77 protein-coding genes and 4 pseudogenes are annotated in these 88,075 nt (G+C 35.8%); 22 read left to right on the top strand and 59 right to left on the bottom strand.

Annotated features, from left to right (window positions below; all coding sequences use genetic code 11):
• The 3 genes from AZF08_RS31750 to AZF08_RS10430 all read right to left on the bottom strand — a co-directional run.
• A partial coding sequence (locus AZF08_RS31750; RefSeq protein WP_456061899.1) for a condensation domain-containing protein occupies positions 1–1,648 on the bottom strand: 1,648 nt, incomplete at its 3' end.
• A gap of 25 nt (positions 1,649–1,673) precedes the next feature.
• A complete protein-coding gene (locus tag AZF08_RS10435; RefSeq protein WP_063177277.1) occupies positions 1,674–2,918 on the bottom strand; it encodes a non-ribosomal peptide synthetase in 1,245 nt (414 codons plus the stop codon).
• The gene (locus AZF08_RS10430) at positions 2,875–4,371 is read right to left on the bottom strand and encodes a condensation domain-containing protein (RefSeq protein WP_063177276.1); all 1,497 of its coding nucleotides are present in this window, start codon (positions 4,369–4,371) and stop codon (positions 2,875–2,877) included. The genes AZF08_RS10435 and AZF08_RS10430 overlap by 44 nt, the downstream gene beginning before the upstream one ends.
• Before the next feature lie 1,202 nt (positions 4,372–5,573).
• Here AZF08_RS10430 and AZF08_RS10425 point away from each other — a divergent pair.
• Positions 5,574–6,014 (top strand): 4'-phosphopantetheinyl transferase family protein, encoded by a 441-nt coding sequence (locus AZF08_RS10425; protein WP_051725839.1) that lies wholly within the window; start codon positions 5,574–5,576, stop codon positions 6,012–6,014.
• Between the two features lie 249 nt (positions 6,015–6,263).
• Here the strand turns inward: AZF08_RS10425 and AZF08_RS10420 are convergent, their stop codons facing one another.
• Positions 6,264–6,842 (bottom strand): redoxin domain-containing protein, encoded by a 579-nt coding sequence (locus AZF08_RS10420; RefSeq protein ID WP_033676071.1) that lies wholly within the window; start codon positions 6,840–6,842, stop codon positions 6,264–6,266.
• A 227-nt stretch (positions 6,843–7,069) separates the two neighbouring features.
• Between AZF08_RS10420 and AZF08_RS32140 the strand changes: the two genes are divergently transcribed.
• Positions 7,070–7,345 carry a DUF4306 domain-containing protein gene (locus AZF08_RS32140; RefSeq protein WP_051725837.1) on the top strand — a complete coding sequence of 92 codons (276 nt, stop codon included), beginning with the start codon at positions 7,070–7,072 and terminating at the stop codon, positions 7,343–7,345.
• A 200-nt stretch (positions 7,346–7,545) separates the two neighbouring features.
• Here AZF08_RS32140 and AZF08_RS10410 read toward each other — a convergent pair whose 3' ends face one another.
• The 5 genes from AZF08_RS10410 to acnA all read right to left on the bottom strand — a co-directional run bounded on the left by AZF08_RS10410 (position 7,546) and on the right by acnA (position 22,330).
• Positions 7,546–11,499 carry a non-ribosomal peptide synthetase gene (locus AZF08_RS10410; protein WP_033676069.1) on the bottom strand — a complete coding sequence of 1,318 codons (3,954 nt, stop codon included), beginning with the start codon at positions 11,497–11,499 and terminating at the stop codon, positions 7,546–7,548.
• On the bottom strand, positions 11,474–12,727 hold the full coding sequence (locus tag AZF08_RS10405; RefSeq protein ID WP_033676067.1) for a MupA/Atu3671 family FMN-dependent luciferase-like monooxygenase: 1,254 nt from the start codon (positions 12,725–12,727) through the stop codon (positions 11,474–11,476). Before AZF08_RS10405 ends, AZF08_RS10410 begins: the two co-directional genes overlap by 26 nt.
• A gap of 25 nt (positions 12,728–12,752) precedes the next feature.
• Positions 12,753–15,623, bottom strand: coding sequence for a type I polyketide synthase (locus tag AZF08_RS10400; protein ID WP_051725832.1), 2,871 nt, complete (start codon positions 15,621–15,623; stop codon positions 12,753–12,755).
• Positions 15,620–18,889, bottom strand: a complete 3,270-nt coding sequence (locus tag AZF08_RS10395; protein WP_033676065.1) for a non-ribosomal peptide synthetase — start codon at positions 18,887–18,889, stop codon at positions 15,620–15,622. Before AZF08_RS10395 ends, AZF08_RS10400 begins: the two co-directional genes overlap by 4 nt.
• Positions 18,890–19,606: 717 nt before the next feature.
• Positions 19,607–22,330 carry an aconitate hydratase AcnA gene (gene acnA / locus AZF08_RS10390; protein ID WP_033676062.1) on the bottom strand — a complete coding sequence of 908 codons (2,724 nt, stop codon included), beginning with the start codon at positions 22,328–22,330 and terminating at the stop codon, positions 19,607–19,609.
• A 295-nt stretch (positions 22,331–22,625) separates the two neighbouring features.
• Between acnA and sspO the strand changes: the two genes are divergently transcribed.
• Positions 22,626–22,775 carry a small acid-soluble spore protein O gene (gene sspO, locus AZF08_RS10385; protein WP_003199101.1) on the top strand — a complete coding sequence of 50 codons (150 nt, stop codon included), beginning with the start codon at positions 22,626–22,628 and terminating at the stop codon, positions 22,773–22,775.
• A gap of 34 nt (positions 22,776–22,809) precedes the next feature.
• Here the strand turns inward: sspO and AZF08_RS10380 are convergent, their stop codons facing one another.
• A complete protein-coding gene (locus AZF08_RS10380) occupies positions 22,810–23,535 on the bottom strand; it encodes a polysaccharide deacetylase family protein (protein WP_033676086.1) in 726 nt (241 codons plus the stop codon).
• A gap of 46 nt (positions 23,536–23,581) precedes the next feature.
• The gene (locus tag AZF08_RS10375; RefSeq protein WP_033676059.1) at positions 23,582–23,845 is read right to left on the bottom strand and encodes a hypothetical protein; all 264 of its coding nucleotides are present in this window, start codon (positions 23,843–23,845) and stop codon (positions 23,582–23,584) included.
• Positions 23,846–23,965: 120 nt separating this feature from the next.
• Between AZF08_RS10375 and AZF08_RS10370 the strand changes: the two genes are divergently transcribed.
• Positions 23,966–24,109: a small acid-soluble spore protein P gene (locus AZF08_RS10370; protein WP_000414451.1), complete on the top strand. Its 144-nt coding sequence runs from the start codon at positions 23,966–23,968 to the stop codon at positions 24,107–24,109.
• A gap of 145 nt (positions 24,110–24,254) precedes the next feature.
• Positions 24,255–24,635 (top strand): Hsp20/alpha crystallin family protein, encoded by a 381-nt coding sequence (locus AZF08_RS10365; protein ID WP_033676056.1) that lies wholly within the window; start codon positions 24,255–24,257, stop codon positions 24,633–24,635.
• A gap of 112 nt (positions 24,636–24,747) precedes the next feature.
• Here the strand turns inward: AZF08_RS10365 and AZF08_RS10360 are convergent, their stop codons facing one another.
• Together AZF08_RS10360 and AZF08_RS10355 are read right to left on the bottom strand one after the other, a co-directional pair.
• On the bottom strand, positions 24,748–25,986 hold the full coding sequence (locus tag AZF08_RS10360; protein ID WP_033676054.1) for an MDR family MFS transporter: 1,239 nt from the start codon (positions 25,984–25,986) through the stop codon (positions 24,748–24,750).
• Positions 25,987–26,070: 84 nt separating this feature from the next.
• Entirely contained in the window at positions 26,071–26,463 is a 393-nt protein-coding gene (locus tag AZF08_RS10355) for a hypothetical protein (RefSeq protein ID WP_033676053.1), read from the bottom strand.
• Between the two features lie 94 nt (positions 26,464–26,557).
• Here AZF08_RS10355 and AZF08_RS10350 point away from each other — a divergent pair, with 94 nt between their 5' ends.
• Complete coding sequence (locus AZF08_RS10350) at positions 26,558–27,790, top strand: alanyl-tRNA editing protein (RefSeq protein WP_338059093.1); 1,233 nt, start codon at positions 26,558–26,560, stop codon at positions 27,788–27,790.
• Positions 27,791–27,844: 54 nt separating this feature from the next.
• On the opposite strand, the gene AZF08_RS10345 is transcribed toward AZF08_RS10350, so the two are convergent.
• Positions 27,845–28,288 (bottom strand): NUDIX hydrolase, encoded by a 444-nt coding sequence (locus tag AZF08_RS10345; protein WP_033676050.1) that lies wholly within the window; start codon positions 28,286–28,288, stop codon positions 27,845–27,847.
• 132 nt (positions 28,289–28,420) lie between these two features.
• Here AZF08_RS10345 and AZF08_RS10340 point away from each other — a divergent pair, with 132 nt between their 5' ends.
• On the top strand, positions 28,421–28,996 hold the full coding sequence (locus AZF08_RS10340; protein ID WP_033676083.1) for a DUF6434 domain-containing protein: 576 nt from the start codon (positions 28,421–28,423) through the stop codon (positions 28,994–28,996).
• A gap of 8 nt (positions 28,997–29,004) precedes the next feature.
• Here AZF08_RS10340 and AZF08_RS10335 read toward each other — a convergent pair whose 3' ends face one another.
• The 5 genes from AZF08_RS10335 to AZF08_RS10315 all read right to left on the bottom strand — a co-directional run bounded on the left by AZF08_RS10335 (position 29,005) and on the right by AZF08_RS10315 (position 34,663).
• Positions 29,005–30,102 carry an acetyl-CoA C-acyltransferase gene (locus tag AZF08_RS10335; RefSeq protein ID WP_033676048.1) on the bottom strand — a complete coding sequence of 366 codons (1,098 nt, stop codon included), beginning with the start codon at positions 30,100–30,102 and terminating at the stop codon, positions 29,005–29,007.
• Complete coding sequence (locus AZF08_RS10330; protein ID WP_033676046.1) at positions 30,095–31,558, bottom strand: acyl-CoA synthetase; 1,464 nt, start codon at positions 31,556–31,558, stop codon at positions 30,095–30,097. Before AZF08_RS10330 ends, AZF08_RS10335 begins: the two co-directional genes overlap by 8 nt.
• A gap of 61 nt (positions 31,559–31,619) precedes the next feature.
• Positions 31,620–32,195: a biotin transporter BioY gene (locus tag AZF08_RS10325; RefSeq protein WP_033676045.1), complete on the bottom strand. Its 576-nt coding sequence runs from the start codon at positions 32,193–32,195 to the stop codon at positions 31,620–31,622.
• Positions 32,196–32,406: 211 nt separating this feature from the next.
• Positions 32,407–34,026 (bottom strand): long-chain fatty acid--CoA ligase, encoded by a 1,620-nt coding sequence (locus AZF08_RS10320; protein WP_033676044.1) that lies wholly within the window; start codon positions 34,024–34,026, stop codon positions 32,407–32,409.
• 433 nt (positions 34,027–34,459) lie between these two features.
• Complete coding sequence (locus tag AZF08_RS10315; RefSeq protein ID WP_033676043.1) at positions 34,460–34,663, bottom strand: hypothetical protein; 204 nt, start codon at positions 34,661–34,663, stop codon at positions 34,460–34,462.
• A gap of 226 nt (positions 34,664–34,889) precedes the next feature.
• On the opposite strand from AZF08_RS10315, the gene AZF08_RS10310 reads away from it, so the two are divergent.
• On the top strand, positions 34,890–35,651 hold the full coding sequence (locus AZF08_RS10310; protein WP_407639473.1) for a GNAT family N-acetyltransferase: 762 nt from the start codon (positions 34,890–34,892) through the stop codon (positions 35,649–35,651).
• Positions 35,652–35,881: 230 nt separating this feature from the next.
• Here the strand turns inward: AZF08_RS10310 and AZF08_RS10305 are convergent, their stop codons facing one another.
• The 4 genes from AZF08_RS10305 to AZF08_RS10290 form a co-directional block, all read right to left on the bottom strand.
• The gene (locus tag AZF08_RS10305; RefSeq protein ID WP_033676041.1) at positions 35,882–37,852 is read right to left on the bottom strand and encodes a bifunctional metallophosphatase/5'-nucleotidase; all 1,971 of its coding nucleotides are present in this window, start codon (positions 37,850–37,852) and stop codon (positions 35,882–35,884) included.
• A 172-nt stretch (positions 37,853–38,024) separates the two neighbouring features.
• On the bottom strand, positions 38,025–38,273 hold the full coding sequence (locus tag AZF08_RS10300) for a DUF2164 domain-containing protein (RefSeq protein ID WP_033676040.1): 249 nt from the start codon (positions 38,271–38,273) through the stop codon (positions 38,025–38,027).
• 21 nt (positions 38,274–38,294) lie between these two features.
• Positions 38,295–38,747 carry a peptidoglycan recognition protein family protein gene (locus AZF08_RS10295; RefSeq protein ID WP_033676039.1) on the bottom strand — a complete coding sequence of 151 codons (453 nt, stop codon included), beginning with the start codon at positions 38,745–38,747 and terminating at the stop codon, positions 38,295–38,297.
• A gap of 13 nt (positions 38,748–38,760) precedes the next feature.
• The gene (locus AZF08_RS10290; protein ID WP_033676037.1) at positions 38,761–39,564 is read right to left on the bottom strand and encodes a protein phosphatase 2C domain-containing protein; all 804 of its coding nucleotides are present in this window, start codon (positions 39,562–39,564) and stop codon (positions 38,761–38,763) included.
• A gap of 149 nt (positions 39,565–39,713) precedes the next feature.
• Between AZF08_RS10290 and AZF08_RS10285 the strand changes: the two genes are divergently transcribed.
• Positions 39,714–40,523 (top strand): YitT family protein, encoded by an 810-nt coding sequence (locus AZF08_RS10285; protein WP_033676035.1) that lies wholly within the window; start codon positions 39,714–39,716, stop codon positions 40,521–40,523.
• A gap of 27 nt (positions 40,524–40,550) precedes the next feature.
• Here AZF08_RS10285 and AZF08_RS10280 read toward each other — a convergent pair whose 3' ends face one another.
• Positions 40,551–40,919 (bottom strand): VOC family protein, encoded by a 369-nt coding sequence (locus AZF08_RS10280; protein WP_033676033.1) that lies wholly within the window; start codon positions 40,917–40,919, stop codon positions 40,551–40,553.
• Between the two features lie 277 nt (positions 40,920–41,196).
• On the opposite strand from AZF08_RS10280, the gene AZF08_RS10275 reads away from it, so the two are divergent.
• The gene (locus tag AZF08_RS10275) at positions 41,197–42,738 is read left to right on the top strand and encodes a BA3702 family sensor histidine kinase (RefSeq protein ID WP_033676032.1); all 1,542 of its coding nucleotides are present in this window, start codon (positions 41,197–41,199) and stop codon (positions 42,736–42,738) included.
• 44 nt (positions 42,739–42,782) lie between these two features.
• On the opposite strand, the pseudogene AZF08_RS10270 reads toward AZF08_RS10275, so the two are convergent.
• The 9 genes and pseudogenes from AZF08_RS10270 to hutP form a co-directional block, all read right to left on the bottom strand.
• Positions 42,783–42,989: pseudogene (locus AZF08_RS10270) on the bottom strand (sodium:proline symporter); the annotation flags it as partial.
• Between the two features lie 2 nt (positions 42,990–42,991).
• Positions 42,992–43,483: pseudogene (locus AZF08_RS10265) on the bottom strand (RNA-guided endonuclease InsQ/TnpB family protein); the annotation flags it as partial.
• A gap of 408 nt (positions 43,484–43,891) precedes the next feature.
• The gene (locus tag AZF08_RS10255) at positions 43,892–45,475 is read right to left on the bottom strand and encodes an FMN-binding glutamate synthase family protein (protein ID WP_033676026.1); all 1,584 of its coding nucleotides are present in this window, start codon (positions 45,473–45,475) and stop codon (positions 43,892–43,894) included.
• 92 nt (positions 45,476–45,567) lie between these two features.
• A complete protein-coding gene (locus AZF08_RS10250) occupies positions 45,568–46,695 on the bottom strand; it encodes an alkene reductase (protein WP_033676025.1) in 1,128 nt (375 codons plus the stop codon).
• Positions 46,696–46,875: 180 nt separating this feature from the next.
• Positions 46,876–47,847: a formimidoylglutamase gene (hutG, locus tag AZF08_RS10245; protein ID WP_033676023.1), complete on the bottom strand. Its 972-nt coding sequence runs from the start codon at positions 47,845–47,847 to the stop codon at positions 46,876–46,878.
• Positions 47,826–49,097, bottom strand: coding sequence for an imidazolonepropionase (gene hutI / locus AZF08_RS10240; protein ID WP_033676021.1), 1,272 nt, complete (start codon positions 49,095–49,097; stop codon positions 47,826–47,828). The genes hutG and hutI overlap by 22 nt, the downstream gene beginning before the upstream one ends.
• Positions 49,098–49,109: 12 nt before the next feature.
• Positions 49,110–50,768, bottom strand: a complete 1,659-nt coding sequence (hutU, locus tag AZF08_RS10235) for a urocanate hydratase (RefSeq protein WP_033676019.1) — start codon at positions 50,766–50,768, stop codon at positions 49,110–49,112.
• A 68-nt stretch (positions 50,769–50,836) separates the two neighbouring features.
• The gene (gene hutH, locus AZF08_RS10230; protein ID WP_033676017.1) at positions 50,837–52,354 is read right to left on the bottom strand and encodes a histidine ammonia-lyase; all 1,518 of its coding nucleotides are present in this window, start codon (positions 52,352–52,354) and stop codon (positions 50,837–50,839) included.
• 103 nt (positions 52,355–52,457) lie between these two features.
• On the bottom strand, positions 52,458–52,898 hold the full coding sequence (hutP, locus tag AZF08_RS10225; protein WP_033676016.1) for a hut operon transcriptional regulator HutP: 441 nt from the start codon (positions 52,896–52,898) through the stop codon (positions 52,458–52,460).
• Positions 52,899–53,095: 197 nt separating this feature from the next.
• Here hutP and AZF08_RS10220 point away from each other — a divergent pair, with 197 nt between their 5' ends.
• Together AZF08_RS10220 and AZF08_RS10215 are read left to right on the top strand one after the other, a co-directional pair.
• Positions 53,096–54,052: a class I SAM-dependent methyltransferase gene (locus AZF08_RS10220; protein WP_033676014.1), complete on the top strand. Its 957-nt coding sequence runs from the start codon at positions 53,096–53,098 to the stop codon at positions 54,050–54,052.
• 108 nt (positions 54,053–54,160) lie between these two features.
• Positions 54,161–54,643 (top strand): HIT family protein, encoded by a 483-nt coding sequence (locus AZF08_RS10215; protein WP_033676012.1) that lies wholly within the window; start codon positions 54,161–54,163, stop codon positions 54,641–54,643.
• 139 nt (positions 54,644–54,782) lie between these two features.
• Here AZF08_RS10215 and AZF08_RS31990 read toward each other — a convergent pair.
• Both AZF08_RS31990 and AZF08_RS10210 read right to left on the bottom strand, forming a co-directional pair.
• Positions 54,783–54,979 (bottom strand): annotated as a pseudogene (locus AZF08_RS31990) (hypothetical protein).
• A 77-nt stretch (positions 54,980–55,056) separates the two neighbouring features.
• Complete coding sequence (locus AZF08_RS10210) at positions 55,057–55,662, bottom strand: AAA family ATPase (RefSeq protein WP_033676010.1); 606 nt, start codon at positions 55,660–55,662, stop codon at positions 55,057–55,059.
• Positions 55,663–55,923: 261 nt separating this feature from the next.
• Here AZF08_RS10210 and AZF08_RS10205 point away from each other — a divergent pair, with 261 nt between their 5' ends.
• Together AZF08_RS10205 and AZF08_RS10200 are read left to right on the top strand one after the other, a co-directional pair.
• Complete coding sequence (locus AZF08_RS10205) at positions 55,924–56,220, top strand: hypothetical protein (protein WP_033676008.1); 297 nt, start codon at positions 55,924–55,926, stop codon at positions 56,218–56,220.
• A gap of 103 nt (positions 56,221–56,323) precedes the next feature.
• A complete protein-coding gene (locus AZF08_RS10200) occupies positions 56,324–56,755 on the top strand; it encodes a DUF2621 domain-containing protein (RefSeq protein WP_033676007.1) in 432 nt (143 codons plus the stop codon).
• 390 nt (positions 56,756–57,145) lie between these two features.
• On the opposite strand, the gene AZF08_RS10190 is transcribed toward AZF08_RS10200, so the two are convergent.
• Both AZF08_RS10190 and AZF08_RS10185 read right to left on the bottom strand, forming a co-directional pair.
• Complete coding sequence (locus tag AZF08_RS10190) at positions 57,146–57,652, bottom strand: CcdC family protein (RefSeq protein WP_033676004.1); 507 nt, start codon at positions 57,650–57,652, stop codon at positions 57,146–57,148.
• A gap of 90 nt (positions 57,653–57,742) precedes the next feature.
• Positions 57,743–58,450: a cytochrome c biogenesis CcdA family protein gene (locus tag AZF08_RS10185; protein WP_033676002.1), complete on the bottom strand. Its 708-nt coding sequence runs from the start codon at positions 58,448–58,450 to the stop codon at positions 57,743–57,745.
• Positions 58,451–58,928: 478 nt separating this feature from the next.
• Between AZF08_RS10185 and AZF08_RS10180 the strand changes: the two genes are divergently transcribed.
• Positions 58,929–59,837, top strand: a complete 909-nt coding sequence (locus tag AZF08_RS10180) for an EamA family transporter (protein WP_033676000.1) — start codon at positions 58,929–58,931, stop codon at positions 59,835–59,837.
• Between the two features lie 47 nt (positions 59,838–59,884).
• On the opposite strand, the gene AZF08_RS10175 is transcribed toward AZF08_RS10180, so the two are convergent.
• The gene (locus tag AZF08_RS10175; protein WP_153019511.1) at positions 59,885–61,138 is read right to left on the bottom strand and encodes an ABC transporter substrate-binding protein; all 1,254 of its coding nucleotides are present in this window, start codon (positions 61,136–61,138) and stop codon (positions 59,885–59,887) included.
• 313 nt (positions 61,139–61,451) lie between these two features.
• Here AZF08_RS10175 and AZF08_RS10170 point away from each other — a divergent pair, with 313 nt between their 5' ends.
• Complete coding sequence (locus tag AZF08_RS10170) at positions 61,452–62,597, top strand: M20 peptidase aminoacylase family protein (RefSeq protein WP_033675998.1); 1,146 nt, start codon at positions 61,452–61,454, stop codon at positions 62,595–62,597.
• 48 nt (positions 62,598–62,645) lie between these two features.
• On the opposite strand, the gene AZF08_RS10165 is transcribed toward AZF08_RS10170, so the two are convergent.
• From AZF08_RS10165 to AZF08_RS10155, 3 genes are all read right to left on the bottom strand, one after another.
• Positions 62,646–63,590 (bottom strand): ABC transporter permease, encoded by a 945-nt coding sequence (locus AZF08_RS10165; protein WP_033675997.1) that lies wholly within the window; start codon positions 63,588–63,590, stop codon positions 62,646–62,648.
• Positions 63,583–64,494 carry an ABC transporter ATP-binding protein gene (locus tag AZF08_RS10160; RefSeq protein WP_033675996.1) on the bottom strand — a complete coding sequence of 304 codons (912 nt, stop codon included), beginning with the start codon at positions 64,492–64,494 and terminating at the stop codon, positions 63,583–63,585. The genes AZF08_RS10165 and AZF08_RS10160 overlap by 8 nt, the downstream gene beginning before the upstream one ends.
• Before the next feature lie 92 nt (positions 64,495–64,586).
• Positions 64,587–65,162 (bottom strand): FtsX-like permease family protein, encoded by a 576-nt coding sequence (locus AZF08_RS10155; protein WP_033675995.1) that lies wholly within the window; start codon positions 65,160–65,162, stop codon positions 64,587–64,589.
• A gap of 186 nt (positions 65,163–65,348) precedes the next feature.
• Between AZF08_RS10155 and AZF08_RS10150 the strand changes: the two genes are divergently transcribed.
• The gene (locus AZF08_RS10150; RefSeq protein WP_033675994.1) at positions 65,349–65,960 is read left to right on the top strand and encodes a hypothetical protein; all 612 of its coding nucleotides are present in this window, start codon (positions 65,349–65,351) and stop codon (positions 65,958–65,960) included.
• Between the two features lie 64 nt (positions 65,961–66,024).
• Here the strand turns inward: AZF08_RS10150 and alsR are convergent, their stop codons facing one another.
• Complete coding sequence (alsR, locus tag AZF08_RS10145; RefSeq protein WP_033675992.1) at positions 66,025–66,927, bottom strand: acetoin biosynthesis transcriptional regulator AlsR; 903 nt, start codon at positions 66,925–66,927, stop codon at positions 66,025–66,027.
• 144 nt (positions 66,928–67,071) lie between these two features.
• Here alsR and AZF08_RS10140 point away from each other — a divergent pair, with 144 nt between their 5' ends.
• Complete coding sequence (locus AZF08_RS10140; RefSeq protein ID WP_033675991.1) at positions 67,072–67,437, top strand: CidA/LrgA family holin-like protein; 366 nt, start codon at positions 67,072–67,074, stop codon at positions 67,435–67,437.
• Positions 67,434–68,111: an LrgB family protein gene (locus AZF08_RS10135; RefSeq protein ID WP_033675989.1), complete on the top strand. Its 678-nt coding sequence runs from the start codon at positions 67,434–67,436 to the stop codon at positions 68,109–68,111. Before AZF08_RS10140 ends, AZF08_RS10135 begins: the two co-directional genes overlap by 4 nt.
• 28 nt (positions 68,112–68,139) lie before the next feature.
• Here AZF08_RS10135 and AZF08_RS10130 read toward each other — a convergent pair.
• Positions 68,140–68,549, bottom strand: a pseudogene (locus AZF08_RS10130) (NUDIX hydrolase).
• A gap of 293 nt (positions 68,550–68,842) precedes the next feature.
• Here AZF08_RS10130 and AZF08_RS10125 point away from each other — a divergent pair.
• Entirely contained in the window at positions 68,843–69,043 is a 201-nt protein-coding gene (locus AZF08_RS10125; RefSeq protein WP_033675987.1) for a DUF3903 domain-containing protein, read from the top strand.
• Between the two features lie 394 nt (positions 69,044–69,437).
• Here AZF08_RS10125 and AZF08_RS10120 read toward each other — a convergent pair whose 3' ends face one another.
• The 14 genes from AZF08_RS10120 to AZF08_RS10055 form a co-directional block, all read right to left on the bottom strand.
• Positions 69,438–70,193 (bottom strand): sulfite exporter TauE/SafE family protein, encoded by a 756-nt coding sequence (locus AZF08_RS10120; RefSeq protein ID WP_033675985.1) that lies wholly within the window; start codon positions 70,191–70,193, stop codon positions 69,438–69,440.
• Positions 70,194–70,307: 114 nt separating this feature from the next.
• Positions 70,308–70,454, bottom strand: coding sequence for a BC1881 family protein (locus tag AZF08_RS29800; RefSeq protein ID WP_003199195.1), 147 nt, complete (start codon positions 70,452–70,454; stop codon positions 70,308–70,310).
• Between the two features lie 341 nt (positions 70,455–70,795).
• Positions 70,796–71,122 carry an outer membrane protein assembly factor BamE domain-containing protein gene (gene bamE / locus AZF08_RS31200; RefSeq protein WP_235604056.1) on the bottom strand — a complete coding sequence of 109 codons (327 nt, stop codon included), beginning with the start codon at positions 71,120–71,122 and terminating at the stop codon, positions 70,796–70,798.
• A 290-nt stretch (positions 71,123–71,412) separates the two neighbouring features.
• Positions 71,413–72,468, bottom strand: a complete 1,056-nt coding sequence (locus AZF08_RS10105; protein ID WP_033675981.1) for a nuclease-related domain-containing protein — start codon at positions 72,466–72,468, stop codon at positions 71,413–71,415.
• A gap of 387 nt (positions 72,469–72,855) precedes the next feature.
• Complete coding sequence (locus AZF08_RS10100; protein WP_033675979.1) at positions 72,856–74,619, bottom strand: ABC transporter ATP-binding protein; 1,764 nt, start codon at positions 74,617–74,619, stop codon at positions 72,856–72,858.
• Positions 74,619–76,370: an ABC transporter transmembrane domain-containing protein gene (locus AZF08_RS10095; protein WP_033675978.1), complete on the bottom strand. Its 1,752-nt coding sequence runs from the start codon at positions 76,368–76,370 to the stop codon at positions 74,619–74,621. The genes AZF08_RS10100 and AZF08_RS10095 overlap by 1 nt, the downstream gene beginning before the upstream one ends.
• Positions 76,371–76,493: 123 nt before the next feature.
• Positions 76,494–76,715, bottom strand: a complete 222-nt coding sequence (locus tag AZF08_RS10090; RefSeq protein WP_033675976.1) for a YneF family protein — start codon at positions 76,713–76,715, stop codon at positions 76,494–76,496.
• Between the two features lie 78 nt (positions 76,716–76,793).
• Positions 76,794–77,234, bottom strand: coding sequence for a sporulation inhibitor of replication protein SirA (gene sirA, locus AZF08_RS10085; protein WP_033675974.1), 441 nt, complete (start codon positions 77,232–77,234; stop codon positions 76,794–76,796).
• Positions 77,235–77,392: 158 nt separating this feature from the next.
• A complete protein-coding gene (gene tkt, locus AZF08_RS10080; RefSeq protein WP_033675973.1) occupies positions 77,393–79,393 on the bottom strand; it encodes a transketolase in 2,001 nt (666 codons plus the stop codon).
• Positions 79,394–79,692: 299 nt separating this feature from the next.
• A complete protein-coding gene (locus AZF08_RS10075; RefSeq protein WP_051725830.1) occupies positions 79,693–80,088 on the bottom strand; it encodes a hypothetical protein in 396 nt (131 codons plus the stop codon).
• Between the two features lie 134 nt (positions 80,089–80,222).
• Positions 80,223–81,026 (bottom strand): phosphonate ABC transporter, permease protein PhnE, encoded by an 804-nt coding sequence (phnE, locus tag AZF08_RS10070; RefSeq protein WP_033675972.1) that lies wholly within the window; start codon positions 81,024–81,026, stop codon positions 80,223–80,225.
• A complete protein-coding gene (gene phnE / locus AZF08_RS10065; RefSeq protein ID WP_033675969.1) occupies positions 81,023–81,820 on the bottom strand; it encodes a phosphonate ABC transporter, permease protein PhnE in 798 nt (265 codons plus the stop codon). Before phnE (AZF08_RS10065) ends, phnE (AZF08_RS10070) begins: the two co-directional genes overlap by 4 nt.
• Positions 81,817–82,590: a phosphonate ABC transporter ATP-binding protein gene (gene phnC / locus AZF08_RS10060; RefSeq protein ID WP_033675967.1), complete on the bottom strand. Its 774-nt coding sequence runs from the start codon at positions 82,588–82,590 to the stop codon at positions 81,817–81,819. Before phnC ends, phnE (AZF08_RS10065) begins: the two co-directional genes overlap by 4 nt.
• 116 nt (positions 82,591–82,706) lie before the next feature.
• Positions 82,707–83,645 carry a phosphate/phosphite/phosphonate ABC transporter substrate-binding protein gene (locus AZF08_RS10055; protein ID WP_033675966.1) on the bottom strand — a complete coding sequence of 313 codons (939 nt, stop codon included), beginning with the start codon at positions 83,643–83,645 and terminating at the stop codon, positions 82,707–82,709.
• A gap of 184 nt (positions 83,646–83,829) precedes the next feature.
• On the opposite strand from AZF08_RS10055, the gene AZF08_RS10050 reads away from it, so the two are divergent.
• Positions 83,830–85,413, top strand: coding sequence for a bifunctional metallophosphatase/5'-nucleotidase (locus AZF08_RS10050; RefSeq protein WP_033675964.1), 1,584 nt, complete (start codon positions 83,830–83,832; stop codon positions 85,411–85,413).
• Positions 85,414–85,458: 45 nt separating this feature from the next.
• Here AZF08_RS10050 and AZF08_RS10045 read toward each other — a convergent pair whose 3' ends face one another.
• Entirely contained in the window at positions 85,459–85,698 is a 240-nt protein-coding gene (locus tag AZF08_RS10045; protein WP_033675962.1) for a DUF896 domain-containing protein, read from the bottom strand.
• A gap of 45 nt (positions 85,699–85,743) precedes the next feature.
• Entirely contained in the window at positions 85,744–86,400 is a 657-nt protein-coding gene (locus AZF08_RS10040) for a YneB family resolvase-like protein (protein ID WP_033675960.1), read from the bottom strand.
• Between the two features lie 143 nt (positions 86,401–86,543).
• Here AZF08_RS10040 and lexA point away from each other — a divergent pair, with 143 nt between their 5' ends.
• Positions 86,544–87,164, top strand: a complete 621-nt coding sequence (lexA, locus tag AZF08_RS10035; RefSeq protein ID WP_033675957.1) for a transcriptional repressor LexA — start codon at positions 86,544–86,546, stop codon at positions 87,162–87,164.
• Positions 87,165–88,075: the final 911 nt, after the last annotated feature.

Here is an 88,075-nt window from a genome sequence, read left to right as displayed (position 1 = left end):
CTGTAGATTCCGCTTTACTTCCATTCAAATCTAGCTCAACATGCTCATTGTTTTGTAACACAAGCATGACGTCAAATAGTGGATTCCTTGACATATCACGATGCACTACGACTTCTTCTACCAATTCCTCAAAAGGATATTCCTGATTCTCATAAGCATGTAGACAGCTTTCCTTTATCTCTTCTAGAAACTGTCTATATGTCTTTTGACCTTCCGGTCTTCCTCTCATCGCCAACGTATTCACAAACATACCCAACATGTTTTCCGTATCTTTATGCGTTCTGGCGCTTATTGGACTACCAATTACAATATCCTCTTGTCTACTGTATTTTCCAAGTAAGATCATCGCCGCAGATAGAAACACCATATATTCCGTCACTTTATTTTTTTCGGYGAATGCCTTAATCTTTGATGCAAGTTCTTTTCCTGTCAGTTCATATACTGAAGCCCCCRCAAAACTCTGTTGTAGCGGTCTTGTATAATCTAACGGCATATCTAGAATTGGTGCTTCTTCTTCAAACTGACTCAGCCAATATGTTTTCTGTTCACTCAAATCCCTATTTCTCATCCACTCACTGTAATCTTTATATTGRTGTGTCAACGGTTTTACATTTTCTTTGTTGTACAACGTTGTCAATTCCTTGATGAATGTCACCATACTCATTCCGTCACTGATGATATGGTGCATATCTATACATAGAAGGTATCCATCGTTTYTCTTGACAACTTCCATTCTAAACAAGGGCCCTTCGCTCAAATCAAAGGGTCTAATAAATCTGTCCATCAGTTCTTTCTGATCCRTTCTTTCATCTTCCACTAATGTAAAGTCTAATTCCATCGTTTCCTTGATTTTTTGCACAGGTTCCCCATCTATCATTACAAAAACACTTCTTAAGATTTCATGTCGATTTATTAGACCTTGCATAGCTGYTTTYAAATCATTGATTCGAATGTCACCCGTTCCCTTCAAACTTTGCGGTATATTATACGCCGTACTGTTTTCATCAATTTGATTTAACAAATAGATACGCTTTTGCGTTGACGACATTGGATAATATGCCTTGATTTCCGCTGTCGGTATCGGCATATATTCTTCTGCCTTTTTGCCTGTCATAATCTCTGCGAGATTTTCAACCGTCGGATTTGATAGTATTTCCTTAAGAGACATCGTCTTTCCCGTTTCTGCTTCTATCCTGTTCGCAAGTCTTGTTGCCTTCAATGAATGACCGCCTAATTCAAAGAAATTGTCCTTCACACTTATTTTTTCCACATCAAGGAGTTCACTAAATATTTCACAGACTATTTCCTCTGTTTCATTTCTTGGCGCAATATATTCCTTTTCACTCTTCACTTCAATTTCAGGCAGAGCTCTCTTATCCAGCTTTCCATTTCTTGTTACTGGTATCTTCTCAATTTGCATCATATAGGCAGGCATCATGTATTCTGGTAATTCCTTACGGATTACCTCTTTGATATCACTGATACTTAATTCATTTTCCGCTGTAACATATGCACGGACTGCTTTTTCACCATTTTTGTCTTCTCTTACAATTACCGCCACATCAGTTACACCTTCTACTCTTCGAATTACACTCTCAATTTCGCCAAGTTCAATTCGGAAACCTCTGATTTTTACCTGTTCATCCATTCTTCCCAGATACTCAATATTCCCATCAGGAAGCCATCTTGCCAAATCTCCACTTCGGTACAGTTTCCCTTCTCCGAATGGATTNTACCTGTTCATCCATTCTTCCCAGATACTCAATATTCCCATCAGGAAGCCATCTTGCCAAATCTCCACTTCGGTACAGTTTCCCTTCTCCGAATGGATTRTCGATGAATTTCTCCGCTGTCAGTTCTGGTCTATTGAGATATCCTCTAGCTACACCATCTCCMGCTATACATAATTCCCCAGGCACACCAATYCCACATAATTTCTTATTATTCAGTATATATACTTTTGTATTTAGAATCGGTTTTCCGATTGGAATTCTTTCAGGAACAATATCATTTGAATCACATTCCCAGTGGGTTRCCGCAACCGTACATTCACTTGGACCATAAGCATTGATATACTTTGAATTTCTAACAAYCTTCTCAACCATTCCACGATTGGATTCAGAACCCGCYGTAATTACTACATTAGGTATAAATTCATCCATATCGGAATAGAATACCGGGGGGATCGTCGAAATACTTATCTTTTCTCTATTCGCTATTTTTACAAACTCTTTTGTATCCTCACGCTCTGCCTTATTTGCAATGACAAGTCTTCCACCGGTTAACAGAGCCATATTCATTTCCCAAACAGAACCATCAAAAATTATATTCGCAAATTGTAAAACAGCCTCTCCTTCTTTTACCTGTAATGACTTTATAAAATAATTTCTTAAATTAGCCACACCTCTATTTTCAATCATCACACCTTTTGGTTTTCCAGTTGTTCCTGATGTATAGATAACATACAACAAATCAGATGATTGATTTACTTGTATAGGATTTTCTTCTTCACCTATAAAGACACTATGTTCCGCAAGGTCAATGACTGGAATTGCTGTCTCGATTTCCGCTTTATATGTTAGTACTGCCTTTGGTGTACAGTCCTCCAKCATATATTCGATTCGATCTTTTGGATAGGTKGGATCCATCGGTACATARGCCCCGCCCGCTTTAATGACTCCATAAATCCCTACAATCATTTCAATGCTTCGTTCCGCCATAATCGYAACGTAATCATCCGGTTTAACTCCAAGACTTCTTAGCTTATGCGCTAAGGCATTTGCTCTTTGGTTCAGTTCTCTGTACGTGATTTCCTCATCTTCAAAGGTCACTGCGATATGATTCGGTGTCTTCTTCACTTGTTCTTCAAACAGTTTAGCTACCGTCTTTTCTTTTGNCTCTGTACGTGATTTCCTCATCTTCAAAGGTCACTGCGATATGATTCGGTGTCTTCTTCACTTGTTCTTCAAACAGTTTAGCTACCGTCTTTTCTTTTGGATACTCACTATAGGTATTGTTAAATTCTCCTATGATAAGAGCTTTTTCTTCCATATCTACTAAATCAATATCCCCCAAAAGCAAACTTGATTCAGATATAATCGTATTAATAACTTTGATAAAAGTTTTTTGGAAGAGCTCTATCGTACTTCTCTTATACAATTCATGCGCATAACTTATTGTTATTTCAAAATCATTTCTACATTCATCAATTAAAATTTGAAAATCAAAAATACAATTCGAAGGTAAAATTTCTTCAACACAGCACTCTAATCCCTGTAGTGTCAATAACTCTCTATAAGTTTCTTGATATCTTAGGAAAATATCAAATAAAGGATTATCTTGTCTTTTTGTTTTAGATAGTTCAATTATAGTTTCATATTGAACATCTGAATTCTTCAAAGCAGCTCTATTATTTTTATGTACTTGCTGTATAAAATCTTTAATGCTTTGATTTTCATTAACATAGTTTCTTAATGGCAATATGTTAACAAACATACCTGTAAGGGATTGAAACTCTTCTGCTTTTCGCCCTGAGGACACTGTTCCTATTGTTATATCACTCTGGTATGTAAGTCTAGAAAGCGTGATATTAAGGGCGGCAACAAAAAATGCAAATTTTGTACAGCGAAGCTCCTTGCAATAATCTTCTATGTCTTTTTTGTTATATACTTGTGTCTTTAATTCATCAGCCTCATAATTTTTACTACGCTTGTTAGGATAATCCACCAATCTATCACATAAATTTGATGGTTCACTGAACATCTCTTCCCAAAACACTTTTTTTTCATCGTATTCCGAACTTTGAAGCGTTTTATTATGCCAATCAACAAAATCACTATATTTATTTTTATTGATTTTAACAAAATTTTCATTATATACATCTACTAGATCAGAAATAAATGTTCTCACGCTACTACCATCAAAAATAATATGGTGAAAGTCCATAAAAGCAACCGTAATATCATCCCGATATTTTACTATTCTAATTCTATACAGTACATCATGTAATAAATCAAAAGGTTGTACAAAACTATCTAAATGAAAATTTTTGAACTCATTAAAAGTTATATTATTACAAGGTAACCCTTCTATAAATTCGTAATTTTCTTGATTTTCACAAAAAACAGAATACTTTATCCCACCATTTATTTCCTTAAATCTTGCGTTTAACATAGGATTATTATTTACAGATTTATTTAAAGCATTCTTAAATCTTTCCTTATGAAAATTCCCATTAAAAGTCATCATGAAAGTTATATTATAATTCAAACTACATGGATTCATTGCATTAATAGCAAATATCCTTTTTTGCACCGCAGAAGTCTCATACCATTCTTTAATATCTTCTGATAATACATCAATTGTTTGCATAATAGCCTCCTTATATAATTTGTTTAGGTTGAACAAGTTGACCTATAACCCTCTATTTTCTATACGGCAGATCTAAATTACTTATCTATACTTATATTCAAAACAAGCATTAATAAGTACATGAAACTTCAGCTCGTTAACTACACTGAAGTTTCATATATTGTAAATTTTATGAAATCCCCACACATTTTAATTCCTTGATAGACACCATCTATTAAAAGAGTACTTCTTATAATTATCTTACACTATTTTACATTTTTCTACATAATTATTTTCAATATATTTTAAATTAATTGATAGTTATGGTGTTTCACCTCAAAAGCATCGACAAACATAAAAAATATTCTAAAAAACAACCGTTATAAAAATTAGTGGATTCCGTTATGCAAACAATCGAATTGTGAAATTAACTCATAGAAAAATCACATAATACCATTGCCGTTATTTATGTTTTATGTTACTAGTATTCAATAACATAAAACATATTACATAATAATGAATGTCGTTAGAGATTACCAAGGTTTATTAGTTTGTTTTCATTTTAATGGACACACTAATTAACAAATAATAGTAAACAAGATCCCTATATTAAATTTATTAATTCACTTTACATAGGTAACATCTTATCACCATATAAATAACGAGCGAATTATAAGTTCAAAATAAAAAAAGTATAAATAACAAAAAGGTTTTCTCACGTGTGGATTTAGTTAAATAATGAATATATAAAAGGAAATATGTTCTTAAACTTCTAAATTGTTTTTCTTTTTTTGTTATAATGAAGATATTGTAAGTAACTCCTTTTTATCGATATTTCCCAAACTCATCATATTAGGATCAGAACGTTATTTTTATTAATCCAGCCTTAAAATTTGTAAAGCTATATAAATTAATGTAAATCTTTTGTTTTAGAAAGGAGTTGAGATGTACAATGTTAGAATTATTCTTAGCGAATATTACTGATTTTCCTAACAAAAATTTCCTAACATTTTATACAACCGCTGATAGTTTAAAAAAAAAGAAATAGGTGCTTTTAGAAAAAAAGAAGATAAGCAAAGAGCCTTGCTTTCAAATCATTTGTTAATGGAACTATTAACCTCATATACTAAAAAAAAATTGAAATTTTAAAAAATCAATACGGAAAAAAATATTTAACAAGCAATGAATATTTTTTTAACATTTCACATTCTGGCGACTGGATTTTGATAGGCATTAGTGACTGTGAAATAGGTGTTGATATTGAAAAGTTAGAAACTCTCGATTTTATTAATCTTTCTACATTTTTTTCAGAACCTGAACAAGCCTACCTTAAAAATTTAGATCACACTTGTCTCAAGGATGAATTTTATAGAATTTGGACAGCTAACGAAAGCTATGTAAAATTCTTAGGAAAAGGATTATCGGTTCCTTTAAACTCTTTCGTCGTACCCCTAAAGAAAAATGATAATCTTGTTCTGAATTCTTCAAGAGATTCTCGTAAAAATCCAGAAATTCAATTATTTTTTTTGGAAGATTATAGCATGAGTATTTGCAGTCAAAAATTTGATAACTTATCATTTAATTATTATAATGCCGCAGGTGAAATAGTTACGTTAAATGAAAATAGAAATGGAATGTTTCCAAAAATAGAATCATGGAAATAAGAATTTTCCCTATTCTGTGTACTTTACTCCTTAAGGCTATTCAAACTACTTGTAAGAATAGCCTTGCAATCTCAGATGGCTTTCGTTGCTGTCGATATTTGTCAAAAACAAATTTTAAACACTTAATACATCCAATGATAATTCACTTCTCTCACTATCATATACATTTCTTTCGTCATATCATGAACAAGCTATTGGATAAAAAAGAAAAAACAGAAATGGTCTTTTACCAATTCTGTCTTTTCTGTACTATTTTAGTTTTGCACTTCGCTTCTCCATCTCTTTTTGTGTCATTGGTCCGATAAATTTATCTTGAATCACACCTTTTGTATCCACAAAATAAGAAGTTGGAATGGTAATTACTTTATATGTCGTTGTAACACTTATATCCTTATCAAGTAAAACGGGGAAAGTGATTCCTTTCTCTTCAGCGAACTTCTTCACTTTTTCTTCTCCATTCGCTCGTTCAGAAACTGTATAATTTACAGCAAGGATTTCAACATCATCTTTATGTTTTTTATAAAAAGCTTCCATATCCGGCATTTCCTGCTGACAAGGACCGCACCACGTCGCCCAAAAATTTAAAATTACTTTCTTCCCCTTCAAATCTGATAATTTCACCTTTGTACCATCTAATTTTGATAACTCGAAATCTGGTGCAACCTTCCCTACTTCAATTCCATTCTTTGCGATGACTTCTTTCATCGCCGCTTCACTTTGTACGGACTCTTCTCTTACTACTTGTTTTTCATCCTTTCCGAACTGTTCATATACTGCATACCCCGCTAAACAAAGTAACACTACAACAATGGTAAGCTTCCGCCACATATACATCACCCTTATCACATATCTCATTATATATCCCTAAAAAATAACGATAGTATTTATACTTATTTTAGCTTATACAGACAAGCTTGGAAATATTCTTCTCGCAAATAGACAGAATGTCCGTTACTAATATAAATTTTTTTCCTTTTCATCATATAATGAGACTATATTACGGTGAAAAGGAGACATGAATACTTTGAAAAAAAGCTCTATACATTGTCTGCAATATGCAATTAACCTTCCCATTTTTATTAATCTCGTTTTTTGTTACAAGCATTATTGCCAGTTACTTAATGATTTCAGAAGATTGGAAAGATCATCTTGTATTTACCCAGCAAGTAACTACAAATACAGAGCATATTTATGAAATAGATAAGTTTCTTTATGCTTTTAAAATTGAACCAATTGCAGTCACGATATTTATCCTATCCACTTTATATTTAAAAGTAGGAAAATTTCCTTTTCCTGTAATGCATGCCCGTATTCAAATACTTATTGCTTAATTGTTATCCATAAAAAATACCAGAAAGCATTTTACTCTCTGGTATTTTGGACTTTAGGAACGTTTTTAGCTTAAAATCAGCAACTCAATTTTTCCGTCGATCCTTTTTATCCGTTGTATAATGTTCTTTAATTTCATTAGTGAATTGAATTTACGTTTGTCCCTTTTCTTGTTCACCTCTATTAATGCTGGACAGTAATCCTAAGAAAGTTCTTTTGTGCATGGAAATATTTTAGAGACTAGAATCTCATTAACCACTTTCGCATTGGCATCGGCATTCTCTGGATTTAATATCGTGTAATGCGACCCATAACCTTGGTAATGATTAATTTCACTGGTTGTTGACAAAGCCCACTCTTCATACTCATAATGCTCATTCCTTTGATATTCTGCCGAATGAATTAAATGAATATTGGCCTGAATCTTTCCGTTGCTTTCTAATGTAAAAACATATTTCATATAATCTCTAATTCTCTCTTTGTCCCTATCACTAAAAATATATCCTTTCAAATATTTCCGTGTCGGGCTCTCCACGACTATATTTACATTGTCTTCAAGGGTTTGTTCAGTCATTGACTCAGTTTTCTTGACACGATAAGCATCCAGCATGATAAGATCAGATACCTTTCTTCCCAAGGATTGCTCCAGCTCTTTTGCCACTTCAAATAATAATTTCCCTCCTGCTGAATATCCCAAGAGTACATAGGGCCCTTCCGGCTGCAACTTAAGTATTTGCTGTGCCATTAACTTTACCTTGTCAGGATTTTCAATATAATCAAACGAGTAGATGGAATAATCCCCCAGTCCACGTGCTAGTTGATAGTATGCGACCCCGAAACCCGTCACAGGAGGAAAACAAAAAACATTCTTTTTTCCTTTTTGAGTTAAAAATGTCCCTAACTTTAGATTATCGCTCTCCTCCTGAACCGGTCTAAGATAAAAGCACAAATCTTTCAACACGGGATTTAAAAAAATCTGTTTCATTTCAAATTCCCATCCCTTTTTGTATAAAGAAGAGGCTACTTGAATAGCTTTCATGGAATCGCCTCCTAAGTCAAAAAATCCATCCTCCAACCCTATATTTTCTATACCGAAAACTTCTTCCCAAACTGAAACCATAATTTTTTCGCCTTCACTAACCGGAGGGGTGAAGTCTTTTCTTTGATTGAATTGAATAACAGGCTCAGGCAATGCGTTTTTGTCTAACTTCCCGTTTGCATTTGTTGGAAAATTCTCAACCCTAATAAAGTATGCAGGAATCATGTAAGCAGGAAGTTTTTTTGTTGAAAAGGCGCGTAGTTTTTCATCGTCCAGTTCCTTATCAGATATATAATAAGCACAAAGGAATTGATTATTCATTGTATTACTTCTAGCCATTACCACTGTCTCTTGAATATCAGGATATTGGTTAAATACTGCTTCAATTTCACCTGTCTCAATTCTTATTCCCTTTATCTTTATCTGATCATCTTTCCTGCCAATAATTTCAACCTTCCCGTTCGGCAACCATTTGGCAAAATCACCTGTTCTATACATGTACTCTCCAAGCTTAAAAGGGTTATTCACAAACTTTTCCTTTGTTTGTTGAATGTTATTTAAATACCCACGGGCTAGACCTATACCACTTATATAAAGTTCCCCACAAACCCCTACAGGAACCACTTGCTGCTCATTATCTAGAATATAGACTTGTGTATTGTCAATTGGACGTCCTATACATGATGGTTTGTCATCGCTCTCAAATTCATTTGCCAGAACCTGAATAGAAGTTTCTGTAGGCCCATAAAAATTTATAATCCGTCTATTAGCCGTTTTCCATTGATTGAGATCCAAAGTACAGGGCTCTCCCCCGGATCCCACTGTCACTATAGAGCTTGGTAATAAGTCGACCGGAATGCTCGATAATACTGTTGGTGTAAGCGTCATTGCTGTTATTTTCTCTTCAGATAAAAAATTGACAAGATCTATTCCTCCAGCCCGTACTTCAAAAGGCGTAAGATATAAAGTTGCTCCTGAAGACAATGCAGAAAATATCTCTACTATGGAAGTATCGAAATTAATTGAAGCAAACTGCAGCATTCTACTTCCCCTTGAAAGATTAAAAAGAGAAATTGAATGATTAATTACATTACAAACACCCAAATGTTCGATGGCCACCCCCTTCGGTTTACCGGTCGACCCTGAAGTATACATGATATAAGCCAAATCATTGCCTGAAGAGACCGCGGGGATGTTCGCTTTACTTTCATTCAAAATGGAATTCCAAGTATGATCAAGAAATATTTTCCGATTGATAGTTACAGCTTTTCCTGCCTGGGAGTTTGGCTGGGTGATTATTACCTCAATTCCTGCATCTTTCAGGATATATTGAATTCGTTCTTCCGGGAATGAAGAAGAAATCGGCACATAAACACATCCGGCTTTAAGAATTCCTAGTATACTAACAACCATTTCAAGGGAAGTATCCATCACTAATCCAATATGAGTTTGTTTTTTTACTCCTGCATTATTAATCAAATGTGCGACTTGGTTAGCCCGTTCATTAACTTCGCGGTAAGTTATTGAATGTTGACCAAATTTTACAGCCGTCGCCTCAGGGGTTCTCTCTGCTTGTTTTTCCACTAACTGATGGAGCAACTGATCATGTGACAATTTTTTTTCCGTTTGATTCCACTCAACTACAATTTGATTCTGTTCGAAATCGGATAGCATCTTTAATTCAGATATTTTTTGATTTGGATTCTTGATGATACTTTCTAACAATCTATTCCAATGGTCTTTCATGTTCTGAATAGTCTCTGCACGAAATAAATCAGGAGAGTATTCGAAAAAACCTTCTAATCCACTATCACTCTCTGTAAATCCAATCGTTATGTCATATTTGGCGGTCATCCCATCAATCAATTCGAAATCAATTTCCAGTTCTGGCAATTTCAATTTTTCCTCTTGTTTGTCTACATATACAAAAACCGATTGAAATAAAGGGTTTCGACTCGGATCTACAGGTACCTTGATTTCATCCAGAAGAAGACCTATTGGTAAATCCTGATTTTTGTAAACTCCTATCGATGTTTCACGGACACTTTTTAACAACTCCTTAAATGTCATATCACCAGAAATTTTGGAACGGAACGTACCCATCGTTAAGAAATATCCCATTACTTTTTCCAATTCCATTCTATTGCGGTTAGCCAACGGAGAACCTACAAGAATGTCGGATTGTCCTGTATAACGATAAAGAAGGACTTTAAAAGCCGCCAGAAAGATCATGAATGTTGTAGCTTTTTCCGTATTGGCTATTTCCTTTAAATCATCCAAGACTTTCCTTGAAGTATAAGTAAAACAACGTGCTCCCCTATAAGTCACCGCAGGTTTTCGAGGAAAATCGGTTGTAATATCCAACACATATTCGGAACCTTCTAGCTGATTTTTCCAAAAATTAAGCAAATTCTCTTTAGTTTCACCTTGTAAATAATCTCTCTGCCATTCCGTATAATCTGCATACTGCACTTGAAGATCGGGCAATTGAGTGGGAACGCCGTCCAAAGCAGCCTTATACGAAGTGACCAATTCTTCAAAAAAGATGGAAAATGAAATGTGGTCCATAACTATATGATGGACGGTCATTACCAGCATTGCTTCTGTATCACTCGTATAAAAAAGTTTAAAACGTACCAGCGGTCCTTTTTCTAAATCAAATAAGCATTGAACTTCTTCTTGCACAAGTCTTTGAATTTCTGATTCTTGTGAGGACCTTGCTATATGACTTAAGTCAACAGAAGGCACTTCAATATGTAGTTTAGGAAGCACATATTGCAAAGGTTCCCTTGGATCAAAAACAGTTCTCCACGCCTCATGACGACTGATAATCAGGTTGATACTCTGTTCCAAAGCACGATGATCCAGTCTACCTTTAAACCTTGCGACACCATACACATTATAAGCGAATACTTCAGGATGCATCCTGTTAAAAAACCACAATCGTTCTTGGTCAAAAGAAAGCGGGCTTGGATTAGTATGATTACGACTTTGGATGGCCCTGCGATTTAAAGTTGTTTTTAATTTTGAGCTTAGATTTTTCTCTTTCAACTGACTCTCGAACAAAGCTCTCTGTTCGGGAGTCAATGCTTTAATTCTCTCTGTCAGATTTTTCATTCGTCTCAATCCTTTCAGTAAATTGATTTTTCAACTCTGTTAACATGTGTAAACTATCCATTACCGTATCAAAGTCGACCCCGAAATCTATTAAACAAGCAATCTCGTCGACCCCGATTCCAATAAGCTTCTCAACTAGTGCGGCACATTTATCCTGCGTCCCAAGTAGAGCCGATTCTTGAAAATACACTTCGAAAGCTCTAGAAACAATCACTTCAAAATCCTCTGGTGATAATTTCTCGTAATCTGTATGAATATTTTTATGTTGTTTCATAAACGTCTTAAGATATTCTTTTAATGGCTTCTTTACCTTCTCTTTAATGACTATATTATCCGTTCCTAAACAGGTATGAAGCATAACTGCAACTTTTCTCGATTCAGCTTCATAACCGTAGTCGGTCAATGCCTTCCGGTACATCTCAATTTTCTCCTCTAACTCCTCTATTCCCCCTGGAGTTACACCAGTAAGAATATTCGCCCCTATTTTTGCAGCATTCTGAAAAGTTTCTGGACTTCCATTGGTAGCTATCCAAACGTTAAGCTGCTTTTGTAGGGGACGTGGCAATGTTTGAATGCTATAAGTCTTCCCTGTCGCATCTAAGTATGGTACCTTCTCCCCTTGCCAGAGCTTTTGTACCTGTTCAATAGATTTGAACATTTCATCTTTTCGTTCTAAGTAGTAACAAGAGGACTGAACTGGAGCCACTAAAAAGTCTATTGGGTGCCACCCAGAAGCAAACGCGACGGATACACGCCCATTTGAAAGGTTATCGACTACAGACCATTCTTCCGTGAAACGGATAGGGTGATGCAGCGGCAAAACGACACTCCCTGCACGCAACTCGATTTTCTCCGTGACGGTTGCCAAAGCAGCACTTAATACCGAGGGATTAGGATACAATCCACCAAATTCTTCAAAGTGCCGTTCTGGGGTCCAGACTGCCGCAAAACCGTTTTTATCCGCAAAGGAGGCACTCTTAAGGAGAAATTCATATTTGTTTTCTTTGGTCGTAGAGCCGTCTCCCGAAAAAAAGAAAAGACTGAATTCAGCTCCTTTTACAAGATTACGCTTAGGTGTAATCTGATTTTCCCCAAATGATTTTTTTTCATTTTTTCTTGCAGAGTCGAAAGAAAAAGGATTATCTAACCCTTTCTCTTTCAACTGTTTCTCTAACAACTCACGTTGTTTAGGAGAGAGTGCAGCTATACGTTCAACTATTTTGTTCAATTTGTTCTCCCCCTCATTTTTATGTTTATTGACTTTTCTCTGTTAAATTTTCGATTTCTTTTAGCAATAGCTCAATCTCGTTGAGATCTTCCTGATCGATATGATTACCCTCGATTTCAATAGTTAACTCACCTATAGTTGGAAAATTAAAAATAATATCCATTGAAATATCAGGATCAAAATTCTCTCTTAAACGTGTCACAAGCTGAATCGCGAGCAACGAATCTCCACCCAAATCAAAAAAGTTTTCATTTTTACCGAGCACTTGAACACCTAATAAGTTTTCCCAAATCATCTGGATTTTTTCCTCGACTTCATTTTTCGGATCTTCCATATGCGTCAGTTCTCTTTCTAAGGAATCCTCATGAGGATTCTTCCTCTCACTTCTCTTTTGTATCTCTAAAAATCGGCCGATGCTTTGGTTCCTTTCAATAAAGTATTTTTTTCTCTCAAAAGGATAAGTCGGTAAAGGTACTCTACGAAATGTTCCCACTTTATATAATGCTGTTCGATCGACATGAATCCCTAAACACCATAATTCACCTAAGATATGAAGAGACTGTTCAAAAGAAGAACTGTCATCTCCCTCTTTGGGCAGAGCACTTAAAGCCATTATTCCCTTACTATTCTCTTTGCTTTGTTGTTGAATAAGAGGAATTAGCGAATCACCGTTTCCCATTTCTAGAAAAGCGGTATAATCCGCTTTTAATAGTTCCAACGTACCATCCCCTACACGTGATTGCCCAATAAGGCACTCCAGCCAATAAGAAGGATCTGTGGCCTGTTCATTCGTAATCCATCTCCCTGTAAGCCCAGAGATATAAGAAATTTTCGGTTCTTTCAGCTGAATACTATCTATAACGTTTTTTAATCGTTCGACCATCACCTCTATCGCTGGAGAATCAACGCAAAGCTCTGTAGATTCTTCCTGAATCAAACTAGCCCACACCGTTATCACTTTCAGTGCCTCTTCTACGGTCATCACTCCCGCCAAACAAGCTGCAACATATTCGCCGACGCCGTGACCAACCATGACCTCCTGCCTAACGCCCCATTCTCTCCATTGGTGGGCAAGCGCATATTCAACTGCGAATAGAATCGATGCTACGTACACCATTTGTGTCAATTTAATAGCAGCTTTTTCCCTTTTTTCTTTAGAAGGATAAAGAATATCTCGTATATCTACCAAAAGAAGGGGTTTTAATAGTTCTGAACATTGATCCATCCGTTCTCGGAAAACATGATGATTCCTATACAATTCCTCCCCCATGTTCACTTGAACTGATTGATGTGCGGGAAACATAAAGACGACTGAGCGCGAATAGCTCTGATGAGTATCTTTCAAGATAACTTGCGATCCTGACCATTTTTCTGCGTTTTCCTTTAAGGTCTTTATCGCACTCTCACGGTCATAAGCCAAAGCTGCCAGACGATATTCAAATTCCTCTCGTCCAACCGAAAGCGTATAAGCTATATCAGATAATTTTGTTTGTGGATCTTGTTGTAGATAATGAATAAAACTATTCACCATATTTTGAAGGGCTGTCGGTGTTTTGGCAGATAAAAAAAGCAATTTTCTCTCTGTTTCGGACGTGTTAGATGCTTCATCTCTGTCAATATATTCTTCTAAGATAATGTGCGCGTTGGTTCCTCCCATTCCAAAAGAACTTATTCCTGCTCGTCTAGGGTGACCATCCGTATCCCAACTCTGACTTTGTGTATTCACGTAAAAAGGACTGTTATCAAAATCAATTTTGGGATTTGGCTTTCTAAAATGCAACGTAGCTGGGATTTTTTTATTCTGCATAGAAAGGACGACCTTGATTAACCCCACTATTCCAGCTGCACTGTCGAGGTGACCTATATTAGTCTTTACACTCCCTAAAGCACAATAGGATTTTTTGGAGGTATAATGACCGTACGCCTCTGTTAATGCCGCTACCTCAACAGGATCTCCCAAAGCTGTACCTGTACCGTGAGCTTCTACGTAGGTGATCGTTTCTGGATCAATATTTGCTATAGAAAGAGCCTCTTTAATTACTTCTGCCTGCCGGATAACACTGGGAGCCGTGTAGCCTATTTTTTGTGAGCCGTCATTGTTAATAGCCGTTCCTCGTATTACAGCAAGAATCTGATCACCGTCTTCTATGGCATCTTCCACCCGTTTAAGGAAAACTACACCCACACCATTTCCAAGAACCGTTCCCTTGGCATCGGCATCAAAAGCCTTACAATGACCATCTTCAGATAAAACCCCCCCCTCCTGATACGTAAGCCCTGCAGTCTGATCAGCTTTGACTGAAACACCACCTGCTAATGCCATGTCACATTCATAAGTAAGCAAAGCTTGAACCGCCGCATGCACTGCTACAAGGGAGCTAGAACAAGCCGTCTGTATAGCCATGCTTGGACCGTTTAAATTGCATTTATAAGAAACACGTGTGGTCAGAAAATCTGGTAGATTTCCAATTGATAATTGATAATCTCCAATACTGTCAACCAGCTCTTTTTGGCTTAAGACGTTTAAAAGGTAACCTGATTGACCGCTACCTGCGTATACGCCAATTCGGTAATCAGGATCAGGCTTGATGTAACCTGCTATTTCCAGCGCCTCATACGCACATTCTAAAAACAAACGATGTTGCGGATCCGTATATTCTGCTTCCCGTGGGGACATATCAAAAAAGTTTGCATCAAAAGCATCTGCTCCTTCTATAACTCCAGCAGCGTTTCTGTGGCTACTAGACTCTTCAAAAAAAGTAATAGATTCCTCTCCTTTTTGAAGGTTATCCCAAAATTTTTGGATATTATTTGCTCCTGGAAAACGCCCTGCCATACTTATAATTGCTATCCCCTGTATCTCTTCACTATTTTGTTCTTCCCTACCTGTTTTCACTTCCCATCCCTCCATTGCCTTCTTAAACTTTTTTGCCGGTTTCTCTGTTTTTGGCGAAGATATGCCTCTTCCTGGTGAACTAACATTATTCTTTTTTCTTCTTTGACTTTATCCATCCTTATATAATTCACAAAACTACGAATGGTAGGATAGCGGAACATATCAATTACGGTGAAAGCATTATCCAGTTCTTCTTCAGCTTTTTGGCAGACCCATAGAAGGCTAAACGAGTCGCCACCTAAGTCAAAGAAGTTTTCTTCAACTCCCACTTGTTTCAATCCCAGAGCTTCTGCCCAGATCTTAGACAGAGTTTTCTCGAGTTGACTAATAGGCATCTTGTACTCGACATTGGTATCTTCCATATAAATCATTTCATCTTTCAACTTTAATCGATCGACTTTTCCATTAGGCGATAAGGGTAGTTCTTTCATAATCTTAAATTGACTAGGGATCATGAATAAAGGTAGTCGGTCCTGTAGATAGGTTCGTAATTCCAATATACTGGTTTCTTTTGCGGAAGATCTGAGAAGAATAAAGACCACAATCTTTTGGATGCTTTTCGCATCATCTTTTACTACAGCGACAGCCTGCTTTATTAGTGAATGCTGTTCTAATACATTTTCTATTTCACTTAGCTCCACCCGTTGTCCACGAATTTTAATTTGACTATCATTTCGGCCAAGATATTCGATTTTTCCATCTGGAAGAAAGCGAGCCAGATCACCCGTTTTATAAAGACGTCGCTTTTCTAAATCAGCCCTCTGAAAATCAACTTGGATATATTTTTCTGCAGTTAATTCAGGACGGTTCAAATATCCTCTAGCTAGACTGGTACCTCCAATGTAGATTTCACCTACAACACCAGGAGGAACCACATTTTGGTTTTCATCCAAAATGTAAATGGTAATATTTTTTAATGGACGCCCGATATCAGGATGGATCGCTCCAGCATAATCCCCTGTCGTTGCCCAAACGGTTGATTCAGCGGGACCATAACCATTAATAAATCGACAATATTTACTCCAATAATCAGCAACTTCGAATGGACATGCTTCTCCCGCCGATTTTATTATCTTCAAATGAGGCATTTTCTTGTTTAGTTCACCTTCCCCATATGAAGATAACTTCATAAGAACAGAAGGAGTGAGGGTTACCATGTTAATTTTCTTTTTCCTCAAAACATCAGCTAAAGGCTTTCCAGGTAGCAAGGATTCCCGGTTCTCTAGAATAAGTGTACCGCCACTGCAAAGGAGAGGGAAAATCTCAAACACCGAAGTATCAAAACTGCATGATGCGAACTGCAACACCCTTGAGCTTTCAGTTAAACCTATTTCTTCGAGAGTATTATAGATTAGATTGCTTAAGCCACGATGTTCAACCATGACTCCTTTAGGGTTCCCAGTTGAGCCTGATGTGTAAATCAGATAAGCAAGGTCAGCGCAGTCAGGGGTGGGCCAATCAGTTGTTTCACATGGATAAGATGGTATATCCTCCAAATGGAGTTGTTTGATGTCTATAATATTCTCGTTGAAATCAGACAGTTTTTCTTTGAATTCATCTGTGGTCAAGAGGGAGCAAGATTGTGAGTCTATCAACATATAAGAAATTCGATTAATTGGATAATCTGGATCTATCGCTAAATAAGCTCCTCCTGCTTTTTGTATCCCTATCATGCTGACAATTAAATCAATTCCTCTTGGCAACATAATCGCGACAACGTCTTCTGATTTAACCTTTTTGTTTCTCAATATTTTCGCCAATCTACTCGTCCGTTCATCTAACTCTAAGTATGTTAAGTTCTCTCCATTAAATTCGAGAGCGATCGAGTCAGGTGTAATTTTCACTTGTTTATTAAATAGGTCAATAAAAGTCTGATCGAGTCGGTATTCTCGTTCCGTTTGATTCCAATCGAATAGTATTTGTTTAGCTTCAGATTCGGACAATATGTTCAGATCAGTAACTTTTTTCACCGGATTTAGCAAAGCATCTTTTAATAGTTCCATGTATCGATTGCTCCAGGACTTTATTTCTTCTTCCTTAAAAAGCAACGACTGGTATTCGAATTCAAGCCGGTAGGTTCCCAAATCACTGCGGTCTTTGATGTGTACCACCATTTCATGATCTAATGAACCGCAGGGGTGGGTCTTTATAACATAAGGAAGATCCTCATGTTTTTGAAAATCCAATACCTGAAATTCAACGGAGATATTAAATAATTTTGAGATATTTTGATGTTGTTCTCTTAATCCCTTTAAAATATGATTATAGGGATATTTTTGATGTCGAAGCAACTGATGTTGTTTTTTTGAAATGTTCCGGCATACGTTTTCAAATGAGTGTAACGGGTTTATTTTATACCGAAATGGAAGCATATTAACAAACATACCGAATGTGCTTTTTTCTTGAATACCTGTCCGGTTCCGAGTGATTTGGCCAAGGGTGATATCCTTCTTTCCTGTTATCCGATAAAGGTATGTATATAAACATGTAGTGAAAAAGGTACTCGGACTAATTTCTAACTCATTGCAAAACTGATCAATGCGTTCCCTGAGGTCCTTATCGAGACTGATTTCATAACGCGAACTGGCTAGACTGTCTTGTGGCATCCCACCTTTTTTCACATAGAGCAAATCAGGTAAAGTTTCAAAGTTTGCCTGCCAAAATTGTTTATCTTTTAAATATCGTTTGGATTGAAAATACTTGTTTTCTTTTTCTATCGTGTTCAAATAAGAGGGTTTTTTACTAATTTCTCGTGGCCTTCCTCTTTGAAAATGTAAATAGATATCTGCAATTTCATTACATGCATTATAGAGACTTACTCCGTCAGAAATGATATGATGCGTTTTTAAATATAGCCAAGTCTCACTTTCGGAAATCTGTAAGAGAGCGAATAAAAACAATGGACTCCGATCCATCTTAAAAGGTGCTTTCGTGGTCGTTTCAATCCAAGCTTCCGCCATATTTTCCGGATCTGAAAAAGTGCTGAAATCCAATAAAAGAATATCATACGGTTGTTTGTCCGCTTTTAATTGTTGAGAGAATCCCTCATCGTTTTGTGACTCTTGTATGACCTGAAGTTCAATGGATTCATTTTCCTGAATAAATTGGTGAATTGCTTTTCTGAGTAGATTCGGGCATATATTTGTGGAAAATCTCACAGACCCCGCCAAATTCATGAGACCCGACTCCTGATACATTCTTTCTATAAACCAGACCCTTTTTTGAGCATTGGTAAGAGGGTATAGCTTCCGCGTTACTTGATTCATTATTTTTCACCTCTTTGTTTTAGTGTTTTTAAGAATAAATCACAAAAAAACTTTATATGGTAATAAATAAAAAATTCTATACAATTCGATTCTATATATATTTATTCATGTTGAATATTGAAATAATTAGTACAATTAACCCAGTATAAGTAGTGGATATATTTTGAAGTTTTCTCAACCAACCTAAGGATAAGGCCAAACAATGGAGTCTGATTCAAATGGAACCTATTTTCTTCTCGAGGTTTAATTACACAAAAGGGTGATCTAAAAAATCGTTAAAAAAGGATTTTTTGGAGTCACCCTGTCTTTTATCTTCTACAGTTATTTACAATATTAATTCAATGTTCATTATCAGTTTTCATAGTAAACATCCTCTTTCAAGATAAGTGATTTAAGTACTACAGATAAAATATAGCAATCATGTCTTGAGTATCTTTGCTATAGAAATATTTTAATTTTGACCCAATTCGTTTAACTATATTTCCCCAAAATTCCAATCATAAATGAGATGAGTGGATCAGAAAAGATATATAGTATAGATCAAAAGGGCGCTGACGGAATATAGGAACTATCACAATTAGAAGTTTTCTGATTTCCCACTCTAAATTATTATTGCTTACATATCACCACAATAAAGAGCAAACATATACATATATGTTGTGTTATCATTCATAACTGTTATAAACACATAGCTCAAAAGATGATTCACCTATAACCTTAGTTTGACACCTTAGACTCTTCAATTTTCTCACGAAGAACCATTTGCAGGATACCACCATGACGATAGTAGTCGATTTCAACTTCACTATCGAAACGCGCTACAACTTCAAATTGTTTTTCATTTCCTTCTGGGTCAATTGCAACTACTTTTACAAGATCACGAGGTCTAACTGTTTTATCAATTTGAATTTCAAATGATTCGTTACCAACAAGACCTAATGTTTCGACACTTTCACCATCTTTAAATTGCAATGGTAATACGCCCATTAATACAAGGTTACTGCGGTGAATACGCTCGAAACTTTCTGCGATAACTGCTTTAATGCCTAGCAGGTTTGTACCTTTCGCAGCCCAGTCACGTGAGCTTCCCATACCGTAATCTTTACCAGCAACTACAAGAAGTCCTGTGCCGTCTTCTTTATATTTCATTGCAGCATCATAGATAGATGTTACTTCACCAGTTGGCCAGTAAGTTGTATATCCGCCTTCTGTTCCTGGTGCAATTTGGTTTTTAATACGAATGTTTGCAAATGTACCACGCATCATAACTTCATGGTTACCACGACGAGAACCATAAGAGTTAAAGTCAACTGGCTGTACGCCATTTTCTAATAAATAGCGACCTGCTGGTGTATGTTTACCGATTGAACCTGCTGGTGAAATGTGGTCTGTTGTTACAGAGTCTCCAAATTTACCAACTACACGTAAACCTGAAAGTGTTTCCACTTCACCTGGTTCTTTTGATAACCCTTCAAAGAACGGTGGGTTTTGAATATATGTTGAGTCATTATCCCAAGTATATAACGCTTCATTTGAAGTTTGGATTTCATTCCAACGTTCGTTACTGTTAAATACTTGTGCATATTCTTTTTTGAACAACTCAGATGTTACGACACTTTGCACCACTTCTTCGATTTCTTTCGCTGATGGCCAAATGTCATTAAAGTAAATTGGGTTACCGTTTGCATCTTTACCAATTGCATCATTTTTCAAATCGATATCAACTGTACCAGCAAGTGCATATGCCACAACAAGTGGTGGAGATGCTAAATAGTTTGCTTTTACAAGTGGATGGATACGCCCTTCAAAGTTACGGTTACCTGATAAAACAGATGTTACTAATAAATCGTTCGCTGCGATTGCTTCCTCTAATTCTGGTGCTAATGGACCAGAATTACCAATACACGTTGTGCAGCCGTAACCAACTGTTTGGAATCCTAATTGATCTAGATATGTTGTTAAACCTGATTTATCTAAGTACTCTGTAACAACTTTAGATCCTGGTGCTAATGATGTTTTTACATAGCCAGGTACTTTAAGTCCTTTTTCAATTGCTTTTTTCGCAACTAAACCCGCACCAATTAATACATATGGGTTAGATGTATTTGTACAGCTTGTAATCGCTGCAATTGCAATTGCACCTGTCTTCATCGTTACTTCTTGATCTTTTAATGCAACTTTCACTTCTTTATCAAATTCTTGTTCGTTGAACCCAAGTCCTTGCGTTCCAACTGGTGCCACAACTGCTTTGTGGAACTCGTCTTTCATATTTGAAAGTGGAATTAAATCTTGTGGACGTTTTGGTCCTGAAAGATTAGATTCAATTGTATTTAAATCAATTTCAACAAGATCTGTATAAATTGGATCTTTGCTGTCTGCTGTATAGAATAAACCATTTGCTTTACAGTATTCTTCAACAATACGAATTTGTTCTTCGTCTCTTCCTGTTAAGCGTAAGTAGTCTAATGAAATCTCGTCGATTGGGAAGAATCCACAAGTTGCACCATATTCTGGTGCCATATTTGAAATTGTTGCACGATCAGCTAATGGCATACTTTTCAAGCCGTTACCGAAGAATTCAACAAATTTACCAACTACACCTTTTTGACGTAACACTTGTGTTACTTTTAATGCAACGTCTGTTGCTGTTGTACCACTTGGAAGTGTACCAGTTAATTTAACACCAATTACTTCTGGTACTGGGAAGTATGAAGGTTGTCCAAGCATCCCTGCTTCAGCTTCAATACCACCAACGCCCCATCCAAGAACACCAATACCATTAATCATTGTTGTATGAGAGTCTGTTCCAACTAATGAATCTGGATATGCAACCAATTCACCTTCAGCATTTTTCACCGCATGAACGACTGGTGCTAAATACTCAAGATTTACTTGGTGAACAATACCTGTTGCTGGCGGAACTGCACGATAGTTATCGAATGATTTTTGTGCCCAGCTTAAAAATTTATAACGTTCTTCATTACGTTTAAACTCTAAGTCCATGTTGAATTCAAGCGCGTCTGCTGTACCCGCTCTATCAACCTGTACAGAGTGATCAATTACAAGGTCTACAGTAATTTCAGGATTAATCTTATCAGGATCCCCGCCCATATCTGCCATTGCTTTACGAAGTGAAGCCAAATCAACAACAGCTGGAACACCTGTGAAGTCTTGTAAGATTACACGAGATGGTTTAAAAGGAACATCAATATCTTGAACATCCTTCGTTCCCCATTTCGCTAAATTCGTTACATGCTCTTCTGTAATTACACGTCCGTCAACTTGACGAAGTACAGATTCAAGCAAAACTTTAATTGAATACGGCAATTGCGATACGTTGCCAACCCCTGCGTTTTCAAGCGCTTTCAATTGATAATAATGATACGTTTTTCCATCTACTTCAAATGTTTCACGAGATTGAAATGGATTATGTTTGACCATTATGTTTCCCCCCTGTTAAACGTGACTGAGTTGTCTGAATATAAAATGTAGACAAACTTTTCAATACCTTACGATAATATCTTATTACAACTTTCTAAATAAGTAAATAATAAGAAACTTATAGTTTATCATAAGTTTTCTTTATCTCTAGAAATTTGAATAGTCCTCGTTCTCCTTATGAATACTATTACCATAAAGAAAAGCTTTCTTTTTGCGGCTTTTCTTTTCTGTTCATACATGTAATGAACAACTCATTATTTGTTTTGTAAAGAAAATATTATAGAGGTGAAATGAAATGGGTAAACGAAAAGCGAATCATGTGATTTCAGGAATGAACGCTGCATCAGCACAAGGACAAGGAACTGGTTATAATGAGGAATTTGCAAATGAGCCACTAACACCTGCTCAGCGTCAAAATAATAAAAAACGAAAAAAGAATCAGTAATGAAAAATCCCAAAAGGTACACCTTTTGGGATTTTTAATGCTTATAACGTAACAATTCAGAAACTTTCACAAATCGATAGCCTTCTTTTTGAAGAGCCGGCAGAATTTTTTCTAATGCAGCTACGGTTTGACTACGATCACTTCCCCCATCATGCAATAATACAATATCTCCGTTTTTTGCATTTGTTACAACATGTTTCACAATAGATTCCGTACCTGGATTTGCCCAGTCTTTCGGATCTTGATGCCAAGACCATAATACAATTTGATAGCCAGCTTCTTTTGCTGTTGTAAATACCATGTCATTGATATAACCACCTGGTGGACGGAAAAGTAACGGCTCTTTTACCCATTTTTGCAAATATTTTTTTCCCTCTAAAATATCATTTTTTAATTTTTCATCAGATGCATTGTTTGCATATAAATGATCCATCGTATGATTTCCAATTTCATGACCTTCCTTTATCACCTGCTCAATTAAATACGGATTTCGCTGAATCCGAAAACCAATCATAAAAAAGGTTGCCTCAGCTTTATATTGGCGCAATAACTTTAATACTTGCGGTGTATAAGTAGGATCTGGACCATCATCAAAAGTAATTGCAATAATCTTTTCATTGTTCGGCACTTCCCACGTTACATGCCCTGTAGGTTCTAATTCTTTTCTCAACAACATTTTTGCTTCTACTTTGTCCACTTGAAATATATGTACTACACATATTAAACAAATCATTATTGCAGAGACTTTTCTTCTTACCATATTTGCTCCGAGATTAAATAGATTGTTGAATTTCACAACAATCTATTTAATCTCCTAACTGGTCGACATCTCGCATAATGTTCTGTAAATTATTTTCATACTGCTCAAGTTGTGGACGTTGTGTATCAGATGCTACCTCAAGCGCATTTTGGATTTGTTCATATGCCTCTTGAACTTCCTCTCGCAAAAGCTTTAAATCATGACCGTAATTCGGGTCATTTTTCACAATATTGTTGTATAAATTTTCCGCTTGTACAACTCCTTGTTGTGCGGCTTGAAAAGCTTGCTGTTTATCCTTATGATATGGCATACGCTTTCCCCTTTCTTTTATAGTTAATCTCACTTATCTTTACCTTTTTTCATAAAAACATTCTCGTATAAATTTACAAAGTTCTCTCATTCTAAATATGAAAGGGAGGTGCAGCACACCATGGAAAAAAACAATAGTAAATCCATTCGCCAAAACACGAAAAAAGGACAGCCTTCTGGGCAACCTGAGCCTTTAAGCGGGTCACATAAAGTAAAAAACCGCAATCATTCTAGACAAAAAAATCATGCGCATCACGATATGTAAAAAAAAGGGACAATGCACGCGCATTGTCCTTCTTTCATAAAATATTTATAGCAAATCTCTCAACTTATTTTCTCCCTTTACTCTCACCTCTATTTTTTTCATGCATATCATAGTATGAATTGAGATTTTACGGAGGGTGTCTTACATGGGCAAGAAAAAAAAGGATTGCCTTTTTCATGTTGATGGTTTTGAAGAATGGATGGATCAGTTTTGTTCTGATTCATACAACAACTTCAGTTTTCCTAGTCACATTCACATCGATCTTTGTGAAACAGAACAGGAATACATTTTAGAAACCGATGTTCCAAATGTTACCGAACAAAATGTTCTTATAAAAAAGATGGAGACAGGCCTAAACATTTGCATATTCCAAAAAAATTCTTCCTTACATCGAACCATCTCTTTACCTACTAGCATCATTTACAAAAAAATGTTAGCCTGCTTAGAAAACGGCTTCCTTGCCATCCATATTTCAAAAACCGAATCTGCAAATAAGTATGAAAAAAATGTTCTCTTTTCAAATTAAAGGTTGATATAAATACAAAACCGGATACAAAAGTTTTCCAACTTTTTGTATCCGGTTTATTTTTATATTATATAAAGCGAGATGGGAACATTATAAGAATTCTCTTTCACCATTACTTCGCACTTACCTCTATCTTAGAAGCTTCGATATGCCTTCTATTCAATAAACTTCTTGTTACTAAAAGAATCGGAAACGCAGCTATTGAAAAAATAGCCAATATGAAAAATACAACAAAACCATTTTGATAGCCATAATGATCTAAAAGTACACCACCAAACCATGGCCCAATTACTCCACCAATTCCCGAAAATCCCATTGCCCCAAAATACGTTCCTTTTAAATGTGGAACTGCTATGTCATCAATAAACACATCTGTCATCGAAAACATCAATACTTCTCCTACTGTAAAAATAATCGTATAAAGAACAATACTTCCGAGTGATTCAGCTATTCCAAACCCTAATAACCCACCACTAACAAATAGTGTGCCAGTAATAATTGATGCAAGTGGTGTATACTTCTTGCAAACCTTAATCATGGGATATTGTATAATCACTACTATAATTGCATTTAATGTCAGCATATATGAGAACAATGTCACGCCATCTTGAAATATATGCGAGTTCGCAAAATATTGAGAGGCTGTTGTTGTAAAGTGCGAAAACCCACTATTGCTTAAGATAATTCCAACTAGCGCAACCAAAAAAACAATATCTTTTCTCAAAATACGAATCGCATTCACCATCGTCACAGGCTCTACTGTATCAATTGTTTTTTCGTTCGATTGATACTTTTTAAATTGCAGCGCTAATACCACCGTATATAAACCGTACACTCCAGCAGCTACTAAAAACGGCATTGTTGACCTTGCACTCCCAAGTTGCAATCCAACAAGTGGTCCAATCGCAACACCCACATTTATCGCACCATAGCGTAAATTATATGCGAGTAAACGATACTCCGGCTTTGTTAAATCAGATAATAACGCTCTCGATGTCGGTTCAAAAAAAGAACGACATAGACCATTTAATGCGTTTAATAAAAAGAAAGTTATAACATGGTCTGCAACCGAAAACCCGATAAATACAAAAATCCAAACAATAATTGACCATATCATAATTGTTTTACGACCAAATCGATCTGATAAATTCCCACCAATAAAACTAGCAAACACTCCAACCAATGCGCTCGTCCCAATAATAGCCCCTGTCATCCCAGCTGATATACCTTTTACAGTTGTCAAATAGATTGCTAAAAAAGGAATGCTCATTGATGTTGCAAATCGAGCAAATAATGTCCCTAAAATAATACTCATCCCTAGTGGATGAATGTGTTGTAACTTGCCTCTCATCTCAAAACCTACTCTCCTATTTCATGCATAGAAAAAGAAAGCAATACAGCCGCTTTCCTTTCCCTTTTTCTATAGTAAATATGTTTATACCCGAGCCGTTCTAGTTATCTCCATATCAATACCATATGTAAACTGTAACTCTTTACAAACCTCTTTAATTAGGATATTCACGCTATATTTTTCATTAAATTCCATAACAGCGTTTTCTACTTCCTCATACGTATACTTATATTCACCAGTAATAACACTTTTCAAGTCAAAACATTCGTTAATACAAAGTTGCACGAGCAGTTGATCATACATAGCCGCTACATCTTCTTTTTTCCATAATACTTCTTTCACATATAACCGATCGAATGTCACACTTTCTCGGTTACATTCTGTTAAAGTCCGGGTCATTTCATGTAATTCTCGATATAGTTCAGAAATATTTGTATTGAGACGAATCAGTTTATCTACGCCGTTTTCATATAGCATTTCATCCACCCCCGTATATTCCTTTTTCTTATTATAGCAAGAAAATTCCAAAAAAGAGATTTTTTCTTCTGAAATATTAGGAAACTTATTTAGATTGCTTTACAATGAAACTAGTAAGTTCGAAAGGAGTATACAAGTGAACAAAAAATTATATTACACCGATGTCTATCAGCAAATCTTTACAGCTCAAGTTATAAAACAAGACCATGATAACGAAGGAAAACTATATGTTACTTTAACAGAAACAGCTTTTTATCCAACTGGCGGCGGGCAACCACATGACACTGGAACACTAAATGATGCTCACGTCATCAACGTTGAAGAAGTTAATGGAGAAATTCGTCACTTCCTATCAAAAGAATTACATACAAAAGAAATAACAGGTCAAATTGATTGGCAGCGCCGTTTTGATCATATGCAGCAGCATACAGCTCAGCACATTCTCTCTGCTGCATTTTGGGATCATTTTAACATACCAACAATCGGTTTTCATCTTGGAAAAGAAACGGTAACAATTGATTTAGATACACCTGATATTTCCATAGAAACAGCTACTCGGGCACTACAGATCGCAAACCAGATTGTCTTTGAAAACCACCCTATCCATATCCAATGGATGAACTTAGAGGAAGCAAAGCAGTTACCTTTAAGAAAAGAACCCACAATTACAGAAAATATTCGCGTTGTAATCATTGACAACTACGATTATAACGGTTGTGGTGGAACACATCCAAAATATACAGGAGAAGTGGGTCCCCTCCATATAATAGGATGGGATCGAAATAAAGGTGGCATCCGTTTAACGTTCGTTGCAGGATGGCGCGCCCTCAAGGTAATGGGACAGCATCAACAAATTATGAACGACGTTTCCAAACAATTAAATAGTAAGGAAAGTGATATTTCAACTAAAGTAAAACAACTTCTTATATCTCAGAAAGAAAACGAAAAAGTATTACAAACTATAAATGAAAAACTATTATTTGTGGAAGCAAATGAATTGTTGCAACAATCCAAGGAAATACATACTGGCACACTCATTTCTAAAGTCTTTACCAATCGTTCCATGCAGGAAATTGCAAAACTATCCACTATTATTACTGAACAAAGTGAAAACGCAATTACATGCTTTGTTACTGAAAATGAAGAAAAACTACAATGTGTTCTTACATGTGGTAATGCTGTAACAGCAAACATGAATACGATTTTGAAAAATGTCCTCCCTGTTATTGAAGGAAAAGGCGGCGGCAATCAAAAAAGTGCTCGTGGTGGTGGCAAGGCGATTATTACAGGTGAAGAGTTTCTAGCTCAGCTTATTCATTCACTATAAAAAATTTAGTTTATTCCATAAAGGATAGCATCACGCTATCCTTTATGTTTTATTTTACAAGCCAATATTTTGTTTCAGCCCTTGATAAGTGCCCGCATTAGGAAATCCTTTTTCAATAAGCTGAATAAATGTCTCAGAAAAATGATACGCACCTAATTCCTTTATTGGTACCATTTTCACATCATGAATTGGGTTATGGTCAAATTCATTAGATGGTAATTTTATTTCTCCCGACACTTTTTCAAGTAAAAACGTAATATGTAATAGCGATGGTACAGCATCCGTTTTATCACAAATATATAGCAATTTCTTAATTCTAGTTTCTAATCCCGTTTCCTCTTTCATTTCTCGAATGATCGCCTCTTCTAATGTTTCTCCATTTTCTACCCTCCCTCCTGGCAAAGACCAATTTCGATCAGAAACTTTTTGTTTCACGATTAACAGTTTTCCTTCTTCAATTAAAATTCCAGTTGCTCGAACTTGTAGTAAATGATTCATGTCGTCTCTCCTTTTCATTCCATACATATGACTTCTAAGTTATATCATTCTAGATTATTAGCTAAAATCCTTTCACAAAAAGAACATACGTTTTGTAATAAAAGAAAATTATGGAAGAAATAAGTGATTTCTATGCGTCCACCTTTAACACGAAACATACAAATTAAAGACTTTAAAAATTATTACTGGCTAAAAACAGAGTTACAGGAATTTTGCCGTGAATATGGTTTACCAACCTCTAAAATAGAAATTACTGAATGTATTATAGCTTTTTTGACTACAGGTAAAGTACCTGAAAAACAAAAAACATCCAAAAAGAAAATTACACTTCCGTCTCATGAACCATTTTCTCTACAAACAATTATTACTGAAAATCACCGCTGTAGTGAAGATGTTCGTGCTTTTTTCAAAGACATAATTGGATTAAAATTTCGCTTTACAGTAGCACTTCAAAATTTTTTTAAAGAAAATATCGGAAGAACATATGAGGATGCTGTGAAGTTTTGGTATGAAGAACAAGAAAGAAAAAAGGATCCTTCGTATAAAACAGACATCGGTACACAATTTGAATACAATCGCTTTACACGTGCCTTTTTTCAAGACTCCAATAATCAAGGGAAATCAAAATCCGACGCTATCGCTGCCTGGAAAGAAATAAAAGCAAAACCTGGTAGCAATGCCTATGAACCAAAAAAAGTAGAGAACTAGATTTCTTTCTAGTTCTCTACTTTTTCAAATAATAAAGCAAGTCCAATTCCTCCACCGATGCCTAATGTTGCTATTACATATTTCGCCTTTCCTCTTTGTACTTGATAGAATAACCGAGTTACAAGCATAGCCCCGGATGCACCATATGGATGACCAAGAGCAATCGCTCCACCGTTCACATTTAGCTTTTCATACGGGATTTGCAATTCTTGGGCACAGGCCACAATCTTAGCAGCAAAGGCTTCATTCATTTCAATATAATCAACATCTTCTATTGATAAGTTCTGCTGCTGTAATAACTTTTGCACAGCAAATATAGGACCACTCCCTGGTAAATGCGGATCTACGCCAACAATAGCACTATGAATAAAGCGAAGAATTGGCGTATAACCAAGTTCATGAGCTCTTTCTTCCTCCATTACAAGCACAGCGCAGGCTCCATCATTTACACCACAGGAATTACCTGCTGTTACTGTTCCTTCTTGTAAAAAAGCCGGTCTTGTTTTTTTTATTATTCGTTCATAATTCATTCCAAACTTGATTGTTTCATCCTCTGTTATATTTGAAGAAATCGGAATAATTTCTTCTTGTAACCTCCCTTTTTCTAGTGCTTCTAATGTTCTTTTATAACTTAAACAAGCATACTCATCTTGCATATCCCTTGTAATTCTGTAGTACTCCGCTACATATTCAGCAGCCATCCCCATATCTGGATCTCCGATAAAATCTGGTGAAAAGCGAGCCCTCTTCTGAAAAGGAGATGTACTTGTACTTTCGACACCACCAGCAATGTAGCAAGCCCCTGCCCCTCCTTGAATAAGGTGGCAAGCCATTCGAATCGCTTCTAATCCTGCGCCACACTGACGATCAATTGTGACACCTGGTACTCTATAAGGTAGCCCAGCTTCAAGTACCGATAGCCGCGCAACATTGCCGCCTGGTCCAACAATATTTCCTAATATTACATCGTCTATTTCATGCTCGATTCCTTCACTCAAGCGCTTCAGTAAAGGCGCTACCAACTGCTGAACCTCATACTCTTTAAATATACTGCTCTTCTTACCAATCGGCGTTCGCTTTGCCTCTACAATAACCGCTCTATTCATAAGCTTTCTCCTGGTTTTCGATTATACTTTTTGCTACTTCACGGGCAATTTTCCCGCTACTCGTATGCGGAATCCCCTCAACAAAATACCACTCTTTCGGGATTTTAAAGGATGATAGTCGCTGTAAACAAAAACTTTTTAGTTCTTGCTTCGTCACCCTTCCTTTTACCATTGCAACAGGCTTTTCACCCCAATATCTATCCTTCATACCAATAATTACGATTTCCTCGACCTTTGGATGATTGCATAATACACTCTCTATCTCTTCTGGGAAAATGTTAATGCCTCCAAATAAAATCATATTTTTTTCTCTTCCTACTATATAAATAAATCCTTCCTCATCCACAAAACCTATATCATGTACAGTCATCCAACCGTCTTCTGTAACTTGACAAGATAAGTCTCCGTTCAGTAAATATCCCATAAAAAACTGATCACTTTTTACATAAACAATTCCAATTTCACCTTGCTGTAATTCTTTACCCTTTTCATTACATATCCGAACTTGTACATTATGACATGGCTTTCCAACCGAAGCTGCTTTTCTTTTACTTTCTACATCTGTTAGTGCTGTAACAAAACTTAATTCAGAAGCACCATAAAATTCATATCTTTTGGCATATGGGAACACATTTTTTATTTTCTTTTTTGCTTCAGCTTCCCATTTTGCACCTGAGGAAATAATCTTTATTTCTTGTTCAATCATTCTTTCTTCTTTATATAATGCCTCTAGCATTGTCGGAACTACATACATCACTGAAATATTTTCTTGTTCCAATATAGATAAAATATGATTTGGGATGAATTTTTCTACAAGATACAGCGTTTGTCCTAAATATAAAGCACTCATTGCACCATATAGAAAAAGAGAATGAACAAATGTGCCCGCCAACAAGATAGAATCATCATTCTTCATATGAAAATCATAAACATTGCAATCAAAACTATGTACCCAAGACTCCTGCGCACGAAGAAATGCCTTTGCTTTCCCAGTTGATCCCGATGTAAATCCCATATAAAATGGATGACTTTTCACGTTTTCTGAAGAATGATATGTATTTAACTGGTCACCTATTATTTGATTCCATTCATGAATAGGAAATATCTTTCCAGATATTAGAGATATTTCACTCATCTTATATTGTTCAGCAATTACAATGGATGGATTAGCAAGATTTATCCTCTCCTTAAGCTCATCTTGTTTCCACTTTAAATCAAGCGGTACGCAAACCCATCCTGCCATTGCAGCACCTGCAAAAAGCTGTAAAAATTCCATGCGATTCTCTAATAAAATCGCAATCGTTTTATTCGTTGTTTTTTCTTCGTTAAGCCAATTAGCAACTTGGCAAACCGATTCGTTCCATTCTTTATATGTTAGTAACCTACTATTTTCTTTTATCGCTATTTTATTAGGATGGAAACAAGCATGCTTCCTATAAGACGACGTGATTCCCACTACTTTCATCCTTTCCTTTCAGATAACAAAAAGAAACACGTTAATACGTGTTTCCTACATTTCATCCCGCATTTGAGATTTTATTGTTCTTTAAAGCAGGCTTAATTATGTGTTTCAATGAACGATGTAATCTAGGTACAAGAATTGCTGCTATCACAGCTTTAATGAAATCTCCTGGTAAAAATACGACACTTACTTTCATAGCATGCCATATAGAGATGTCCATTATAAATGATTGGACAGTCACACCAAATATATAAACAACTAGAATACCGCCAATTATATTAATCAAAAATACTTTTATAACAGATACTTGACGTAAACGTTCTACAAGATAACCTATCACAAACGCTCCAACAATATAGCCAATTAAATACCCTGCACTCGGACTAACAAATACACCTGGTCCACCACGGCCACCGGCTAATAATGGTGCCCCTACTCCTACAACAAGTAAGAAAACCATTTGACTTAACGCACCAAGCCGAGATCCAAGCAATCCACCTGCAAGCATTACGCCAAGAGTTTGTAAAGTAATTGGAACAGGCGTAACAGAAAGCGCAATCGGTGGTACCAATCCTAATACCCCCATAATCGCACTAAATAAAGCAACAAAAACTAAATTCTTTGTATTCATGTTTTTTACTTCTCCTATTTGTAAACTATATATAATTTCAAGATAACATTTCTCAAAAACATTTTAACTTCCCTCACCCTTACTGTCAACATTAATTATTTTTTAGTTAACATAAATGAGTATTATTTCAAGCTAACAATTGAAAACACTATAAATTAACATGATTCAATATAAAAAGGCGATTCATACCGGTATGAACCGCCTTTTTATATTACTTTTCACTGCCTCTATGCAAATGCTCTAGTTCTTTTCGTAACTCTTGCTTCAAAAATTTCCCAACCGATGTTTTTGGAATCTCCTCCATAAATACAATATCATCAGGCAACCACCACTTCGCAAACTGTGGTCGCAAAAACTCATATAACTCTTCTTTCGTTACAGAACTATTTTGTTTTTGCACAACACATGCAACTGGACGTTCTTGCCACTGCGGGTGCGGAACTGCAACAACTGCTGCTTCAAATATTGCTTCATGTGCCATTAAGGCATTCTCTAAATCAACGGATGAAATCCATTCACCACCACTTTTAATGACATCTTTTGTGCGATCAACAATTTTAATACAGCCTTCTTCGTCAACTGTAACGACATCTCCTGTGTATAACCATCCATCACGGAACCCTTCTACAGTACGTTCATCGTTATAATAGCTCGCTGCAATCCATGGTGCTCGTAAGCATAGTTCCCCCATCTCAGCTCCACCCCATTTTACCTCTCCACCTGCGCCAACTACTTTCATCTCAACGCCTGGTACAAGATATCCTTGCTTTGATCGAATCTCAAGTTGTTCTTCATAAGATAAATCTGTTTCATAGCTTTTTAACCTTGCAAGTGTCACAAGTGGACTTGTTTCCGTCATACCATATGCATGTACAAAAGGAACGTTATATTTCTGTTCAAACGCTGCTATCACGCTTTTAGGTGCTGCTGCACCCCCACATAAAATTCGCTTCATACTTGATAAATCATAATTATTATTTTCTAATTCCTGCAAAACACCAAGCCAAATCGTTGGTACCCCAGCAGCTAACGTCACTTTTTCATTCTGAATCATTTCCAGTAAAATTTTCGGTGTAAACATCGGACCCGGTAAAACTTGTTTTGAGCCAAACCATGTTGCTGCAAAAGGTAATCCCCAAGCATTTACATGGAACATTGGAACAATTGCCATTGCAGCATCACTTTCAGATAATGCTGATGTATCTGCGAGTCCTAGAGCCATACAATGAAGTACCGTACTGCGATGTGTATATACAACACCTTTTGGATTTCCTGTCGTTGCTGACGTATAACACATACCTGCTGGTGTATTTTCATCAATATCTTTTAAGAATGGGAAATCAGAATCTCCTTCTGCAAGAATTTGTTCATAATGAAAAATGGGTTGAAGTGATGTTTCTGGAAGCTCTTCTTTGTCAGTCATAATAATATAAGCTTGTACATTCGATAATTCATCTTGAATTTTTTCAACAAGAGGCACAAGATCTTCATCAACGAGTAAAATACGGTCTTCTGCGTGTCTAATGATATAGGAAATATGCCCGGGGGATAAGCGAATATTAATTGTATGCAGTACAGATCCAATGCTTGGAATCGCGAAATACGCTTCCACGTGGCGATGATGATTCCATGCCAAAGTTCCAACACGCTCCCCTTCTTTTATTCCTAATTTCTTTAACGCACTAGAGAGTCTTCGTGTCCGTTCTCCCAATTGCTTATACGTTAGAATTGTAATCGTATCATGTGTACGCGAAACAATTTCTTTCTTTGGAAACAACTTTTCTGCCCTTTCTATCATAGAACTAATTGTTAATGGCACATCCATCATCATCTTTGTCCCAACCTCCTGTTAAAGCGTTTTCATTTTTATATATTATACCAAACTTCTATAATTAAAAGTGTAATATTTCTGTATTTTCTGAATTATTTCCGCAGAAATAATTTTCTAATTGATTTATAGTAACCCTCCTATTCCCTGTCTCTCGATCTCGTATCTTTTTCTATGACTATACTACTTTCATTTGTTTTATTTCCATAATACTTTGAAACTCTTCCTCTCTTTTCTTCATATACTTCCTCGTTTCTATTATTTTGTATAAATTTAGAACAGTATAAGAAATAAATAGAGGAGAGTCACCTTATATGGTTACCCTCCTCTATTTATTTCATTATGTATACCATATGTAATGAAATATCTCTTACATCAATTCTTCTTAACATAAGACGATTTGTATGTAATATTGGATACTTCTCTTTTCCATTTCTCATAATGGCTTTTCCTTAAATTTTTGATAGTTTCGCACTTTTAACAGAAGTACACTTCCACAATCTGTACAAATATAGGCATCCACTGGAGAAGATGTAAACATCGTCTCTTTTTTTCTTAATTGTGCATATCCAACAAACTCACCTTCTCCAATATTGTTAGAGCCACAATAAGAGCATGTATGTACCTCTTTTTTTCGCATGAGAGCACCACCTTTATTCTGTTTCTACTCCCTTCGACAGTAATCTTCCATTTTCCTTCCATAAAAAACTTCCTACTTCCCCTAAATTCCAAAAGGAAAAATGGTATTAGAGTCGTATTCATACATTGTAAATATATATAAACTAAAGCATTATACTGGAGGTAACACATTGAATCCTACTATTACACTTCATTCAGCGAAACAAATCGAGCAAGCAGAAATCGACATGTTATCCGCTAGATTACTAGCTGTACAAACAATGAAAGGGAATCCCATGCAAATAGAGATTAGGCACTTTGGAGCCGCAATGGCTTTTTCATCAAAAATCATCTCTGGACCTGCTTTTAATACCGTCAAAGGAATTACATTTACTAGTACAATGGAAATAGATGAAATCATTTCTTATTATAAAACATTAGGAATTCCTTGCCGATTTGAGATTCCCCCAGCTCATGCAAGTCCTGAATTATTCCACTATCTACATGAAAAAGGATTTTATCAATCTGATTTTCATACTGCATTATATGGCTTACCAAAATCTTATCCAACTCTTCATTCTCAAGAATTTTCAATTCGAAAACTCGAAGAAGATGAGTTTGATATTTTTGCTGACATCTATATACGTGGATTTGGTATGCCCGAGTTTACAAGAGAGGGCGTATGTCAAAATAACCAAGTCCTTTTCGACAAACCGGGATGGCACTTTTACATAGCGACGATTGCAAATATTCCTGCGGGCATAGGTGTACTTTATATGAATCAAGGCATAGCTTCCCTCACTGCCTCTGCTACTTTACCAGATTTTCAGCGAAGAGGTTGCCATACTTTATTAATCCAAAAACGTATACACACAGCATTTGAATCACATTGTACATTACTCGTTGGGCAAGCTCGTTTTGGAAGTGTGAGTCAAAACAATATGGTGCGCTGCGGTATGAATATTGCTTATACAAAATCTATTTGGACTCATGAAAACGATAAGAAGTAAATTAAAACTTGAATCAGTGAGAGTTCTCTTTATCCTCACTGATTATTCCCCTTACCAATTTGAAGGTGGGAGTATTACCGCCCGCAAATAGTAGGATAAATAAAAAAAGAGCCTTAGAACGACTCTTTTTTCCACTTGTAAAAAAAGCACTTTTTCACTACTGAGTGGGATAATAGAAATACACTCTCATTTTCCGTGCTTACTTCTTTAATTTCCCCTTCTATTACCATTTAATCATTAGATTTTTTCGATGCTTTTTTAATAATCTTATTGAGTTTTTTATAAAATTCACCTTTTGTTTTTACATGTTTAAACTGATCTGGATTAACATTAGCTTTTTGAGAAAGTGCTACAATTTCTTCTCTTGAAATTGGATCCTTACTATTTATAGATGCTATATTTGTATATTTTCCATCTTCTGTTTTTGGAATTTCTAAAATCCCTTTATTTACAAGATCCACTACAGCCTTATGCTCTGAAGAATGTGTATCTACTCCAATAATTTTCCAGTTATGCATGACTTTCGGCGTGTATACACCGCTCTTTACATCTTTTAAATATGTAATAGCTAGATTACGAATAGTTCCACCTGTTTCTCCGAACGCACTCTCTTGTTTAGATGACCAAATTTGTTCAAACTTACGTCCCTCTAAAGCTCCTCCTTTTGCTTGAAGAGCCTCCATTCTATATGCATTCATTCCCAACGTCATAACATCGTTCATTTTGATTGGTTTATTCGTACGAATAGATCGTAAATTGGTAATTCTACTTCCATATGGTTTTGTTAAATCAATTTCATATTTCACGCCTCCAAAGAAGTCGTTCGTACTATATTTAGAAGCACGGCGTGTTTTATCAAAGCTAACAGTTACATCTCCTTCACGGGATGAGTTGAAATATCCTGCTGCCCACTCCATGTAATCTTTTAAATCTTTACCAGTTACCTTATATACTGTAATTTCTCCTAAAGCATATTGGTAATTATATGCAATATCTTTCTTTTTAATAGGACCTACATCTAAACGGGCATGATCATTATCAATTTGATGAGCGACTACATCCGCTTTACTGTAATGGAGCATGACTTCATGAAAGAAATCTGATAAAGGTGTCTCTTGAATTTGCACACTCGGAATATTCTTTATTTCATTTTCTGGTACAAGATTCCTACGCTTTAATTGAGCGACTACAACATTTGCATCCCCTCTCGCATATTCATGGAAAGGTGTTAGTGTTGCTTCAAGTGCAGGATCAGATAATACCGTTGTTCCATCAGCATTTTTAATAGGTATAGCGGTAGCTGTTTTATCCTTTACTACTACCTTTCCACCTTGTTTTGTAAAAGTAAAATCAACGCGTGAGATATGTGTTCCATATTTATCTGGTTCCGTAATAATAACACCATTTACAATTTCTTTTTTGACAAGTTTATGCATATGAGCCGCAAAAATTGCACTTAACTCTGGGCAAGCAGTCGCAATATCTTCCACTCCAGTGCCAGGTATCCCATTCTCATTTTCGAGTCCCATATGCATAAGACCTACCATAACATCTACTTTTCCTTCTAATTCTTTAATTGCCTTTTTTGTCTCTTCAACTGGATTCTTCACTACTAAACCAGCCAAATGATCTGTCCCTTTTTCAAAATCATGAATCATCGGTGTATTCATTCCGATAATCCCAACTTTAATTCCACCCTTTTCAACAATCGTATAAGCTGGAAGAAAACGATCTCCATTTTCTTTGTAAATATTACCCGCTAACGTTTTCCCTTCATATTGACCACTAACTTTTTTCAATATATCTAGCCCAAAGTTAAATTCATGATTTCCAAACGCCCAAGCATCATACCCCATTGTATTCATTGCTACCATCATTGGAGACTGCGGCTGATCATTAAACAATTCTACCGAGTTTCCTTGAATTGTATCCCCAGCATCTAACAAAATAGTATTGGGATTTTCTTGACGCACCTTCTTAATAACCGTATAAAGCTGCGTTAAACTCCCATTCATATTTGCACCATCAAGTGCATAGTCCCAAGGCATAAATCGCCCATGAACATCTGCAGTACCTAATAAAGTAATATTAATGTCCGATTCCTCAGCCTTAGCAGAACCTGGTTTTGCTGTTACTGCTGTTCCAAGCAGCATAAGAATAACAAGAAAACATACATAGTTTTTCCACTTCATTTTTGACATAATAAAAATGTTTCTCCCCTTTTTATGTAATATCGTAAAGTTGCTTGAACTGTAAAAATGTAACTTATTATTTGGAAAATATCAACTATAAAAGAGAATCTTGCATATATTTTATAAGCTCTATACACAATTAGTTATAATAATGGGGATCATATCATTTTCTAGTCTCTTTTTATTTTTCTACTTGTTTTTCTAGCACATATAAATCTTCTTCTATGTTCGACAATTTATCTGCAATTAACTTTCTTGCATCATCAATCGCTTGGTTATATGCATACGGTCCAAGTAATTTTACCATTTCTTCTATTAAACGTTCTGCTTGAAAACGTCCGATTGCTTCTAAGTCTTCTTCTTCAAAAAACTGCTGAATTTGTTCTACAAGCTCCTCTTTCTTTTCATTTGGTATTTTTACATTCATCATGAATCATCTGCTCCTCTATTTTTAAGATAATATTTCCCTTAACTCTACCATAGAAAAACGTGTCCCTGGGCAAGTTTTTGTAACACCTTCTAATTCCCGATGACCAAGTATATTGTCTTCACATATAGAGAACTGCTTCATAAATTCCCTACATAACGAATGCAAAGAATTTATTTGTGCAAAGGTTGGATCATACTTATCAAAATTCCCTGTCATACAAATCCCTATCGTTTCACTGTTGTATCCTTTTGCATGGGCCCCAATGTGTAACCCTCTACCTTCAAATACCGTCCCATCTTCTTCAATAAAATAATTATATCCGATACCACTCCATCCCCGTACCTGTTGATGGAACTCATGTGTTTTATACACATCCCATCCATCTTCAGCAGTGTGATGAATGATAAGTTTTTTTACACTTTCTAAAGGCTGTAATTCATCTTGAAACGTTAACTTTGCTTTTTTGATTTCCATTTAGGATTCTCCTTCATAAATCAATTATAATTATCGTTTTATCATCTGGTCGAATCCGCTTTTGTTCTTCTAATTCTTCTATTATAGACACGTATTCCTTTATACCGTTTCTTCTTATATATTGTACTGTTTGCTCAAGTGACCAGTCTGGGTGAAATAATCCATCCGAACAAATAAATATTTCTTTCACTTCAGCAAGTGATAATCTTCCTTGTTGAATCCATGTAATCGCTTCTGGCATCCCATTCGCTACTGAATATCCATTTGGCATATTCGCAAGATAGCGATTATATTTGAGCTGCTGCCAAATGTCATGAAATATATGTTCTTCTGGAACAGGAAGCCCCTGTTTTCTATCCTCTTCACGTTTTCTTTTCGCTCGTGTACTAATTCCTTTTACTGTATCCTTTGTTAGCACTTTCATTGTCCCATCATGAAATGTAGCGACAATCATACAGTCACCGAGTTGTGCGTATTGAATACTTTCATCCTTTATAAGAACTACAGCAATACAGGTGCACCATAAATGATCTTTTTTTGTCGTATCAATCTTATACTCTATCATTTTTTCTTGTAACACTTGATTCGCAGTTGCAATTTCAGTTTGCAAACTAACGATCTCTTTTATGGTTGTAAAATAATTTGCAAATAAATTTGAGGCAAGATACGCTCCGTTGTGCCCCTCTTCATCTTGAAATGAGCTAAGCGGCGTTGCACCATCGCACACACCGTAAACCATTAATTCTTTATTACAAAAAAATGTATCCTCACACTCCTGTTTCACAGGACTTTTCTGTTGATATGTTTTCATTTCCATCTCTTTCCCTCCTTTTAACTAAGACAAAATGAACAGACGAAATCTTTTGATTAATCTAATTTTCCGAAATAAACTGTTTTTCCCTAAGACTTTCAATTTCATATATAATCTTGAAATAATATGATTTTTTAGTGAAGGACGGGAACAAGATGGTCAGATTTCTTGGAGTTATTATTGGTTCTATCATTATTGCAGTTGCCTTTAATCTTTTCCTTATCCCCCACAAGATTTTAAGTAGTGGAATTGGCGGAATTGCTATTATCTTAGGAATTGTAACCCCTGTAAACACAGGAATTATTAACTTTGCATTAAACTTACCTATTCTTATTTTAGGGTACATAGGTCTTGGAAAAAAAGTAATTTTTAATACAGTTGTCTCTGTTGTAGTATTATCTGTTGCACTATACTGGATTCCGGTACAAATCGTCGCAAAAGATCCACTTCTTTCTTCCGTATTTGGAGGCGTAATTGCAGGTGCTGGAATCGGCCTTGTCTTTAATTGCCATGGCTCAACTGGTGGATTTGATATTATCGGTATGCTATTATCTCGTAAAAGAGATATTAAACTTGGTGGTTTTCTTATTATTTTAAATACAGTCGTTGTTGTCATTGCTGGATTTTTCTTCGACTGGGATGTCGCATTAACAAGTTTACTTTCAATCTATGTAACAGGTAAAGTAATTGATGCCGTTCATACAAAACATCGTAAAGTTACACTTATGATTGTAACAAATCAAGCAGAAGAAATGAAAAAGAAACTTCTTTCAACTGTTGTACGTGGAATTACACTTCTTGATGGTGAAGGTGCTTATTCAAGTGAAAAAAAGCGTGTACTTATGACGGTTGTTTCACGTGAAGAGCTTGCAAATATGAAACTAACTATTTCTGAAATCGATCCGCAAGCATTCGTTAATATTACGGAGACCGTTGAAGTACTAGGGTTATTTAGAAAAGCTTAAAAAACTAGGTGGAACTCCACCTAGTTTTTATTTATTCTCCATGAACTCTAATCGATTCCCAAACGGATCCGAAACATAAAATCTAATAACATCTGGACGTGCATGATCATTTATTACTTGAACTCCTTGTTTTATTAACTTCTGCTTAAATTCATCAATTCTCTGAACGTAAAAAGCAGGATGCGCTTTTTTTGCTGGAGAAAAATTTTGTTCAACACCTATATGGATTTCTTGATTTCCACAACGGAACCAACAACCGCCACGTTTTCTTAATTCTTCTGGTTTCGGGATCTCTTCCAGACCAATTTTATTTCCGTAAAATTCTCTTGCCCCTTCTTCACACCCTACAGGCGCAGCTACTTGTACATGGTCAATTCCTTGAATGTAACCTACCATATCCCTCTCCCCCTTTATATTTTTATTTTATAGTATACTGCTAAAAAAATAACTTATATATGTTTTATAAAACGCTATAAGATTTACTTAACAGCCATATGCATATTGTTTGTTTTATAATGAAGAAGGTGCTTTAATAAAGATCTATTAAAAAGAATGAAAACACATTCTATTCTGTAACTTTGTTTTTTATAGAAATATATAACGTTTTTCATATATTATATTTATAATAAGTTATTGAATCTGTTTTAGATGCTAGTTGTACGGAGGAAAAGTTATGAGTCGGAAAAAGTTCTCATCTATTCAAAAAAGTCGCCATTCGGCTACACCTCGCCGTTTGCGAAATCATGTCCAAAATTGTTCTTTAACAGAAATGTACGCATCTCTTTTTGAACATAATCCTGATAGTATTATTTCATTGAACTTACAAGGAATCATATTACATATTAATCCCTCTGCGGAAAAAATATTGGGCTATACTTCACAGGAATTAGAAAGAAAAACAATTACTTCCATTATAGAAGCACATATTTCTGATCAAGTACTGCAATATATCCAAAATACTACAGCTGATAACCAAGAAGAATACATACTTTCTATCCACCATAAAAAGGGATATCAAATAGATGTAGTTACAAAATTAGTCCCTATTTTCATTCAAAATCATCTCACAGGTGTATATGCAATTTTAAAACCGCTCGAGAAATCTGAAAGAATCGAAAAAATGTTAAAAGAAAGCGAAAAACGGTTACGCACACTAATGGACTCAATGCCTGCCTTTGTCATTTTTAAAGATCATGAAGGACGCTGGCTAGAAGCAAACGATTATGCACTTTCTTGCTTTGATTTTCATGATGTTCCTTATCACGGAAAAAAAGATAGTGAACTGGTTCAATATAACGAAGCGTATCGCGAAGCATTTTTGCATTGTGAAGAAATTGATGAACTTGCATGGCAACAAAAACAAATCATTCATGGCGAAGAATTTATTATTCATAAGAGCACAGCCAACATTATTTTAGATATTTCAAAAGTCCCACTCTTCCACCCCGATGGTTCACGAAAAGGACTTATTGTTATGGGCAGGGATGTGACTGAACTAAAGAAAACAGAAAAGTTATTACGAAAATCGGAAAAACTAGCAGTAGTCGGGCAACTAACAGCAGGGATCGCTCATGAAATACGAAATCCTTTAACAGCCTTAAAAGGATTTTTAACATTATTAAAACCCGATATTACCGAACAAAACAAATGGTATATAGATGTTATGTTAAGTGAAATTTCACAAATGGAGTCGATAACAAGTCAATTTATGGCAATGTCTAAACCACAAGTGCTGTCTATTCATTCTTGCCAAATTCAATCATTAATCGAAGAAGTTGTAACCTTTATTTTACCTACCGCTATTATGCATAGTACACATATTATTATGGATCATTTTTCTCCTATGCCAGAAATTCAATGTGATGGTAACCAATTAAAGCAGGTCTTTATTAACGTGCTAAAAAATGCGATTGAAGCCATGCCCCGCGGAGGAAATATTTTCATTCAAGCAAAACAATTAGATGAAAACTTCATATTAATCCGCATTATAGATGAAGGATGCGGCATTCCAGAAGATCGTATTTCTCGTTTAGGAGAACCTTTTTATAGTTTGAAAGAAAAAGGAACTGGTCTTGGTTTAATGATGTGCTACAAAATAATCGAAGAACATTACGGTAAGCTTCAAATCTCAAGTGAAATAAATAAAGGAACAACTGTAGATATTCGATTACCTATTTCCCCACCTCAAAATAACGACGAAATAGAAAAAGAGTAAATGGAAACACCATTTACTCTTTTTTATGGTAATCTATTCATATCTTATTCTGTTGCTTGTTCAAGCACCGTTTCCATCTCATTAAACTCACGATGTATAGATTTTGTAGGTTCTTTCGTTAGCAAGCTGACTATTATCACAGCTAGTAAACTTAACGAAAATCCTGGTACCATTTCGTACATTATTTCTTTTAAATTTGGAATCTGTACCCATGTAATGACTACTGTTGCACCAACAAGCATACCTGCCATATAGATTGACGTTTGATAATCAACTGCTTGATGGTTCCTTCTATCGAACGATGAAGAAGGATATCGATTTCTCCTAACTTCTTGTTATATAACTTTCCATTTTTAGAAAAAGACACCGCTAAACGATGCTTTCCATTTGCTTTGCATCCAAATTGAGTGAAAGTGAGACTATTATATTCTCTGTATTTTTTTAGTTTTGGATAGTTAGCATCCCCACAAAAAAAGCCATCATATGCCTTTTTCAGTCGTAAAAATACTTCTTGTAAGGGCTGTGATGGCATTTCTTTTAGAAACGGATAAAGTTTCTTATCTATTGTTTGTTGTTTTTGCATATCAAAACGTGTATACAATTGTTTATTTTCTTTATATTTTCTCTGTTTATCTAAAAGAGCTGAATTATAGGTTTGACGACAATATTGTGGCCAACGGTCTAATGTTTCTTTTTGTTCTTTTGTTGGAAATATTTCATATTTTTGACTCAGCAACATTGTCATCACCTTCCTCTTTATTCGTTATCGTATTTCAGACCCTAAAACACAAAAAGAATATACGTTCGTTTTTATACCTAATACTATCATACATGGTTGTACATAAAAAGAAAATAGAAATTTTGTGTCATGCACGACCAACATTCATCCCCTCCCTAACTCTGCATGTGATTGAAGAAGGGGACTTCTATTGAAATAACGTTAAAATTCCGAAAAATAACTTTCTCTATTTTTTTGTTCATTCAAGTGAACGAGCCCTTTTCCTCCAACGAAAACAACTTGATAAACGCCTTTATCCCAGTGGATTACCCAGCTTTCCCAAAAACTTAAAGTAAAAATATTCAGAAAATACCTATTTTTCAACGTATCCCTCACAACAAAATGCAAGGGACTTTTCCCACCATTCATGACTCATTATTCCCCTTCTCTCGCGGTCACTGTTGGAAATAATTTTGATAATGGAATAATCCTTCCTGTTTCATCTTTAAATACAATATGATCCCTTGTTAGATGCCGAGGACTATTCACTCCTGCCGCTGCTGATAAAGCGAATAAACTATATCTCATGCTAATAATGTAATTCATCACACGCCACTTTTTTTCATCTGGGTCCAATGCTTTTTGATAATGCGAATTCGTTGTTGCGACGCCAGATGGACATTGTCCTGAGTTACATTGAAGTGCCATAATACAGCCACTTGCCATCATAAATCCACGTGCAGAATTTACTGCATCAGCACCAAGTGCTAAAGCTATAGCTACTTTATCGGGTGTTACTAATTTTCCTGATGCAAAGACCTTTAATTTATCTCGAACACCAAAATGACAAGCTGTATCAACAAACGTAATTAATGCTGGTATAAGAGGTATCCCCATGCTATCTGCCATAGACTTATAAGTTGCACCAGAACCACCTTCTGAACCATCGATTGTAATAAAATCCGGGTAAATATTTAATTCTTTCATCGTTTGTAGTAAATCTTCTAGCGGTCCTTGTTGTCCAATAACTATTTTCATTCCAACTGGTTTCCCGCCCGTTTCTTGTAAATCATGAATAAAACGTAATGCATCTTTCGCATGATGTAAAAAAGCGAAACGATTTGGCGAATTGATTGTTTCCCCTTTTTTTACTTTTCGAACAGCAGCTATTTTCTGATTCACTTTTTGTCCTTCTAAATGACCACCACGTATTTTTGCACCTTGCCCAAATTTCAGCTCAAACGCTTTAATATGCTTCTCTTTAGCCTTTTCAATAAACGCCTCCATTGAAAAATTACCTTCTTCATCACGATAGCCAAATAAACCAGGACCAATTTGGGCAATGATATTTACACCTGTTTGCAAATGCTCTGGAATAACACCACCCTCTCCTGTATTAATCCATGAACCCTCTGCCATTTTTGCTCCATACCCTGTTGATAAAATATAATTTTCTCCAATCGCACCATAAGAAGTAGCAGAAGCCCCAAACATGCCGTATACTTTCCATGGATATTTCCGTTCTTCTCCTACTACAATTACATCATCTTCCTCATACAACCAAAGATTCGTTTGATCTGCAGTCAATTTTTCTCTTCTAGAAAACACCCCTTCTTTATGAATGAGATATTTCTTTGCTGCCCGTTCCTCAGAAAGATTTACGTTCAGTTCTTCTGTAAGAATTGGAAAAAGAGTGTTTACAATATAATATCCAGATGCATCAAAATCGCGTTTCGAACCAAAGCCGAGTACTTCAGATCGATACTTTGCTAAGAACATTACACTCTGAAAATCATAGCGTGAAAAAGGTTTTCCATCTGTATCGTTATCAAACCAATACTGCCGAAATTCAGGACCTATTTTCTCAAGTAAAAAACGCATTCTACCTAAATAAGGATGAAGTTTTAATATGGAGTGATGTGTTCGTTTCTTAATGAAAAATGTAACCATAAAAAAGAAAATGAAAAGCATTATTAACAATAGTAGTATACTAATAATAACGAGTAGCGTTTCATTCATTTTCGCTTCCCCCTATCATGTCATTCTCTTATATTCTTTGCCTAACAAAATAATAAAAGGAGAACACTTATGTGCTCTCCTTTTATCCTTATTCATATTAATGTGGCAAGATGCTGTTTTGCATCGTATTCCTCTAAACTTTCCCCGTGTTTAATTCGATGAACAAAATCTGGATTAGAAATCAATGGTCTACCAAATGCCGCTACATCAATTGTTCCTTCTTGAAGTGCCTGTTCTGCTTCTTTCGGATTTAACCCCCCTACTCCAACAACTACACCATTCCAATATTTGCGAACCAATTGATGCAAGTTTTTCCCGTCAGCTATCACTTGTGTATAATTCATGGTCGAAGGGTGAATCATCGTTAAACCAACTTCATGGAACATCTCTACGAAGGTCTTAATTGCCTCTTCAGGATTTTCCCACATATAGCTCGGATTATCACCTTTGAATGCAGAAAAACGAATGAGTGTTTTATCTGCACCAATCGCACTTATTACAGCTTGTAATACTTCTTTCATAAACGTTAACCTTTGTTTTAGGTCTCCCCCATAATGATCCTTTCGATCATTAGCAAATTCATAAGCAAATTGATCAATTAAGTATCCATGTGCTCCGTGAATTTCCACCCCATCAAATCCAGCTTCTATCGCATTCCTAGCAGCTTGTGCATATTGCTTGATAACCTCTTGAATATCTTCTATTGTCATTGCTTCTGGCGTATCAAAAGGCTTACGAAAACGCGGTACATTTCCTTGTGCTGCAATCGCTGACGGTGCTTGCGGCAAGAGTCCACCCGTTAGTTCATGATGACTCATACGTCCTACATGCCATATTTGAGCAATAATCGTTCCACCTTCTTTATGTACTGCATCTGTTACCGGTTTCCAAGAATCAATTTGTTCCCCTGTATAAATGCCCGGAACACCTGGATTTCCTTTTGCTCTTGGGCTAATTACAATCCCTTCTGTAATGATTAGACCTACGCCATCAGCTGCACGTTTTCGGTAATATTCAACTACATCAGCTCCAACTACTCCTGTTTCATCATTGGCAAAACAACGCGTCATCGGTGCCATTGCCACACGGTTACAAAGAGACCAAGCACCAATTTGAATCGGATTAAATAACTTTGTTTCTTCCACATTTTGAAAGGATCCCCAACTGTTTATATTCGTGCCTTCATATATACTTGCTGCTTTGCTCTTTAAATTTGTCATCTTAATTCCCCCTATACCTTTTATAATTAAACTCTATATTTTTCACTATAACTTTAAATATATTTCATATATGAATCATAATCCCTTACAAACTAATACGTCAATTTATAAGCTCTTATCACACAGTATTCGTATATGGAACAATAAAAAGAAGCCTCCCCAATAAGGAGAGACCTCTTTTTATATGCTAACTTGCTTACTAATCGTTTCCCTCGCTAACAGAAAGCTCATAATAACCTGAGCAGCCACACGACTTGTCATATCACGAAAATCTAGCGTTGGATCAATTTCTACAATGTCCATACCTTGCACAAGTGGTTCTTGACCAAGTGCTGTAATCGCATCAAGTAAAGTTGTACTATCCATACCACCCGGACCAATCGCTGGACAACCTGGTGCAAATGCTTGATCTAATACATCCATATCGACAGAAACATAAATAGATGTAACTCCTTGTCTACGTAAGACTTCAATACTTTCTCTAATGATTTCTTCAATCGCTCTTTCTCGCACATGCTTCATTGTATATACCGTCACACCATGCTCTTTTGCATATTCATGGTACGTACGAGCATTTGAAAAATTACGAATACCAATTTGAACAAGCTGTTTCCCTGTAATTACATCATTTTCTAGTAAACTACGAAATGGTGTTCCGTTGGACGGTCCCCCATCTTCTAAATTACGTAAATCATGATGCGCATCAAATTGGATAATACCAACTTTCCCCTTACTACTTGCAAAACCACTTATACTTGGAAAACTAATTGAATGATCTCCCCCAAGGACGATTGGTACCATCTGCGGATTTACTTTCGTCAAGTGACCGAGCGTCTTAGCAATACGAGCATGACTTTCTTTTATGTCTGTAATATGCATGGTAATATCACCGCAATCATACAAGACACTTTCTTTCATATCATGCTCTTCTGTAATCGCGTATGTGCTATATGCATCTAACATTGCTCGGATGGTTTTCGGCGCGAAACATGCACCGGAATGACTAATAGATGGTTTAGAAAGTGGTGCGCCAATTAATGCTGCTCCAAAAATTTCTTCCCCTTCTTCCCAATTCTTAATCATCTCACTCCATTTCGTTACTTCGCGATCTATAAACTTAGCATTTTTCTTTAAATAGTGGCCGTAGTCCACGCTTTGTCACCTCTTGTATATGCAAGATTACCATTCTTCCATACTGTATTTACATGGCTCACACCGTAGTGATATGGTACATATGCATAATTATATGCATCCCATAAAACTAGGTCTGCCTTACGCCCAACTCGAATTTTCCCAGCAACATCGCCGCGATTAATTGCATAAGCTGAGTTAACTGTTACGGCATTCCAAACTTCTTCTGGCGTCATTTTCAGTTTCAACATGGCAATACTCATAATAAGCTGAATATTTTCAGTTGGACAACTACCTGGGTTAAAGTCTGTTGCTAACGCTACAGCTACACCCTCATCAATCATTTTGCGCCCACGTGCAAAACTCTCTTTATTTAAGTAGAAAGTAGTTCCTGGGAGTAACGTTGCAACTGTATTTGAGTTTGCAAGCATTTCAATCCCTTTATCTGATGCTCCAACTAAATGATCTGCAGATGCCGCACCAATTTCTGCCGCTGCTTCTGCACCGCCAAGTGGATCAATTTCATCCGCATGAATTTTCACGTCAAAACCAAGTTCTTTCGCTTTTAATAAAAATTCTTTTGATTCTTCCACAGAGAATACCCCTGTTTCACAGAAGATATCAACAAATTCAGCTAATTGTTTTTCCTTCATCTCTGGTAATAAATCTAGCATCCATTGTAAAAACTCTTTTGATTTTCCTTTATACTCTTTCGGGATCGCGTGTGCTCCTAAGAATGTTGAAACTAAATCGATTGGATGCTCTTTTTGCAACTGTGCCGTCGCTTCTAATTGCTTCCATTCTGTTTCATCATCTAATCCATAGCCACTCTTCGCTTCCACTGTTGTAACGCCGAATGATAACATCCGATCTAAATGAAATTTTGCCTTTTGTACAAGTTCTTCTTTCGATGCTTGTTTCGTTGCATTTACCGTCGAAAGAATCCCCCCGCCTTGCTCTAAAATCTCCAAATATGGAACCCCTTGTAATTTAAGAGCAATTTCATTTTCACGTGATCCACCAAATACAAGATGTGTGTGTGGATCAACTAGACCTGGGGAAACCATTTTCCCTTCGCAATCAATGATTTCTTTCGCTTGTAATCCTTTTGCTTCTTCAGCAGTTCCAACGAAAGTAATAACTCCATTTTCAATACCTACTGCACCGTTTTCGATAACAGGAAGCGTATTCATCGCTTCCCGTCTTAACAAGCCATCTTCTTGATCCATTGTCAGTAATTGACCGATATTTGTGAGTAAAGTGTCCAGCATGTTTTTTCCTCCTTATTTCATCATTGGAATGTTAACGCCTTTTTCTTTCGCCGTTTCAACAGCTAAGTCGTAGCCTGCGTCAACGTGACGAACAACACCCATACCAGGATCAGAAGTTAATACACGTTCAATACGTTTTGCTGCTGCTTCCGTTCCGTCTGCAACAATAACCATCCCAGCGTGAAGTGAATAACCCATACCAACGCCACCACCGTGGTGTACAGATACCCAGCTTGCACCGTTAACACTGTTGATTAATGCATTTAAAATTGGCCAGTCCGCCACTGCATCACTGCCGTCTTTCATCGATTCTGTTTCACGGTTTGGAGATGCTACTGATCCACAATCTAAATGGTCACGGCCAATAACGATTGGTGCTGACAATTCACCACTTGCAACCATTTCATTGATGATGCGTCCAAATTTTGCGCGTTCTCCGTAACCAAGCCAACAAATACGTGATGGAAGACCTTGGAATTCAACTTGCTGACGTGCCATACGAATCCAGTTACATAAATGTTCATTATCAGCAAATTCACGTAAAATCACTTCATCTGTTTTATAAATATCTTCTGGGTCGCCAGAAAGTGCTACCCAGCGGAATGGTCCTTTCCCTTCACAGAATAATGGACGAATGAACGCTGGAACGAACCCTGGGAAATCAAAAGCATTTTTTAATCCTTCATCAAAAGCAACTTGGCGAATGTTATTTCCATAATCAAATGTAATTGCACCTTTTTTCTGCATTGCAAGCATTGCTTCTACGTGTTTTTTCATACTTTCTTTTGCTAATTGTACATAGCGCTCTGGATCTTCTTCACGAAGTTTTGCCGCTGCTTCTAATGAATAACCTACTGGAACATAGCCGTTTAATGGATCGTGTGCAGACGTTTGATCTGTCACTAAGTCTGGTGTAATATCACGTTTCACAAGCTCTGGTAAAATTTCTGCAGCATTTCCTAATAATCCAATTGAGATTGGTTCTTTCTTTTCTTTGTATTCTTTCGCAACAGCTAATGCCTCTTCTAAAGATTCTGTATACATATCGCAGTACCTTTTCTCAATGCGACGGTCAATACTACGTTTATCAACATCAATTGCAATGACAACACCGCCATTCATCGTAACAGCAAGTGGTTGCGCTCCCCCCATACCACCTAAACCAGCAGTAAGTGTTAATGTACCCTTTAATGAACCATCAAAGTGTTGACGCGCTGCTTCACCAAATGTTTCATATGTTCCTTGTAAAATCCCTTGTGTACCAATATAAATCCAGCTGCCTGCTGTCATTTGGCCATACATCATGAGACCCTTTTTCTCAAGTTCACGGAAGTGATCCCAGTTTGCCCACTTTGGTACTAAGTTTGAGTTTGCTAAAAGGACACGCGGTGCATCTTCATGGGATTTAAAAATCGCAACCGGTTTACCAGACTGAACAAGTAACGTCTCGTCACTCTCTAATGTTTTTAACGAATCAACAATCGCATGATAGCTATCCCAGTTACGAGCTGCACGACCAATGCCGCCATATACAACTAATTCTTCTGGTTTTTCAGCTACTTCTGGGTCTAAATTATTCATTAGCATGCGAAGTGCCGCTTCTTGAACCCAGCCTTTCGTTTGTAATTCTGTTCCTCTTGGCGCACGAATTGTTTGTTTTACGTTTTCCATTTTCATCTCTCCCTTTTCTCTTTTTATTCCGTATGAATAGGGATAAAGCCCCCTATAAAAATTTCACTTTATAGTGCTGCATTTACATTCATTCGTTCTTTCGTCCAATGGCTTGTTTTTAACCAATGTGCAATATTTTCAATATCTGTTGAGAAAATACGGTCGTTTGTAATTGAAGGTGCTTGCTGACGACCTTGGTGATAAAAGGCTTTCGTCGCTGTACTCATCTCTTCAATACCTCGATATTCTGCAGCTTGCATTGCACAGATCATTTCAATTGCAAGAACGCGTCTTACGTTTTGAATAATTTGATGCGCATGACGTGAAGCAATTGTTCCCATACTTACATGATCTTCCTGGTTAGCTGATGATGGAATAGAGTCCACACTTGCTGGATGTGCTAACGTTTTATTTTCTGAAACGAGTGAAGCTGCTGCATATTGCATAATCATTGCACCAGACTGAAGTCCTGGCTCTGGGCTTAAGAATGGTGGTAAATCGTTTAATTGCGGATTCACAAGACGTTCAATCCGACGCTCAGAAATATTCGCAAGTTCCGCCATTCCAACCTTTAAAAAGTCCATTGCAAATGCAATTGGTTGTCCGTGGAAGTTCCCACCAGAAATTACTTTTTCTCCACCATCAAAAATAAGTGGGTTATCTGTTGCTGCATTCATTTCAATTTCTAATTTTTCTTTTACATAATTTAAAACTTGCCAAGAAGCACCGTGCACCTGCGGAATACAGCGAAGTGAGTATGCATCTTGCACTCGAAGTTCCCCTTGCTTTGTTACAAGCTTACTATCATGAAGTACGTCACGAATGCGCTTAGCAACTTCTACTTGTTCTTGATAGCCACGAGCTTTATGAACATTTTCATCAAATGCATCGATAATACCGCGCAATCCTTCCATTGTCATCGATGCAATTAATTCTGATTGATACGCAATCGCTTCAGCTTCTATATAAGAAAGAATTCCTTGCGCTGTCATCGCTTGCGTACCATTGATTAATGCAAGCCCTTCTTTCGCTTCTAATTCAATTGGCTCTAATCCTTCTTCTGTCAGAGCTACCACTGCATGAACACGTTTCCCCTTATAAAACACTTCCCCTTCTCCTAATAGAACAAGAGCAAGATGGGATAATGGAGCTAAATCACCGCTCGCACCTAATGAACCTTGCTGCGGGATAACCGGATGAATTTTACGATTTACAAACTCTAACAGCCTATTTACAACAAGCGGTCGAACACCAGATACACCTTTTAACATCGTATTAGCACGTAAAATCAACATTCCACGTGAAACTTCTTCTGGGAATGGATCACCAATTCCGCATGCGTGTGATTGGATTAAATTATGCTGAAGCGCCTTTACATCATCTTTCTGAATGAGTACATCACTAAATTTCCCAAAACCTGTTGTAATACCGTAAACAACTTTTCCGTCATCTACGATCTTTTCTACAACCTCACGGCACTCAGCCACTTTTTGCATGCTATTTGGGCAAGCTGTTACTCCCTCTCCTTCAAACAACAATTGTTTCATTTCTTCTACTGTCAATGAATGTCCTGTTAACGTAATCATCATTTTTCCTCCTTAAAAAGAGCAAAAGAGGACCTTACCTTTTTAAGACAGACTTCTGTCCCAAAAAGCAAGGCCCCCTTCTAACTAATAGACTATGGGCAAATCATATGTGATTAATTCCTAAACCAATCGCCTCATGCTCAGATCCTTTTACAGGTGCACCTATCGTTCCATAAAGTGCAACAGCAACCCATTCGCCTTCTTTTTTTCCGTCGTATGGTGTACCGCGCACAATTGCAAACCGAAGACCTACTGTACGAAGAACGTCTGCTAACTGAATTTGTCCTCTCGTTACTCCGTACAACGCTTCCATGATTGCATGATAAAGTGCATGCGTTTCTCTGTAAACGTCTGTTTCAATAACTTGGTTGCTCTTAGCCGCTGTTTCCATTGCTGCGACAACCTTTTGCGAATTCATAGAACCAACTTTCCCAGTACAATACTTCCAACCTTTTGGGATTGATAGTACAGGGCTTTCATTTTCCTCCGCAAGCGCCAACAACATGGCCATACGACCAATTCGATGTGTTCCTTGAAGAAGCATGTGACTCTCTCATTTCTTATAAATTATTTGAATATTACTTAATTTAAGAATATATGAAAACGTTTAAATCGTCAATAGTTTAAACAATTATTCGAATGAATTTTTCCAATACTCTGTCTCCACTGTGTACACAATTTATTTACAGAAAATTTCAAAGCATGCTATAGTCTCACTAACAGCTGTAAGGGGGACCAAAATTGGTTAAGAGAAAAGATATTCACTTTCGAATCGACGAGAGATTACTAGAAAAATTTGAGGCTGCACTTCATTATGAAGGTTTAAATAAAACAGATGTTTTAACACATGCTATTCATCAATTTTGCACAAAGGTGGAGTCAGAAAAAATGAATGATGTAAAAAGGCAATATGCTGTAAGTAATCATCTGCAAACAAGGATCAATACTCATAAAAAATATGAAGAAAAACAAGTAGACTTAGATACAGTTGTAATTAATCATTTGCAATTACAAGGAGCAGAAAAGGTATTAGAGGTTGGATGCGCTAACGGAAAATTCCTTGTGTCACTACAAGCAAACGGCCATAAGGGGCATCTCACTGGTCTTGACCAATCTACAACTATGCTGCGAGAGGCTGCCCTGAACGCGGCACTGCAACATGTAAATATTGAATGGAAACTTGGAGATGCTAATAAACTTCCTTTCCCAGTCGATTCTTACGATTGGATTATTGCAAGGCATATGTTGTATCACATGACGGATGTAGAAAAAACAATTCAAGGATTTCATAAAGTAATTTGCCCTGGAGGTAAGTTTCTAGCCACAACAAATTCTCACATCTCATTACCTTATATGGATGAGATGTGTAACAAAATGTTAGTCACATTTGATTTACCTGAAAAAGCACCAACAGCTGCTCCATTTTGTTTAGAAAATGGAAAACAATTGTTACAATCTGTTTTTCAGGCCGTAGAAGAGACGGTTATTCATAATTCACTTATATTTCATAACGCTACACCTATCGTTAATTATATTACTAGTATGTTCCCATCATTAAACATACCAGGTGATATCCAACTCCATTCAGAAATGAAAGAATGGCTTACAAATGAAATAGACAATGAGTTATCCCTTCATAATGGGATATGGAAGGATCCAAAAACACTTGCTATTTATCGTTGCACAAAATCAGTATAAGCTTACCTTGTAGTACGTTATTACACATCCTTTACTTCTTAAAATCTATATAAAGAAATCATATATAAATTAAATAAAATCTACTTAACAAAATTGGAGGAGTTTCATATGAATACAGATTGGAAACAAGATCGAATCGCTTCAACTGAGCGGAATGAAAATCCCATGGTAATAACGAAAATGAAGAGTGGATTTGCCGTTATCGGTGATACGCAATTTCTTCCCGGATATTGTGTCCTCCTCGCTTCGCCTAAAGTAAACACTTTAAATGATTTAAATTGTAAAGAACGTAATGATTATCTGTTAGATATGAGCTTAATTGGAGATGCTATTGAAAAATCCTGTAATCCAAGAAGAGTTAATTACTCCATATTAGGTAATACAGATCCATTTTTACACGCCCATATATTCCCGCGTTACGAGTGGGAACCAGAAGAACGAAAACCTTATCCTGTTTGGCGTTATCCAAATGAAAAATGGTTTGATGTACAATATCAATATAACGATAAAGAACATGGGTTGCTACGTCAAAAAATAACTGAAAACTTACTTACATTAATGAAACAAGCCTATTCTTCCTCTTCCATATAAAGTGAAACTTCCATCAGTTGGGAGCTTATTGCCTGCAAATAGCGGGATAAAAAGCTCCCAACTATTTTATGAAACCTAAATATAAATGTATATAAAAACCACCTACAGACTAAGTGATTTTCATATACATGCTATTATTCTATTTTGACAAAATTTTAAGAAGGCTACTGCCTGCCCAAAGTAAATATGCAAGTTGAGTTAAGATGTACATTGTAGATTCAAAAAAAGAAAGTTTTCTTTCCCATTTCACTTTTCGCAGATGTCTATAATAAAAAATGAACATAAGACTAATAGTAACATAGAAGCATCCTGTACGTTTTCTAATATCTTAATCATAATGATCCCCTTCTCCTCGCATTAATTGACTAGAATACGATTAAAATTGTCGAATTAATATGATCTTTTTCTTTATATTAAAACCCTTGTTTAAGAACATTTTCTTCATATTTTTTCTCATTTAACCATTTCATGAAATATAACTCTGTTTCCTCTACCGTCACTTCATCAGTACTCACATATGTAACTGGAAATTGTTTATACCACTGTTTTTCAGTTTCTACTAACTCTAACTGCTCTTCAAACGTACTGCGTCTTCTCGTATTATCATTCTCCTTTCTCTCTTGCAATATCTTCTTAGAAATATCCAAATAAAAAATCGCATCTGAACGACATTTTCTTAATTGATACAATTCATCTTTTAGTTCGTTTTCAATATCCCAATCCATTCCTATAAGTTTTGGAAAATGTATTGTATAAAACTCAATATCTTCCGGCCCACGATCAAATACGACTATACGTCCCTCTACATTCTGAAATTCTTTTATTTTTGCTTCAATAAACATTTTTTGATTTGTAATAAATCCCTCTTTTGTGTAAATATCCAAGTTTAAGTTTTTTCTTTCTTCTACAATTTCGTAAGGATTTTCATAGAATATTGGAAATCCATGCTTTTCTAACCTTCTCGCTAACGTTGTTTTCCCGCTTGCCATTGGTCCTTGAAGTGAAATTATATACGTCATTTTCCCCATCCCTTTTCACTAATATAACCCTCTTTTTTACAATAAACGGAATTTTACAAACTATCAACAAAACACTTCGTACCTTGTTTCCTATTTCTATCTAGCTTATAATAAAAAATAGAAATGATTATGGACGCCTTTTTATGTAAGCTTGGATTTCCAAGCTTACATTATTTTTTGCTTTCCCTTTCACTAAAAACAAGGTATACTAACATGGAACATATGTTCTTAATGATTACATATAGTAAGGAGATAGAACAAATGGTATACGATACAAAAGTAATTTCTTGGAACGAATCTTTAAAACAACTACAACGTCGCTACACAAATCAACCAGTGGATCGAAAACAATTTGAAGATGTTGAGCTCATGGAGTTTTTCCGCGATAACGACTACATTTCTCTTCCTACACATATTAGCGGCCTATCAACAAAACGTTTTACTTCTTACTCTATTTTCACAACTGAAGATAAAGATCGTAAAGTTGGTACACTTATCATTGAATATGTAGAAGATGATAATGATATATTACGTGTCGAACAACTATACTTCGTTTAATTCACAACGCTTGGTCAAAATGGCCAAGCGTTCTTGCTTTCTACCAATCTCAATGCTTATAATACTAGTAAAGGAAAACTGCTATCGTAAAGGGGGGATAGACTTGCTCGAAGGATGGTTTAGTTGGTTTATTGTTACTTGGACTGTTATTTTACTGGGCCTTATGTCTATTGGTGGATATTTTATGTTCCGAAAATTCTTGAAACGTCTACCAAAAGAAGACGGCATGTCTATTTTAGATTGGGAGCAACGATATATTGATCAAACACGGCATTTATGGGATGACGAGCAAAAACAATTATTAGAGGAACTTGTAAGCCCAGTCCCTGAACTTTTCCGCGATGTTGCACGGTCCAAAATTGCTGGTAAAATTGGAGAATTAGCTTTAGAAGAAAAAGCACCTAAAATAACTGAAGATTTAATCATTAAAGGGTATATTATAGCTACTCCAAAGCGAGATCATAAATTTTTAATTAAGAAGCTACAAGAAAAGCAAATCGATTACTCGAATTATCAATCTTTACTTGCGAAATAACCCCATCTTCTATGTTTATCGAAAAAAGATTGCCAACTCTACAGGCAATCTTTTTTGATTCATTTTCATTTTATATAGGGAATATCATTAAAAACATTCATTTAATAACTGTTCAATCTATAATACATTTTATTTCATTAGAACTGTTGAGTACCTCATCTAAATTCCCTTGAGCTTCTATACCCCTATTATTTAAAACAATGATATGATCTGCCTTTTCAAGAATTATTCTTCTGTTAGATACAATTACACAGTTTACTTTATTGTTAGTAATCAACCTTTTCCAAAGTAATGTTTCAGTTTTTAGATCAAGTGCACTGGAAATATCGTCAAAAAAACAGCGTCTATATATTAGACGCTGTTTTTTCATACATATAAAATTTCTACTCTTTACGTTAACTTCATATCTTTCTCATTATAGAACCCATCTTCTTTTTCCATTTCCTTTTGTACTTTCATAAATGAACGATACATCGCGATTCTCCACGATACAATCATTGCAAAAGCAAGTAAGAAGAACATACCACTTAGTTGTCCTAAATCAAGTGATTGACTCAAATATGTCTTAAATACAATACGTACTACAAGTAAACCAATTAAAATAAAGACGAATGCTTTTGAACGCTTTAAGTAAATTTCTTGTCCGCGCACTTCAAATTTAGATGTTTTAATAAGAAAAATCGAGAAAAACAAACCAACGCCAATTGCTTCTAACATTTCGGCTGGAGTTAATCGAAATTCTGGAAAAACGTACATCAGAGCCCCCGTACTCATAAAAAACGGTGGGAGAATAATTTTTTTCAATGTTGCAGGTTTCTTTGCTGCTTTTAAACGAATAAACATTGCACCAACAGCCATACACACGGCAACAATACTTGATAAAAGAACTATGTTCATACTTTCTCATCCTTTTTTGTGGCAATATGAAAAATATAGTTTCATTATATGCTTTTCTGTTAGTATTTCCAACATTTTCACAGAATAATACTAAAAACCAGTGAAACCACCAAATAAACTTGAGAAATATACAATGATTTTTGTCATCCAGTTAAAATATAGTAAGATCCCCATAACAATCATAATGTATCCTCCTACTTTGACAAACGCCCCACTATGCCTCTTAATCCAAGACATTTTCGTAATAAAGAATGAAAGTACAAAAAATGGAATCGCAAAACCAAGTATATAAGCAATCATATATAGCATTGCCGATTCTGGATTTGTAGTTGCAAGTCCAATGACAGCTACTAAAATTGGTCCTGTGCACGGTGTCCATCCGGCTGCAAATGCTAATCCAATCAAAGTAGATCCAATGTAACCACTTGGACGATTTTTAAATGTAAACTTACGATCTTGCATTAAAAACTTTGGCTTAAAGACCCCTACAATTACAAGCCCGAACACAATAATAAATAATGCTCCTAATTGTCTAATTAAATCTTTATAGTCCTGAAAAAACGATCCAATAAAACTTGTACCAAATCCAATCGCAATAAATACGATAGAAAATCCTAGTAAGAAAAACGCTGTATGTATCATACTTCTTTTACGAAGCATTGCATTTTCTTCTTTTAATTCAGAAACTGACATTCCCGTTATGTACGATAAGAACGCTGGATAAAGCGGTAAGCAACAAGGGGAAATAAAGGATAAAAAACCGGCCCCAAATGCTAAAAAAATATTAATATCTTGCATTGTTTCACTCCTCTCCTCTTCAATATTGTAGCAAAAACAAAAGAAAATACTATGAACAATTAATGAATTAACGACTTACAACATGCTAATAAGAAAAATCTTGTGCTCACTTCATACAATCGTCTTTCTCTAAAACGTTTTCATTTTCCTTCTATTATAAATATATTCCATTCTTCATTAACATAACAAAGCTTTTTTGATTTCACAAATTGCCCGTACAGTGTTATATAGACTATGATACATTTCCTGTAAAAAAATATTTTTTTCAAATGATAGACTTATACAAGACACTCCTTATTTTACAATACTTCTATTATTATAAATTTCAAGATTATGCATAAATATCATACTTTTATTATTATTCTATAAAATGTCGCACTTTTCTTTCATTTGACCCTTCATTTTTAATTTTGTATACTTCCATCTAGTTATATATGTCCGTTTTTGGAACAATTCAATATAGATGGGAGGAATTTTCATGCTTCGTTATTCTCTTTTAGTTTTATTAGGAGCATGTAGCTATGGGATTTTAGCTATTTTTGTTAAACTTGCTTACGCAGAAGGCTTTTCACTTGGAGAAGTAATTGGTAGTCAATATTTGTTCGGTTGGTTTATTTTACTTGGCATTACACTCCTATTTTCTAGACATCGCGTTCCGCTTAAACAAATGTTTATTTTATTTGTTGCTGGAACATCTGCAAGTTTTACTGGGATTTTTTATTACGCTTCATTAAAAACTGTACCAGCTTCCATTGCCATTATACTGTTATTCCAGTTCGTTTGGATTGGTATTATCATTGAAGCTATCGCAACAAAAACATTACCATCAAGAGAAAAAGTTATTTCTGTTATCTTTTTACTTGCTGGCACATTCTTATCGAGCGGATTACTAGAAAAATCAGCAGGCGACTTTAATACGACAGGAATCATATTAGGATTACTATCTGCGATTACATTTGCAACGTACATCTTTGTAAGTGGTAAAGTTGCTGTTGAAGTTCCATCATTACCACGAGGTGTTCTTTTGATGGCTGGTGCATTAACTTTAGTTATGATCGTATTTCCTCCAACATTTATTTTTAATGGTGCCATTTCTCAAGGACTTTGGAAATATGGTTTAGGATTAGGAACGTTCAGTATTGTTATTCCATCAATCGCCTTTACAATCGGAATCCCTAAAATTGGTTCTGGCTTAGCGACTATTCTTGGGGCGGCTGAGTTACCTGTCACAACCATTATGTCTGTATTCGTTTTAAAAGAAGCTGTACTATCTTCACAATGGCTAGGTGTAGCACTTATTCTCATTGGGATTGCAATTCCGCAAATTGCGTATACGATGCGCGGAAGGTACAGAAAACATCATACGCATAAAAAAGTTGCTGCATAAGAAAAAGAGGACTCTCACTTGAAAGTCCTCTTTTTTAGCATCCTATATTATCTCTTAGCACGATTCGCAATCTCTAAAGCTCTGTCAGTCTCTTTAGCAGCTTGGTCTAACGCTGGCTTCACATCCGTTCCCTCTATTACACTTTCCATGGCTTTTTGCAGCTTTTGACGAGACTCTGGAAATACTGTAATTAAAGCTCCTTGTGTCGCTGCAGATGCTTTTGAATCATGAAGTTGATTCACTGTTACTTGCAATTGTGGATATTTCTCATATTCTTGTTTCACAATATCTTCTTCATATGCTTTAGGATTCACTGCAAAATATCCTGTATTTACGTGCCACTCCGCTTGTACTGATGGGGTTTCTATATATTTCATGAACTCCCAAACCGCCTTTTGTTTCTCTTTCCCTATATCTTTTGCCATCCATAATGACGCGCCACCAATAATAACTCCTTCTCTTTGTACCTCATCAGGATAAGGAATATATGCTACACCAACTTGAAATGGCGCACTGTTAATCATATCCTTAACACCAGCAGAAGAATCTAAATACATTGCCGTTTTCCCTACTAAAAAAGCAGCACGTGTATTGTCCCAATCCGATCCGTAATTACCATTAATCCCTTCTTTATTGAGCCTGTTAACAAACTCTAAAATTCTTTGTCCCTCTTTCTCGTTAAAAGTTGCTTTTGTTGCCGCTTTAGCACGTCCATTATCGTTATTTACATATGTATCACCTTGGACTGCTAACATTTCTTCAAAGAACCAAGTATCTAATAAATAAGTAAACCCATAACGATTTACTTGATTTCCTTCTTTTTTCGTTAATTTTTTCGCGACTTCTTCTACTTCTTTAAATGTCTTTGGAGCTTTCTCTGGATCTAATCCTACTTCTTTAAATGCATCTTTGTTATACACCATAACAGGTGTAGAAGAATTGAACGGCACTGAATATTGTTTTTTATCTACCGTATAATAACTACGAATATTTGGTTCCCACTGAGATACATCATATTTATCTTGATCTATGAATTTTTGAACCGGTTCAATTTTTCCGCTATCAATCATATATTTCGTTCCACCATCAAATACTTGAATAACGTCCGGGGCGTCCTTTGTACCTGCAATATTTTTATACTTAATAAACGATTCATCATATGTACCTTGAAATAACGCTTTTACTTCTACCTTATCTTGGGATTGATTATATTTTTGAACAATTTGTTCTAAAACTTCTTTTGTTTTCCCACCCATCGCATGCCAAAATATAACCTCTGTCTTTTCATACAAAAAGACCATAGATAACAATAGCGATTCCAATCCATTCTCCGCTGCGTTATACTATGGTCTCTCGTCTTCATACGAATTTTGTATGTAGTTGTGTTTACATTTTTCAGTATATCTTGAATTTATGAATTTATTGTAAATAATTCTAATTAAATGTAAAGAATACAATTTTTATGTGTAAAAAATTGTGAAATTAGTTTTTGATGTATTTCCTCTCTTAAAGATTTATTAAAAAGTACTAAATTCCTATATAATTACTAATGAATATGTTTTTTATCTTCACATACTTAATTTGAAGTTTATCTTGAGAAAGAAGGCATAATAGATGAAATCCATTACAAATGAATTAACAGCGAAACTAATCTCTATCCGTCGCCACTTACACCAACATCCTGAACTATCTTACGAAGAATTTGAGACAACAAAAGCGATACATAACTGGTTAAACGACGCCAATATCAAAATTATCAATTCACCTTTAAAAACTGGAGTAGTTGCAGAAATTTCCGGGAATAAAAACGGACCACTTATCGCGCTTCGTGCCGACATTGATGCCCTTCCTATTCATGAAGAAACTGATTTGCCTTACGCTTCTAAAATTCCTGGTAAAATGCATGCATGTGGACATGATTTTCATACAGCATCCATACTTGGTGCGGCTTACCTATTAAAAGAAAAAGAATCTTTACTTAATGGGACTGTTAGATTTATATTCCAAGCTGCTGAAGAAAGTGGGAATGGAGCATGTAAAATAATAGAAGCTGGTCATTTACAAAATGTACAAGCAATCTTTGGGATGCATAATAAACCTGATTTACCAGTTGGTACAATTGGTATTAAAGAAGGGCCATTTATGGCGGGAGTGGATCGTTTTGAAATTGAAATTAAAGGTGTGGGAACGCATGCAGCTGTACCTGATGCCGGAGTTGACCCTATCGTTGCCTCTTCCCAAATCGTCATGGCCTTGCAAACAATTGTAAGCCGAAATATTAGTTCTTTTCATAACGCTGTCATAAGTGTAACGAACATCCATTCAGGAAATACGTGGAATGTCATTCCTGAAAAAGCAACTTTAGAAGGAACCGTCCGTACATTTCAGACTGAAACACGGCAAAGAATTCCGGAATTAATGCAGCGTGTTATTAAAGGTGTTGCTGATGCACTTGGTGTTGAAGTGAAATTTCATTGGTATCCAGGGCCTCCCGCTGTTCATAATGATATCGCACTTACAGAATTATCTACTCATATCGCTCAAACAATGGGACTTCAAATTATTTCGCCAAAACCTTCTATGGCAGGAGAAGATTTTTCATTCTATCAACAAGAAATCCCTGGTTCATTTGTCTTTATGGGAACGGCTGGTACACAAGAATGGCATCACCCTGCTTTTACATTAGATGAAGATGCATTACCTATTAGTGCACAATACTTCGCTTTGTTAGCTGAGGAAGCTATTAACAAATTGAGATAAAAAAGAGCCGTTAAGATTATTCTTCTTAACGGCTCTTTTCACCTATCATTAAGTTAAATCACGCTTTAAAAATACAGTATAAGAAATACCTAAGAATACTAATAAATAAACGAAAAGCATACAAGACGCAAATAGGAATGTTACACCTTGAATAAAACTCCCACCTGTTAAAATCCCATGTAAGTTTGTGTTAGCTGGTAATAAATATTTTGCCCATTCATATCTAGATGCTGGCAATAAAATTAGTCCTCCCGATAATGCAACGAATAAGGAAATACCAATTGCTCCCCCGCTCGATCTCGTTAAAACTGAAATCATAAATGCAAATGCTGCATACACAAGAGTTGGCAACCATTCTAGAAGATAATATTTACTTGTTTCCAAGAAGATATTTTGTTTTATAATACTTCCGTTTTGAACGATAAATTCCGTCCATGCTGGCTGCTGAAATTTATAAATAATTAATCCACAAAGAATTGAGAAGAGCATATTAAATATGAAGAGTAGTGCTGAAAAAATAACAATTGCAATATATTTTGCTGTTAAAATTTTAAATCGGCTCGCTGGGCGAATCATTAAAAATTTATACGTTCCCCAGCTATATTCATTTGCGAAAATAGTACTTGCATATACCAGAATAAATGGCAATAAAATCGGAAAGACAATAAATCCTGTATCTCGCATAAAAGCAAGAGGAGATTCACTTGCTGGTGGCGTATTCGTATCTAAATGTTTCATTTTCAGCTGGTACTCTTTAACAAGTTCGTCTCCCGACCTTTGTGTTAAAATGTCTTGTTTTGGTGTACCGAGTTTTTTCTCAATTTCAGCTGTTCTCTCTGTGTATTCTACTTTCCAATTTTCTTGAGAGGATGAAAGATATTTAAATGAAACCCATCCTAGACCAGCAACTAATATAGCAATGACCGCGAACGGGATAATTGTTCTCTTTCGCTTAAAAATTTTATACAACTCATTATAAATTAAATTAAACAATATCCTTTCCTCCTGTTAATTCTAAAAACTTCTCTTCTAATGTTTTTCTTTCTTCATAAACACGATAAATACGAATGTTTTTTTCTGTTAATGTCTGAATAACATTTGGAATTTCTTCATTTTTCACGGTCATAATCAATTCATTATCTTGAATTGTGACATCCTGTGTCAAAAGATCGGCTGCCTGCTCCGCATCGTCCACACGTATATGAATCGTCTCCAACTCCAGACTTTCATCTCGCTGAATATTTTGCGTTGCCACATATTCTCCGTGCTGAATAATAATAACCCGATCACACATTAATTCAACTTCAGATAGTAAGTGACTAGAAACAAGAACCGCTTTCCCTTGTTCATGGGCAATTTTCTTTATGTACATTCGCATTTCATGAATACCATTTGGGTCTAGCCCATTTGTTGGTTCATCTAAAATGAGTACGTCTGGATTATGTACGAGCGCTTGTGCAATTCCTAAACGTTGTCTCATACCAAGTGAATATGCTTTTACTTTCCGGTCAATAACCTGCCCCATGCCTAGTAGTTGGACAACTTCATTAATGCGTTCTTCTGTAACATTACCATTCATACGTCCAAAGTATGTTAAGTTTTCATACCCACTTAAAAAAGGATAAAATTCTGGATTTTCAATTACAGCACCAATTTTTGCAGCTGTGCTTTCAAATTGCTGTTTTACAGATTGGCCGTCTATCCATACTTCTCCTTCAGTCATACTAATCATGCCAACCATCATTCGCATTAATGTTGTTTTACCAGCACCGTTTGGTCCTAACAAACCAACAACTTCACCTTTTTTCACTTCAAAGCTTATATTTTCTACTAACGTCTTTGAGCCGATTCGCTTTGTTAATCGATCAACTTTTACTATGGATTTCTCATTTGTCATTCTATACAACCTTTCTTCTTAACTCTTTTTAAGTTCTTTTCACTGTATCATGATTATTTCCCTATGTAAAACAGAGAAAAAGGCATAATAGCTCATGCCTTTTCCTCTGTTTTATATAATTCTCCGCCTTTGAGACCGTATATAAATCGGTAACATTGCCACATCGATACTAAAATGAAAACAATACTAAGTAGTGCTGTTACTGATAGTGCATATATTGTAATAGACACACTACTTATTCCATGAACTCCTGTTACTTTGATAAAAATGACTGCAAATAGTTTCAAAAATAACATTCCATGAATTAATCCCAAAAACAATGCTCCCCCAAAAAGCAATACTTGTTCCTGGCATAACAAACATACTACCCGTCTTTTCTCCATACCAACGGTTTCATATGATTGAAATTCCTTTTTTCTTGTTTTTAAGAAAACTTTTGTCACCTGGTATGTAACAAAGCCGCACACAAAAAACAACAAAATAAAGACATAATAAAGAAACTCCACAAAAAACGGCATATATTGTATTTTCTCTCGCACCACTTCATCTGATTGAACGGATATAATAAAAAAAGATAACATTGTACTCGTTGCAATCCATATGAATTGCTTTAATCTTTGGGCAGCATAGTTTTGTATATTCTTTCTTACTAACCGAAATAAAGACATAATTAATTCCCCTACCTTACTCCTTAACCTCCAACATTCTATACTACTAGTGTATAAAAATATTACTTTACTTACATCGAACTACAATCGGAATCTTTGCTAGGTCTTTAGTCTTAGATAGGAATCGTTTTTTAGTTCAGGATATTTTTCAAATGTATCGAATATATTTTATATAGAGGTGATTACATGAAAAGAAAGCACTTTTTATCTTTGGTCTTATTTCTTATCCTTTCTACTAGTTGTAGTCCTCAGAAAAGCAATGCTTCGTTGATGATTATTAAACCTTATGAAATATCAGAAAAAGAACTCGATATTTCACAAACATTTCCTGTCCCCCAAGGGAATATCCATTTTTATGAAGTTTCCCTTCTAAATAAACAGGATGAAGTACATACAACGCTTGAATATTACCAACATGGGGAAAAAATAAAAGATATCGCTTGGTTGTCTTCTGCTCATTTCCAAGAGAAAACCATCAAACTTTCTTTCGCTTTTAATTTTAACAATGAAACACCTAAAGTACGGGAGTGGTTTATGAATATTGAAGGAAGTTCATATAAGGGTTTTGAAGAACTATCTCTGAATATTACTGACTCTTCATTTGCACAAATCAATGAGCCGAAAAAAATAAAATATAATACAAAAGTTCCTCTTGCTGTTTGGGTGAATAATTTAAATCCGGAATCAACTTCCGTCTTTTTTCCAGAGAATAAAAAAATATTAGAGCAATTAATTCAAAAAAATGAGCATGTCTATTTATATAGCGTCGAAATAAAAGGCGTTGATGCATTACAATAGCATCACCGCCTTTTTCTTTACACGTTACTATTTCATTTCGCCATTTATAGACGGTAATCCCTCACTACTTGTCATTTTCCACTTCTATTCGCTTTTTCTCCCTAGCAATTTTTAAAAACTCTAATAGTTCAGGACTACTATTCGTTTTCCTGTATGCAACTGACATCTCTGCCACAAAATTAGAATCATATATGGCCTTATATACAACTTCTGTTTTATACAACTTATTAGCAGATACAGGAATAACAGTTATACCAATTCCTGCTGCAACAAGCCCCATAACAGTTTGATACTCTGTCGCTTCTTGTACAATATGTGGACTGAATCCAGCACTACGGCATAACGACAAAATTGTGTCGTATAATGCAGGCCAGACTGGTCTCGTTATAAATACGAATGGCTCATCTTGCAAATCTTCAATATGAATCTCTTCCTTCTCTGCAAGCGGATGTGCCTTTGGTAAACATAGCGTACAAGACAGCTTTTGAATAGGCTCTAATTCTAATAATTGTGTCGTAATCGGTGGACGTAAAAATCCAACATCGATTCGATTGTCATGAAGTGCATTGACCTGATCAGGCGTCGATAATTCATGTAGTACAACGGATACCCTTGGGAATTTCTTGCGATATTCCCTAACAATAGACGGTAAAATATCGTATATTGCCGCTCCTACAAATCCAATCGAAAGCGAGCCAACTTCTCCCCTTTGTGCGCTTTGCGCAACCTCTACTGCTTTGTCAATTTGATTAAAAGCTTTTTTCACTTCGATTAAAAACATTTCTCCCGCTTCAGTCAACTCAACCTTTCTTTTCGTTCTTGAAAATAATGTAACTCCCATTTCTTTTTCTAATTGCTGAATTTGTTGACTAAGAGGTGGCTGTGTCATTTGTAAACGAGCAGCTGCTCGCCCAAAATGTAACTCCTCTGCTACAACCACAAAATATTGCAAATGCCGTAATTCCATCTTGTACACCCTTTTCGATTAATATGTATAATAAATTAATAACATATAATTTATATATTAGACAAATATTTTAAAAGAACGTATAGTAGAAATTGTTGATTCTTTTTACAAATTTTATGTAAAAAACGAAAGAGGTGTTACTGTATGAAATGGTGGAAATTAAGTGGACAAATTCTACTATTATTTTGTTTTGCTTGGACAGGTGAATGGATCGCAAAACAGGCACACCTCCCTATTCCAGGAAGTATTATCGGTATTTTTTTATTATTAATTTCATTAAAATTTAACCTAGTGAAAAAAGAATGGATTCAAGATGGAGCAGACTTTTTATTAAAGGAACTTATTTTATTTTTCATCCCCTCTGCTGTCGCTGTTATCCGCTACAAAGATACACTTTCACAATATGGGATCGATCTCATTTTAATTATCATGATTAGTACGCTGTGTGTAACACTTGTCACTGGAATCTTAACAGAGCTGCTACTAAAGCGGAAAGGAGCAGCACAATGATTGGCCTTTTTTGTTTACTATTAACACTATTAACATATTGGATTTCTAAGAAACTATATCAACGCTGGAATTGGAGTATACTTTCACCACTCCTCGTTTGTCCAATTATTTTAATCGCACTATTACTGGGGCTAGATACACCTTATGAAACATATGATTCTGGTGGTCATTGGCTAACCGAACTATTAAAACCAGCAACAGTAGCTTTTGCATGGCCCATCTATAAATACTTTGATTTGTTAAAAAAACATGCAAGTGCAATTTTAATTAACGTCGTTGTTGGTTCTTTATTATCTGTTATTACTTCGGCTCTTCTAGCAGATGCTTTTCATATTGATTCAACACTAGAACATAGCTTAGCACCACATATTGTCACAACACCAATTGCAATGGCGATCTCAGAAATGATTGGTGGTATGTCCCAATTAACAGCAGTGTTTGTTGTACTGACAGCATTAACAGGAGCGCTCTTAGGACCTTCTCTCATTCGCATATGCCGTATTAAAACAGCAATCGCTAAAGGCATTATGTTAGGTACTAGCGCTAACGGAACCGGTACGTCAAAAGCATTTGAAATCGGTCCTGTTGAAGGTACAATTGCAAGTTTATCCATGCTTTTAACTGCTGGAGCAAGTTTAGTCATCGTGCCACTTTTCTTATCTTGGTTGCATTAAAAAAGTAAGTGTTTTCGCACTTGCTTTTTCATTTTAACTCCATATTCACATATCGACATAACAATTCATAATCTTCAGGGAAAGCTAAAGAAAGCTCTCTTAATTCACTAATCCCCTTCCAAACAATCTCATAAATTAATCCATCTAGATCTTGTATATTCATATAGCCCCCTGTTTGTTTCACAAAATAATAATGAACATGGACAGGAACACCATATGTTACACCTTTTTTTCATATATTTTATGTACAACCTCTACACAATAACCTGTTTCTTCCCATACTTCTCGAACGTAGTATTCTTCAAGCGTTTCGCCTTCTTCTTGTCCACCACCTGGTACAGAACATCTTTTCGGTTCATCTTTTTGTCCTTGTAATACCATCAAAATTTCATTTCTTTCATTCACACATATAGCTGCCGCTCCAATCCATCTTTTCATTTCTCTCTCCTTTCCTACCTAATATTCTCCCTTCTTTTATCCCGCATTAACGGGCAGTAATACCCAACCTCAAAATTCAGCGAAAGCAAAGAAGTTAGGTGGGGGATAAACTGCCCGTAAAAGCCCGATTCGTTCAACTAATAATCAGTGGGGGATGAAGAAAACCCCCACTGATTAAAGTTTCACTTTATTCTTCTCCTTGAAAATAAAGGAAAAATCTGAATTTGTAGCGAAAGATTATATCAACTTCAAAGACAACTTATTCTTAGAAATTCGGACGGAAGGATGAGATTATGATTTCTAAATATGTTGTAGACTGTGTCTTTTGTGAAGAAAACCGAAAACCTCGGCAAGCAACTGTTACCGTATCCGCTACTTCTCATACACTTGCCATTCAAAAAGTAACAGATGAATGCAAACGCCGCTTTGGAAAAACATTATTATTACAAACAGAAATCACTGATGAGCTACTTTTAAACAAAAAAGAAAGCTGACCATTCATTGGTCAGCTTTCTTCATCCGATCATATTTTCACATGAAGATTAGGGGCATCCTCTTTAAGGATCGGGATTCCCCATTATGTACGTTCCATAATGGGCATCGAACAATATATTTCTATACAATTAAATATTGAATAGAATAGGGCAAAACTTGTTCGCATTTTTAGAAAAGGGATAGGGATATAATACTAGTGATACGTCGAATAATCGAACGTTACACTCATTATATTATAGTAAATCCTTTTATATGGGAAATATGAATTACTTACATAATTCATACGTAAAACATATTAATAAATTGCTATATATTTTTCTTATTACGAAAAATCACGCACAATAATTTGTGAAGATGAGCAGCCACACCACTTCCTCCTCAACATTTTATTTCTTACTCCATTAATAACATACAACCGGCCAAAATAGGGGTCATAATCATCGAAAGTTTCAAAATCATCTGCGGTGCATAATTCGTAAACTTCGCCCCTATATAAGCTCCTAGCATTGTTCCAATTAAAACTTGTGCTAGTAACATGTAATCTAAGTACCCTTCAGAGCTATATCCAGCCCCACCACCGATTGCAATTGGTAGAATAACAAGCATTGTAGTTCCTACTGACTGCTGAATCGTTAAACCTAGTAATACCATTAATCCTAGTTGAATAAAGGGCGCTGAACCAATTCCAAATGCCCCTGCCAACCCTCCCGTTACTACTCCCAACACAATACATTTACCTAGTACAACGGTAGATAATTGCGTATGTCCAGTCATAGAAAATTCCCTTTGATTTTGAAGAAAGAGTAATCGAATGAACATAAATAGTGCAGATAAAAATAGCATACCAGCCGTAAACCAATGAAGAAGATGCGCTGGAATCCCTGCACCAAATTTAGAACCAATATATGATCCAGCTGCTCCAAATCCTCCAACAATACTACCAATTTTCAATACAACATTCCCTTCCCTGTAATGGCTTAACACTCCAGAAAGTGTTGTAAATGCCATAGCGGTTAATGATGTTGCAAGGGCTACATGAATCGGAATATGAAATATAAGAGTAAGTACTGCAATGATAAATCCAGCTCCGCCTGCTCCAACAAAACCTAATAAAATCCCCATTAGAAACATCGTAATAATAATAGCCACTTTCTTTCCCCCCAATGGCTCTATTATCTAATATTTATCTTTTTTTATGCAAATAAAAAAGCATCCGCACAGGATGCTTTTCACTATTTTCTAATATTCATAATATGTACCCGCTTAATCTTGATTAATTAAAATAACAGCCGGACCAGAAACAACTACCCCAGCCACTTCGATTTTTTCAAACTCCTTAACTGTAATGGATATAACACCTTCTCTTTCCATTAATTCCTTACTCAGGGCTTCAGTCGGTATTTTCTTCACCGTCTTACCTCCTTTTCATTCTTGTCTCCTAATATCATTACATTTTCTTGTTCAATATAGCATCATAAAGCTAGCACGTATGGTTTCAAATAAATTCCAATACATCTAAGTATATATACACCAACACCTCCACTTTCATTCCTATTCCGTACACAATATGCAATTCCTTTCCGGAATATATTGAAAAAAAATAAAAAGCATCCGTACAGGATGCTTTCATCATTATTTCGATTCACGTGAGAACTTTGTATATACCCCAATCCCTGCAAGTAGTACTCCCAATCCCGCAAATACAGTACCTAGGCCCAAAAAGAATGAACCTAGGGTTTGTAAATCTTCCATTAATCTTTTTGAATCTTATATTTCATTACTTTATCATTATCATTAAAATAAAGAACGAGCCTCTCACTATCTATTCGAATGAAACCTCTCTCATCTCCAAGATAATAGATAATTTGATTCGTTTCCTTAAAACGCCCTGTTTCTGTTGGATTTCCTAATAATTGCAATACCTCTTCCTTTGACTTACCTACTAATTTATGTTTTTCTAACAGATCATCTACTATATATACTCTCTTGCTTTCCTCTTCTAACCATGCATCTCTATGGAATTTTGAGTTATATTCATTTATTCCGAGCTGCACTGCACAACACAAAAACAGACTCATCCCAACACCTGTTATGATTTTGAGCTCTCTCTTATGCTTTTCATTATTTTTATTTAAAGAAATCTTCCAGATTACCCATTGAATGAGAAGTAGAACAATAAACGGTAACAATATAACTGATATACTCTCTACACTATAAGATAAATGACTTATAGCGATTATGAGAATGAAAGCAAAATATATGAATAGATACAGAAATACATAAAGATATAGTATTCCTCACAATAAAGTATTTTTATATTTCCTCAAGAAAGAACCACCTTTACTTTGGAATTTAGCCTCTAGCCCGCTTAAACTCTCATATAATTCATATGTTCAATCATTTCTTTTATCTCTTGTAATTCTTTTACGGTATATAACTCTTTTCCTTTTATTTTTTCATTTCTAAAATAAGTAACAATTTGCTCCCTATCCTTCAGTCGAGGTAATGTTTCATTGGAAAGATCTATAACTACATTCATATTTCCAGCAGTCTCATTTCCAAAGTATACAATAGGCTTAACTACATCTTTCAAATCTTTCTGATAACATTCTTTGAAGTAATCATATAAAACAGATGATACATGTTGTATTTTATAAACAGGATTCTCCTCATTTTCTACTCTTAGAATCAATGAATTTCCGTCTGAAGATCCCTCTGTAACAAAACTGAACGTCTCTTCCTTTTTATGTTCATTCTGATACTGACCAATCTCATCAATCATAAATGAATATATTCCTGCATTTTCTTTCGTCAATCCATGAATCAATCGGCCCTTCCACTCTATCGTCTCAATGACATAAATTCCAGTCGTACATAATACAAGGTGATCAATTCGAATATTACCACTTTTATTTTCTTTTCTATTATAAGTATTTGGTATAAATACATTCGGAATAATATGTAGCTCATCTTCCTCTAAGATTCCTTGCTGAACAAATCCTCGTTTCATATAATATAATATTTCATGCGTATTCATTTCTTCTCCATTTTTAGAATACGTTCTTAACTCTGCAATTAAATTTTGCAATATATAGACCTCATTACTATGTTTCTGTTGCATCTCACTACGTTCTTTATTATGCTGCACAGCCAATTGATTCTTCATCATTCTCATGTTTTCTACTTCTCTAGCTGTACTCTCTTTTAAATCGGTGTACTTTTTACGCTCTATGCTTTTTAATGTCTCTTGTTTTTCTTCATACGTTGCTACTGTTGCCGCAATCTCACTTTGATAACTTTCTATTGATTTCGTCTTTTCAAATTCTACTTGTTGATTTTCTGATTCTAGCTGTTTGTTCTTATAAAAGAGTATAAATATTCCAACCAGTAGTACTAAAATTACAGATATAAGTACATATTCCATCTTTTCTTCTCCTTTATTACATAATCCATTAGTTTTTATATGTATTTACTTTATTATACTATGCTATAGAAAAATTCTCTGTAAGAATTGGGTATTTTTTCATTTAAAATCTCTATATTGTTACCTCCAAAACATAAGCTTTCATACAATAAAAGGTATCTTTATTAAGATACTTTTTTAACTTGTCCCATCCTCTACCAAAAATATTTTTTTCTTCCGTATAGAATATGTACGACCTTCACAGACGGACACTACCTTCATGTAGTGAAAATCGGAATTTTTATTACTCATCTGAAATGCATTTCTATATCTTCAATAACTTACTGAATCCTCCCTATTTCCTCGCATTTACTATATACTAGAAAAAAGCCTTCAAACACCTTGAAACTACAAGGCTTTTTGAAGGCTTCCTTTATTCTGAAGTAAGTACATATTATAATACAATCCCTGCTTACTAAGTAACTCTTGATGTGTTCCTCTTTCTACAATTTTCCCTTCATGCATAACAAAGATTTGGTCAGAATCTTGAATAGTAGATAAGCGGTGTGCAATCGCTATTGTGGTTCTACCTTTTCTCATGCGCTGCAAGGCCGTTTGAATTGCTTCTTCCGTTTCTGTATCAATATTTGCCGTTGCTTCGTCCAATACTAATACTTTCGGATTTGTTGCAATCGTTCTAGCAAACGCAATGAGTTGCCTTTGCCCACTTGAGAATGCAGCACCTCTTTCTACTACTTCCGTATCATACTGCTCTGGTAATCTCTCAATAAACGTATTCGCTTGCACAAATCGTGCCGCTTCTTCTACTTCTTCATCAGTAATACTTTCATTATACATACGAATATTTTGTTTCACATTTCCCGCAAACAAGAAAGCATCTTGCAGCACGAGACCGATTCTCTTGCGAATTTCCTGTTCTTCAAATTTCTCTAAGTTTACCCCGTCTATAACAATATTACCTGCTTTAATATCATAGAATCGCATTAACAAGTTCATAATTGTACTTTTTCCACTTCCGGTATGCCCAACAAAAGCAACCGTTTGCCCTGGTTTTACGTGGAAGGATACATTCTTCAACACATCACGTTTTCCATCATAAGAAAATGTAACATCTTTAAATTCAATTTCTCCTTCATCTACTTTCGGATCTTCATTCCCTTTTTGAATAGGGGCTAAATCTTTTTCATCCATTAAATGAAAAACCCGAGATGATGAAACGAGAGCTTGCTGGAAGAAAGATAATTTCATCATCATTTCATTTATAGGTTGGAAGAAACGATGAATATAGTTAACAAAGGCATATAATACACCAACCTCAACCGGACTTTTCAAAGCGTCAATCCCGAATAAAGCGAGTACTAATGCAATTGCTACAATATGTACAAGATCTGTCGCCGGACGTAAAAACAATGCATCTAACTTTAACGTACGACGCCCAGCACCATAATGCTTATCATTCACTTCTTCAAACTCTTTTCGCATCCGTTTTTCTTGACGGAATACTTGCACAATATTCATTCCTTGAATGGATTCATTCAGCTTAGCATTTAATATACTTAATTGACTGCGAAGCTCTAAATAAAAAGCAGAACTTTTCCGGCGATACATCGCCATAATTGTGAGCATAATTGGAATAAGTACAAGAGAACATAACGCTAGTTTCACATCCAGTAAAAACATTGCCACTAAAATTCCAATTAAAAATACAACATTTTTTACAAACGTTGATAACACACTTACATAAAAATCTTTAATAGCTTCTGTATCATTTGTTATACGAGATACAAGGGTACCAATTGGCGTACGATCAAAAAAGCTTAGTGACAACCGTTGTACATACTCATACACTTCAACTCGCATATCTTGAACAATTTTGAAAGCTATGTTTTGGAAATATAATAAATTTAAATACGTAAATAAAACCTTTAATAAATGTGCAATCATATATACGACAAATAAAGTGACTAGTGCCGATTGTTCAAAGTTATGCGGAACTAAATGTTCATCAAGAAACTGCTTAATTAAAAACGGACCCATCATTTCTGCAACTGTTGCACAAACTAGAAATAGAAATGCAAGCGACAATAAACCTTTATACGGTCTCATATAAGAAAGTAACCGCCACAAATCACCTCTTTTTTTCTCAGCCATTATATACTTCCCTTCTCAACTAACGCTTCTAACTGCTGACTTTCATACATCTCCCTATACCAACCTTCTTGCTTCATTAATTGTTTATGTGTACCACGCTGCACAATTTTCCCTTCATCAACAACAAGAATTAGGTTTGCATGTTGAATAGCGCTTAATCGATGCGCCGTGATAATCGTGGTTTTTTGCGCTCTTTCTCGTTTTAGTGCTGTTAAAATTGTTTCTTCTGTCTTTGCATCAACTGCAGATAAACAATCATCTAAAATTAAAATTTCAGCATTTGTTAGTAATGCACGTGCAATAGAAATTCGCTGTTTTTGTCCCCCTGATAAGGAAACGCCACGTTCGCCAACTACTGTATCATACCCTTCCGAAAATTGGACAATATCGTCATGAATACATGCAATATCAGCAGCACGTGTAATGTCTTTATATGTAGCACTTGACTTCCCAAATGCAATATTTTCACCAATACTTGCTGAAAATAAAAAGTGATCTTGAGGAACATACGAAATCGCAGATCGAACTCCATGAAGGGTCATATCACGAATATCTCGATCCCCGACTTTTAACTCACCAATAAAATGATCATATTCCCTGATTAAACATTTTAATAATGTGGTTTTCCCTGCACCTGTGCGGCCAACAATACCTAATGTTTCACCTTTTTTCAAAATAAAATGTATATCTTCTAAATTAAGCGTTTCATCTTTCTTATAAGAAAAGGTATCAATTGCAAACGTAATATCTCCGCTTGCCTCTTTATGTATTGCTCCTTCTTTGTTCATCACATCAGAAGTTTGAGATAGAATTTTTTCCACACGGTCATACGAAGCACGCCCGCGTTCCATAATGTTAAACAACCATCCAAATGCGAGCATCGGCCAAACAAGTGTCCCTAAATATGTTGTAAAGGTAATAAGTTCACCAACCGTCAATTCTCCTCGAACAACCAATAACGAGCCATAACAAACTGCAATTAAGAATGAAAAACCGACAATAAGAGAAATTGTTGGATCAAATAATGAATCGATGCGAGCGACTAACATATTTTTATGTACGACATCTTCTGACTTCTTTCGAAATGCTTGTAAATCTTCTGTTTCTTGACCTAGTGAGCGAATCACTTTCATCCCACTCATACTCTCTTGTACTTTATCATTGATTTCAGAAAATGCTTGCTGCGCTTTATGAAAGCGTCTGTGTAGTAAAGTACCATAGTAGTTAGTAGATATTGCTACAATCGGCATCGGAATTAAACTTAACAACGTTAATTTCCAACTAATTGTAAAACCCATAACCACGAGCACACATCCACCTACAGCTAATGAATCAACAAGCGTCAACACGCCCGCTCCAGCAGTTTGTTGAATTGCTTGAATATCATTCGTTGCATGTGCCATTAAGTCCCCTGTTCGATGGGATTGATAAAAAGATGGACTCATGTTTGTAAAATGTTCATACAACTTCTTTCGTAATTGGCGGGCGAGCTTTAGAGAAGATCCAAAAATCATAATACGCCATATATATCGCAATATATACATCGTAATCCCCACAACCACTAAAAGGACAACCCACTTTAACAACTTTTCAGATGTTAATGTTTGATTGTTAATTTCGTCTACGACGATTCCAATTACTTTTGGTGCAACTAGCTCAAGAAGCGCTACACCGAATAGTAAAATAATCCCCATTATATACGCTCGTTTTTCTTGTTTAAAAAACCAAGCTAAATTTAAAAATACTTTCATTATATCCCCCTCCCTTGAAATGAGCGATGTTTTCAGTTTATCAAAATTACAGAATTTTTAAAAGTTTTAAACACTAAATACGCCCAAAAGGAAAGGACACTCTCATCGAGTGCCCCTTAGCGCTTATTTCATTTGTTGTTTGCTCATTGCGCTCATCATTTGATTGATCTTCTTTTGGGATGGTTTTTGTCCCATTTGCATCATCATCATCTTTAACATTTGTTCATTAATTGGTGGATTTTTTTCTAAGTAATTCATCATGTATTTACGGGCGATGAAAAATCCTAACGCCACGCCTGCTACTAGTGCTAATACGCCCACTAGAATACCTAACCAAATTGGCATATATTTTCCTCCTTCATGTTGTCTACCTTACAGTGTACTAAAACCTTTTCAATAAGACAAGATTATATTCGACATTTTTTACACATATGTTCTGACTTGTTTCAAAGGATTTAACCAGCCGTATCGTTTATTTTCATAATCCATCGCTAAAAATGTTAATTCACATTTCCTAAGCACCTCAAAGAAAGTTGTTTCCATTGATACATTTCCAGATGTGTTCATTTGAATATATCGTGATTTTACCGTTATTTCACCATATTCCGCCCCAGTATAAAGCATGTGCATATGATGCGTTCGATTATACTTCCCAAGACTGCGTAAAGCCTGTTCTAATTTATGGTGAATTTTCATTACTTGTAATGGCATCGTAATATACATCATCTGCTTATATAACACTTTTTTTTCTGAAAGGGAACCAGACTCTGAAAATCGAGCAAATAAATCAAAAAACAAATATTCACGACCAAAGTATGCCTTCGCAATATCTTCTTGAATCAAATACAATTCATACGTTTTCATTCTTTCCCTCCCGATCTGGACAACCTTTTTTCTCTACATTATATAGAAGAAAATATGCAATGATTGTCTGACTACGGAGAAAGAAAAAACTTTTTCTGTCGAATAAACTCATTTACATAGAAAAATCTCTCCATGCCGGAGAGATTTTTCACAAATCATTAAAGCATTTCTTTTACTTTACGAACAACATTTTCTACAGTAAAGCCATACTCTTCGATGATCTTTTCACCAGGAGCAGAAGCACCGAATGTATCGATACCTAATACATCTCCATCAAGACCAACGTAACGGTGCCATCCGAAAGTAGCACCCATTTCGATTGCGAAACGTTTCGTTACTGCTTTTGGTAATACAGATTCTTTGTATTCAGCAGATTGTGCTTCAAATCGATCCATAGATGGCATGCTGACAACAGCTGCGTCAATACCATCTGCTGCTAATGCTTTTTGAGCTTCAATTGCTAAGCTTACTTCAGAACCAGTTGCAAGTAGGATTGCATCAGCAGTTTCTTTCTTGCTTGCAGAAATTACATATGCACCTTTTGACACTTTTTCATACGTCTCGTCTTTTGCACCTTCTAATGTTGGAAGATCTTGACGAGTTAGAATTAATGCAGTCGGTGTTTTTGTAGATTCTAACGCTAATTTCCAAGCTGCAACAGATTCGTTACCGTCAGCAGGACGAATAACAGATACGTTTGGCATCGCACGAAGCGCTGCTAGTTGTTCAACTGGTTCATGAGTCGGTCCATCTTCTCCTACTGCAATACTGTCATGTGTAAACACATATGTTACAGGTAATTGCATTAACGCCGCAAGACGAATTGCTGGACGTAAGTAATCAGAGAATACGAAGAACGTACCACCGTAAGTTTTTAAACCGCCATGAAGTGCAATACCGTTCATTGCTGCACCCATTGCGAACTCACGTACACCGTACCAAATGTTTTTACCGCTGTAGTCAGCTCTTGTAAAGTCTTTTTCATTATTCATGTATGTTTTGTTAGAACCAGCAAGGTCTGCAGATCCACCAAAGAATGATGGTACAGCTTCTGCAATCGCATTAATTACAGCACCTGAAGAAGAACGAGTTGCCGTTTTTGATCCTAATTCATAAGTTGGTAAGTTTTGATCCCAACCTTCTGGAAGAAGACCTTTCATTGCTGCTTGTAATTCATTTGCTAATTCTGGATATGCTTGTGCATATTCACCGAACATTGTATTCCATGCAGCTTGTGCTGTTTCACCAGCATCTTGTACCGTTTTACGGAAGTTATCATAAACTTCTTCTGGCACGTGGAAATCTTGCTCAAATGACCAAGCATATGTTTCTTTTGTTAATTTCGTTTCGTCTACACCAAGTGGAGAACCATGTGAAGCAGATTTTCCTGATTTGTTTGGAGAACCGAAACCAATTGTTGTTCTTACTTCAATTAGCGTTGGGCGTTTTTCGTCAGCTTTCGCTTCTTCAATTGCTTTCGCAACCTCTTCAATATCATTTCCATCTTCAACACGGATTACTTGCCAGCCGTATGCTTTATAACGATCTTCTACACTTTCTGAGAATGAACGATTTAAATCGCCATCTAATGAAATGTCGTTAGAATCATACAACACAACAAGTCGACCTAACCCTAAATGAGCAGCTAATGAAGATGCTTCAGCAGAAACGCCTTCCATTAAGTCGCCGTCACCGCAAATTGCATATGTATAATGATCAACTACATTGTACGCATCACGGTTGTACTTCGCTGCTAAATGTCTTTCAGCCATCGCCATACCAACAGCTGTTGAAATACCTTGTCCAAGTGGGCCAGTTGTTGCGTCTACGCCTGCTGTATGACCAAATTCAGGATGCCCTGGAGTTTTACTTCCCCATTGACGGAAGTTCTTTAAGTCATCCATTGTTACGTCGTAACCAGATAGATGAAGTAGGCTATATAATAACATTGAACCATGACCTGCAGATAATACGAAACGATCGCGGTTAAACCACGTTGGGTTATTTGGATTATGTTTCATAAATTGCGTCCATAATGTATAAGCCATTGGTGCTGCCCCCATTGGCATTCCTGGGTGACCAGAGTTTGCTTTTTCAATCGCATCGATGGATAATGTGCGAATCGTGTTGATAGAAAGTTGTTCGATTGAATGTGACATGCTATTCTTCCCTTCGCTTATATTAGTAAACGTTTTACACATTTATATGATAGCTTCCCACGCAAGATTATACAACATGTATCGACAAATATGTTGATGTTTTTTCGATTTTTTATAAAAAAAACTGTGATTTCCGGAATGTATGGGCATTCAATCTGCCATACTTTTTCATTGTTTGTATTTTGAAAACAAAGGGAATTATCTGTATTTTTATTCATAGCTATTAAATATTTTCATTTCTTTATTTTCTCTCGCCCAATCACTATAGCTACAAACCTTTTTTTAGAACACCTATTTCTTTATTTATATTCTGTATGGACATTAATTAAATCGCTACTTATCGATGTCACACCAAGAGCTTGTACACATATATGATGATGTAACATCTTTCCACTTACATTCCATTTCAAAGACCACCCGTCCGCTCCATTAATATCATATCCGATTAATTGTCTTTCTTCCCATGTTGCTGTACCCGTTGGAACGAGCCAAAACAGCATGGTATCGGTATGTTTTGCTTTCACATATATCGTAATTTCTTTCGTTTCTTTTGGAACTTCAATCCAATTATTCTTTTCAGACATATCAGTATATGTTTCCATAATTACAGGAACCAGTTCCTGTACCTTTGAAATATCCACTAAACAACAAATACTAGCACCATATAAAAATAAGCATTTACAAAACTGAATCATCCCATCACCTCTAAGATAGTAGCATTCCCTCAAAATTTTTTCATATCAATAGCCCCCTATAAAACAAAAAACACCTCTTATTGGGCACTTAGCCGAAATAAAAGATGCTTTTTTCAATAACCTCTATAAACGATTCATACAATCCGCTTTCGAATTGAACTAGAAATGAAATCAATAATAATAACCATTATAATAATCCCGAGCAAGATGATTCCTACACGCGACCAATTCCGAGAGCTTAATGCAAAAATTAACGGTGTTCCAATTCCGCCTGCTCCGATAACACCTAAAATAGCAGCAGATCGGATATTAATTTCAAATCGGTATAACGTATACGATAAAAAATCCGGTAATACTTGTGGCAAGACTGCATACCAAAGTACTTGAAAACGATTTGCTCCAGTAGCAATCAATGCCTCAGTAGGCCCTTTATCTATATTCTCAATCCCTTCAGAATATAATTTTCCAAGCATACCAATCGAATGTAACCCTAAAGCTAATACGCCCGCAAAAGAACCAGGACCAACTGCTTTTATAAAAAGAAGAGCCATGACTAGTTCAGGAAACGTCCGAATAAAACTTAATACAAACTTCCCTATCCCAGAAGTCATTCTTCCTGTACTCATATTTGTCGCTGCCCAAAATGCAAATGGCACGCACAAAAAAGCCGATATAAATGTACCTAATACAGCAATTGCTAGCGTATCAATCAGCCCGTGCAATAAATCCTCACCACCTGGTAAAGATACATACGCCCAATCTGGATTGAACATTCCTGTCATAATGGCCTTTGTAATTTGGCCAGCTGTTTCTTTTATCCCATCCATTGGTATACCTGAAAATGCCCAAACGTATAAAGCGGCTAGTGCAATAAGAATCCCCCAGCGATATAAACTTGGTTTCTTCTGTTTTGGTATTGTGATTGTCGATCTACTCATAATAATTTCTCCCGTACTACTGTACCCACATAGTCAATCAATAATACAACAATAAGCGTATATATAATAATAGAAGCTGTTTGTTGGTATTGTAAGAACCCAAGTGTGCGATCGTAATACAATCCAATTCCACCGGCACCGACTAACCCTAAAACAGCCGCCGCACGCACATTCACTTCAAATGTATACAAAACATAGGACACAAAATGTGCTGTTACTTGCGGAATGACTGCATATACAATCCACTGCACTTTATTCGCCCCTACTGCTGTCATCGCTTCTAATGGCCCTGGATCAATGGATTCAATTGATTCATACAATAATTTTGCAACAAGTCCAACAGAGAAAAAAGTAAGTGCTAAAATGCCTGGGAGCGGACCAATCCCAAAAATCGCAACAAAAATTGCCGCTAATAATAAATCCGGTATTGTACGAATTATATTTAAAAAAAATCTAGCCAGACCATATAAAAAAGCAGATGAAAATACATTACTTGCTGCAAACAATGCAAGCGGCATGGCGAGAATCGCTCCCAAAGTTGTTCCAATAATCGCCATTCGAATTGTGTCCAAAATTGCCGGCGTAATTGTTTTAAAATAACTCCATTCTGGTGGTACCATTTCTTTCAGCAACTCCAACATATTCGGAAGACCCATTACAAGCTTCGAGAAAGATGCATCTACTTGTACACTACTCCCCCAAAATAATAAAATAATAAGTACCAATGTTAACACGTGTTTCAGTTTATTTGGTGGCTTCGGCATTGATTTTGTATTCATTGTCACTTCGTTCATTTTACCGCCACTCCTAAAAACTCATCTTTATGAATAGGACGACCATAAATTTCAGCGAATTTCTCATCGGTTGCTTCTTCCACCGGACCATCAAAAACTATTTCTCCTGCATGCAACCCAATAATACGCGTTGCATATTCTCTCGCTAAATCAATAGAATGTAAGTTTACAATTGTTGTAATTCCTAATTCCTTATTAATTTGCTTTAAATCATCCATCACTTGTTTCGTAGTAAGTGGATCTAAAGAGGCAATCGGTTCATCTGCTAAAATGATTTTTGCTTCTTGCGCTAATGCTCTTGCAATTGAAACACGTTGCTGTTGACCCCCTGATAGTTCATCAGCTCTCGCATATGCTTTTTCTAAAATATTCACACGTTCTAATGCCCGAAATGCAAGCTCTACATCCTCTTTCGGAAAAAGCCCGAACGTTGTGCGCATTGTAGAATGATATCCTATACGTCCAGCTAATACATTTTTCAACACAGTAGATCGCTTTACAAGATTAAAACTTTGAAAAATCATGCCGATATCTCGGCGAAGGTGCCGTAACTCTTTTCCTTTTGCAGCTGTAATCGATTGTCCATCAATGAAAATTTCTCCATCGGTAATTTCGTGAAGACGATTAATGGATCGAAGAAGCGTTGATTTTCCAGCTCCAGATAAGCCAACTGTAACAACAAATTCACCTTTATGAATCTTCACATTGATCTTATTCAATCCTTTTGTACCATTCTGATATACTTTAGAAACATTTTGAAACTCTATCACACGTCTTACCTACTTTCTACATGTTATAAGAAACTCAAAAACGGCAAACTAACGGAAACTGAATATCGTTTCAGCTAGTCGCCATTTTTAATTATTATTCAAAAGCAATCTATAGATTACTGCGTTTTTACTTTCTTTCCATAGTCACGAACAATATCAAACTTACTATCATCTGATTTCACATATCCTTCATGTGAGTACACTTCTTTAATGATTTTATGACCTTCTTCATTCTTTCCAATCTCAATAAACGCATCTTGCAATTTCTTGCTCCATTCAGCGTCTAAATCCGAACGTACAGAAATCGTATCATTTGGAATTTTTTCTGTGAATTTCACAATTTTTGTCTTATCAAATACATCTGGATAATCTTTTTTAACAATATTGCGAGCGTCTTGGAATACAACCGCTGCATCAACATCCCCATTTAAAAGAGCAATAATAGATTGATCATGACCTTTTAATGTAACAGGTTTCACATCTTTTAATGGATCGACTCCCTCTTTCATTAAAACAGCTGCTGGCCACACATAGCCTGCGGAAGATGTCACATCTTGATATCCAATTTTTTTACCTTTTAAATCCTTAATACTGTTAATACTAGAATCTTTCTTTACAACAAACTCAGATTTATAAAAGTCTACTAAATCTTTTGTTGGTTGTCCTGTCGCTTCATCTACTCCAAAACGCTGTGCTTGTAATATTACATTTGCCGCTTTCTTTTCATGAGCTAACACATACGCTGTTGGGGGTAAAAAGCCTACATCTACTTGCTTAGATGCCATTGCTTCTACAATTGTGTTGTAATTCGTTGAAACACTAACTTTTACAGGAATATTAAGCTTATCGCTTAACAACTTTTCTAACGGTTTTGCTTTTGCTTCTAACGTATCCGCATTTTGCGAAGGAACAAATTGAACATTTAACGTTTTCGGAACATACCCTTTTTTCGTCTTTTCACTTTTATTTGCACTCGATTCTTTTGCTCCACAACCGCTTAATAACCCCACCGCTAGCAGTGTTGTTGCTCCCATCGCGAAAACTTTTTTCAACATGTCAAAGCCTCCAATTTTTTAGTTATAAAATAACAAGCTGTAAACATGTAGAAATATAGCATATATTTTCAAGTTCAGTGTTTAATTTACAGAATCTTTACACTTTCTAAACATTCTATACAAACACCCTCCTAAATATCTGTTATGATTTATCATAAAATAACAATAGAGAAGGTTGATAAAATTGACGCAAAATAAAATTGTAAATATAAACATTCTATTAACAAGCGATATACATGGTACAGTTTATCCACTGCACTATCGAAATAATGAATCAGCAGAACTCGGATTAGCAAAAATCGCTACACGCATCAAGCAGGAACGCTCCAAACATGAACATGTAATTGTAATTGATAACGGAGATTTTATCCAAGGAACCCCTTTCACCTATCACTACGCTACATATGAACAAAATAAAAAAAACCCAATGTCCTTACTTGCTAATCACATTGGTTATGATGCAGCTGTTATTGGAAATCACGAATTTAATTATGGAATGGATGTATTAAATAGAGCTGTTACAAATGCAAATATGCCCTATCTATCCGCTAATATTTTAGATAAAAATACACAGGAACCATACTTCGGGAAACCATATGTCATAAAACATATAGAACCTAATATAAAAGTGGCTATTGTAGGAGTAACAACGCATTATATTCCGAATTGGGAACAGCCAGCACATGTTAAAGATTTAATATTTAAAGATGCACTAAAAACAACAAAAAAATGGGTTTCCTATATCCGTGAACAAGAGCAACCAGACTTACTAGTCATAGCATACCACGGCGGTTTTGAGCGAAATTTACAAACTGGAGAACCGACAGAAATTTTAACCGGAGAAAATCAAGGATATGCAATGTGTCAAGAAATAGACGGTATGGATATATTACTAACAGGGCATCAACATCGCTCTATTGCAAATGCGAAAGTAAATGGTGTAACAGTTTTACAAACTGGATGTAACGGCCATTCATTAGGAAAAGTTCAAGTGGAATTAGAACAAAATAATGATCGGTGGATGATTAAGAAATGTCATTCCGAACTGTTATCTGTAAAAGGTGTTCAAGCAGACGAAGCGGTGCTTTCACTTGTATCTAACTATGAAAATCAGACACAAAAGTGGCTAGATCAACCAATTGGCACCATCATCGGCGACATGCGAATTCACGATGCAATGCAAGTACGTTTATATGATCATCCCTTTATTGAATTTATAAATAAAGTACAAATGAATGTAGCTGGAGTCGACATTTCTTGCACAAGCTTGTTTCATAATGAAGCTCCTGGCTTTCCAAACCACATTACGATGAGAGACATTGTCTCTAATTACATTTACCCAAATACATTAAAAGTCATTCGTGTTGCGGGAAAAGATATAAAAGAAGCTCTTGAGCTATCTGCTGAATATTTCATGTTACATACAGACGGGGATATTATTGTAAATCCTATCTATAACGAACCAAAACCACAGCACTATAACTACGATATGTGGGAAGGAATTTCATATATATTAAACATCTCAAAACCAATTGGTGAAAGAGTTGTTTCCTTGCAGTATAAAGGATCTCCTATTGACCTTGAGCAAGAGCACGATGTCGTTATGAACAATTATCGTGCAAGCGGAGGCGGAAATTATTTTATGTATAAAAACAAGCCCCTCATAAAAGAAATACCAATTGATATGTCCGAGCTTATTACCAACTATATATTAGAACGAAAGACAGTGGAAGCAACGACCAATCAGAATTGGAAAGTTATCAAATAACAAATCTTTCTATGAAAATTAAAAAAGATGGGCGTAGCCCATCTTTTAATTTAATTTTGTATTATCTTGCTTCTTTAATGCTTTTAATTTCGTCGGAGTAATATCTTTACCCTCTTCGTTAACAACTTTAATCCCTTTTAATTCGTTTAACATGTTTTGACGAAATCCTTTTAAATATTGTTCACGGAGCGATTGGCGCTCGCGTTGTTCTTCTTCAGTTAAACCTTCAGATTTTGCTTTTTTCGCTAAGAAGTTAATGCGTTCAATGAGTTCGTGACTTAGCATCTCGAATCCCCTTTCTACTTAAAACTGATTATTATCATACAATAGTTAGTCTTGTTTATCAAGCAATTGCTTCGTATACTCCACATACCTACGGTGTACCGTCGCTTTTGAAACATCATAACCAAACCCACGAAGCGTTGCCGCAATTTCTTCAAATGTCAATTCATTACGGCGCAAGCGTACGATTTCTTCAATTGGTACTTCTTTCTTTTCACGTCCTGAATTTAAATGACGATTTTTTAAATTTTTCTCTGGACGAAACCCTTTTTCTACCGCTCGTTTCATCCCCCTTTTAATCTTCAAATTATGAATTTTTCTCTGGTATTCTTCGACTATACCAATAATATCTAGCACCATTGAATCCGAATCAGAAAGTTGTAATTCACCATTATGTGTATGCGTATATACCTTTACCCCTTCTTTATGTAAACAATGCATTAAAGCAATCTTCGCATTCCCTCTACCAAGGCGCGTTTCATCTTGAATAAGAAGTACATCGACCTGTTCATCTCGAACCATATCCAAAACTTCTAATATCCCATCTCTTTCAATCGTATATCCGCTCGCCTTCTCATCGATTACCTTTATAACATTCATTTGATACCGCTCAGCTAAATGCAATAATTCATCTTTTTGGCGTGATAATGATGTTTCCTGTGCTTCTTTCGTTGTGCTTACGCGTGCATAAATGATTGCATTCATTTCGAACCCCTCTTCCTCATTTTGATTTTTCTATTAGTTTATCATAAATCTCCCTGTTGTTCGAACTTATGTTTGTAGAATGTTTTTTCGCATGTTATACTTATAAGTAAGAAAATTGAAAGAAAACGAGGTGTTAAACGAACATGGAAAAGTTAACAAAACGCCAGCAAGACATTCTCGACTTCATTAAACTAAAAGTACAAGAAAAAGGGTATCCACCTTCCGTACGTGAAATTGGTCAAGCCGTTGGCCTTGCTTCTAGTTCTACAGTGCACGGACATTTATCGCGTCTAGAAGAAAAAGGTTACATTCGACGTGATCCAACAAAACCAAGAGCTATTGAAATTTTAGGAGAAATGAGAATAGCAACAGAAACACAATCTGTTGTTCAAGTCCCGATTGTTGGAAAAGTTACAGCTGGATTACCAATTACAGCCGTTGAGAGTGTAGAAGAACACTTCCCACTTCCTGCAAGCGTTGTTGCCGGAGCAGATCAAGTATTTATGCTACGAATCTCTGGGGATAGTATGATTGAAGCAGGTATTTTCGATGGAGACTTAGTTGTAGTTCGTCAACAGCATTCTGCATATAACGGCGAGATTGTAGTTGCTCTAACAGAAGACAACGAAGCAACAGTAAAACGTTTTTATAAAGAAAAAGATCATTTCCGCTTACAACCAGAAAACTCTTCCCTAGAGCCTATCATTTTAAAACAAGTGTCGGTTATTGGAAAAGTAATTGGTGTGTATCGTGATTTACATTAAAAAATAGACCAGTAAAACTTAAACATACTATAATTAGAAGAGGATATTATGTTCAATATAGAGCATATATCCTCTTTTTTACACATAATAGAATGAATAATCAGACATTCAAATTTTGTTCATTATGTATACGATGACACATTACGAAATTCGCGTTTTGTTGATGGGACCCCATCGCCATCAACTTAAGAAAAGTAAACATCCCCAAAACAAAAAAATGAGCTGACTTCTCAAAATAACTAACTGTAGAGAAAGAAAATTTTCATTTAGGGGGTACTTCAAAACCWTAGCTTGATGGCGATRGGGTCACCATATCAAAAAAAGAAAATTGTACGTTTAGACACATTTTTCAACCGCTTCCTGTACGTTAAGAGATTGGTTATTTTTTACAGTTTTTTATAATGAAATTCTAAATATCTAATTATAATAGGTGAAAAAGACGATCAATAGTTGGGGTACGAAAATGATTCGAATTTGCATTNTTTTTTACAGTTTTTTATAATGAAATTCTAAATATCTAATTATAATAGGTGAAAAAGACGATCAATAGTTGGGGTACGAAAATGATTCGAATTTGCATTCTTTCTCAATACATATTATGGATAAATAAAGTAAAATATGGGTTGAGGGTATGTCTCATGTTGTGTTAAYCCTAACAATAACTAAGGATACATAATATGCTTTCATACCTTTAAATAATTTTGTTATAGAAGGGATGGAGATTTAAATGGYTCAAATTGTTGATATTGATAGATACCTTTGTACTGGGGCTTTAATCTATACGAGTGAGGGCCTTTTCCCTAAGCCTTGTCAGGAGGTAAGGAACAGTAAGTAACCACCTATACAATATGAATAGAGGAGAGGAATGCCTTATGAAAATACGTAGTCAAATTACATTTGCAAGTCTGGCT

The sequence above is a fragment of the Bacillus gaemokensis genome, from assembly GCF_001590835.1.
Classification (GTDB): Bacteria; Bacillota; Bacilli; order Bacillales; family Bacillaceae_G; genus Bacillus_A; species Bacillus_A gaemokensis.
This window is presented reverse-complemented; position numbering and strand designations above follow the sequence as displayed.

Coding starts and splice junctions, on each gene's coding strand:
- AZF08_RS10420 (WP_033676071.1), bottom strand. CDS start 6,842: ATGTGGCGGAAGCTTACCATTGTTGTAGTGTTACTTTGTTTAGCGGGG.
- AZF08_RS32140 (WP_051725837.1), top strand. CDS start 7,070: ATGCAATTAACCTTCCCATTTTTATTAATCTCGTTTTTTGTTACAAGC.
- AZF08_RS10410 (WP_033676069.1), bottom strand. CDS start 11,499: ATGAAAAATCTGACAGAGAGAATTAAAGCATTGACTCCCGAACAGAGA.
- AZF08_RS10395 (WP_033676065.1), bottom strand. CDS start 18,889: ATGAATCAAGTAACGCGGAAGCTATACCCTCTTACCAATGCTCAAAAA.
- acnA (WP_033676062.1), bottom strand. CDS start 22,330: ATGGTCAAACATAATCCATTTCAATCTCGTGAAACATTTGAAGTAGAT.
- sspO (WP_003199101.1), top strand. CDS start 22,626: ATGGGTAAACGAAAAGCGAATCATGTGATTTCAGGAATGAACGCTGCA.
- AZF08_RS10380 (WP_033676086.1), bottom strand. CDS start 23,535: ATGGTAAGAAGAAAAGTCTCTGCAATAATGATTTGTTTAATATGTGTA.
- AZF08_RS10375 (WP_033676059.1), bottom strand. CDS start 23,845: ATGCCATATCATAAGGATAAACAGCAAGCTTTTCAAGCCGCACAACAA.
- AZF08_RS10370 (WP_000414451.1), top strand. CDS start 23,966: ATGGAAAAAAACAATAGTAAATCCATTCGCCAAAACACGAAAAAAGGA.
- AZF08_RS10365 (WP_033676056.1), top strand. CDS start 24,255: ATGGGCAAGAAAAAAAAGGATTGCCTTTTTCATGTTGATGGTTTTGAA.
- AZF08_RS10360 (WP_033676054.1), bottom strand. CDS start 25,986: ATGAGAGGCAAGTTACAACACATTCATCCACTAGGGATGAGTATTATT.
- AZF08_RS10355 (WP_033676053.1), bottom strand. CDS start 26,463: ATGCTATATGAAAACGGCGTAGATAAACTGATTCGTCTCAATACAAAT.
- AZF08_RS10345 (WP_033676050.1), bottom strand. CDS start 28,288: ATGAATCATTTACTACAAGTTCGAGCAACTGGAATTTTAATTGAAGAA.
- AZF08_RS10340 (WP_033676083.1), top strand. CDS start 28,421: ATGCGTCCACCTTTAACACGAAACATACAAATTAAAGACTTTAAAAAT.
- AZF08_RS10335 (WP_033676048.1), bottom strand. CDS start 30,102: ATGAATAGAGCGGTTATTGTAGAGGCAAAGCGAACGCCGATTGGTAAG.
- AZF08_RS10325 (WP_033676045.1), bottom strand. CDS start 32,195: ATGAATACAAAGAATTTAGTTTTTGTTGCTTTATTTAGTGCGATTATG.
- AZF08_RS10320 (WP_033676044.1), bottom strand. CDS start 34,026: ATGATGATGGATGTGCCATTAACAATTAGTTCTATGATAGAAAGGGCA.
- AZF08_RS10315 (WP_033676043.1), bottom strand. CDS start 34,663: ATGCGAAAAAAAGAGGTACATACATGCTCTTATTGTGGCTCTAACAAT.
- AZF08_RS10310 (WP_407639473.1), top strand. CDS start 34,890: ATGTTATCCGCTAGATTACTAGCTGTACAAACAATGAAAGGGAATCCC.
- AZF08_RS10305 (WP_033676041.1), bottom strand. CDS start 37,852: ATGTCAAAAATGAAGTGGAAAAACTATGTATGTTTTCTTGTTATTCTT.
- AZF08_RS10300 (WP_033676040.1), bottom strand. CDS start 38,273: ATGATGAATGTAAAAATACCAAATGAAAAGAAAGAGGAGCTTGTAGAA.
- AZF08_RS10295 (WP_033676039.1), bottom strand. CDS start 38,747: ATGGAAATCAAAAAAGCAAAGTTAACGTTTCAAGATGAATTACAGCCT.
- AZF08_RS10290 (WP_033676037.1), bottom strand. CDS start 39,564: ATGGAAATGAAAACATATCAACAGAAAAGTCCTGTGAAACAGGAGTGT.
- AZF08_RS10285 (WP_033676035.1), top strand. CDS start 39,714: ATGGTCAGATTTCTTGGAGTTATTATTGGTTCTATCATTATTGCAGTT.
- AZF08_RS10280 (WP_033676033.1), bottom strand. CDS start 40,919: ATGGTAGGTTACATTCAAGGAATTGACCATGTACAAGTAGCTGCGCCT.
- AZF08_RS10275 (WP_033676032.1), top strand. CDS start 41,197: ATGAGTCGGAAAAAGTTCTCATCTATTCAAAAAAGTCGCCATTCGGCT.
- AZF08_RS10255 (WP_033676026.1), bottom strand. CDS start 45,475: ATGAATGAAACGCTACTCGTTATTATTAGTATACTACTATTGTTAATA.
- AZF08_RS10250 (WP_033676025.1), bottom strand. CDS start 46,695: ATGACAAATTTAAAGAGCAAAGCAGCAAGTATATATGAAGGCACGAAT.
- hutI (WP_033676021.1), bottom strand. CDS start 49,097: ATGCTGGACACTTTACTCACAAATATCGGTCAATTACTGACAATGGAT.
- hutU (WP_033676019.1), bottom strand. CDS start 50,768: ATGGAAAACGTAAAACAAACAATTCGTGCGCCAAGAGGAACAGAATTA.
- hutH (WP_033676017.1), bottom strand. CDS start 52,354: ATGATTACGTTAACAGGACATTCATTGACAGTAGAAGAAATGAAACAA.
- hutP (WP_033676016.1), bottom strand. CDS start 52,898: ATGCTTCTTCAAGGAACACATCGAATTGGTCGTATGGCCATGTTGTTG.
- AZF08_RS10215 (WP_033676012.1), top strand. CDS start 54,161: ATGAATACAGATTGGAAACAAGATCGAATCGCTTCAACTGAGCGGAAT.
- AZF08_RS10210 (WP_033676010.1), bottom strand. CDS start 55,662: ATGACGTATATAATTTCACTTCAAGGACCAATGGCAAGCGGGAAAACA.
- AZF08_RS10205 (WP_033676008.1), top strand. CDS start 55,924: ATGGTATACGATACAAAAGTAATTTCTTGGAACGAATCTTTAAAACAA.
- AZF08_RS10190 (WP_033676004.1), bottom strand. CDS start 57,652: ATGAACATAGTTCTTTTATCAAGTATTGTTGCCGTGTGTATGGCTGTT.
- AZF08_RS10185 (WP_033676002.1), bottom strand. CDS start 58,450: ATGCAAGATATTAATATTTTTTTAGCATTTGGGGCCGGTTTTTTATCC.
- AZF08_RS10180 (WP_033676000.1), top strand. CDS start 58,929: ATGCTTCGTTATTCTCTTTTAGTTTTATTAGGAGCATGTAGCTATGGG.
- AZF08_RS10175 (WP_153019511.1), bottom strand. CDS start 61,138: ATGGTCTTTTTGTATGAAAAGACAGAGGTTATATTTTGGCATGCGATG.
- AZF08_RS10170 (WP_033675998.1), top strand. CDS start 61,452: ATGAAATCCATTACAAATGAATTAACAGCGAAACTAATCTCTATCCGT.
- AZF08_RS10160 (WP_033675996.1), bottom strand. CDS start 64,494: ATGACAAATGAGAAATCCATAGTAAAAGTTGATCGATTAACAAAGCGA.
- AZF08_RS10155 (WP_033675995.1), bottom strand. CDS start 65,162: ATGTCTTTATTTCGGTTAGTAAGAAAGAATATACAAAACTATGCTGCC.
- AZF08_RS10150 (WP_033675994.1), top strand. CDS start 65,349: ATGAAAAGAAAGCACTTTTTATCTTTGGTCTTATTTCTTATCCTTTCT.
- alsR (WP_033675992.1), bottom strand. CDS start 66,927: ATGGAATTACGGCATTTGCAATATTTTGTGGTTGTAGCAGAGGAGTTA.
- AZF08_RS10140 (WP_033675991.1), top strand. CDS start 67,072: ATGAAATGGTGGAAATTAAGTGGACAAATTCTACTATTATTTTGTTTT.
- AZF08_RS10135 (WP_033675989.1), top strand. CDS start 67,434: ATGATTGGCCTTTTTTGTTTACTATTAACACTATTAACATATTGGATT.
- AZF08_RS10125 (WP_033675987.1), top strand. CDS start 68,843: ATGATTTCTAAATATGTTGTAGACTGTGTCTTTTGTGAAGAAAACCGA.
- bamE (WP_235604056.1), bottom strand. CDS start 71,122: ATGAGTCTGTTTTTGTGTTGTGCAGTGCAGCTCGGAATAAATGAATAT.
- AZF08_RS10105 (WP_033675981.1), bottom strand. CDS start 72,468: ATGGAATATGTACTTATATCTGTAATTTTAGTACTACTGGTTGGAATA.
- AZF08_RS10100 (WP_033675979.1), bottom strand. CDS start 74,619: ATGGCTGAGAAAAAAAGAGGTGATTTGTGGCGGTTACTTTCTTATATG.
- AZF08_RS10095 (WP_033675978.1), bottom strand. CDS start 76,370: ATGAAAGTATTTTTAAATTTAGCTTGGTTTTTTAAACAAGAAAAACGA.
- AZF08_RS10090 (WP_033675976.1), bottom strand. CDS start 76,715: ATGCCAATTTGGTTAGGTATTCTAGTGGGCGTATTAGCACTAGTAGCA.
- sirA (WP_033675974.1), bottom strand. CDS start 77,234: ATGAAAACGTATGAATTGTATTTGATTCAAGAAGATATTGCGAAGGCA.
- tkt (WP_033675973.1), bottom strand. CDS start 79,393: ATGTCACATTCAATCGAACAACTTTCTATCAACACGATTCGCACATTA.
- AZF08_RS10075 (WP_051725830.1), bottom strand. CDS start 80,088: ATGATTCAGTTTTGTAAATGCTTATTTTTATATGGTGCTAGTATTTGT.
- phnE (WP_033675972.1), bottom strand. CDS start 81,026: ATGAGTAGATCGACAATCACAATACCAAAACAGAAGAAACCAAGTTTA.
- phnE (WP_033675969.1), bottom strand. CDS start 81,820: ATGAACGAAGTGACAATGAATACAAAATCAATGCCGAAGCCACCAAAT.
- AZF08_RS10055 (WP_033675966.1), bottom strand. CDS start 83,645: ATGTTGAAAAAAGTTTTCGCGATGGGAGCAACAACACTGCTAGCGGTG.
- AZF08_RS10045 (WP_033675962.1), bottom strand. CDS start 85,698: ATGCTAAGTCACGAACTCATTGAACGCATTAACTTCTTAGCGAAAAAA.
- AZF08_RS10040 (WP_033675960.1), bottom strand. CDS start 86,400: ATGAATGCAATCATTTATGCACGCGTAAGCACAACGAAAGAAGCACAG.
- lexA (WP_033675957.1), top strand. CDS start 86,544: ATGGAAAAGTTAACAAAACGCCAGCAAGACATTCTCGACTTCATTAAA.